This window comes from Serratia sp. 2723 (assembly GCF_050434425.1).
Lineage (GTDB): Bacteria > Pseudomonadota > Gammaproteobacteria > Enterobacterales > Enterobacteriaceae > Chania.
This window is the reverse complement of the sequence record NZ_JBNDIN010000005.1, coordinates 57,672-173,014: the sequence shown is the minus strand read 5'-3', so window position 1 is coordinate 173,014 and position 115,343 is coordinate 57,672. Positions and strand designations below refer to the sequence as shown.

Here is a 115,343-nt window from a genome sequence, read left to right as displayed (position 1 = left end):
TGTTCCCCCCAAACCATATCCATATGGATCTCATCGCTGATCACCTTTACGTCATGGCGTTCGCACAGCTCTGCCATCTGCTCCAGCTCTTGCTGTGTCCACACCTTGCCGGTGGGGTTGTGCGGGCTGCACAACAGCAGGATCTTGGTTTGTGGCCGCGCTAGCAGGGCTTCCAAATGGGCCATATCGCATTGCCAATCGTTATCCACTTTGTGCAGCGGGCAAGGCAACACCTGGCGCTGATTACCCAGGATCACCTTATAGAATGCATCATAGGCTGGCGTATGGGTGACCACATATTCCCCCGGTGCCGACCAGATACGCACCAACTGTGCCACCATGTATATCACCGAAGGGCCATAGACCGCCTTGCTTGTATCGATGGGGGCATTGAAGCGTTGTTGATACCAATGCCGCACCGCACCAAGAAAGTCTTCATGCTGCCAACGGCTGTAGCCCAACACGCCGTGTTGCAGGCGCTGTTGCAGGGCTGCAAGAATGCAGGGGGCGGTGGCGAAATCCATATCGGAGATGGTGAAAGGCAGTAAATCTGCGGTGCCAAACCGATCGGCGATGTAGTCCCACTGGGTGCACCAGGTACCGTGACGATCTACCGGGGTAGAAAAATCAAACATGTGAAACTCCGAACGAGGGCGCAGCAGGCTGCGCCCGGGGGAAGGTTATGCGTTGGTCATCAGTGATTCTAACTCATCTTTCACCGATTGCACCTGCGGGCCGATCACCACCTGCAGGTTGTGATCGTTAAGATGTACCACGCCAATAGCCCGGTTGGCTTTCAGCACCGCATCATCCACCTTGCTCATATCGTTAACCGACATCCGCAGGCGGGTGATGCAGTTATCCAGCGACACGATATTTTCTTTACCGCCTAACGCAGCCAGGATAGCCGGCACGTTATAACCGGATTTACCCACGGCACCGACAGGAGCGCTCTGTGTCGCGGTAGTTTCAGTCTCACGGCCCGGCGTTTTAATGTTCCAGCGCTGAATGGCGAAGCGGAAGATCGCATAGTAGGCAACGAACCAGATGGCGGCCACCAATGGCACCAGATACCACTTGGTGGCGGTGCCGTGCAGGATGCCAAACACCACGAAGTCGATAATATTACCATCGGTGTTGCCGATGGTAACGCCCAGCAAGGCCATCACGGTGAAGCCCAGACCGGTCAGGATTGCGTGGATCAGGTACAGGAACGGAGCTACAAACAGGAACAGGAATTCGATCGGTTCGGTAGTCCCGCCGACCACGCAGGCCACCACGCCGGAAATCAACAGCCCTTTGATCTTGTGACGGTTCTCCGGTTTGGCACAGTGGTACATGGCTAACGCCGCACCCGGCAGGCCGCCGAGGAAGGCAGGCATTTTACCCTGTGACAGGAAGCGGGTAGCGCTTTCGGCAAAGCCGTGGGTAGTTGGGCAAGAGAGCTGTGCCTGGAAGATGGTCAATGCACCGCTGACTTCACGGCCACAAACGTCCAACGTACCGCCCGCTTCGGTAAAGCGGATCAACGCTACCAGAATGTGGTGCAGACCGAACGGCAGCAGCAGACGCTCGCCGGAACCGAAAATCATCGGCCCAAACATGCCTGCGCCGTTAATCATACGACCCAACCCGTTAATACCGGCAGCGAACCAAGGCCAGATCAGCGGGATAATCAGGCCGCACAGGCCCAGTACCACGGTGGTGACGATAGGGACAAAACGAGTACCGCCGAAGAACGCCAGCGCATCCGGCAGACGGATGGTGTTGAAACGCTCGTGCAGCAGATAAACGATGATCCCGACGATCACCGCACCGAGGATACCGGTATCGATAGACTGAATGCCCAGGATGTTCTGGATGTTATTGGCTTTCAGCACCAATGGATCGACGGTAGGCAGCACGCCTGACGTGGTCAGGTAGAAGTTGGTCGCCAGGTTCAGCACGGCAAAGCCGACAAAGCCAGAGAAGGCGGCCACGCCTTTGTTCTCACGTGCCATGCCCAGAGGAATGGCAATGGCGAACATCACCGGCAGGAAGCTGAAGGCAAAGGAGCCGATCTTGCTCATCCAGGTGAACAGCAGTTGGAAAGCCGGATGGCCAATGAAAGGCAGCAGGGTGATCACGTCACGGCTGCTTAGTGAGCTACCGATCCCCAGCATGATGCCGCAGAAGGAAAGCAGTGCGACGGGCAGCATAAATGTTTTGCCCAGGCTTTGGAAAAACTCCCAAAGCGTAATTTTTTGTTTTTTAGACGCTGGCATAACCGACGACTCCTGGCGAAAAAGCATGCAATGTTGTGTATACCCGATTAGGTAAAAATAAGATAAAACGTTTTACCTAGTAAAAATGCGTCCATAATCACAATTATGAACGGTGCTTTGCGGTGACAATACCCATGTGGGTAAATCGTTTTACTGCATTGAGAGATTCGGTATACCATGGGTTGTCAGGGTGAAAGTCGCCCTGGTAGGGCATTGCAGAGGTTATCACCATCAAAAAGATCACTATCACTGACGTCGCGCAGTTGGCAGGCGTATCCGTGACCACCGTTTCCCTGGTGCTGAGCGGTAAAGGGCGTATTTCTCCCACCACCATGACCCGTGTGAATCAGGCGATCGAGCAGCTTGGCTATGTTCGCAACCGTCAGGCCGCTACGCTGCGCGGTGGCGAATCGGGAGTGGTAGGGCTGATCCTGCGTGATATCTGTGAACCGTTTTATGCCGAGATGACCGCCGGTGTGAGTGAAGTACTGGAAGCCAACGGCAAAGTGCTGTTTCTGACCCAAAGTGGGCGCGAAGGCAAAGGGCTGATGCGCTGTTTTGATATGCTGCTGGAGCACGGCGTTGATGGCATGGTGCTCGCGGGTGGGGTACGTACCGCGAAAGGGCTGAAAGAGAAAGCCGAATCTCAGGGGGTGCCGCTGGTGTGTGCCGCGCGCTCCAATGGTCTGGAAGGTGTGGACGTGGTGCGGCCAGATAATATGCAGGCCGCGAAAATGGCCACCGAATTTCTGATCAAACGGGGTCATAGCCAGATCGCCTACCTCGGTGGGCAAAGCGATTCACTCACCCGAGCCGAACGCCTGGGGGGGTTCTGTGCCACCCTGGTGCAATACGGCCTGCCATTCCGCTCCGAGTGGATCGTCGAATGCGATTGTCATCAACGGGCGGCGGCTGAAGCTGCCGAAAATCTGTTGCGTCAGTATCCCAATATCAGTGCGTTGGTGTGCCATAAGGCCTCGGTGGCGTTGGGTGCCTATTTTGGTATCGTGCGCAGTGGCCGTAGTATTGGCTCGGAAGGGATGGACAGTTTTTATGGTCAACAGGTGGCGCTGATCGGTTTTGGCGATGTACCGGAGGCCGAACTGACCGAACCCCCGCTGACCTTTATCTCCAGCTCGGCTCGTGAAGTTGGGCGCAGTGCTGCTCTGCGGCTGTTGCAACGAATTGGCGATGATTCATTGGCACCGCAGAATGTGATCCTGTCCCCAGAGCTGATCAAGCGCGGTTCGGCCTGATCCGCGCTAAATCTCCAATCTTGCCGTTGTTCCAAATAGTATAAATTCTTAGGTGTCTCTAAACAGCCTTGTTCTGATGCCGATTAAATTAAAGCGAAATTTTTGATATAACCGATACGGCATGACATTTAATTTTGGCGCTGCTATGAACAAATATGGGATGTTTGGTTTATGCATGGTGAGCTTTCTTGTCGTTTTTTCGTTCATTCGGTTATCTGAATTTGAACTTGCCGATAATGGACACCAACGAATAATCAGATTTGAGCATCATCAGAGCCTTCTGGAAGGCACATTAATCCTCCCTCCGGGGAAGATATCGCCACCGCTTGTCCTGTTGGTCCATGGCGATGGTGCTCAAGACCGCTGGTCTGCAGGCGGCTATATTCCGCTGGTTAACTTCCTGGTTTCCAGAGGAATAGCGGTATATTCATGGGATAAACCCGGCGTTGGGGCAAGTAGTGGTAACTGGCTGGCACAAAGCATGTCAGATCGTGCAGAGGAAGCGGCATCTGCTCTGAGAAAACTGAAACAGGAACCGGAGCTTAACCATAGTGATATCGGTTTTCTTGGCTTTTCTCAGGCAGGTTGGGTCGTTCCAAACGCCAGCCAACAGGTAAAAACCGACTTTGTTATTCTGGTAGGCGCTGCGATAAATTGGCGAACTCAAGGGATTTATTATATGGGGCAACGTCTGAAATCGGAGGGCCTGTCAGCCGAAAATATCGTGAAAGCGAAACAACGCGAAGCAACCGCTTTTGACTGGCAGTTTACGGAAGAGGCAGCCGCATCTCCCTGTTCGTCAGGTTGTACCCGGCAGGACTTTGAGCGTCGAAACTCACATGCTGATGCAAGGAAAGATATTTCAGCGATGCAAACGCCGGTAATGATCTTGATGGGGGAGGATGATCGGAATGTCGATCCTCACGAAACGATCTCTGTCTGGAGCGAAGATCTACCGGCCAAAACACCTCGCTGCATCAGACTGGTCGCTGATTCTACCCATGGGCTTTTACGAAGCGAATGGTTTGACTACCAGCTATCCTCTCAGTGGCCTTGGTGGAAGCAAGGGGGATTTCTGTTGGCCGGACAACAGGCTTACTCGCCGGGTTCCCTAAGTGCTATTTCTTCCTGGGTACTTAATCAGCAATGTCATAAGTGAACCGCATTCTGATACCACACTGAAAGCAAGAAATGAAAAAATTCTACCCGACTTCCCCAACATCTCAGGTGTTCAATACCCAGCAGTTCAAGCGCGGATCGGCCTGATCTGCTGCTCGCGTTTTTCCCGCATAAAATCGATAAAGGCGCGCAGCTTGAGCGGCATATGGCGGCCTGCAGGAAAATAGATAAAGAACCCCGGCGCGACGTTGCTAAAATCCTGCAGAACCTCTCGCAATTGCCCACTGCGCAACTCTTGGTGTACGGTAGCCCGAAAGCGTTGGGTGAGTCCTAATCCCGCTATCGCTGCGTCTTTAAGCAGCTGGTTTTCATTGAAGATCAGCCGCCCGTTGACCTCCAGTGTCACATGCTCAGTGCCGTTGTTGAAATACCAGGGCTCCAGTTTGCTACTGCCGGGGAAACGGTAGCGCATGCAGTCATGCTGCTGTAACTCCTGTAGCGTTTTGGGTTGACCATGTTGTGCCAGATAGTCCGGAGAAGCCACAATCACATGTTGTTGGCCGTGGTCGATAGGGACGGCCAGCATGTCTTTTTGCAACATCCGCTGCATGCGGATGCCCGCATCAAAATTATCCAGCACCAGATCGGCAAAACGATCGTCGGTAAACAACTCCAACTTAAGCTCAGGATAGCGCGTGTGGAATTCCGGCAGATAGGGCATGACCAGCATTGACGCGGCCAACTGCGGCAAGGTAATACGTAATAAACCGCTTGGCTCACCACGTTGGCTGCTGGCATTTTCTGCCGCGATCTCAATCTGGCCCATCGCTGGGGCGATTTTTTCATAAAATGCCAGACCTTCATCGCTTAGCTTGACTGACCGGCTGGTGCGGTTGAACAGGCGGACTCCCAGATGGGCCTCTAGCGCGCGGATATTTTGTGAAACCGCGGGCGGTGTGACGCCCAGATGATTGGCCGCCTGGGTAAAGCTGCCCAATTTGGCGACGGCGTCGAAAAACGGCAGTAATTGCAGCAGTGAGCTCATCTATCGATAATCCCGACTTAATGATTCATTAAATTTTAGCCTATTTTATTTAATGATGAAAACCGTAGACTGGCCTGATTACCTAAAGAGGATCACTGTTATGGCTCAGGCATTGACACAACGGATAGAGGCAGTCAATCAACAGGCGATCGCCGAAGGGCGGATCGTAGGTAGCGTAGTGCTGGTGGCTCAACAGGGGACGGTGATTTACGCCGGTGCCAGTGGTTATGCCGATCGCGAGCAGCGGCAACCCATGCAACGTAACAGCCAATTCCGTCTGTCTTCGGTCTCTAAACCCCATGTCACGCTGGCAGCGATGCGCATGATAGAGCAGCAATTGCTGAGTCTGGATGATACCGTTAGCCGTTGGCTACCATGGTTTACCCCTGCGTTGCCCGATGGACGGCGGCCAGCGATCGCTATTCGCCATCTGTTAACCCACACCGCCGGGCTTGATTACCGTTTCAAACAGCCAGAGGGGGGGATCTACCAGCGGTTGGGGATCCACGACGGCATGGAAAAGTCCTCGTTAACGCTGGAGCAAAACCTGCGTCGGTTGGCGCAGGCGCCGTTACAGGCAGAGCCTGGGAGCGAATTCAGTTACTCGCTGGCGATCGACGTATTGGGTGCGGTGCTGGAGCAGGTGACGGGTATGCCTTTACCGCAGTTGTTCGAGCGTTGGGTGGGACAACCGCTAGGGCTGGGGAATAGCGGTTTTTATACGTTGAACGCCGATAAGCTGGCTACGGCTTATTATAATGCCGGACCGCAACCGGCAGCGATGTACGACGGTTTTCTGCTGAGGCTTCCTGAGGAGTTTGGTTTTGACGTGGAGTTTGCGCCTTCGCGAGCGCTTGACCGCCACGCTTATCCTTCGGCTGGCGCGGGAATGGTTGGCGACGCCGACGATGTGCTGCGCCTGGTGGAGACGCTGCGTAATGGTAGCGACGGAGTTTTGCAGCCAGAAACCGCCGCATTGATGCGTCAACCCCATGTAGCAGCGCAGGCAGAAATTCAGGGGCCGGGTTGGGGCTTTGGTTTTGGTGGCGCGGTGCTGGTGGATGCCGCATTGGCAGCAACGCCGCAGAATAATGGCACTATGCAGTGGGGCGGCGTGTATGGGCACAGCTGGTTTTACGATCCGGTCGCGCAGTTGAGCGTGGTCGCGTTGACCAACACCGCGATTGAGGGAATGAGTGGCTTATATCCCGTGCAGATACGCGATGCGGTCTATGGCTAGAGCAATAATCGACGAGGTTTAATAAAAGGTGGAGTTTATTGCAGCGGGAAGGTGAACAGGGGCCTGGCATTGCCAAGCCCCTGTAGTATTACTGACCTTGAATCATCGGCTGCTCAGGTGCCGGAGCGGCATCCTGCTGATCGGGTTCAGGCGCACTATCTTCTTCTGGTGCGGAACCACCGCCCAGCATTCCGAACATGCCCACGAACTCCGGCAGCGACATTTTGCTGCCGTTGAGCTCAATCTGGTTATCGGCATACTTGAAGCTGCTGCCAATCACGTTATCTTTCAGCGTGGTGATCTTGAACATCTCGCCCATTGCTGCCAGGTTTTTTACCTGCTGTTCGGACTGCTGCTGCGCTTGTTGTGCACTGGCACCTTGCAACTGTGCCGCCTGAGACATGGTTTCTTGCGCCATGGCGACCGGAATAGTCAACTGGGCGTCGATTTTCTTGACCGAACGGGCAAGCTGCTGATCCGGTGATTCGGCCGCAGCGCCAGCCTGTGCGGGATCCAGCAGATCGAGGTTAAGGGTAAAGGTGCTTTCACCTTTGGCATTTTTCCAGCTCAGCGGTGCAATGCTGATGGTTGGGTTGCCTTTCAGCAACAGCGGCAGGTTCTGCACCAGCATCTCAGCCGTCTGCTGCTGGTAGGCTTCTGGCGACAGCGTTTCGGCCTGTTGCAACAAGGTCATGGCCTGCTGGTTGTAACGATCGGCAAACTCTTTCAGCCCTTTACCATCCAGGTTGTCGATTTTCAGCAGCAGTTTACCCGCGCCAAAATCGGTGCCCTGAATTTTCAATGCTGCCATGGTGTAATCCAACTGGCCTGCGAGGCTGTTGCCTTTCTCGCCGAACTGGCTGGCCAGGTTGAAACCTTCCATCGTCATGGCGTCTTTACCGTCTACAGCCACGGTCAGTTGCTTCATGCCAAGCGCTTGCTCACCCAGGCTTAGACTGTATTGGCCCAGATGCGTGTTGCTTTTGAGCGTCAGCCCTTGCATCGTCATCTGCTCGTTCTGGCCGGACTGATTCGGGCCACCGATCACGAGGCTGTCACTGCTGGCGTCCAGGATAGCGCTTTGCATGTCCTTGCCGATATCCGCGTCGATTTTTGCACCGCTGAATTTCAGTGAGGACTTGTCTTTCTGATATTCCACCGGGATCACATCGATGGACGTAGAGGTATCACCGCTGTATGAAATGCGTGAATCGGCGCTGAACAGCGACTTACCTTTGGTGATATCAAACAGCGTTTTGACTTTCGGGGTGTTTTCCAGCTCGGTATGTACCGAGGCCATGCTTGGGATCAGGTTGAACTTTTTCAACTGGGCCAGCGGGAATGGGCCGTGATCGACGGTTTCAATGAAGGCCACTTCTTCGCCGGACTTCAGCAGGGCATCGTCGGTGGTGATGCTGCCATCGGCACGCAGCACATAGCGGATCTGGCTACTGAACAGCCCACGTTGATAGTTTTCATAGCTCAGTTTGACTCCAGCCTTTGGCAGCATGGTTTTCAGCTGGCTATTGGCGGTGTCAACCATTTCCCCCATCCGTTGCTCGATAAGCTTGCCGGTGTACCAAGAGGCTCCAGTCCATGCTGCGCCGAGCACCACAATGATGCTGACAGCGACTAACGATTTTTTCATTGTTCTGTTCTTCCTTTGTTAAGCCGGTAGAGGGCAGGGCAACCAATTTGGGCCTGCAAAAAACGCCCGCAGGCGTTTTATTGTGTAGGTAAACTAATCATCTTAGCAACTTATTTACCTCTATTTTACCGCCAATTAGGACAACTGATTATAAACGCGGGCAAGACGGCCGCTCCCGGTGACGTTAACCGGGGATTCAAAGGCGGCAATAAAGCAGGAATCACCTGGCTGCAAGATGACCTGTTGGCCCTGTTTCTCCAATCTGGCTTCACCTTCTATACAGAACACGATCGCCGCGCTGTTTTGCGCCAATGGCTGCGGTGTGTCATCGAGATCGTGTAACGAGAAGGCAAAGTCCTCAACGGGGATCGGGAAGAACAGCTCTTTGCCTCGTTGCTCTGGCTGAGTCAGCAGGCCAGACGCCGGTTGAGGGCGGAACTGCAGATTGGCCAGCAACTCAGGGATATCGATGAATTTTGGCGTCAGGCCCGCGCGCAGCACGTTATCCGAGTTTGCCATCACTTCCAGCGCGACGCCGTTCAGATAGGCATGTGGGGTCTCGGCGTACAGGAACATGGCTTCGCCCGGTGCCAGTTTGACCACGTTCAACAGCAGCGGAGAGAACAGGCCGCTGTCGTCGGCATAGAAACGAGCGATAAAGCGGATGGTGTCCCAAGGCTCACCCTGCTGGTTGTTCAAGGCGGCTTTCAGCACGCCAAGCGCCAGCGTTTTTTGCTCACCGCTCATCCCCAGCAGGCTGGCAAACAGGGTCGCCAGGTGGGCGGCATCCGGCTGTTGCAGGAAGGCGGCGATATCGTGATGTGCGCCGGAAAGTGGTTGTAACAGCGCAACGATATCGTCCAGTTCGCGGAAGCCATTCATCGCCAGGAACGGCGTCAGGGCAAACACCAGCTCCGGTTTGTGATTCGGATCCTTATAGTTGCGCTCTGCGGCATCAAACGGAATACCGGCGGCATTTTCTTTGGCAAAGCCTACCTCTGCGGCGGCCTTGCTTGGGTGGACCTGGATAGAAAGCGGTTGGTCGGCACACAGCACTTTAAACAGGAACGGCAGTTCACCAAAGCGTTGTGCCACTTCAGCACCCAGCAGTTTAGGCTGATCGGTATCAATTACTTCACGCAGAGAACGCAGGTTTCCCAGCCGATCGGCTACCTGTGAACTGCTTTTAGGGTGTGCCCCCATCCACAGTTCGGCCATTGGCTTACCTGTCGGGTTTTTAATGCCATACAGCTTGGTTAACGCATCAACGCTGCCCCAAGCGTAGTTTTGGATGGCATTAGTCATTTTTTGCATGATCGTATCCTGCTTTCTCAAAAAAATTGCGCTAAGTAAACAATGCAGCGCAGGCGCATGCAAGCCAAGATGGCTAAAAATGCGCTTTGCTGCGGCGGTTAATGCGAATGGTTATTATCTGTCTATACTAAGGTGGCTCGCCAACGGGTTACGGCCCGTGGGCATTACCCATTACTTTTAGGAATTGTGCTAAGGAGACCGTGATGGCAGGCGTTCGCATCGAAAAAGACTCAATGGGCCCCATCGAAGTACCCGCCGACCAACTATGGGGCGCGCAGACTCAGCGCTCGTTGGAACATTTCCGTATCTCATCAGAAAAAATGCCTCCGGCGCTGATCCATGCGCTGGCGATGACCAAGCGTGCGGCAGCCAGCGTTAATATGGATCTGGGATTACTGCCCGCAGAGCGGGGCAAGGCGATTATCCAGGCTGCCGATGAAGTGCTGGCAGATAAGCACCCCAATGAATTCCCATTGTCGATCTGGCAAACCGGTTCCGGTACCCAGACCAATATGAACATGAACGAAGTGCTGGCTAACCGTGCCAGCGAGTTGTTGGGGGGCGAACGCGGTGAAGCTCGGCGGGTCCACCCCAACGACGACGTCAACAAAAGCCAGAGCTCCAACGACGTTTTTCCTACCGCAATGCATGTAGCAGCGGTGATCGCGGTGCGCGAGCATCTGATCCCTGAGCTGAAGGCGCTGCACCGCACGCTGCATGCCAAGGCGGACGCTTTCCACGATATCGTTAAAATCGGCCGCACCCATCTGCAAGATGCTACGCCGCTGACGCTGGGCCAGGAAATCTCCGGCTGGGCGGCGATGTTGGAATATAACCTCAAGCATATCGAGGCCAGCATACCGCATCTCAGTGAGTTGGCCTTGGGCGGCACGGCTGTGGGGACTGGGCTGAATACTCATCCCGAATACGCGGTGCGGGTGGCGAAGGCTTTGGCAGAGCTGACCGGGCAGCCTTTTGTCACCGCGCCGAACAAGTTCGAAGCCCTGGCAACCTGCGATGCGCTGGTGCATGGCCACGGTGCCTTGAAGGGATTGGCCGCCTCGTTGATGAAGATCGCCAACGATGTGCGCTGGCTGGCCTCTGGCCCACGCTGTGGCATCGGTGAGATCGCGATCCCTGAAAATGAACCGGGCAGCTCAATCATGCCGGGGAAGGTCAACCCAACGCAGTGTGAAGCCATGACCATGCTCTGTGCGCAGGTGATGGGCAACGACGTGGCGGTGAACATTGGCGGTGCGTCCGGTAACTTTGAACTGAACGTATTCCGCCCGATGGTGATCCACAACTATCTGCAATCTATTCGTTTGCTGGCAGACGGCATGAGCGGCTTCAATGAGCACTGCGCGGTGGGGATTGAACCGAACCGCGAACGTATCGGCCAGTTGCTTAACGAATCGCTGATGTTGGTTACCGCCTTGAATACCCATATCGGTTATGACAAGGCGGCGGAAATCGCCAAACAGGCCCATAAGGAAGGATTGACCCTGAAAGCCTCGGCGCTGAAGTTGGGCTATCTGACCGAGCAGCAGTTTGACCAGTGGGTACGACCAGAGGAGATGGTCGGCAGTATGAAGAAATAAGACCAAGAAAACCTCAGGCGTACCAGGCTGCGCCTGAGATCTGTCTGCGCAGTAAGAATTTGCAAGATGCCAATTTTCCATGGCGTCGGTGTATAATCCCTTCTCATGTTTGTAGCGATGTTATTCAACAACGAGTAACCCATGTCCCGCACTCAACGCCTGCTCGATCTGATGCAGATCCTGCGCCGCCATCGTTACCCGGTCGCCGGGCATTCCCTGGCCGCAGAGCTGGGGATCAGTATGCGCACCTTGTACCGCGATATCGCCACCTTGCAGCAGCAGGGGGCCGATATTGTTGGTGAAGTGGGGATCGGTTATGTATTACGGCCGGGATTTATGCTGCCGCCGCTGATGTTCTCGCAAACTGAGATCGAAGCGCTGGTTCTGGGTATGCGCTGGGTGGAGCGCCGGGGTGACAGCCAGCTTGCCGGGGCGGCGACCAATGCGTTGGCAAAAATTGCCGCCGTGTTGCCTGCGGAACTGCGTGAAGAGCTGGATGCCAATACGTTGCTGATCGGCCCGGTGCCTACAGCCTATGTGACGGATGAGACCCTGGTGACGATCCGTGAAGCCATCCGGTTGGAGCGTAAGATCAAGGTGGAGTATCGGGATTATGCCGGTAATGGCAGTGAGCGGATCTTGTGGCCGTTTGCCATGGGCTACTTTGAACAGGTGCAGATCCTGATGGCCTGGTGTGAATTGCGTGGCTCGATACGCCATTTCCGCCTTGACCGTATTGGCCGGTTAACGCCGCTGGAGCTACGTTACCCGCGTGGCCGCCGGGCATTGATGAAGCTGTGGCGGGAAAGTGAGGGCATTGCCCAATGATCCTGCTGCCATAAACTGACAGTAGGGTGGACTAGAGTAACGTTATCAGGAGCCAGCCGGTTCCCATTCAGAGGATAATGTTATGACAGCCCCAAGCATGACCATGATTTATGTCGATTGCCCAGAAACAAGCGCCGAATTTTATCGCCAATTGTTAGGTGCCGACCCCGTCGAATTGTCTCCCACCTTTGCCTTATTTATCTTGAATAACGGTTTCAAACTGGGCATGTGGTCAAAACATACCGTGGAGCCTGCGCCAGCAGCGGCCGGCGGCGGCACAGAAATCTGCTTTATGTTCGAACAACCGCAACAGGTCGATGCGCTCTATCAACAGTGGCGGGATAAAGGATTAACTATTGTGCAATCTCCGGTCGAGCTGGACTTCGGCTACACCTTTGTTGCGGCCGATCTTGATGGCCATCGGCTGCGTGTTTACAAGCTTAACGACGAGTAACTTCTTTCACTGCTCGATTGTCATGTAGGGGCACAGCATGCTGTGCCCGTTCACGTTGCTATTGCCATATCGGCTATGTCCATATGCCGGAACTGGAGTTATATCAAGTTTTCCAGGATGGCATTCTTGAGCGGATCCCTTGCGATCGTTAATTATCCCTCAATATCGGTATACAGATGCAGGCGTTTCACCAGCAGGCGCAGAGGCTTAGCCTCCGGCTTATATTTGTGTTTTACCGCCGTCACATCGTAATTGAGCAGTTCACCGATCTTCGGTACCAGTGCACCCATCTCTGGTTGGCACAGGGCAATCAGCGGCAGCGGGCAGGGGTGTTGCACCTGCTTTTGCTGCGGTTGATACCATACTCGCGCGATTGGCTGCACCTTCACTGGTCGTTTGATTTTTAGCATCGCGTTCTGCGGCAGGCGACTGACATCGTCAATTTCGCGGCTCACCAACTCGGCCCACTGTTCGCGGTTGAAGGGCGGGACGGCGCGCCCGGCTTTCTGGCTTTTCTCCAGCTGTGCCAGGATATCGTCGCGTTTCACCTTCTTGATGATGTGCTTGTTGGCCCAGCCAAAGCGTACCGAGTCCGGGTTGGTGAGCAGGGTAATGGATCGATAGGCGCTGAGGGTGATCAACCCGTGCAGGTGGGTGTGCACAAAGTCAAAACGTTGCTCGGGTGCCAGGCCAGACTCTACGGTAATGATTTGTTCCAGCTCCGCCTTCAGCCGGTTGATCAGGGCGATCTGCTGTTGTAGCGCCAGATAATCGGCTCGCTCGGTCTCAAGGCAAATCACACCGGGCAATCTTACCGCCGCCTTGCTGCTGATATGCTGGCGGTTGTGGTGGATAAACAGCCGTTGGTAGTGTTCCAGGGCAAGATCACGGGCTGCCTGGCCGACATGTTGCTCAACGCTGATCTGTTCGATGGCGGTATGTTCCTTACCTTTCTCTATTTCTGGCAGGCTGAACACCCTTGCTGCCAGCAACCGCAACGGCTGGATTTGCTGGTGGAGTTGCGCCAACGCCTGTTCCAACTCGCTAAAACGCGCATTCATTCTGCCGATCAGGCTGTACTTATCCATCATCACCTCGCATTTTAGTTACAACATACATTGTAGGGCAGAATAACCAGGGTGGCAACTTCAGCCTCCGCGTGGAAGTTGCTTAACAGCGGAAAATCCTGCATACATACGACGGTGAAGGTGAGGAGCACGAAACTAATCCAGCATAAACCGTGCTCCATCGATGCGCCCTGATCAAGGGACTGCTTTACTGTCAAATATGCGCCTCAACACCCAGCCTAGCGTGTTGGAAAAATTAGCCGATGTGGGTAATTGGGTAATTTCGGGGGCGACTGACCAAACGCCATGTTCATCTGTGCCAGCAATGTCATAGCGGAAAAGATAGTCGGGTTCTAATCCCATGCGTAGATCGGTAAGGATCAGACGAAGTTCACCATCGTTTCGTTGCTGCGTGTGGACAGCGAAAAATCCATGTGTGAACCACCGTAGACGTTCCAACTGCGGCTCGGATATCAACTGCTCCAGTTTAGCGTTGTCGCTTGGGTAAAAAGTAAATGGCATTGCCTCCCGATCTGCAACAAGGGACCGGTCACCGATCCAGTAACCTTTGGGTTCTATCACGATCACTCGCCATGCCAGGGTGTTGAACGGCAGGGGGGTTGAAAAACGTGGTGCATTTTGTAAGTTCAGAACCGCCAGGCTTTGCGATGCCTCCCTGTCGATCAGTGCTTTGGCACCGACACTCCATGCCAGGTAAACCGAACTCACCAGCAAGCCCGCTACCAGCCAGTTGCGTGCTGCCCTGTCCCGGCCTGGCCCATTTGTTTGCTGCAAGGATTGGGAGGTTAGCCGCCAGGCAGCAATAACCCCTGCCAGCAAAGGTACGGTATACAACGGATCAATGATGAAGATTGACGCCCACATTACTGGCGGGGTCTCCATGGGCCAGAGCAACTGGGTACCGTAGACGGTAAAAGCGTCCAGCAAAGGATGCGTTATCAAGGCAAGCCAGATCGCCAACAGCCACCGCAACGGGGATCCCTGCACCAGGCTGCTGCGGGATTTGAGCACTAACCATAGCAATAGTCCCAACACCGTTAACATCAGGAGTGAATGCGATGGCCCCCGGTGCCAGGTCACTTCTGTAACAACATCACGGCTGAACAATTTAAACCAAATCACATCCAGATCGGGCAAAGTCCCGAGTATTCCGCCAGCCAGTATCGCCATACGTCGATGGCGTGGAGGGACGACAAGTGCGGCAACAATGCTACCAAGAACAATTTGTGTTAATGAGTCCATGGCAGGCTCCAGCGGTTGGCATTATCGATCTGTTGGGCACTCTGTCGCTTTATCCACCGGTCATGTAACCATTGTTCCGTCTTGCGGCGAGCAAGTAAGGTTGCCCATTGCAGATCTCGCTCGAACAGCATGGGTTTCTCATCACTGCCAACGATGACCCAGAACCAACTTCCATCGGTGAGATTACGTGCCTTGAATTTTACACCGGTGATCTGAACTGTCTCACTACGGCCAGCATGTGTAATACGCACCGGTTCACTGTGGGGAGCGACAGAGGAAACCCTCATGTTGACCAGTAAATCAGGCGCAGCTCTGCGCAGGAATTCTGTTGCAATCTGCTCAGAACGCTCTCGGGATGGTAAAGGCTTTCCTGCCAGCTCTAGCGAGATGTTAGCAAAACCTTTGAGTGCTCCATCGGGTGAGATCACAGTACTAAAGTGTTCCCCCTCCAGGAAGGCATTCCGTCCGTCACGCCTTTCGTAGCGGCTAAGCACTACGGGCTTACCATCCAGAGTAACTGAACGCTGACTGGTGAGATGATGAGTATCAGGGATGCTGGCTGAGTCATGACCCACTGCGCCAGAGGCCGCCTGCAAGGCGAAAGTAGAAAAACTAGCCGTAAGCCCGATACCGATGTGGAGCACCAGGACAAAGCGATAGAGGCTCCACCAGGCAGCGAGGACTGAAGTGAGCGAAGAACGTTTGGTGTTCATGATTTCCTCTGGGATGGGGCAAGTGATGCGCTTTTCATCACGCAGATACTGGCCAGTAAAAGCACCACCGTAAGCCCGATCAGGAGAGGGACGAAACCGGGTGCCAATGACACGATAAGCGGGCCAATACTGGCGCCGATGAACAAGACAAAGCCATTGAGCGCCATGCCAGCTGCGCGGTCAGGCGCGGCCAGATCGCCAAATCGGCTGATCATTGCCGGGACAGCCAGAGCGACACCGGTAACGAAGAGCAGGCTCCCGATGGCAATACCTATTATCGTCTGCGACAAAATCGCCTCCAGAGTGAGGCCGACAGCTGCAACCAGGTAACCTGCACTTGCGACGCTCGGCATCCCGAATCTGTTTGCAAGCGGCCCAACCAGCAAAGCCATGAACATTCCTGGCAATCCAGACAGGCGAAGTGCAATGACCAGATCAGGATCCAGGTTCACCCCTGCCAAATGTGGCCCCAACGATGTATACATCGCGACAAAAGACAGGAGAAGTGTGATGTGCGCGCATGAAAGCAGCACAATGGCAGGCCGCATGGCAATCTTGCCTAATGCGATGAAACGATGGCCCAGGTGGCCATCGACGGCAGTACGGGAGGGTTCCTGGATCAGTAGCGCAATGAATGGGATCACGGCCACCAGGCCACTTCCCGTGGCGACAAATACCCAGATCCACCCCCATTGTAGCGCCACCCAGGCAGCGAACACTTGCCCCAGGATACCCGCTACGAGAAAAGACGTCGACATGGCCCCGATGGCAATTGCCCGATGACGTGGCGATACCGCTTCGGCGAGATAGGCAAGCGCCGCAGGGGCGAAACTGGACGCAGCAAGCCCCTGCAACATCCGTAGTCCCGCCAACCAGGGCAATGAAGGCGCAAAAACGCAGGCGAGTGTGGCAACCGACAGTGCACTCAGCCCAACCAGCATGATTGGCCGACGACCATACTGATCGGATAACGGCCCCCAGAGCAGGAATCCTCCAGCATAGGCCAGGCTGAAACAACTGGCTAGCGCGAACGTGATTGAGCCTGGTGTTGCCGAACTGAAGGATTGACCGACAGGTGTGAGTAGAGGGATAGCCAGATAAAGCTGGGTCAGCACCAACAATGCAACTATGACCAGCAACGTAACCTCACGCCCACTGGCGTAATGAACTCGGTTGTGGTGGGCGTTGTTGCTGGCGGGGTTAGCCGCCAGAACTGTAGTGTGGGTGTGTTCAGCCATAGAATCCTGTTTCCGATACCGGAACGGCTCCTCCAACCATAACGGAGTGTACCTGACGTGCTGTATGCAGTTGCCAGAATTGTTCAGCGATGTCCACCGGTGCGACGGTATCACTTTTGCCAATACCGCCTGGCGTTCCCTCAACGAAACCATTGACGACTACTTCACCGACATGAATGTCTCGTGGTGCGAGGGTATGCGCCAGGATATGGGTGGCTTTACGTTGCGCAGCAACACTGATGGCCAACGCAGCATAATCGACGGCAAACGCATTGATTTGCGGGTGATCCAGTGCCATGACGCCGCTGGTCACCAGTACTGTACCTTTCGATTTGGCAAGGTCATCCAGGCTCTCCTGTACGGCGGCGATATAGCCAGCAACCCGAAGATCGAAACTCTTGCTCAGATCCGTTGGGGAAGTGGATAGCAGGTCGCCTTCGATATCGAGAAAGACGTTCCAGTGCAGGATACCAATGGGCCCCAGTATCTCACGGATATCCTTGACGACATGCCGTATCGCTTTAACGTCGCTCAAATCGGCCGAGAAAGCCTGAACCTTGATACCTTCGGCCGTCAGTTCTGCTACCGCTTTGGCAAGACGTTGACCATTGCGCGCAATCAGGGCGACAGGATGACCAGCCTTGCCAAAACGGTGAGCAACCGCGTGGGAGATCCCCGGGCCGTGTCCACAGATAAGAATGGTGTTTTTCATAGTTGATACTCCAGTTAACAGGTAAAATTACAACTCCAACGTTTCAGTTGGAAATTACTATAGTATGATTACGTAACAACCACAACCGATAGTTAAGAGAGAAAAAAATGGCCTGGGATACAGAAGGGACGAAACGTAAAATTCTGCAAGCAGCGATGGCTGAATTTGCCCAGTTTGGCCCGAATGGCACCACCCATGAACGGATTGCCAGGCTGGCAGGAGTAAACAAAGAACGTGTTTACAATTACTTTGGTGACAAATCGGCGTTATTCGCAGTCGTGTTACGCAATGAGTTGGCCAAAGTGGCGCTAGCTGTGCCTGTACAATCTTTTGCTGTCGAAGACATTGGAGATTACGCGGGGCGGGCTTATGACTATCACCTCGAGAACCCTGAGCTTAGCAGGCTTATGCGCTGGGAAGGTCTAGCTTATGATGCAGAGGTGCCGGACGAGGAACTGCGACGTGAATACTATGGATACAAGGTTCAGGCCGTAGCTGACGGACAGCATCAGGGAGTTGTTACCCAGGCCCTCGACGCGGATCACCTGGCTTTTCTGATATTGGCTCTTGCCGGATGGTGGTCTGCAGTGCCACAGGTCGCGCGTATGTTTACGGGGCCAGACAGCACAGAAGAGCATGCCAGACGGAGAGCTTCTGTCGTAGAGGCAGCCCGACGCCTGGCAACAGCCCCATAAAATGAATGATGGAAAACGCGGCAAATACCAATCAAGCAAAAATTACGACGGTAGTGCTTCCCAGTCATAATAAGTGCAGAAGGGGCACAGCCTGTGTGCCCCTTGGTTGTTTTCCCTGAGCAAGGGATTAAATACGCGCGGCTTCCGGTAATTTCTTCAGATAATGGCCAACCAGCAGGGCCAACAACAGCATCACGCTGATAAAGGCGACTACGCCTCCCCAGCCGAAGTTATGCCAGAACAGGCCGCCCAGTGTACCGGCAACGCTGGAACCTACGTAGTAACAGAACAGATACAGCGAAGAAGCCTGGCCTTTGGCTCGGCGTGCGCGGCGGCCAATCCAACTGCTGGCAACCGAGTGGGCGGCAAAGAAGCCGGCGGTGAACAGCATCATGCCAATAAAGATCACCGCGACAGGGGCCAGGGCGGTGATCAGTATCCCGAGCAGCATAATGATAATGGACGCCAGCAGCACCGGGCCGCGGCCAAATCGGGAGGTCAGGGCACCCGCTTTGGGTGAACTGTAAGAACCGGTGAGATACACCACTGACAACAGACCCACAATGGCCTGGCTAAGATGATAAGGATCGCTCAGCAGGCGGTAGCCGATGTAGTTGAACATCGTCACAAAGCTGCCCATCAGCAGGAAACCTTCGGCAAACAGTAGCGGTAGACCCTTGTCGTGCCAATGCAGCTTAAAGTTAATCAGCAGCGTTCTTGGCCGTAATGAACTGGCGCGAAAGTGTTTGGACGCGGGCAGAATGCGCCAGAACATGCAGGCCGCCGCCAGGGCAAACACCCCAATCACCGCCAGCGAGATCCGCCAGGAGAAGAAATCGGTGAGCACCCCGGTCACCAGGCGCCCGCTCATCCCACCGATCGAGTTACCGCTGATATACAGGCCCATAGAAAAGGCTACGAAGCTCGGGTGGATCTCTTCGCTCAGATAGGTCATACCGACGGCCGCAACCCCGCTCAACGAAAGCCCAATCAGCGCCCGCATCAGCAAGATGCCGTGCCAACTGGTCATGAAGGCACAGATCAGCGTGCAGATTGCCGCCAACAGCAGGGCTACCACCATCACCGACTTGCGGCCAATCGCATCTGACAGCGGACCGGTAAACATCAGGCCTATGGCCAACAATCCAGTGGAGAAGGAGAGAGAAAGACTGCTTTCGGCCGGGGAAATGCCAAAATCTTGCGAAAGCACCGGCAGGATCGGTTGCACACAGTACAGCAACGCAAAGGTAGCCAGCCCGGCAGAGAACAACGCCAAGGTTACGCGCATAAACTGCGGTGTACCGCGTTCGATGTAGGGGAGTTTATTTAGCGTGGTGCGTTTGGTGGTTGGAGCACTGTCAGGGGCTGGCAGCGTTTTTGGCATACTGGCCGCAGAACGCGAAACGGTTGTCACAACTGTTCCTTACCGGGTTCGGGAGATGAAAAACAGGCTTTGAATCACAAAATCATAGGGAGCGGCCAGTTTTTTGTCTAATATATTAATCAACCTAATTAAGATGTTTAAAGTATGAATATCGAGCTCAGACATTTGCGCTATTTTGTCGCCGTCGCCGAAGAGCTGCATTTTGGCCGGGCTGCAGAGCGGTTACGGATTTCCCAGCCGCCCCTTAGCCAACAGATCCAGGCGCTGGAGGAGATGGTGGGGGCGCGTTTGCTGGCGCGCAATAATCGTAATGTCAGCCTGACCCAGGCGGGGGAGATGTTCCTGAAAGAAGCCTATCAGGTGCTTGCCCAGGTCAACCGGGCGGCAGAGAAGGCGGCGCGCCTGGAGCGTGGCGAACTGGGTGAACTGACGATTGGCTTCACCTCTTCGGCTCCGTTTATCAGCGTGGTTTCCCGTAGCTTGCGAGCATTTCGCCAGTTATCTCCAGATGTGCATATCAAAATGCGCGAGGTGAACACCAAGCAACAGCTTGAGCCGCTGCTCAACGGTGACCTGGATCTGGGCGTGATGCGCAATACCCGCTTGCCGGAGGCATTGCAGCATCAGTTGTTATTACGCGAGCCCTTGCTTGCCGTGGTACCGAATGGCCATCCGTTAACCCAAAAGGCAACTGGCACGCTGCGTTTCAGCGATTTGGCTCTGGAACCCTTCGTGTTCTTTTCCCGTGAAGTCGGCACCGCACTGTACGACGAAATTCTGGCTTTGCTGGCCAATGCCGGGATCGCCCCTTACATCACGCAGGAAGTGGGAGAAGCGATGACCATTATCGGTCTGGTCGCGGCCGGGTTGGGGATTTCCATTCTGCCGATGTCCTTTGGCCGGGTGAAGATCGATGGGGTGACCTATCTCCCCTTGGCCGAACCCGAGGCGATGACCGAGGTCTGGTTGGTGCATCATCGCAGCAGGCCGTTAACGGCTGCGGCCAAGGCGTTAATGGCGCTGATGCTCGGGCCAAAAGCTGGGTAAATAAGAGACGTTTTTGGACGGAAATCTCGGTGAATCTGTGCTGTTAATCACATAACGAATCAAATAGTTGACGCTGTATTCCAAAAGCCCCACCATAGCCTCTAATCTTTATTTAGAAGCGCGAAAAATAGCAGGAGCGGGTGTGTGATTGCGGATGGGCAGCCTGGGCATATTGATCAGATCAAGCAAACCAATGCAGGGGCAGTTTACCGGCTGATAGATCGGCTGGGGCCGATTTCGCGCATCGAATTATCCAAGCGGGCACAGCTGGCGCCAGCCAGTATCACCAAGATAGTGCGTGAACTGCTCGAAGCGCATCTGGTTAAAGAAACCGAATATCAGGAAGTTGGTAGCCGTGGCCGCCCGGCCGTTGGCCTGGTGCTGGACACCGAAGCCTGGCATTACCTTTCTGCACGTATCAGCCGTGGCACTATTACCCTGGCGTTGCGCGATCTCAGTAGCAAGCTGGTGATTGAAGAACTGCTGCCGCTAACAGCCGAACATCCTGAGCCATTATTACAACGCATCGTCAGCGAAGTAGACCAGTTTTTTATCCGCCACCAAAGCAAACTGGAACGTTTAACCGCCATCGCCATCACGCTGCCTGGCATGATTGATACCGCTGCAGGTATTGTTCACCGCATGCCGTTTTATGACATCAACGAAATGGCGTTGGGGCCAGCGCTAGAGGCACTGACGGGCCTGCCGGTTTATGTTCAGCATGATATCTGTGCCTGGACAATGGCAGAGGCGCTGTATGGCGCATCCCGTGGCAGCCACAACGTCGTTCAGGTCGTCATCGATCATAACGTCGGCGCAGGGGTGATCACTAACGGACGCGTACTGCATTCGGGCAGCAGCAGCGTGGTGGAGATTGGTCACACACAGGTCGATCCTTACGGAAAACGCTGCTATTGCGGTAACCATGGTTGCCTGGAAACGGTCGCCAGCATTGAAAACATGTTGGAAATTGCCCAGCAACGTCTGGGAGGGTCGATGTCTTCGATGCTGCATGGCGCGCCATTGACCGTGGAGTCCTTATGTGACGCCGCGCTGGCAGGGGATCAATTGGCCAAAGATATTATTCTTGGCGTCGGGCACAGCGTTGGGCGCATCGTGGCGATCATGGTCAACCTGTTCAACCCGGAAAAAATCCTGGTAGGTTCGCCGTTGAACCGTGCCGCAGAAATCCTGCATCCGGCGATTGCTTCGTGCATTCGTCAGCAATCCTTGCCTGCGTACAGCGAGCATGTGCAAGTGGAATCCACCCAATTCTTCAACCAAGGCACCATGCCGGGAGCCGCGCTGGTAAAAGAAGCCATGTATAACGGTTCTTTGCTGGTCAAGTTGCTACAAGGTTGATTTACCCTGTAGTTAGGCGACAAGCTTATTCATACTCAGGAGCTTTGGTAAGTGACTGAGGTGGATAAGTGCAGGTAACAACGCTACAACCTGAAATCCATCGGCTATATTAATTATTCTTATCAGAGTTTCTTATTATTTACCGCCAAAAGATTGAGCTACCTCAAGCCCCTGTTGAGTTGCATCCCCTAGACTTTTGCCGTAGGACGACTCTCGTCGTGATTTACGGCGATTTTTCAGGTTAACGAGGTTCAAGGCAATCTATTCATGTTAAAGCGTTTATTTGTTACAGGCACGGATACCGACGTAGGCAAAACTGTGGTTTCTCGCGGTTTATTGCAGGCTTTCGCCGCGCAAGGTCGCTCAGTAGCGGGTTATAAGCCCGTTGCGACAGGCTGCCAGGAAACCAGCGAAGGCATTCGCAATAGAGACGCTTTAGTTTTACAGGCCTCTTCCTCATTGCCGCTGTCCTATGACGAAATCAATCCGATCACCTGCCTGGATGAGGTGTTTCATGCCCATGCAACCCAGGATATTGATTACGGACTGATGAGCCGTGGTTTGCACCATCTTGCCGCCAAGGCCGATACGGTAGTGGTTGAGGGCAGCGGCGGCTGGCGGGTATTGATGAACGATCTCCGTCCTTATGCCGAGTGGGTGGTGCAGGAACAACTGCCGGTTATCCTGGTGGTTGGGATCAAGCTGGGCTGTGTCAGCCACGCGTTATTGACCGCACAGGCAATTATTAACGATGGCTTACCATTGCTGGGCTGGGTGGCTAATCGTATCAACCCTGGTTTAGCGCACTATGCTGAAACTATCGATGCGATGCAGCAGCGTATTCCGGCTCCGTTGCTGGGGGAGATCCCGTATCTGCCGCGCGCGGAACAACGTGAGCTGGCGCAGTATCTGGATGTTTCGCAGCTGGTTGATCGCTACACATTGTGATAAACCGACAGCGGGCGTAGTCCACGAGCAATCGTGGTGGCGATAACGCAAGCCAACAGAATGCCCGGCAGCAGGGTATATTCTCCGGTCATCTCAAACACCATTAATGCTGCCATAATGGGCGCATGAGTGGTGGCAGCCAGCAATGTCGCCATACCGGTCAACGCCAGTAGGATGGGCACTGCAGTACCCAATTCCGGCCACAGGCCAAACATCTGGCCCACTACCGAGCCCAATGCGGCCCCCACGAATAAGGTTGGCGTGAACACGCCACCAGGTGCACCTGAACCACTACTGGCCAGTAGTGCTAACAGTTTGCAAATCAGGATCGCACCGACCAGCAACATCCCCGGTGGTGCCGAGAGTAAAGATTGCACCACGCTATAGCCATTTCCCCAGACTTCGGGATACAGCAAGGAAAGCAACCCGACGATCAGCCCGCCAAGTGCCAGCTGTAACGGTGGTATGAGGTTGAGCGAGCGAAACGCCCGGCCGCTGGCCGCCATCGCCCACAGAAACAGCGGGCCACAAACTCCCGCCAGTATGCCCACCAAAGCCATTAACAGATATTGCACTGGCCAGGGAGCAGCAAGTGGCTCCACGATATAGAGCGGAGCCTGGCCACCGTTCAGCAGATTGGTCATCAGCAGCGCGCTCACGGCGGCGATCACCACCGGGCCAAGCGAGGCCAGCATCAGGGAGCCAAACAGGATTTCCGCGATAAACAGGCTGCCAGCCAGCGGGGCATGATAGGCGCTGGCCATCCCGGCAGCGGCCGCGCAAGCTACCCACAATTTCCATTCTTTCGCCGGCGTAAAGCGCTGGGCAAACACCGATCCCACCAACGCCCCCAGCAGGATCATCGCCCCCTCGCGCCCAATGGTGCTGCCGCTGGAAACCACCAGCAGTGAGGCCAGGCATTTTATCAGGCTGGCGTTAACGGCCAGCCGCCCGTCACCGGCTTCAATCGCTTCCATATAATCCGTTGGAGCGATGGGTTTTTGATGTTGGTAACGCTGGTAGATCCACAACAAAAAGCCCGCTGCCAATCCACCCAACGCTGGCGTCAACGCTCTCCGCCATCCGGGTAGTGCGGCAGCAGCGGCCACCAAACTGCCTTCATCGTGATCCAGCAACAGCCATTCAAGCCCGAGCATGGCGCGGTGAAATAACCACACTGCCAACGCAGCACAAATGCCGAGTAGGATGGCAATAAACAGATGGCGCAGCAGGGCGCGATAGTGATGCAGAGGGACCAATTGTTTCATGCGTCGGCAGATGGTGAAGAATAAGAGGTTCAGGTGGGCATTGTGCTTGTCTACCCACCTGAAAACCAGAGAATCTTTATCAGAACCCTGGCGTTGTGGTTAAAGTATTAACCGCCCGGAGGCGTGGCAGGCTGATATTTACCGCTCATGCCTTCCAGCAGCGCGACCAGATCCTTGATATCACTGTCTGGCAGGGTAACGCCAACCTGATAGGTCAGCATATCCTTGATCGCCTGATGCAGCGAAGTCACGCTGCCATCGTGGAAGTAAGGGGCGGTTTGGGCGATGTTTCGTAACGTCGGGGTTTTGAAGCGGTGGCGATCGCTATCATTTTTAGTGACGTTGTAACGCCCAAGGTCGGCCTCGGTGGGGTTGCCGCGAGCGGTAAAGTAATCTGCTTTCAGCCCCATCACCTCATAGGATTGGCCGCCAAGGTTGACCCCGGTATGGCAGGTGCCACATTTGTTTTGCTGGAACAGCTGGTAGCCGTGTTTTTGCTGCGCCGTCAGGGCGTCATTATCGCCTTTCAGGTAACGGTCAAATGGGCTGTCTGGGGTGATCAGCGTCTTTTCGAACTCGGCAATGGCGTCGCTAATGTTATCGCCGGTGAGACCGTTAGCATAGACACGCCGAAAATCGGCCTTCAGCACAGCGTCCTGATCCAGTTTGGCGATGATTTCATCCCAGGACTTAGAGGCCATCTCGATCGGATTCATCGGCGGGCCACCGGCCTGGGCCTGTAAATCTGCCGCTCGGCCATCCCAAAACTGCGCCATATTGAAGGCCGCATTAAACACCGTCGGGGCGTTGATTGGCCCGACCTGATCGCCAACCCCCAACGATGAGACGCGGCCATCCACGCCACCTTCGCCCAGCTTATGGCAGTGGGCACAAGAGATGCTGTTATCTTTCGACAGGCGCGGATCGTGGAACAGCCGAAAGCCCAGCGCCACCTTCTGCGGATCGGTAGGTAGCGAGGCTGGTAATGGTTGTAAGGCGGCACCGCGCAGTTCGGCTGGCGTATCCGGCCAGGTGTAGAATTGTTCACGCTGTTGACGGATCCAGCTCAGCAGTTCATTGCGATCGCCATCGCTGACGTTTCCGGCCCAGTGAACCATCTTATACAATGGTGGTGGCATCTCCTGGTTTTGCAGCACGGCTTCCAGCTTGGCCAGATCAACTTCAGGCACCGCAGCATTTTGTTGTAGAGCGGAGCGGGTAGCATCGAGGTTGAAATGCTGAGTTCCACGGAGGATATCCTGCGCCATAATCTGTTTGGCGATCGGCAGCTCGGCATAGAAGGGAAGTTGAGCCGAGCTGGAGTGGCAATAGTCGCAGCCATTGCGGGTTAACAGGGTATCGATTTGATTGCCAGCAATGACGGGGTTACGTTGTTGATCGTAATGGTAGACATAGCCGACGGTTCCTAAATAGCCGACGACGGCGATAACGGCACATCCCAGAAAAATTTTTTTAATCATGTTCTCGCTCCAATGAGTTCACATCCAAATAGCCCTACATATAAAGAGGTAATAAAAATGGGCAAATCAGATTGTCACGGTCAGGGGCGGTTAGCAACTTGATTAAAATCAATCACTATCATTGGTGTGCTATCGTTCGGATAGGTTCTAACGATAAAGCAGGTGTGGCGTGGTTTACAGGCTGTTTCTAAGAAATACCCTATTATTCAATAGGGTGACTATTTATAGGTGACGCTGTCACAATTTTTAATTGGTGCGTTGTTGCGGGCTCCTGATGCGGAACGCTCCCTGACAAACCGCAGAGTATCCCTTGGCTGTTATACTCCGGGGAAAAAGACATAGGGACACATGATAAACTGATGACCACTAACATTTCTTCGATCACTGCTCAGGTAGCCCATCGGCCGTTGATCCTTTTTGCCTGCATGCTGGCGATGTTTATGTCTGCCATCGAAGCGACCATCGTCGCCACCGCGATGCCGACGATTATTAGCGACCTGGGTGGTTTTTCGTTGCTAGGCTGGGTGTTTTCGGTCTATTTGCTGGCTCAGGCCATTACCATCCCGATCTACGGACGGTTGGCGGATTTATATGGCCGGAAACCCATCTTTTTCTTTGGCGCCACGCTGTTCCTGCTGGGATCGATCCTGTGCGGCTTTTCATCCAATATGTATTGGCTGATCGCCTTCCGCCTGCTGCAAGGGCTGGGTGCCGGGGCAATCATGCCGATCGCTACCACCGTGATCGGCGATATTTATAGCGCGACCGAACGGCCAAAAGTGATGGGATATCTCTCCAGCGTCTGGGGCATTTCGGCGATTCTTGGTCCGTTACTGGGTGCGTTTATCGTGCAACACACGTCTTGGGCTCTGGTATTTTGGGTCAACCTGCCCATTGGTCTGCTGGCGATGTATTTCCTGGGGCGCTACCTGCCAGACCTCAAGCAGGGGCGCAAACATGCGTTGGATCTGGCGGGAACGGCTTGGCTGACGATCTTTGTCGCAGCATTACTGCTATCACTCTTGCAGGCGGAAATGCTGGGATGGTGGATCATACCGCTGCTGGCGTTGGCGTTAGTGGCGCTGAACCTGTTAATCCGTCAGGAGCGTCGTACTCCTGAACCATTGTTCCCGCTGCTCCTGTGGCAAAACCGCGTGATTGTGGCCGGTAATATTGGCGGCGTGGTGATCGGTGCTGCCATGATGGGCATCAGTGCCTTCCTGCCAACCTTTATCCAGGGTGTGAAGGGGGGAACTCCGCTGGAAGCAGGTACCACGTTGGCCTTGATGTCGATTGGCTGGCCGCTGGCCAGTATGCTGAGCGGGCGTTTGATGCTGCTGACCTCCTATCGCACCACGGCACTGTTTGGCGCGCTGCTGTTAGCTTCCGGTGGCTTTATCCTGCTGCTGTTACAGCCTTCCGGTGGTTTACTGTGGGGGCGGGTTGCGGCGTTTATCATCGGCGTCGGCATGGGGTTGTGCAATACCACTTTTCTGGTCTCGGTCCAGAATGCGGCACATTACAGTATTCGTGGCATCGCAACCGCCTGCACGGTATTCACCAGGATGGTCGGATCGGCCATCGGTACCGCCATTCTTGGGGCAACGTTGAATATCAACCTGCATCTGCGTCTGCCACAAACGGTTGATCCAGTGCAGCAGTTGATGGAGCCAGAGGTACGCAACACCATGCGGCCAGAGGCGCTGGCGGATCTTACTGGGCATGTCGCAGCCTCAATGCATTGGGTATTCCTGGTCTCGGCGTTGATATCGCTGTTTGCCTTGGGCGCGGCTATGCTGATCCCGGCGCGCCATCGGCCACAGGGTGAGGGTGAAGAGGTTAAGCAGGCGTAACAAAGAAGAGGGGCGCAGTAACGTACTGCGCCCTGGAGTCGGTTACTGCGGGGCTTGGGTATCCTGGCTGGTGCCAGTTTGCGCCGCGTCGCCGCTGTCGTCACCGTTATTCAGGCGGGTATACACAATTTTCTGCGTGTCTTGACCACAATGGCCAACAACCTGTCCACCGGCAAGGTTCGCCTGATCGTTAGGTACGATCTCCAGCTTGAAGCCGGATTCCGGCACGCCGTTATTGACAATCTTCTGGGCAATATCCGCCTTTATGCTCTCACATGAGGCAAAAGCGGCCAGTGGTGCGGTGGCTAACAGCAGTACACCTACTACAAGCGCTTTTTTCATCATTGGATCCTTATTTGAGACGAATGTTCTTGGTCAGGATAGCAGCATCTGGTTGAATTATTTACCCTTGCTGACCATTACCGAGTGACTGGACGGCCAGTGGTGCGATCCAGACACTTACGGGTTGAAGGCTCCCAATAGGCATTAACGTTGTAGCTGTTATCACAACGATCTTCGTCGTCAATAGCACGGTCAACCTTGTCAAACTCTTTCTCGACGCGGTTATTGACCTTGCTGCGCAGCGATTTGGTTTCGTTCCACTGTTCTTTGCTTTGGCGAGCCTGTTCGTTGCTCATGGCTGCGCTGCCGCTGCCGTCAACCGTGACGCAGGTGCTACCCTGGGTGCAAGAGGTTGCGAAGGCAGGGGCCTGCCAGGCACCGGCCAGCAATAACATGGCAGCCGGTAACATCAGGCGCGGAAGGGAAAGTAATTTCATTGTTTCATCCTTATAAGTGAGTGTTGCATCCACCAGCAACACTGGCTGTAGCATGGGGTAAATATATCACTGTGCTGTTATATTGCACCAGCGCATCGCCTTGTTCGTTTAATTTAGTGAGAGAATACCGGTAATGTTAAAAACCACTTTACTGTTTTTTGCCACGGCGCTGGCCGAAATCATTGGCTGTTTCTTGCCGTATCTGTGGCTAAAGAAAAACGCCAGCGCCTGGCTGTTGCTGCCTGCGGCTCTCAGCCTGATGATGTTTGTCTGGTTGTTGACGCTGCATCCGGCAGCCAGCGGACGAGTCTATGCCGCCTATGGTGGCGTCTATGTGGCAACGGCGCTGCTTTGGCTGCGGGTGGTAGATGGAGTGAAGCTGTCGACCATGGATTGGTTGGGGGCCGGGGTGGCACTGCTGGGGATGCTGATTATCGTTTCCGGCTGGCGGACTGCGTGAAGCTGGAATGGCAGGGTTGGTGTCCTGCCATTGAATTGGGCCATTAACTGCGATGAATACTCAGCCCGGCAAAGGACTGGCTAACCGGCATCATTTCCAAGGTATTGATATTGACACGGGCAGGCAGCGTTGCCACCCAGAATACCGCTTCAGCAACATCATCCGGCGTCAGGGCATCTACCCCTTGATAGGTTTTATCTACTTTGCCGTCATCCCCTTTAAAGCGTACGTTGGAGAACTCGGTGCCGCCAACCATGCCTGGCTCAATATCGGTAACGCGAATATGGGTACCATGCAGATCGGCGCGTAAACCCAGGCTGAACTGCTTAACGAAGGCCTTGGTCGCGCCGTAAACGTTACCACCGGCATAAGGCCAGTTGGCGGCGGTGGAGCCGATGTTGATCACATGGCCAACGTTGCGTTCCACCATGGCTGGCAGCAGCGCGCGGGTCATGTTGACCAACCCTTTGGTGTTGGTATCGATCATGGTTTCCCAGTCGTCCGCGTTGGCTTTGTGCGCAGGCTCCAGGCCCAGCGCCAGACCAGCGTTATTCACCAGCACGTCAACGTTGCGCAGCGCTGCGGGTAACTCTTCGATGGCCTGCTGGATCGCCGCCCGGTTGCGGACATCCAAACGTACGATATGCAGTGCCTCGCCGAGTTCTGCCTGCAGCGCCTCCAGACGCTCTACACGACGACCAGTAGCAATCACCTGATGGCCAACACCGACAAATTTGCGGGCAATTGCTTCACCAAAACCGGAGGTAGCGCCCGTGACAAAAATAATCATGCTGCTGTTCCTTAACTGTTTTTAGCCTGCATCCACTCTAACGCGGTTGCGTTGACCCTGCAATTTTAACCGGTGATGGCCGGCACGTGGTAAACCACACAGTCGTATTTGATATTCTCGCGGCGGCCTTGCACGGTGCCACCCAGCGACTCGGCAATACGGCGACTTGGCGTGTTTTGTTCGGCGACGGGGTAGATGAAGTACGGCGGGTGGTAGTGTTCGCTGACCCAGGTAGCCATGGCGTGCACGATTTCGCGCCCATAACCCAAGCCATGCAGACTTTCTTTTACCCAGATGCCCAGCTCGGGTGTCTGGCTGTGCAGATTATGCACGCCGCCCATGCCAACGAATTGCTTGCTATCACGCAGCCGTGCCACAAAGATGACTTCTTCGCCTTCGCGGATCAACGGCAGCCAGCCTTCCCAGACGTTGGCAAACGCCTCGGGAGACTCTTCTGGTTCAAAGGTCATAAAACGCGTTAGCGTAGGGGTGATCGCCTGGTAAACATCGTCGGCGTCTGCTGCGGTAAAGGGGGCAATCAACAACCGGTCGGTGTTCACACGGCACTGAGTAAGGTCACTGTAGATCATTATTATTACCTCGCTTTTCAGGCCTAAAACGGCAAAAATCCGCTCCCGTTAAAACGGGGCGGATCATCGATATTACGTTGATTAGCGGCAGAAGCGACTTATTTTTTCATCGGCGTGGAAACGGGCAAGATCCCGTTGGCGGTTTTCATTGCCGCTTCGGCTTTGAGCGTATTGCCATCCAGCAGCGCCAACAGACCTCCATCCTAATCAGGCAAGGTTTGTGATGACTGAAAAAATAGAAAATCCTGGCCTGTTTTCATTTTGTTTCACTTTTTTTTGTGACGGCGGTTGGACTTAAATATCGCCATGGCCTAGCTTTAAATTTCATGCCTATTTCCAGTTTAATGCCTCTTTACTGAAGTCGCTGAGGTGTGCCATGAAATTACCCGAATCTGATGTAATGCCAGAAGATTTAGATTATTTTGAGTCGAAAGAGAGATTAATAAATCCTTATTTATCCGATGTGTTACCGTTAAAAGTGGTTTATACCCACGATGATATAAAGGACATCGGCCATGTGCACTCATTACCGGGTATGCCACCTTATGTCCGGGGGCCGAATGCCACAATGTACAGTGTCAAGCCCTGGACCATTCGCCAATATGCCGGTTTCTCTACCTGCCAGGAGTCCAACATATTTTATCGCAAGGCGATGGCTGGGGGCGTTCAGGGAATTTCAGTGGCGTTTGATCTCGCCACCCACCGGGGTTATGACTCGGATCATCCGCGTGTCACTGGGGATGTAGGCAAAGCCGGTGTGGCAATCGACTCCGTTGAAGATATGAAAGTATTATTCGACCAGATCCCTCTGGGCAATATGTCCGTGTCGATGACCATGAACGGTGCCGTGCTGCCTGTTTTAGCCGCCTATATTGTGGCGGCAGAAGAACAGGGTGTCACACCGGAACAACTGAAAGGCACCATTCAGAACGATATTTTAAAAGAATTCATGGTGCGAAATACCTATATTTATCCGCCTGTTCCCTCGATGCGTATTGTCTCCGATATTATCGCTTATACATCGAAAACGATGCCGAAGTTTAATTCAATTTCAATTTCCGGCTATCACATGAAAGAGGCGGGTGCCAGTGATGTCCTGGAGCTGGCTCTGACACTGGCCAATGGCAAAGAGTATGTGCAGGCTGCATTGGAGCAGGGGTTGAACGTTGATGATTTTGCTGGCCGCCTGAGCTTTTTCTTCGGCATCGGCATGGACTTTTATCAGGGGATCGCCAAGCTACGCGCTGCTCGTCTGCTTTGGTATCAGACCATGCAGGCTTTTAACCCGCAACGTTCAACCTCACTGATTTTACGTACCCACTGCCAAACGTCGGGTTGGTCGTTAACCGTGCAAGATCCCTACAATAACATGGTGCGTACTACCGTCGAAGCGATGGCCGCGGTGTTCGGGGGAACACAATCATTGCATACCAATGCCTTTGACGAGGCTATCGGTTTGCCAACGGATACCTCAGCTCGCCTGGCGCGCAATATTCAGTTGATCCTTCAGGAAGAAACGGGAATTTGTGCGGTAGTTGATCCCTGGGCCGGCTCATACATGATGGAAAAACTCACCGATGAAATGGCTGCCGGGGCACGGACGCTGCTGGAAGAAATCGCGACGATGGGCGGGATGTTAAAGGCCCTGGAATCAGGCTGGGTCATGCAACAAATCAGCGCTTGCTCAGTGCGGACTCAGGCGAAGATAGATACGGGGGCACAGGTGATCGTCGGGGTGAATAAATACACATTGCCGGGTGAAAGACCGGTCGATTATCGCGAGGTAGATAATAGTGCAGTGCGTAATGCACAAATTATCCGTCTGAAAGCCTTGCGTGAGGCGCGTAATCCCCAAGTGGTGAGCCAGGTTCTGGAGGCTTTGAGGCGTTGCGCCGAGTCCGGCGTGGGAAATCTGCTGGAGCTGAGCGTGCAGGCAATGCGAGCCAGGGCTACGGTCGGTGAGGTTTCTGCGGTATTGGCTGATGTTTGGGGCCGCTACCGTACGAAACCCCAGGTTGTGAAGCGTCTGTACGGCGAATCATTAGCAGATAATCACCAATGGCAGGAGCTACGGCAAAAGCTGGCGATGTTTCTTCACCGGCATGGTAGAAAGCCTAAAATCATGATCGCCAAATTGGGCCAGGACGGACACGACCGTGGCGCTAAAGTGGTGGCAGCAGGCTTTGGCGATCTGGGGTTTGACGTCGACTTGGGCGAATTATTTATGACCCCGGAGGAAGCGGCAGCTCAGGCGCAGAGCTCTGGCTGCCACGCCATTGGCGTATCGTCGTTAGCGGCGGGACATAAAACCCTGGTGCCTGAATTAATTAATCAGCTAAGTAAAAAAAACATGAATAACATCATGGTATTCGTCGGAGGTGTTATTCCCCAGCAGGATCACGATTTTCTTTATCAGTGTGGCGTGGCAGATATATTTGGACCAGGTACACCGCTATTGGTTTCTGCTCGTCGTGTATTTGAGCACATAGAACGTATTGAGCAACAAAGTAATAACTCTGTTTATTCAAAAAACCAATTAAAACAAGCGAATTAATAGAACCTTTGACTCTCTTTTTATAGTGAGCTGATTTTTAATCAGCCCATGAATTTTACTATCCGTAATATAAAGAGGTATCACTATGAACACAACACAGCAAGGTCGTCATTTCCATTATAAAATAGCGGGACTCTCTACGGTCATTGGTGATGTCCTGAGCATAGATGAATGGGCCGAATCGTTTAAAGTCCCCAACCGCAAAAAGCCAGGCAGTTTTCTATCTGGTCGCGATATCCAAAACATCATTGGGCCAGTAGCGTCTAAAAGTTGGGACCCTGATTTTTTTCGGGATTTTAACCGTATTGTCGAGGTCGCTCGTGAAGCCATGGATTCCGCCAACCTGACTGCACAAGACATTGATATTGTGATGGTCGCCACCAGTACGCCGTATGAGGTGCAACTGGATTACGACTCATTTAAATTGTTACGTGCGCTGGAAATTCCTGATCATATTCCCCCGTTACAGCTTGCCGCTGGCTGTGCCGGTATGGCGCGGGCGCTGTCATTGGCAGCGCAGTTGAATGTAAAAAACATTCTGATCGTCGCCTATGAAGTGTCCAGTTTATATATGGTTTCACCGATTTATCGCTACAACACGCATCATCCGTTGAACGGCGCATTGTGGGCATCACCCGCGCTGTTTTCAGATGGTGCAGCTGCGATAGTCCTGCGGCATAGCCCTTCTGCTAACGGTTACAGCCTGTATAGCCGTGATTCCCTGAGCTTCGGGGATGAGGAGGGATTTGACGACCCATTGATCCATTATCCCGGCGGTGGAGCATTGAATCCGCCCGGCCTTGAGCAAAATGAGCAACTCTCCTGCTATGCCATGGCTGGGGATAAAACCAAACTCTATTATTCAAAAGGGATGCAGCTCAATCACCAAGGGCTAGAAGCCCATCGTCAGCACTATTTCCATGAGGTAGAGCGGATTTACACCCATCAAGCCAGCCCGAAAATGGTGGAAGGGTTTATCAAAACGTGCAGCGAACAGACCGGCGTTGAACAGTCCAAGTTCAGTACCAACGTGCGCAAGTATGGCAATCTGGTGATCCCCAGTACGCTTAAGATGATCCACGATGACATCAATGCCAAAAAACTGAAGTCCGGCGATGAGGTGGCTGTCATGGTAGTGGGTGCTGGCCCGGAACGCGGTGCGTTTTTAATTGAATTGGAATAGAAGGCCAAAATGGAAAATACCTTATTGGGACGCTGGATTGATATCGTCAGTTTTTAAAACCGATGACGGATGAAATACGTCTTCCACAGGGGCGATCGGTGTTGCTATCGATGTGAGTGGTCAAGTTTTATAATAAACGCGTAGGTCGATGAGTTGATGAAGACCAACTTGTTGCATTAATTGTATTTTTTACTAAACCATACCGTTTTTCTAATTTATTGCGTTAGTTTGTAACGGTCTTTGATGCCCGTTAACGAATAAAAAACAATCGACCGACCTTGCATTCATGTCATGGCGGTATAAATTAATATAATTACCGTGATCGAAAGGGTAATAGACTCACGAGCTAATCATGCTCGTAACAGCAGTGGCTATAGCAAGACATAATAATAGAGGATAATCACGATGAAACTTCAAGTACTCTCTCTGATGGTTCCTGCTTTGCTGATGGCTGGCACCGCAGGAGCCGCTGAAATCTATAACAAAGACGGTAATAAACTGGATTTGTACGGTTTAGTCGATGGACTTCACTATTTCTCTGATAACAATAGCGTTGATGGCGACCAGTCCTACATACGTATGGGCCTGCGCGGTGAAACGCAGATTAACGACCAGCTCACCGGCTATGGTACGTGGGAATACCAGGTCAACGTTAACACCCCGGAAAGCGAAAACAATGCCTTCACCCGTTATGGCTTCGCAGGGCTGAAAGTCGTTGATTATGGCTCATTCGATTATGGCCGTAATAATGGTGTCCTGTATGACGTTGCGGCTTATACCGACATGCAGCCCGAATTTGACGGTTCCACCTATGGTGCCGACCAGTTTATGTTCCAACGCTCAAACGGTTTGGCAACCTATCGTAACAATGACTTCTTTGGTCTGGTTGATGGCCTGCATTTTTCTCTGCAGTATCAGGGTAAAAACGGCAGCCCGGAAGAGACTAACAATGGCCGCGACGTTTTAGGCCAGAACGGTGATGGTTATGGTATGTCGGTGAACTATGATATGGGGTTCGGTATTAGCGCGGCGGGGGCCTTCTTTAATTCCAAACGTACCAGCGAGCAAAATGGCGGTGGCGCATATAGCGGTATCATGGGGAGGGGGGACAATGCGGAAGGTTATTCAGGCGGCCTGAAATATGACGCCAACAATACCTACCTGGCCGTCATGTTTACCCAGTCCTATAATGCAGCGCGCTTCGGCAGCTCAAACAGCGAAGCTTATGGCTACGCCAATAAGGCGCAAAGCTTTGAGGCCTATGCACACTATCTGTTTGATTTTGGCCTGCGCCCATTTGTGGGTTATAACCAAACCAACGGTAAGAACCTGGGGCAGGCTGCCAACGGTAATACCTACGGTAGTGAAAACCTGGTCAAATTTGTTGACCTGGGAGCGACCTATTACCTCAACAAAAACATGTCCACCTATGTGGATTATAAGATCAACCTGTTGGATGAAAACGACTTCACCAAATCGGCCGGTATTAATACCGACGACGTGGTTGCTGTCGGTCTGGTTTATCAGTTCTGATGACAGAGAAATGAGTCAGCTTACGTTAACGCGGCCTCCTGGCCGCGTTTTTTCTTTGTTCTCCTCCGTATAACCTAACGAACGCAGTATGCAGCGCTCTATAGAACTAGCTTGTTGAGAAATTCCCAGTTATTTTTGCTCAAACGACCATCTGAGCCTAAGCTAGGCTATGTTGCTGAATTTGCAGCTTCTATCCAAGTGGACGCAGCGTCTCTGGATTAAGACATGGAGGAGTTTCAATTTGATGCGTTTATCAACCCTGGTACTGGCGATCGGCGTTGCGTTAAGCACGCCCGCGCTGGCAGAAACCCATACCCAGACTAAGGAGGCGAAAGTGACCGGAGAAGTTAAACAGAATAAGCAGGGAGAAAACCCGTTCTTTGCCGCCAGCCAGTTGCCATTCCAAGCCCCTCGTTTTGATGTCATCAGCGAAAGCGATTATGCCCCGGCCATCGCCGCCGGTATCCAGCAGAAACTGGCAGAAGTCGAGAAGATCGCCAATAACCCGGAGCCACCGTCGTTTGACAATACCTTCGTGGCGCTGGAAAAAAGTGGCGCACTGCTGACGCGCACCATGAACGTATTCGGCGCGATGACCTCCGCCAACACCAGCGACGCGCTGCAAAAGCTGGATGAAGAAACCTCACCCAAGCTGGCGGCGTTAGACGATGCCATTATGCTGAACAGCAAACTGTTTGCGCGCATCAAGGCGATTTACGATCGGCGTGATAGCCTCAAATTGGACGGCGAGTCCCTACGGCTGGTAGAGGTGACCTACAAGAACTATGTGTTGGCCGGGGCCAATCTTTCGGACGCGGATAAAACCCAACTGAAAGCGTTGAACCAGGAAGCGGCGACGCTGAGCACCCAGTTCACCAATAAATTACTGGCCGCCAGCAAAAACGGTGCATTGGCGATCGGTGATAAAACCCTGCTGGCCGGGCTTTCAGAGGGCGAGTTGGCAGCAGCAGCGCAGGCGGCCAGTGAGCGTAAGCTGGATAAGCAATGGCTGCTGGTCCTGCAGAACACCACACAGCAGCCCGATTTGCAAAATCTGCAAGATCGCGATACTCGCCAAAAGCTGTTCGAAGCTTCGATCAATCGTGCAGAAAAAAATGATGCCAACGATACCCGCCAAACCCTGGTACGGTTAGCCAAAGTGCGTGCCGAGCAGGCCAAACTGCTGGGCTTCCCGAACTATGCTGCCTGGAAGTTGCAAAATCAGATGGCGAAAACCCCGGATGCGGCATTGGCGTTTATGCGTAACATCGTACCTGCCGCCACGGCCCGGGCAGAGCGCGAGGCCAAAGACATTCAGGCAGTGATCGATCGGCAAAACGGCGGTTTTAAGCTGGCTGCCTGGGATTGGCAGTTCTATGCCGAGCAGGTACGTAAAGAGAAGTACGATCTGGATGAATCACAGATCAAGCCATACTTTGAGATGAACAACGTGCTGCATAACGGCGTATTCTACGCCGCCAATTTGCTGTACGGCATCAGCTTTAAAGAGCGTAAAGACATCCCGGTTTATCATCCTGACGTGCGGGTCTACGAGGTATTTGATAAAGGCGGCCAGTCTCTGGCGCTGTTCTACACCGATTTCTTTAAGCGTGACAACAAGGGCGGCGGCGCCTGGATGAGCAACTTCGTTGAGCAGTCCAAACTCAACGGCACCAAGCCGGTGATCTACAACGTCTCCAACTTCACCAAACCCGCGGCGGGCCAACCGGCGTTGCTGTCCTATGACGATGTGATCACCATGTTCCACGAGTTTGGCCATGCGCTGCACGGTATGTTTGCCGATCAGCAATACCCGAGCCTGTCCGGAACCAATACCGCCCGCGATTTTGTCGAGTTCCCGTCGCAGTTCAATGAGCACTGGGCCAGCGATCCGCAGGTATTTGCCCACTTTGCCAAGCATTACCAGACGGGTGAAGCGATGCCGCAGGCGTTGGTCGATAAAATCAACAAGGCCGATAAATTCAACAAGGGCTATGCCATGACCGAGCTGTTGGCTGCCGCACTGCTGGATATGCATTGGCACATGTTGGGTGCCGATCAACCGCAGCAGGACGTGGACAAATTCGAAGCCGTATCGCTGCGCCAGGACAAGATCGATCTCAGCTATGTGCCACCACGCTATCGCTCCAGCTATTTCCAACATATCTGGGGTAACGGCTATGCTGCCGGTTATTACGCCTATCTGTGGACGGAGATGTTGGCCGATGACGCCTTCCAGTGGTTCAGCGATAACGGTGGGTTAACGGCAGAGAATGGCCAGCGTTTCCGTGAGCAGGTGTTGTCACAGGGCAACAGCCAGGATCTGGAAAAGCTGTACGTTAAGTGGCGTGGGCAGGAGCCAAGCATTGAACCGATGCTGATCAACCGCGGGCTGAAGGATAAGTAACTACCGTTTAGCGCTGTCCGAGGGCAGGTGACTGCCCTCGTATAAAAACCATCAAATGTTGACGGGTTCCGATTTAAAACGAACAGACTGCTCGTAAAACATTCGCTCCAACACTCTGAAACTACTGAGAAAAAATCAGTGGGGATCCTTCAGTCCTTTTGGAGAGGTTAGGGTGGACACTACTCCAATAATCCACGCTGACGCAGCGTGAATCGGGTCGCTTCGTTCAGATCGTAACTGGCCAGATCTTCCTTCTGCACCCAGGCATATTCTGCAAACTCATCATTAAGCGTGATGGCGCGGTTGGCAGCGTGGCAGTCAAAAATCAGGTAAACCATATAAATTTGCTCTTTGCTGCCGTCTTCATAGGTCTTCACCCGCACATCGTCGCGGAACGTCCAGGGTTGAATGCGGTCCAGCACCAGATCGGCTCCCAGTTCTTCACGCACTTCACGACGTAACGCCTGCTCGATGGTTTCCCCTGGCTCGGTACCGCCGCCGGAAAGCGCCCATTGTCCGGGGAACACCCCTTTATGAGCTGCCATTTTGCACAGCAGATAGGCGTTATCGTTTTCAATTAACGGGCAAACAATAATACGTTGACGCATCGTAACTCCATGTTTCAAGGGCATCAGAATGAGGTAACGAATTATACGCGAAGCAGCGCCGAGCAACGGTAAATAAACAGTACCGCCTAGATAACCAATAGATTTCACATGTGGGAAACGAAACTTTTATCCACCTGACAGAGACAATTCATTCACGAAGGCTCGTGTGATATTTTGTGGCCGCGTGATAGCTCCACCGACAACGATGCTGTGAGCCCCGCAACGCAACGCACCGGCCGCCTGTTCCGGCGTGTTTATTCCCCCTTCAGCCAAAACCGGTAAAGCAACGGCCTGACATAATGTTTTCAGGTGCGCGTAATCATCATCGATGAGATGCCTTCCTTTACTTTCTAGGGTATGGCCATACATTGCGGTAGTGATGCCGTCATAACCCAGTTCCTGTGCCAGAAGAGCTTCCTCAAGGGTAGCTACTGCTGCCAACAGTAATACGTCCGGGTAACAGGTACGGATTTCTTGTAGCATATCTTCCAGGCGCTCTCCGCCGGGCCGTGGCCGAAAACCGGTTTCGATGGAAATCAAGTCCGGTTTGGCCTGCATTAACCCATGAATGTCCGCAATAGTTGGCGTCAGGCACACCGTCGAGTCGCGATAATGGCGATTCAACACCCCCACTACCGGTAAACCAACTTGTGCCTTGATGGCCGCAATATCCTGCGCACTGTTGGCCACTATCCCCCCGGCTCCGCCAATGTAGGCTGCCATTGCCATTTTTGCCATCAGCGAAGCGCCATGGAGAGGTTCATCGGGTAATGCCTGACAGGAGACGATCAGCTTGCCAGTCAATGAATTTAATAGACTCATTGTACCTCCTATTTAGGTGCAACCAATTGGGCTAGTGGGACGGGAATGCGTTTGTCTTCTTTAGTTTGCAGCCAACCGTCTATATCCAGTAGCCACCAGTACTTTATGAGGAGTTCGTAAAAACGCCGCGGGCCATCACCATAAAACTCATGTAATGGTAGCTGCCAGCGAGCACGCTCCAGCACATCGGGAAAATTAAGTCGATAATAATCCTGATGGATACCTTCACATTCACACTGCGATATTTCCCGCGCGCTGCCGATAAATTGCGCACCATCCAGCCCTAACGGCGAAGTTTCTTGCATGTCATAACGAAACAGTGAACCACTAACCTCAGCACGTTGGCGAATATTCTCGGAGTGTCTGGCGGTCCTCATCGAATACCACACCAGCCGCAAGGGCGAGAACAACGGGACATAATTTACGGTAGAAGCCCAGGGAATGTCGTCACCGTGCTGGCTGGCAAGGGTGAAAAAGCGAGCGCTATTGAGCAAATACAGGCTGCGTTGTGTCAGGTCCATGTTAGCTCCTTGGGGTGACAATAAAAGGGGCGTCATTCAGCAAACTCGAATCGAGGATCTCCCACCACAGATCTTGTTCAACCCGGATTTTTTCCCATGCAGGGTCTTGGCAGAGTTTTGCCACGGCTCTGCGATACTGCCCCCAGGCTGCCTCATCGGCGAATGCCACGTAATGCTCCAAACAATGGACATTAGTGCCGATAGTGCGGACATACCAACGGCGTTCTCCTGCCATTGCCAGTGGGCGGTAGAACCATTCGTCACGTTGTTCCACCCAACTCCAAAATGCGGCCATATCCAGATGGGCTTTAGGTGTTGGTTTCAATAAATACATCAGATGCAGCATAAGGTTTTCCTTTAATCAAGCAGTGCCCAGTCGGAGGTCAGATGTGTACCGTGCTGTTGTTGGTAACGCTGATAAAAAAGATGGTTATAGTCTTCACATGCGCTGGTTGATAGGGGGGCAGTATTTTCAAACAGCAATAGTGCTGCCAGTGGCTCTATTTCTGCGCCACGCAGCGTCTTGGCGCTAAGGGCTGAAATGGATAGTCTACATTCGCGGATCCCGTTTTTAGCCGCATAATCCAATGAGTGGTAATAGGTCAGTACGAAATAACGGAAATCGTTATCGTCTATCTGATAATTCGAGCCGTAATAGCGGGCGTGAAGGGTGTCACCGAAACGGTAAAAGATGGTCACCCCCAGTATTTGATTGCCGCGTTTGGCAACAGCAGCAACCGCTGAGCCGATAACGGAGGATTTTTTTTGTCCATCAAATATGCGCTGCATCCAGTCAATACTTTGATGACTACCGTATTTTCTTCGGTTATTGGTAATTAGTTCTGTTGCTGACTCCAGCAGATGATCGTCCAATCGACACCATTCCACCCGGTTACCTAAACGGGAGAATGCGGCCAACTCGGCTTTAGCTCGAACCCGGTGGTGGGAGCAACGTTGTTGTAATTGCGAATCAAGTCCACCGGCGGTTACCGGTATAGTCGCTTCTGCTGAATGCATAAGTACACGGGCATAAGGATAGCAGTGAGCGACTTCAAGAGCTTGGGCCAGTGGCATAAACGGGACAATGGTTGCGCAATATCCCCGACTAACCGCTAACCGAGCCAGCATTTCGGCAATGGCAGTTAATGCCGCTCCGCGCCGCCGCCCTCGTACACAGAGGATTTCATTGTGCGTGGAACGGCGCGCTCCCCCCCACAAGAATGGTTGCTGCCAGGGACCGTCCAAACCGGGAAAATAGTCAGGTAGATAGAACAACCCTGGTTGATCTTCACCCTGCCAAAGCGCGCAGCCGCCCAACAACCCGGCACTGCCGTATAATGTAAAAATATCTCCCTTACCTAGGGCGTAATCTAGAGCTGCTAACCAGTCGTAGCTATTAAAAAAGTCATGGTCAGTGACTAGTGCATCCCACTCATGTCGGTCAATATGTTCAATGTTGTGAAATGAAGGGGCGGGGGCGGGCTGTTGAAAAAGACTCACTATGTTTTTCCTTTAATACATTCAATAATGGCCGCATGTGGGCATTGAACGTAGTGGGAAAGTTCTGCTGGTAGAGTATTGGCTGGTACATTTAGTGGTTGCCATTTGACAGTCTGAAAACCGGCCTGATATAACGTATCTTCCAAAGTCTGACGTGACCAATAGTTGGCCTGAATATTGACATCATAAGGAGGATGACAGAGATGCAACCGAACTTGGCTGCCATCCGCACGAGGCTGTTCTTCAATCAGACGCAGGCCGAAGGGTCGATAATATTCTGGATCTGAATTGAAATCAGGATGAATAGGCAATGTGATCAGTCGCCCTCCTGGTTTTAACACCTTGGCCATTGTTTGGCTCATTGTCAGTAAGTCTTTATGGTGAGTCGCATAGGGCATGACATAAATGGCAAGGACGATATCGAAATGCTCACTGTATTTCCCATCGATTTGTGAAATATACTGAATTCCGAGTTTCTCTTTTTCTTCACGTCGGCGTGCATAATTAAGCATGCCGACGGAAATATCATGGCCGACAATATATGATGCCCCGCATTTATTTAACCAACGTGCAATTACACCTGGCCCACAACCAAAATCCAACACGTTTAGACCAGTGAGATCGCCCATTAGTTTTTCTAGCGTAGGCAGTTCTAATTCCTTACGATAAGGCCAGGAAAGCATCTTTTCATAGAGTCCTGCGTACTCATCGAAGGTGGCGGGGTCAAATTCAGACTGATTTACTTGGCATTCTTCGGCAGATAAACTATTTGAAGATTGTTTTGGAGGCATATGGCTTAACCACCTTTACTAAGAATAAGATTGTCTTCAATTAATAAGGTAGTAGAAGAACCAAACATTTACAAAAAATTAATTAAAATGTAATAAAGTCATTGAATTAATAACCTTTATAGAATTACCCCGGAGTTTTAGGCTATAGGAATCACTTAAAAAATGAACATGACAGGCGTTTTTGCAAAGCCTTGATTAGGAATCTTCTTGGTTGATGGGAGGTGAGAACCGTGATCCTCACCCCACTGGCTTACAGTTTGGCCCGGTACTCGTCTTCCAACCGGCTCATTGAGGCCCAGAACGGGTTTGATGTTCGCTCCAGCAGGCGATCGGCCAGCAGATCCAGATGGGTATGCCAGCCGCTGGCGACGCTGAGCAGGGTATCGCGGTTGGCCAGGCGGCGATGGGTGAGGGTCAACAGCACCTTGCCCTCTTGCTCGGTCAGTTCAATAGTGACTTCAGAAGGGCGGGCTTCCCCAGTTTCTGCCCAGGTAAAGCTCACCAGGCGCGGAGGCAGAATGCAGGTGATATGGCCCACCTGGGTAATTTTACCGGCACAGGATTTGTATTTTGCCGGCGGTTTTTCATCCTCACCGGCCAAATCGGCATTGCAGAACAGTAGCTCGATCTTGGCCCCGACCTGCATGGGCATTTCACCGGCGGCCAGCCAACTGGCACGTTTATCCGATTCGATCAGGTAGGCCCAGACGCGTTTGAGCGGACCGGGCAGCAACCGCTGGATCCGCAGCGTACCGGTTTCAATAATCATACCGTAGTCGTTCATGGGTTCACTCCGTCGGAGGATGCGAGTCGGCCTTCAGCAGCGCTAGTTCTAGCGCGTCCAGCCGCTCATTCCAGAAATGTTCGTAGGTTTGCAGCCACTGTATGGCCTGCACCATTGGCTCGGGAGCGAGCCGGCAGATATGGTTTCTTCCCTGCACGGTGCGTTGTACCAGCCCGGCAAGCTCCAGCGCTTTGATATGCTTGGAAGCTCCGGCAAACGACATCTCGAACGGCGCAGCCAGTTCACCGATGCTGTGTTCGCCTTCGGCCAATGTGCGCAAGATGGCGCGCCTTGTCGGGTCGGCCAGCGCGTGGAAAATGGCGTCCAGCGGTGAGGAAGATAATTTAACCATATGGTTAAATATAGAACCTCAGTGTCAATACTCAACCGGTTCGTTGAATATTTTTTAACCTTATCACATTAACAGTGTGGGTATGGTATTACGCCGGTGGATGATCGAGCATTGTAAGGGCGACTTTCACCGCCTTTTCCAGCCGGGCACGGCTAACGCCATCCCGAGCCTGAACGGATAAGCCATGCAAGAACGCCGCAAAATAATCACCAAGGCTCTCTGCATCGGTGTTGGCGGGCAGTTCACCAGCCTGTATCGCAGCCTGTAATCTGTCGATAATGCCTTGGGTGCGCTGTTTGCGGTGTTCCATCAACCAGCACCTGACGCCCTGATTTTCTTCACTGACGCTGACCGCAGATGAAACCACCATGCATCCTTGGGGACGTTCACCCTGGCTGTAGAGGGCAACAGCGTCGTTTAGCATCTGTTGGATGGCTTCACGCACACTGGCCTTTTCTTCAAAAGCGCGTTCGGCAAAGCCGCCCTCGTGGGTTTCGTAGTGTGTTATCGCTTCACGAAACAGTAACTCTTTCGAACCAAAGGCTTTGTAGATCCGTGCCGAAGCAATGCCCAGCTCGGCCACCAGGTCGGACATCGAGGTGCCTTCAAACCCCTGCTGCCAAAATAGGTCACGAGCCTGCAATAGGGCCTGTTCACGATCAAACTCTCTGGGTCTGCCTGCCATCGTCATCTTCTCCGGTGATTTTGCTGCGGGCTACAGGATCGCTTAAATGGCAGATAACGCCAACGAATTTCAAAATCCTCTTGCCGATGAGTCGATTTAAGCCTATTGTTTGTCAATCGACAAACAATAGGAAAAACGATGAAAACGATGAAAGGCCCCAGCCTGCACCTTGCCCAATTCAGTGATGCAGCTTCTCCGTTCAATAGCCTGCCAGCGATTGCCGCCTGGGCAAAAGAGACCGGCTTTAACGCTTTGCAGATCCCCGCGTGGGATAGCCGTTTGTTTGATGTGAAAACGGCGGCAGAAAGCCAAAACTATTGCGATGACATCACCGGCATGCTGGCGCAGCACGGTCTGGTGATCAGCGAATTGACCACGCATATTTTCGGCCAACTGATGGCGGTGCATCCCGCCTATGATGCACTATGCGATAGCTTTGTGCCGGAGGGGCTGCGTGGCGATCCGCAAGGACGAACGCTTTGGGCCAAGGAAAACCTGCTGTTGGCGGCAAAAGCTTCCGCACGGCTAGGTCTGACCGAAATGGGCACGTTCTCCGGTTCGTTGGCCTGGCCCTACCTGTTTCCATTTCCGCAACGGCCAGCAGGGCTGATTGAAACGGCCTTCGACGAGTTGGCCAAGCGTTGGTTGCCGGTGCTTGACGCCTGTGACGAGCAGGGCATCAATCTGTGTTATGAGATCCACCCCTGCGAAGATTTGCATGATGGCATTACCTTTGAAATGTTCCATCAGCGGGTTGCCGCTCACCCGCGTTGCCAAATGCTGTTCGATCCCAGCCATTTCGTGCTGCAACAGCTCAACTATCTGGAATTTATTGATATCTATAAAGATCACATCCGTATGTTTCACGTTAAGGACGCGGAGTTCAATGCCAGCGGTCGGCAGGGGATTTATGGCGGCTATCAGTCCTGGGCGGATCGTGCAGGGCGCTTCCGTTCATTAGGGGATGGGCAGGTGGACTTTAAAGGCATCTTCTCCAAACTGACACAGTACGATTATGCCGGTTGGGCCACGCTCGAATGGGAATGCTGCCTGAAGCATCCGCAAACCGGGGCCGAAGAAGGGGCCGCGTTTATCCGCAACCATATTATTCCCGTCACGGATAAAGTGTTCGATGACTTTGCCGGGGCACCGGTCAATCAACTGCAAATCAACGCCTTGCTGGGCATTCGCTAACCTCCGGAGCACCTTATGACTATGCTGACTCACGGGCCATTATCCAATGGGCTCGAGGCTGAACACATCTATATTAAAATCAACGGCAACCGTATTCACTGTGCCATCGTCGGCACTGGGCAGCCGGTGCTGCTGATCCCTGGCTGGCCACAAACCTGGTACACCTGGCGTTATGTCATGCAGGCGCTAGCCAATGCGGGCTTGCAGGCTATTGCTGTGGATCCTCCCGGTATCGGGGACTCGGACAAACCCATCGGTGGCTATGACACCGGCAGCGTTGCCGAAAAACTCCATCAGATCATGGCGCAACTGGGGCATCAGCGCTATGCAGTGATCGGCCATGATATTGGCATGTGGCTGGGTTATGCGTTGGCCAGCGATTACCCTCAAGCGGTTAGCAGGCTGGTGCTGACCGAAGCGGTGATCCCCGGCTTGGCAGAGGCACCGCCGATCTTTGTTCCTGCCGAGGACAACATCTTCCTGTGGCATTTTATGTTTAACCAGTTAACCGACCTGCCCGAAGCCCTGACCACCGGCCGAGAGGCCGAGTATCTGGGGTACATTTTCAACCGCTGGTCTTACCGACGCGAGCGAGTCGCCGCAGCAACCTACATCGCGGCTTATTCGGTGCCTGGCAGCCTGCGGGCCGGTTTTGATTATTATCGGGCCATTCCTGAGACCATTCGACAAAATCAGCAGCGGGCTAAAACGCCTCTGGCAATGCCGGTGATGACGATTGGCGCAGAACATGCTACCCGCGATGCGCCATTCCTTACCTTGCAGGGCAAGGCTCGTCAACTCCAGGGGGAAGTGGTATCTGGCTGTGGGCATTTCATTACCGAGGAGTGCCACGAGGAATTTATCGCCCTGATCCTGCCTTTTTTACAGGAGAGTAAAGCCGATGCCGCTGGATAAGCAGATTGCGCTGTTTTTACAGCAGCAGGCCGATGTACCTGCAGCCTCCTCATTGGAGGCGCTGCGTGCGCAGACGATGGTTGAGTTACAGCACTTGCAGGGAGAGCCTCAGCCCGTCCAGAAAACTAGGGAGTTCCACATCCCGGTCAGCGGTGGGCAAACTATTGCCATCCGTGGTTATATTCCCTTGAATGTGTCAGAGGATCTACCACTTCCGGCAATGGTGTTTGCCCATGGTGGCGGTTGGTGCCTGGGTTCGCTAGACGTTTACGATGTGCCTTGCCGCGCGTTGGCCAATGCCACAGGGCGAGTGATCCTGTCTGTCGACTATCGCCTGGCACCGGAATATCCTTTTCCAACCCCACTGCATGACGTTTATCAAGCGCTATGCTGGGCATCGGAACAAGCCGCGCAAATAGGCATTGATCCTCTGCGGATTGCGCTTGGCGGGGATAGTGCGGGGGGGAACCTGGCGGCGGCGGTAGCTCTGATGGCCAGAGACCGGTCAGGGCCAGCCGTAGAACATCAATACCTGCTTTACCCTGCATTGGATAGCGAGATGACGATGCCCAGCTTTGCCGAATATGGTGAAGGTTACTACCTGACGCAGGAGATCATGGGTTGGTGCTGGGCAAACTACCTTGGGCAGGATACCGACTCTCGGGAGCCTTACGCTTCTCCTTGGTATGCGTCAACGCTGGCAGGTTTACCACCAGCGACGATCCTGGTATGCGAATACGATCCGTTGCGGGATGAAGGTGAACGCTATGCGCAGCGATTGCAAGCAGCCGGCGTTAACGTGAATTGCCAGCGTTTGCCTGGGATGGTACACGCTTGCATGCATATGACTGGTTTGACCCCGGCTGCCCAGGTTTTGTTTACCGTGTTGGAAACATGGCCTTAATTTGCTGTCCGCCAGGGAAGGCGGGACAACACGGTGTTAAAATGATAAACCTGATGTTGACGAGTTATTATCAGCCCAGCGAGTTAAATCGCTCTATGCCAACCCGAAAACGTAACAGGAGCAAGGGCAGTGCAAGGTGTGCCAGAACAGTTTCCGTTTGAGAAAGATCGCGCCCAGTTCCGGCATTTGCCGCAGTTACCTGGCGTAGAGCTTTATCAGGCCCATATCGATCGCTATGCGTTTGAGCCACACGCTCATGATGCGTTTGGCATCGGCACGGTGGAAACCGGAGTGGAACGCTTTCGCTACCGTGGGGCACACCATTTAGCCGCTCCGGGTGCGTTGGTGCTGATGAATCCGGACGAGCTACATACTGGTGAAGCGGAAACCGCAGGCGGTTGGAACTATCGGATGATCTATCTGGAGCCTGCGGCGCTGGAGCGGATTTCTGGTGAGAAGGGTTGCTGGTTCAACGACGTGATCCACCATGATGCGGCGGCGGCCAAGCGGCTTTCGCAAACGCTGGCGGCGTTATGGCAAACCCGGGATACGCTGGCGCTCGATAGCTTGCTGCTGTCCGTCGTTGATATTTTCCGTCCCCACGCGCGTATTGCTCAGCTGCAGCAGAATGAAGCCGCTCACCGTATGGCGATAGTGAAGGAGTATCTGCGGGATAACTTCGCTTCACCGATCACGTTGAGCGATCTGGCAGCGTTGGTCTCACTCAGCCCGTATCATTTCCAACGTAAATTCAAAGCGCAATTCCATGTCACCCCACATCAGATGCTGATGGCGATCCGGCTCGAAAAGGCCAAGCAGATGCTCGGGCGGGGAATGCCTGCGGCCCAGGTGGCCGTGGCTGTGGGATTAACCGATCAGGCACATCTCACCAAAGCCCTGGTTAATCGTTACGGTGTCACGCCTGCGCGCTACCAAAAGCAGGTGATGCGTTAAGGGCCCACTTGGAAAACGGAATACCAGCACGCTGCCAACAGTATTTTTTCACTGTGTTCTGCAGCTTATCTCCGGGAGGAGACCATGAAGTTGTCAAAAATATCCGCCATATAATCCACAAAAACGCGTACCTTTGGCGTCATCTGGCGGGTACTGGGCCAGAGCATGTGAAAAGTGGTCGTTACGGGAGCCATAAAGTTGTCCAGCACCGTCTTCAGTTCCCCGGTGGCAAGCTCATCTTTTACCGAATAATCCGGCAAGCAGGCTATACCACGACCCTCTTTTACCATAAACAATAGAACTTCGAGGCTGCTGCAGACAAGTGTCAAGGGAGCGACCTTTCCACTACTTCTTGCCGCTACATGCTGAAACGGCCACTGTGCAACTTTCCCTGAACTGGGGAAGCGATAGTTTACAATAAGTCCTCTAACCACTCGGCAAATACCCGCACTTTGCGGGAGAGATGACGGTGCGGATAAAGCAAAGACAACTTTCGAGATGGGGCGGGATAGTCTGGCATTATTTCTACCAGGAGGCCGCTTTCGAGATAAGGCTGTAAAAAAAGATTCATGCCCTGAAGCATCCCCAACCCGGCAAGCCCCGCGGCTATATAGGTTTCAGAGTTATCCAGAACAAGCTTACCGGGAAGGTTAACTTCTACTGCTCCCGACGGTGTCTCGAACGTCCACGGAATAGTTTGCCTACTGCTGCTGTTAAACCAGTTGACGGCCTGATGTTGCTGCAACTCTTCAAGATTTTTTGGCGTGCCATGTACTGCAAGATAAGCAGGACTGGCGCAAGTCGTCATTTTAATGTTGCCCATAGGTCGTGCGATGTAGTCGCCGTCGTCCAGTTCCCCCATTCGCAATACACAATCCAGACCGTCGCGCAGCATATCCTGACGACGGTCAGAGCTGCTCAGAATGATTTCGATATTCGGGTGCTCACGGTAAAAAACAGGCAGATTGGGCACGACCCGTGAAACTGCAAAAGCGATTGGCATATCCACACGCAGTTGTCCGCGTAAAGCACAGTCGGGGCCAAACGACTCCAGCAACTCATCCGTTTGGGCCAGCAAGGGTTTGCTGCGGCGATAAAACTCCTCCCCATCAGGCGTCAGGTTAATCCGCCGCGTCGTTCGCTGCATTAAACGAATGCCACAGTGTTGCTCAAGCTGCTGCACGGCTTTGGTTACTGCGGGGCGATGGATTTGCAGATTTTCCGCCGCCTGAGTAAAGCTGCCAGATTCGACAATTTGAATAAAAATTTTAATAGATTCAAAAAGATTAATTTGCATAGCGTACTTATTTTTTAGGAGAGGAGGCACGTTGTTAAGCAGTACCTGAATAGCCCTATTGTTACTTATTTAATAATAGTGATGAAGTGTTTTTGCTATTTTTCTAAACAATATCGCGATCTACACTCTTCTCACTCCGTAGCGCCATTTTGAAACCTAGGAACGCTTTAAGGCAGCCTTATCAGGTCGCCAGAACTCATTTATTAAGGATATTCCGCCATGCAAAATAACCGTATTTGTCAGATTCTGGGCATAGAAAAACCTGTTATCCAGGGACCTTTATCCTGGTTAACCGATGCCCGCTTAGTCGCTGCGGTCAGCAACGCCGGGGGCCTTGGTGTCCTGGGGCCAAATGCAGGCTTGACGGCAGAAACCGAAGTTTCCACGCCGGAAGAAACTGCCGAGAAAATGCGAGAAGAAATCCGTAAAACCAAAATGCTTACCGAAAAACCTTTTGGCGTCAATCTGATCCCGACGCCTGAGAACGACGTATGGACTCCACCCATCATGCAGGTGATAAAAGAAGAAGGGGTGAAAGTTGTGGTTTATACAGGCTATGGTGAAGGCGCGGTGATCCCCGCTCTGTTTGACGAACTGAAAAACGCGGGCATCAGCATTATCTACCGCGACATTAATCCAACCCCTGAAAACACCCGTCTCGCCGAAGCTGCAGGGGCAGATATTATTGTCGCCACCGGTTTTGACGAAGGAGGAACCTTGCCAGGTAAGGCTCTGGGAACATTTTCAATTGTACCGCTTATTGCCGATGCCGTACAAAATGTACCCGTGCTGGCCGCAGGGGGGATCACCGATAGTCGTACCGCCAGAGCAGCCCACGCCCTTGGGGCAAGCGGAGTTTTTGCAGGCTCTATTTTTATCAGTACGGAAGAAAGCCGTGTACCACAATCGGTGAAAGACAAAATCATCGATTCAGATGGTCTGGATATGCTGCTTTTCCGTACCATGCCAGATTACTATCGCTCATTGCCCGGCAAGCTGGCACAAAAGCTGGTGCAAATGGATAAGGCAGGAGCCAGTAACGAAGAGCTTGGAAAAACGATGGGTGGATTACGCGGTTTGCGTATAGGCATGCTCGAAGGAAATACGGATGATGGCTATATCTCGCTTGGTACCGGCATCGGTAGTATTCGGGATGTTAAAAGCGTAGCTGAAGTGGTTGATGAGTTAGCAATATGAGCGTTTCCCGCCGTTTACAGCGGGGTTATCTATTTAACTTGGTCAGGGTCGATAATGCTCGGCCCCCTACAGACTGGCCAACGTTGCTATCAATCTAAAAACAGCAACCTGGTACAATATTCTGCCCCTACGTCCCTCTATCCTGACGCCACTTGAGAATTATTGTTGATGATGGAGTCACTATGTTTGTCGGTGTGTTGTTTGCCCTGATTGCCGGGTTGATGTGGGGCCTGATATTTATTGGCCCGGTATTGGTGCCGGACTACCCGGCCGCGTTGCAATCCACCGGGCGCTATCTGGCTTTTGGGCTTGTCGTGCTGCCGCTGGCCTGGCTGGATCGCCGCCGCCTGCGTCAGTTGCTGGCTAAAGATTGGCTAGAGGCGTTAAAGCTGACTGCGATTGGCAATCTGCTGTATTACCTGTGCCTGGCCAGTGCGATCCAACGTACCGGAGCGCCGGTATCGACCATGATTATCGGCACGCTACCGGTGGTGATATCGGTCGCTGCCAATCTGTTTTACGGCCATCACGACGGCTGTCTCTCTTGGCGAAAATTGACTCCGGCCTTGCTGGTGATTGCCCTGGGGCTGGTGCTGGTCAACGTTGCGGAACTGCAGGGCAATAGCGAGCCTATTGATGTCTGGCGCTATACCAGCGGCTTGGGATTGGCACTATTAGCGGTGGTATGTTGGACCTGGTTCCCTCTGCGTAACGCGCGTTGGTTACGCGATAACCCGGATAAACGGCCCACGACCTGGGCCACAGCGCAGGGGATTGTGACCTTACCTTTGGCGTTGGTGGGCTATTTGCTGGTTTGCGGGCAATTGGCGCTGACACAGCCGCAGTTCGCGCTGCCGTTTGGCCCAAGGCCGCAGGTGTTTATCCCGTTGATGATCGCTATTGGCGTCTTGTGTTCCTGGCTAGGTACGTTGTGTTGGAACGAGGCGAGCCAGCGTTTACCGACAGTGCTGCTTGGGCCGCTGATCGTATTCGAGATCCTGGCTGGATTGGCCTATACCTTTATGCTGCGCTATAGCTGGCCACCACTGCTGACGCTATGCGGTATTGCCTGCCTGACGGTTGGGGTGATTTACGCCATGCACATCAAGTTGGAACCGATGGTGGTGGCGTTAGAGGAGACACGTTAAAGCGTATGTTGCATTCGTCAAAGAGGCTACGGGTTTCCCCGTAGCCGTTATCGATTAACGTTTGCTGTGGTGGATAATCTCTTCGGCCACATTGCGCGGAGCCTCTGCGTAGTGGCTGAACTCCATGGTGTAGGTGGCACGGCCTTGCGACATGGAGCGCAGGGTGGTGGAATAACCGAACATCTCCGACAGCGGAACCTTGGCATGGATTTCTTTGCCTCCGCCACCGGGAATATCCTCCATCCCTTGCACCATTCCGCGTCGTGACGACAGATCGCCCATCACGTTACCGGCGTAATCCTCTGGCGTTTCCACCTCTACCGCCATGATCGGCTCGAGGATCACCGGGTTGGCCAGGCGACAGGCTTCTTTGAAACCAAAGATAGCCGCCATACGGAACGCCTGCTCCGAGGAGTCCACGTCGTGGTAGGAACCGAAGGTCAGATGCACTTTGACATCGACCATCTGATAACCCGCCAGCACGCCATTATTCAGTGCTTCCAACACGCCTTTTTTCACCGCAGGAATATATTCACCGGGGATCACGCCGCCTTTGATCTCATCAAAGAACTCAAAACCCTTACCGGGTTCATTGGGTTCCACCGTCAACACCACGTGGCCATATTGACCTTTACCACCGGACTGACGCACAAATTTTCCTTCTACGTCGGTCACTTTCTGGCGGATGGTTTCGCGGTAAGAGACCTGCGGTTTACCGGTGTTGGTTTCAACGCCAAACTCGCGCCGCATCCGGTCGACGATGATCTCCAGGTGCAATTCGCCCATGCCGTAGATAATGGTCTGGCCGGAGTCTTCATCGGTGCGTACGCGCAGCGAAGGATCTTCCGAAGTCAGGCGTTGCAGCGCTATCCCCATTTTTTCCTGGTCAGCCTTGGTTTTTGGCTCGATGGCCTGTGCGATAACCGGCTCCGGGAACACCATGCGTTCCAGCGTGATAATGGCATTGGGATCGCACAACGTATCGCCGGTGGTCACATCCTTCAGGCCCACGCAGGCGGCAATATCTCCGGCGTGCAGCTCATCGACTTCTTTACGATCGTTGGCGTGCATCTGCACGATACGGCCAATGCGCTCTTTTTTGCCTTTTACCGGGTTATAGACGCTATCGCCTTTGGCCACGATGCCGGAATAGACGCGCACGAAGGTCAACTGGCCAACGAACGGATCGGTCATCAGCTTGAATGCCAGCGCCGAGAATTTTTCATTATCATCGGCCTTACGGGTGATAATGTTATCGCGCTCGTCATGGCCTTCCATCGGCGGCACATCCAGCGGAGAGGGCATCAGTTCGATCACTGCGTCCAGCATGCGCTGGATGCCTTTGTTGCGGAATGCCGAACCGCACAGCATTGGCTGGATCTCACCGGCAACGGTGCGGGCTCGCAACCCTTCGACGATCTCCTCATTGGTTAATTCGACCTGGTTGAGGTATTTGTCCATCAGCGCTTCGGAACCTTCCGCCGCAGCTTCAATCATCTTGTCGCGCCACTCTTGGGCCTGCTCGAGCATCTCTGCTGGGATCGCCTCGAAGCGGTAGGTCATACCCTGAGTTGCTTCATCCCAGAAGATGGCCTGCATACGGATCAGGTCCACTACGCCAGCAAAATGGTCTTCTGCACCGATGGGGATCACCACCGGCACCGGATTGGCTTTCAGGCGCTCGATCATCATATTGCGCACGCGGAAAAAGTCCGCACCGGTACGGTCCATTTTGTTGACGAAGGCCAGCCGTGGCACCTTGTACTTGTTAGCCTGACGCCACACGGTTTCAGACTGTGGTTGCACGCCGCCGACCGAGTCATACACCATCACGGCACCGTCCAGCACGCGCATCGAACGTTCCACCTCAATGGTGAAATCGACGTGCCCGGGGGTATCGATGATATTGATCCGATGCTGAGGATAATTATGCTCCATGCCGTTCCAGAAGCAGGTCGTTGCGGCGGAGGTAATGGTGATCCCGCGCTCCTGTTCCTGTGCCATCCAGTCCATGGTAGCGGCACCGTCGTGGACTTCGCCCAGCTTGTGACTGACCCCGGTGTAAAACAGAATCCGCTCGGTTGTCGTGGTTTTGCCGGCATCAATGTGCGCCGAGATGCCGATATTGCGGTAGCGTTCGATGGGGGTAGTGCGTGCCATAATCAACCTTTCTTAGCCTTGTGGCGTACGGCTTTAACAGTTTACGTAAAATGATACCCCTCAATGGGGATCAGCCAGGCCATGACCGACAATGTCTTACGGCCTTAGAGTAATCGTAGTTGATAGTATTAACTTTATTAACCTATGACTGTGATAGGCCGTTTAAAAATTAAACATTATTTGGATGGCGCAGGCTAGTGGATTATCTGTTGAGTTACGACGGGATAAAAGCTGGCGTTGAGCGGAGTTTTGCGGGTAATGATATGTAGGGGCAGGGTTGGGATTTTAACCAGGAATATTCTGCCCCGTCATGCAATGCAGGATCAGGCTGAGTGTCTGGTAGGGATACAGATTTTGCCGTTAATAATGTGGGCATCTCGGCGGATCCACTCATTAACTTTGTAAACACTGATTCTATGCAGTTGTGCGAAGGTCTTAATATCACCCTCATGTTTTCTATATATAAACTCTCTAACACTGGTCAATGTGCAGTTCTCCATGAAATGTAGATCCCTAGGTGAAGGAGTATGTGGATATCTATTATTAGGTTGGTACTGTTATAGGAGAGAGCGTAACATAAAGCGTTAAATACAGGAATAAAACTTTGCTGTCATATGCGATATTTTATTGATCTGTTTCTTTTATTAGATAGTTTTAGGTAATTGATGGGGCTATATTTAGGTCTGAAATTAACATTAATGTGATATTTGATTTAAAATCAATGTGTTGATGTTGACTCCCTTGTGGTGTCACACCGTTTTTTTAGTATGTTTCATACTGATATTGATTAATAATTCACATGGGTTAAACAATGATGAATTATTTCCTTCGGTGTTAGAATGCAATAAATAACGCAAGACAACAAAATCAAGAATAGTTTTAACAGCTAGGTGATGAGTTTATTCTGGGCTGACGGTAATTTACCTAAGTTTATTCCTAGATAAAAGTCGGTAAGGCCAGTGCCAACGGTTTATGCGAGTTTTTCCATCCAGATGTAGTTGATGATCAGGCTCATTGTGATGGGTTAACATTCCATGAGCCTGGAGAAAAGGCTCATGGATGGGCACAACCAGCAGATGGCCGAACTCAATTCGGTTCATACACTAGTCGCGCCCATAGTTGGGTTAAATCAACCCAAGTTTGCCATTGATTTTCGCGATCTCGCGCCGCCATTGCTGTTGCAACTGCGGCTTTTGATGCTTGGGTTTACGGGTTAAATCCTCCTCAAGCTTGCGTTCCAAAGTAACCAGCGTTGCCAGCAGGTGGTCTTCATTGGTCGATATCGCAGGTTCAGCGAGCGACTCGCGATCTGGGGATACCACCAGCTCAGAATGACTGCCACCACTCAGGATGGTGTAGACGGGTAAAAGATCGTGCCATTCGGTCAGTTGGCGATCGTCTATCAGCCAATAGCGATTACAGCTTTGCTCCATCAGCGTTCGGTCGTGGGTGACTAGCAGCACGGCTCCCGCAAATTGTTGCAGCGTTGCGGCCAACTCTTCCTTACCTGGCATATCCAGATGGTTGGTCGGTTCGTCGAGCAGCAACAGTGAGTAGTTGGCCAGGGTAAGCGCAACAAACAGCAACCGCGAACGCTCGCCCCCGCTCAGCGTACACACCTTCTGTTGATGGCGTAGGTAAGGGAAGCCGGCACCGATCAGCGCCATTTTCCGTTGCTCTTCGCTCAGGGGCGCGAAATGGCTCAGGGCATCGCTTAATGAGTCCTCATCGTTGAGCTGTTGCAGGTTCTGATCGTAATAACCAATACGAACGCGAGGGTGAAAAACCGCCCCTTGGCAGCCTGCCTGCTGGTATTGCTGCCAAAGGAAGTGCAGCAATGAGGACTTACCACAGCCGTTACGGCCTACTAACGCAATGCGATCGCCACTTTTTACCTGAAGATGATCCAAGCTAAACAGCACCGGCGCATCAGGAGCGGGGCGAATGACTAATTGCTCCAACGCCAGCAGTCGATCGGCAGGCAGTGCTTCACCGCTGAGCCGGAGCCGCCATTGGTTGCCGGTGCTCAAGGTGGTTTGCTGATCCTTCAATCGAACCACCTGTTTTTCCATCTGCTTGGCTTTCCGCGATAGATCTTCGTTGTCATACACCTGGCCCCAGACGGCCAGGCGTTTGGCACTTTTCTCTACGCGGTCAATTTCCTTTTGTTCAGCCTGATGGCGGTGCTCATCGGCCAAGTCTTGCTCTTGGAGAGCGATACGCGCCTGCGAACAGGGCAAACGGAAATACTGTAGCGTTTTGTCCCGCAGGATCCAGGTACAGTTGGTTACGCTGTCCAGTAACCGGCCATCGTGGGAAACCAGCACGAAGCTACCGTTCCAGCCATTGAGGAATTGCTCCAGCCACAGCAGTGTCGGCAGATCCAGATGGTTGCTGGGCTCATCCAGCAGCAGTAAATCAGGTTGGCGGATCAGCGCTCGGGCTAACAACAGCCGGGTATGCTGGCCACCGCTCAGGGTACCGGTCATCAGATCCCATGCCGTTCGATCGAATCCCAGTTCGGCGAGTAACATTTCACCTTGCCAACGTTCAGGTTGATGTTGCCCATCTGCCAGGCCAGTGAGCACAGCCTCTAACAGGGAGCAGTGATACAAGGCTTCGGGCAGGTGTTGTTCCACCCGAGCCATCAGGCATTGGTGTGCCAGGGTGACGGTACCCGTGCTGGCAGGCAGATCGCCGCTGAGAATTTTAAGCAGGGTGCTTTTACCGCAACCGTTATGGCCGATCAGACCGATGCGGTCGCCCTTTTTCAGGCTAAAGGAAACCTCAGCCAGCAGTGGGCCAAAAGCGGTATCAATACCAACAGATTGTGCAGAAAGTAATGTCGTCATGGTGCTTACTCAAGGTTACAGGCATGCAAATGCCTATCGTCAAAAAATTGCCGACGATAACCCGGTAAGCCGGAGGGAAGAACGTTGATGTGAGTAAACTTCGCTCAAGCTTAGGTTATCGGAGCACGATACCGGTAATGCTTGAGCAGCGACGATCACCAAGGTGAGGTGAGAATTTGAACCATTCACACGACAGCATAGGGGACCTCCTTTTCATAGTTTTTGGTTGATAGGTGAACGGATTATAAAGGGGATTTGCGGTTTCTGCTACTGGTTGGCAATAGAAGGCGTAACAGGAAGATAACCTCCCCGTTACGTTTAAGACGACCGCATGCTGCACGTTCAGAGAATCAATGAGTGGGCTACGTTTTAGGTCAATCACACATCTTCTGCGTAGATTTCTGGGTCCTGAATATGTTCCAGCACATCCCCTGGCTGGCAATCAAGATAGCGGCAGATAGCATCCAGCGTTGCAAAACGGATCCCTTTCACCTTGCCTTGCTTTAACAGCGAGAGGTTTTGTTCGGTGATGCCGGCAGCGGCGGCCAGGTCTTTGGATTTGACTTTGCGTGTGGCTAACAGCACATCTAGCCGGACGATGATCGACATAATGGATTAACCTCACACGAACTGTTGATTTTCACAATGCAACTTGCTGGCCTGTTTCAGAATTTGTGCAATGACGGCAATACAGGCCGCGAGAAATAGGGCAACAATATTGCCCGTATCGATCCCGAGCGTCACCATCCGTTGGCCAACAGGCTCATGCATGGTTATCCAATAGCTGAGAACAGGCCGGCACAATAACTCTAAAATCGTCCAAATGGCGACATATTGGCCCATTTTACCCAAATGGTACGCCGCAATAGCTGAAAAATAGGCACGTTGAGCATAGGTTTGGAACAACTTGCGTAAGTGATACAACCCAAGCGCCAGTGCCAGCAGCGGCACGCTCGATATGATAATGCCACCGGCAATTTGCCACCATGGGAAGCGGTATAAATCAATACCCAGGGTGCTGATTAAATCGTTTGAGATGGAAACATGAAATCCGTAGCCATCGCTGGCGGCGACGCTTGGGAATAACCAATAGGAAGCATTAAACAGCAACGTGGCGAGTAATAAGCATAACGTGATGGTGGCCATACGTTGGCTGAAACGGGTAAGGCGTTCTAATGTCATAAAAACCTCAAGTCGTTGAATGGAAGCCGTAATAACCTTACTCTCGAAATTATCGTAAAACAATAATAAATTATCGAAATGCGATCATTTAATGATTTGATTGTTTATAGATCAATCTGATGATGGTTATTTTTTGAGCAGAAAACGATCATGGAGAGGGCACTCTGGCCGGTTAAACAGGGGCAAGACAGGCGTTAGCTAAAATTTCTACTAACCTTCTAGGATTAATGCGCTTTTCCACCGAATATTTTCCGGCTAACATCAGTTTCTTTTGTCATGGACCAAGGTATGATTTTAGCGGCAGGACATGCCGTGCTTGCCAGTGGAGGGATGGTGCAGTCAGGCCACCCGTCGAAGCAGGAACCCGCCGAGGCGAGTCAGACTCTGGTCTGAACGCTGTAGGGATCTCCGTCCTTCAGGGCGGGGAGGATGTCAATGTTGATCAGGCGCAGCGATATTCATCGTTTCGCCTGTTGCGTTTATCGCCAACCCCATGCTGAGCATTCACCGTATGATCAAGTCATTACCGATTTTCCTGTTCACCTTTTTGTTGTTCAGTTTACCGCTGGCCCCGTTGGCCAATGCGCAGCAGCAGGGGGCCCAGGTTGAACTTAGCCCGCAGGATATAGCGGCTTCACTGAAAAGTTATCAAAAACAGCTGGATACTATTAAACAGCAGGTCTCAAAGGCGAACACCGATGGCCAGTTGAATAAATTATTTGAGGCCACACAGGCGCTGTCTGCTGCGGCGGAAAAGCTGACTACCGATTTGCAACCCGTACAAGAGAAGCTACAGGCACAGCTGGACGTTCTGGGCCCACAGCCGGAAGCGGGAGGAATGGCAGAAAATGCCAGTGTGATACAGCAAAGAAACACCCTTAACAACGCCAAGAAACAGATGGATGATGCCGTAAAGCGCTCGCATACGATCAGGACCGGGGCGCTCGATTTAGGGCAACAGATTAACGACTTGCGGCGGGTGGCCTTCAAATCCCAACTGGCGTTGAATACCGGCAGTATTCTCAGCTCACAATTCTGGTCGCCAGAGGCCGCTCCGCAAGCGGAGGATTTGGCCCGGCTCAGCGTGTTCAACCAACAACTGCAACAGACCTGGGCCGCTGCCTGGCAGGAAGAGTGGCGATATGGCACCTTGGGGTTGCTGCTTCTGGCTATGGCTATCTGCTCCGTGGGTCGTTATTTCGTCGAGCAGCTTCTGGCTTGGTTAAGTATCCGTTATTTGCCGGATGGCCGCTTGCGCCGCAGCTTTATGGCGCTGGCCACCGCATTGATTACCCTGTTTGCCACGGCATTGGCACTGGATCTGGCCGAAACCGCTTTTTCTCGTGCCCAGCCGTTCCCCCCTCAGGTACAGGATTTTGCCGATGGCTTTTTGCAGTTGGGGATGTTCTGCGCGTTGATCGCCGGGCTAGGGCGGGCGTTCCTCTCCCTCAGCCGTCCCTCATGGCGCCTGGCACAGATAGATGACCAACTCGCCACCGGCATGCGCTATTTCTCGCCGCTATTGGCGGGTTTGGCGCTGGCATTCGGCACGGTGGAACTGGTCAATAACGTGATCGGGGCCAGCATAGGCACCACCGTGCAGGGCAATGGATTGGTGGCTGCATTGATGGCGGTGGTACTCTTGGCGGTACCACTGCATGCGCACCGCATCCGTATCCGGATGGGGCAAAACCGGGAGCAACAGGAGAAACGTTCGGCGATCGACGGGTTGGTTCATCTGCTGATTACGCTGTCCGCAGTGGTGATCATGCTCTCGCTGCTGATCGGCTATGTGGCTTTTGCCCGCTTCCTGACCTATCAGTTGATCTGGATAGCGCTGGTGCTGATGGCGTTCTATTTCCTGGTGCTATTTACCACCGACTTCTGCGCGGCCTTCTTTTCTCCACAAACCGCCAGCGGACGGGCATTAAAACGATCTCTTCATGTCAAAGATCGCCATCTGGAACAGTTGAGTATCATCTTCACGGCGATCGGCAAATGCTCGCTGTTGCTGATGATGATTGTTGCCCTGATTAACGGCTCCTTTGGGACCACCACGCCAAACTCCCTGCTGCAAAAGATTATTGCCATCCTGAGCGGCGAAGGTCTGAAGCGACTGAATATCGTTCCAAGCAACCTGCTCAATGCGGTGATTTGCCTGACGATCGGTATCTATGTGCTGCGGGTCACGCAACGTTGGTTAAGCCATGAGCTGCTGCCAAAAACCATCAGCGATATCGGTATCCGCGCCTCGCTGGTTACGTTGTTCAGTAACGTCGGTTATGTGCTGCTGATCCTGATCACGCTGGCGACGTTGGGTATCCAGTGGAACAACCTGGCCTGGATCGTGAGTGCGCTATCGGTAGGTATCGGTTTTGGCCTGCAGGAAATCGTGAAGAACTTTATCTCTGGCCTGATCCTGTTAACCGAGCGCCCGGTTAAAGTCGGGGATATGATCGGTATCGGCGGGGTTGAAGGGGATGTACGGCGAATCAATGTACGCGCCACCGAGATCCAACTGAGCGATCGCTCGACCATGATTGTGCCCAACTCTCAGTTGATTTCGCAGAACGTGCGTAACGCCACCATGGGGAATGCCCAAGGGGTGGTCACCGTCGCGCTGACTTTCCCCACCGATATCGATCCCGAGCAGGTACGCAACGTGTTGCTGAGTGCCTACCATGAACACGAATCCATTCTGGAAACACCTGCCCCATACGTTCGCTTCAGCCAGCTTGGCCCAGACGGAATTATCCTCAGCGTAACCGGCTATGTTGCCAGCCCACGCATGGTCGGCGCCACCAAGAGCGATCTGCTGTTCAATATCCTGAAGCTCCTGCGGGCCCAGAATGTCAACCTTTCCAGCCCGACAGAGGTGGTGTTTATGAAGCAACGGGCAAAAAGTCTGGTTGATGAAGAAGAACATTCATCCTGATGAGTAACTCAATGGCCGATAACATTATCGGCATTTATCAACGGCATGCAGGGGCGTTTGAGCAGAAGCGGTCAACCACTCTGTTTGAGCAACCCTGGTTGGAGCGGTTCCTGAGCCTGTTACCCAACAACGGACGGATCCTGGATAGTTGTGCCCGCACCACCGAAGCGGTGCGGGGGCTATTTCTTAACGATCAAATCCCCACTCAGACCATTTGCTTTTGATTTTCTCCTGCAACGGCAGCGGATAATTGGTGGCAAAGCTCAATACCTGCTCCAACGGCTGATTGACCTGCTGTTGGATCTGCAGGCAACTGTATGCTACCAAGCCGCCGCGCCCGCGCAGTTTGGTGGCCACATCCAGGTAAATCTGTAACCCAGTACCGTCGGAGTCGTACTGCGGATAGTGAAACACGCCCTGTACCGGGTTATTGCGTGTCGCTAATGCCCAGGTCACTTTGTTGCTGTCATCAGGAGGAATATCTTCGCCCACGATAATCAGCTTGGCGGTGGTTTTACCAATATGGTTGGTCCAGAACACTTCGGCAATCTTGTCGATAAAGGCTTTGACCGTCATGCCGGTGATTTTATGCCAGTCGTCACGTACCCGGATCACCAGCCAATGGGAAGAGGCTTCCAATGGGCTGAAACAGTCGATGATCGGCAGACCGGACTTTTCAAAATACACTCTGGCGGTGGCAGATAAACAGAAGCAGCCGAGCATCAACGTAGAGTCTATCGGAACCCCCGGAATGCAGATCGGCAAGATAGCCTCATCACGGAATGTGACACAGGTAATTTTCGCCAGCGGCTTCAGGCTGGACTGGTTGGAAAGGTAGCCTGGGAACTCGCCAAACGGACCTTCGGCCACGGATTTGTCCGCGCTGACATAGCCTTCGATGATGATTTCACATTCGGCAGGCACCAGCACATCGCAGGTTTCCGCTTTCACCATCTCGATGCCGTGGCCAAGGAATGATGAAGCATAGTTGTATTCATCATGCCAGGCTGGCGGAGCCGCTGAAAGCAGCATGGTGACCGCTGGGGGTACCCCAAGAGCGATCACAAACGGGCAGTCTTTCCCCTGGGCCGTCCACATATTGTAGATCATGCCGTTATGCTGGAAAGGCAGCCACAGGCCGACAATATTGTTCTTCGAATAATGCGGTCCATTACCGTGTGGTACGCCGACCGAACTGGTATGAGGAGGCTTTGGCGTTGGGTTATTCTGTGGGCGTGAACCGGCGATCATCGCCCGGCTGAATGACCAATTGGTCCAGGCGTCCTTATCTACCGTGTAGGCGTCTTCCGGCACCGGTTCCCCCGGCGGGGTACGCACCATGATGGCTCCGGCAGTCTGGAAATAACGGCCGCCGTCGCCGTCGTGCAGGATAGGGGCCGGGATTTTGGTCATATCAACCTGATCGCCCACCCATTTGTTTTGCTTGCACGGGGCGGTGGCCGGGTCAACCATCACTGGCGGATGCGGTTCCTGACCGATGGCATCCAGAAAGGCATCCTGGATCTCCAGCAACTGGGCATCGTCCGGCAAACCTAACATCAGCGCCAGACGCTGCCAGCGTTTGCCCGGCACACGGCTGACCGTCGGGCCCATTTCTGCCGCCCGGAAACCGGGTGCGCCCTTCACCTTGCTAAACAGCGGCATCGGGCTTTCCGTTTCGCAGGCGTGGCGCAGAATGGCGCCGATCTCCAGATACCAATCCACCTCGTCGGGGATCGCCACCACTTCCCCCTTGCTGGCCAACAGTTCCAGATAGGCGCGGTAGGATTTGGGGACTTTCTGCACATCAATTTTCAGTTTACGTCGCTTCATTGATTTTGATCCTGATGTGGGCCACTGAGTTCATCGGCCAGGGCGAAAGACTGGGCTACGCCGGTCAGCGTTGGGTTCCACGAGCCAGGGCGGGGGAACAACATGCTACCCAGGCCATAAACGTTCGGGTAACGGTGCATCTGGCCGTTGAGGGCGGTGACCGAGGTGGCCGGGTCGTCGCCCATCCACAGGGTGCCAGCCTCGTGCACCAACCCCTGATTGCGGATATTGTCCGGCGGCGATTTCTCCCAGCTAAAGCTGCCGTCCGGGTTATTGTGCTGGTACTCAAGTGGGGCATCGCCAGCCAGGGCATGCATCACGTCATAGGTGGTTTTATCCATCGCATCCCAGAATTGACGGTCGGTTTCCTTCATCTGGATATACACCTCGGCCTCGCCCAGCGGGTTGGTCGTGACGTAATTCCACGAGTTTGCCGAGCGTTCCCCGAGGAACTCCCCCATGGAGTGCAGCATGATCACCACGTAGTCAGGATCCTGATAGGTGGCAACGGCTTCCGGTGAAGAAGCATCTGGCAGGATGCGGTACAACACGTCGTAGCTTTCCGCCGGTTGCGGGTTATGGACCACGCTGATGTGGGTGTGCATCAGGCGGTTGGTGGTTTTATCGATGCCGGGCAGGTAATAGGCCACGGTTTGCAACTGGTTGGTTAATACCGGCAGGCTGCTGGCGGGGATACGGGCGGCCAGCCAGGAACGGATATGACCGCACAGGTTTTTCCCCACCAGTTTATCGTCAGGGAAAGACTTGGTGAGGATAAAACCGGCTTCCAGGGTATTGCAGGCCAAAATTACTTTGGCGTTACCGACGCGCAGTGAGCCTTCTTTGGTGATGATTTCCGTGACAACGTCACCTTCTGCAATCAGTTGCTCCACTTCGGCATTGACCACCACCTTGAGTGAGGCGTAAGCCTGCACATCATTCACCAGTACCGAAATGGGCGAGAACTTGGCCCAATCCTCTGGTGCCACTCCCTGGCCAGTTGCCATGGCTGAGTCCAATGCGCTCGGGCTTGGCTGCGGCTTGGCTCCGCTGATATTGGCCAATTGCGAGAACAGGCGTTCACCCATAAAGCGATTCAGCGACTGGTTGCGATTGCCGGGGATTTCCAGGGAGTAGCGCCTCCCCATAAATTCGCCGGTGGGATACCACTGATTATCCAGGCGCTCGATCGCCTGCGCTGGCCAGTCCGGCATTTCGCTGCTATCGGGTTGCGGTGTCCAGGCGTTCCAAAACAGCGCGCGACCACCCACATAAGGGATCTGCGGCATAAAGTTAAGGCTGAGTTTCATATCGGCAGAGCCATGGTAGGTCCATGGTCGGATACCTACGCTGGTGTTGAGTTTGATGTAGGCCGGTGGAATGTTCTGAATATGGTCGGGGATCAGATAGTTGCCTTTCTCCAGCACCAGAATTCGGGCCTGTGGATTATGTTGCAGCACCCGGTGGGTAAAACTGGTGCCATAGGCACCGCCACCAATCACGATATAGTCAAAAGACTGCCCCTTGATCTGGGCAAAGCGGGAAAAGTAGATATTGTCGACTTCACTCATAGTTGGCTCCCGGAACGTGACATGCGAAAAAATCATCCCCGCCCCAAACCGGCGGCGGGGCAAACGGCTATGGGTAATAGGCGCGGCTTTGAATGGCCGCCGGGGCTGAGTTGAGGGTTTGCACTGCCACAGGGGCGCAACCGCCGATCAACTGCTCCAGATCTTTACGCATGGGGTGGCTGCTGGTACCCAGTACCAGTTTTACCGCCTCAGCGTGGCCGCCATTAAGGAAATAGGTATCCATCGCCTGCAGGATGTTCCAGCGGCAACCGATCAGTTTGTTATCGTGAACGCCGTATTCGGTAATTGGCGAGATGTTGCCCGGGATCGACTTGATGCCCAAAGTGTTGACGATGCAGGTGAATATCGCGGTGTTGGCATCCTTGGGATCGTCCACACGGAAGCCCCAGGTTTCCACCCACTCGGGTTGATAGACCGCAGAGTTGGTCCGCACCGGATTTTGTGAGGCCAAATTGACCTTGAAAGTGGTCTGGAATTTTGGCTCGCCAAACAGCTGCTCACCGGCGGCGATGGCGATAGGGGCATCGCAAGGCACCCAGACGCGATGGTTACCGTACAGCTTGGTTTGATCGCCGTCTTGAATAAATTCCTGATAGCCAATCGGGGCCAACTGGTCTTTACGGTGTTCAGGATAGGCGACAATGTTGAGTTCCAGCTCCTGGGTGATCGCCGCACCGCTGCTGCCCCATTGTTCCGGTGGGGTATTGAGGCCAGAGGCAAACTGTCCGGCGTACAATTGGAAGTTGAAGCTCACCATCGCCTTATCGCCAAACCGTGCCGGGCTAAGCCCGGTTCCCTGCAAATAAGGTTCCACGCGGCTCAACGGCACCAGATAATACACGCCAACGTTGGTCAGTGAGGCGTAGTAGAACGGCATGGTGAACGGCGACGGGATGCTGGGTAAATCATTTTGCTGATTAGACATGTGCGTGGTTCCTACTGTTGTTGGGATTGAGGTTTGGCCGAGTGTGGGCAAGCCGCCGGTACCGGATAAGGCGCGGCTTTCAGCGCCGAAAGAATGTTCAGTGGGTTGAAGTACTGACGCATCAGGGTGATTTGATGCCGTTCATTAAATTGATAGCGGATCGCCCAGTCGTAACGATAGGGTACGCGGCCGCATTTGGTGGTGCCTTGCTCACCACCGTAGGACATTGCCTGATCGCCGCTGAAGAAGGATTTCTCGACGCCCGCGCTGCCAAAATTCACGGTATCACCGAGCAATTTCCAAAAGCGGCTGAATCCTTCGTGGCCGTAAAATACGCCCAGATAGGGGCATTCGCTGGGGCCGGAGATATCCCAGATCACCTCGTCACTCATGCAGGAGAGTGCCAACTGCAGGTTACCGGTGGAATAGGCTTGCTGCAGTTGATCCAGGGTGGCCTCATTACTGGCACTGGCACTGGCACTGGCACTGGCACTGGCATCCACACTGTCGGTTGCGGCTACAGCAGCGGTGGCCGGAGCAGCCATCAACACCTGTTTACCCAGCGGCTGGCGGTTAGCCACGCTGTACTCAAACGTGGGGGCGCAGTGGAATAATTCCTTGCCGGGGAAAGGGTTGGCGGTGATGGCCCTGAAGTCATCCCGCAACGCGCACATCGCCACCACGGCGGCCATCAACTTGTCTGGGGCACCGGTAAATGCGGCCTGCAGATCGCCGAGCAACTGACAGTAACGCTGGTTAAACCGGATGATGGCGTCACGAACCTCTCCGGGTGGATAATCGCTGACCTTGGCGTTGCTGTCGATCAGCACGCTTTTGCCCCACGGCACCGGGAACGGATCGCCGGTAGGGCCACTGGCCACGGTATCGCCTTTTTGATACAGCCGTTCATTGTAGATCTGGCTGAAACGGAAATAGTGGGCCAACTCATCTTCATCCACGACCCAGATATCGTTCTCTGTGCCTTCACCCTGATCGGTAATCAGTTTCATGGCGGCTATCGCGGACTTCAGATCGCTCACTTTCAGTACGTTGCCCCCACCGCCATAGTAGAAAACATCCGGTGGGATCTGGCGCAGTGGATCGCCGCAGAAAATCGCCCGTTCTCCATGGGTTTCCACCGCTGCCCGGAGCCGCGATTCAACGTAAAGATAAAACTCACCGATGGTCATATCGCTGGGGACTTCATTGGCGATGGCGCGCGGGCGGACATCTTTCGGATGCTCGATCACCATGCCCTGGAAGATGCCGTTTTTGGAGAAACCGTACAGATTCACTTCAATATCATCAATATCGTAAGGCAGACGTGCGGGATAACTGGGCAGGAAGTCGGGCGAATCGACCGCTGGCGTACCGCCGATGGCGTTGAGCAGGTTGGCCGTCAGGGTGAAGTGCAGCATCTCTTCAACCACCACCGAACGCAGGGTTTCGATGATGCGCCAGTCCACGTCGTCATCCAGGGTATAGAGCATCGTCAGATACGGGGGAATGGTGGCATGTTCCAGCTGCATGGCGTTCTGCAGCAGATCGCGCAGTTCGGTCAGATCCTGCGCCAGACTTTTTTCGTCGGCAAACTGCACATAGCCGAGTTGGGCAAACGAGGTTTCAGCAAGCTGGAAGGTCTTGGCTTTTGCGGTCATGTTCATATCAATGTTTCCGTCCTAGTATGTGGTCGGCTGTGGCGAAGGTCAGGGCCGTCATGGTGAGCGTGGGATTTGAGGTGCCCAGCGTTGGCATGCTGCCGCAGCCTATAACGTAAAGGTTGGGGTGATCCCAGCTTTGCTGGTGCCGGTTGACGACCGAGTTATCTGGCCGCGTTCCCATCCGGTGGGTGCCTGCCACATGGCCAACGCCCGCCCAGATGTAACCGTTACCTTGCCAGGTGAAATAACCGGGGTTGTCCGACTGATAGTGGGTGAAGTCCTGGATACCCAGTTGGCTGAACAGACTGCTGGCAACTTCGCGGCCAAACGCCATGCCGCCCTGGCTATAGTCGTCCACGTTGTAGTGGATTACAGGCCGGTAATTGCCGAGCGGATCGCGCCAGCGATCGTCGATGGTGACGCGATTGGCGGCATCCGGCAGTTGTTCGGTCATCATGTCCAGGCGGATTTGCCGGGGCATTACCTGCCCAAGCCGCTGGCGTAACGCTTTGCCATACAGTCGCTCGTCATCCACCATATCCAGCGTGGTGTCCACCGGTTCGTTACGTGGCCAACTCCAGCCCCAGTTACCGATCTCCAGCACAAATGCGGCGCGTTCGCGGCGGAATTCGCCCCCCCGGTAGTTCACTAACGTTGACGTCAAACCCGGCCCACGAAATGCCCCTATCGCTTCCGGCGCTAAGCCCCAAGACAAGATGGCAGGGTGATCCATCAGATTGCGCCCCAGCTCGCCGCTGGACTGGCAGGCTTGTGATGCCTGTAATAACACGGCATTTTCGATGGCATTGGCGGCCAGAATAAACAGTTCGCAGTGTAAGGTGATCGGCTCAAAGTCATGGCTTCTGTCGTTCTTCCACACCTTGCAGTCCAACGCGCTGATTTTCCCCGTCTCTGGCGAGATATGCAGACGAGAGGCAACCGCCTGGATCAGCAAATCGGCATCGGTTTCCACCAGGGTTTTTAACGCGTTGTAACGAGCCTGGATCGGGCAGATAGGAATGCAGCTGGAGTTGCCCATACAACGGCGACCCACGGCCGGATTACCCACCGCACCACGCGGGGTATAACCTGCATTGGGCACACTGTTTCTGCCTTGCGGGATAGAGCGGATCTGGGCTTTGTCTGCCGTACCGGGCAATTCGGCCTGCGCCAATCCGGCGATCATCCAGCGATCCAGATAGCTTTGCGGGATTTTTTGCATCGGGTACTGATAGCCCGGCGCAAAATGAATGCCGTGGTATTGCTGATCCTGCACGTCGGCGGAAACCCCAATCTCCAGTTCAGCGCGTTGATAATACGGCAATAACTCTTCATAGCTCAGCGGCCAGTCCACGCCACGGCCAAACAGCGTGGCCATGGCAAAATCCTCAGGCAGCATCCGTGGGCAACTGCCGAACCAGTGCAGTGAAGTGCCACCCAGCCGGCGGGTATAGTTACTTTCAAAGGGATAGGGGCCCATCTGCACGAAATACCCTTTGTGCGAAGGTTTACCGGGCGTGATGGGTTCAACGTCAGTCACTTCCGGCTGTGGGGCGTTGGGCGAGTTGGGATAGGGCGCGTTAGGTGTTTTTGCCACCGCCTGCATAAAGGTTTGCACATGATCCAGGTGCTGGCCAAAGCTGTCGTTGCCCGTCCCGGCTTCGACGATCAGCACCCGGCGGCCAGCGCGGGTCAGTTGCTTGGCCATGATACAACCGGCAAACCCTGAACCTACGATCACCGCATCATAGGGGTGGGAGGTGGCTTGCTGCCAGTCAATCTGCCGCATGATGCCCCCCGTTCAGATCCTGCAGGATGTTGTGCGCAGCCCAACAGGTGAGCGCCGACATGGTTAACGTTGGGTTTGAGGTACCCATGTTGATCATGTTGCCACAGCCTACCAGATAGAGGTTGGGGTGCTCCCAGGTGCGCTGGTCCTTATTCACCACAGAGCTTTCTGGTGAACTGCCCATGCAGTGGGTTCCGGCAAAATGCCCGGCACCGTTAAAGGTGAGGGTTCTGCCGTCTGGGCAGACGAAGGCTCCGGCATCATCTTTTGAGTAGGACGAGTAGTTCTTGATATCGGCCTGGTCGAAGATTTTCATCGACATATCGTAAGCGCTGGCGAAACCGGCTCGGGTATAGGGCGATAAATCGTAGTGAATAACCGGGCGGTAGTTACCCATTATGTCCAGATAATTTGGATCGATGGTGACGCAGTTATCGTACTCCGGTAGCTGTTCCACCAGGATGCCGAAGCGGAATTGACGTGAAACCTGGTCTTTTAGCCTTTCACGTAACTCTTTACCGTGCAGTTGCTCCTTATCTACCAGGGTGATCACATCCTTCGACGGTGCCTGAGCTGGCCACAGCCAACCGTCGTTGCCCATTTCAAACCGATACGGTGCATGGTGTTTGCGGAAGCTGCCACCGCGCAGATCCTCGATGCCGGAGGTTGCCAATGGGCCACGTAGCGGCCACAGCGGCGTTTTGTTGGTAAGCCCCCATGTCAGCAGTTCCGGGTGATCCATCAGATGGCGGCCAACCAGATCGTTACCTTTACAGGCACCGGAGGCCAGTAATAGCACCGCGTTGGCGACAGCGTGGGCAGCGAGTACATAGCGTTTGCCCTTCACCGTATGCAGGCTGTAGGAGTCATCGCCAGGATATCGATAGTGTTTGAACTGAACGCTATTGATCGCCTTACTGTGCGGGTCGATATCCAATTGGAACGCCACGCTCTGCACCACGATATCGAGCTTTTCGTGGTTGGCGGTGTTCAGCGTTTTCAGGGCGTTATATTTGGCCTGAATAGGGCAGATAGGCACGCAACTGGAGTTGCCCATGCAGCGGTGGCCCACTTTGTCGTTGCCTACGGCACCTTTTGGGGTATAGCCCCGGCCCTGATCGTACGCACTATTGGGAACGCTATTGCGTGAGGCAGGCGTTCCGCGCACTTTCAGGGTGTAAGACTTGCCGTCATCTTTCACCTGCATGCCATCGATATGGTTGGCCAGTTGTTTGTCACTCCAACTCATGGGCAGGCCGTGCATTGGGTAGACATAACCAGGAGGGAAGGTGACACCAAGATAGGACTGTTCTTCCACATTGGCAGAGACCCCGAGCTCCAGCTCAGCCTTGCGATACCACGGCTCCAACTCCTGGTAATCGATAGGCCAATCAATACCCACGCCATACAGCGACTTCAGGCGAAAATCCTCTGGTAGCATGCGCAGCGAGGTACCGAGCCAGTGCAGAGTCGTTCCCCCCAGATAGCGGGTGTAGGTTGAACTGAATGGCAACGGCCCTCGCTGGACAAAGTAACCTTGGTCGTTCGGTGTTTTGGTGACCTGGGTTTCCAGCGGTTCGCGGGCATTTGGATTATCAGGGTAGGGAGCATTGGGGATCTTGATAGTGGCGGTATAAAAGGTGTTGAGGTAGTCCAGATAGCCTTGATAATCCGTCCCCACGCCGGTACCAGCTTCGACGATCAGACAGCGTTTACCCGCCTGCGTCAGGGTTTTGGCAACGATGGCACCGGAGATCCCACCGCCCACGATCACCACGTCGTACTCGTTCTTTTCTGCTTGTTCAGGGCTGATGATATTCATAATTTCACCACCGTGGAGGAGGTTACCGGTGGTTCAGACCAGGCACCAAAACCTTGTTGTTTGGCACCCTGCGGATGTGCATGGATCGCATCCCACACCAAGCCCTGTTGATAGCTGTTAGCGCTGGGGATCTGGGTCTCATTCGGGTTGTCTGGCGAATACCACTGGCCCAGGTACCACAATTTGATAATGCTGCTCACCAGCGTAGATAATTTTTCTGAACCCAACAGCTGGGTTTCTACAAAGGACGAGTGCTGTGCAGCATCTGCCGGGAGTTCGCCGTAGGTCGCCAACAGTGTGGCAAAACGTTCTGCCGCGTGGGTTTGTACCCAGTCATAATAAAAGGCGGCCTGGCCAGTCCCGAGTAACTCAAAACGGTCAAAACCGGTTAATAAACGGGATAGATCGATAAATTGCTGTAGTGCTGCATCGGATGCAAGTTTTTCATCGCTCATAGGGTGCTGCCTGTATAGGTTTTTATTATGGCGGCAATTGTTATTGCCACCGGGAATAATCAATAAAACAGGTTGTATAAGTTGCTTTATTTATTGCTATGGATTAATAGGGGCGTATTAATCCCTGAGCCTCCAGTAATGTGGATGTTCATGATTTTTTGTTTTTTAGGTGCACCAAAAAGCACGCTATTGTAAAAACAACAACGGTGATTTAACTCATGTTAACCTTTTGTATTGGAACGAATAGTGTGTGCCGCACGCAAGCGAGACCACCGGTGGTGGCGAACAGTCGCGTGAGGTTCACAATGTTTACTTCCCGGGCTAATTATATTGGCGGTGAACATTGCCATGCTAAATAAAATGAAATACACAGAGCGTGCCAGCATTGCGCAGGCGCGTGGTATCTCATTAAAATAAATGCTCGCTCAGAATATTACGGTAAAGTACGTGGTTAAGTTTTTTATTTCACTTAATCCACCACATTCTGCAGAGTGTAATAAATATGGTATGTGAGACCATATTCCGCAAGCTTAAGCATTAATAAAGTATTTAATGATATATAATTCACCTGATAGCGAGATGTTTTGCTGTTATAGGATTCATCCTGGCATAAAATGCTAATTATTAACATTTGACTCCTATGGATAGAAAGATAATTCTTCACGTGCTTACTATAACACCGCGATCTAAAGAGGTTGTGCAGCGAAGGTGACCACGACATCGCCTTGCTTGGCAGCGGCCGCTATTCGATAATGAAAAATCCGGACTGGTGTTGATAGGGTACGGCATCGCAGGGACGCAATGCCACTTATGCGTCATCACAGGCATACATTTTGGTGAAATCTGCATGGGTTGTGTAGCCATATCATTTCAGATTTCGCGTAGCGCGATCAAAAACAGTAGGGGGTTTTGACCTGTTGATGAGGTAAACATGGTTCGACCGAACGGATCATTGAGTCTCAATACTGCCAAGCCAGCCTGTTTTATTGACCACTTTAGTCCAATGGAGTGACCCCGATTCTATAGCAAGTCCCTGTCCTCACTGAGAGGGCCTTTTCAAAGACCTCAGGACTGACGCCACCGACCTTTACTGTTCCGTTATCCCCCCCCACATTACGCCACTTTGAACTACACTTTGAGCATTGGGCGTGGTTGAGAACCGCCGACCCAAAGTAGGTCGTCAGGCAAGCGTTTCCTGTGGCCATGTCACGCCCATGGGGCATGATGTATATGGCCATCCAGTGAAAAATGGTGGTGGGGTTCATGTCAGAATGCCACAGAATTTTTACGATCGGTTAATCGCACAGCTAAGTTAACTAATTTTCAACATCATATAACTCGTAAGGAACATGGCATGCTAAATAATTTTTTAGTAGAAAAGAAACTTATTACAACTGCTGCACCTGGAGTCAATTTTGATGGGAAATGGAGAAATGAATTGAATTCAGAAATGGAGCTAAAAATTAATGCCAATGGAGCTGTTTCTGGGAAATACAAAACTGGCGTAGGAGCACCAGGTAAAACCGAAGAATTTGAGTTAACTGGTTTTACTAGTGGTGATCTTCTGTCATTTACCGTTAATTTTGGTAATTACGGCTCACTTACAAGTTGGGCCGGACAACTCACGACAGAAGGTGGTGTTGAGGTAATTAAGACCATGTGGCTTCTTGCCCGTAACATCAAAGACGCCGACGAACCCGAAAGTATTTGGGGAGCCATTCTCACTGGATATGACAACTTCAAGCGTTAGTTTAAGATGGAATGCAAATGCTGGGCCCGCAATCAATCAGCATTCTTCACCTTTACGGTGGCTTACTGGATTGAAATGGGCTTGTTTCAGGATAGCTAAAAAGACCCGGACTCATCCTCCGGGTTTTCATATCTGGTTATTCCCAAATTACGACCCTGAGCTTTTCTGTGGCAAAGTTTGCTGTAGTTGTCGCGTACCAACGTCATCGGTGAGGTTCTTTGTCTGACATGCTCACCAACATGCGTTGAGTCCCTTGGGATTGCGTTCAGTTTAGCTTATCCTAAGGTGTCCCAGGTCCTGCAAAGCTGGTTTTTGCTTTTGACAACCTTAGAAGCGATTAAACATTAACGGCATAACCATGACCATAAAACCTCAGATTTCACGTACCGCCATCATGGTGCGCATAATGTATATTATGTTAAATTGAATGTAGCGTGAACTCCCAGACATCAGACTAGAACTGGTACTTCCCCCCTCTAGTGAATACAATATCGTGAGACAACGTCTACCACCAAAGCATTAGCCATGCTTTGGTGGGAAAACGGATTAATGCTACTTTTAATGACTAATCGGATAAAAGGACATACATATTGATGGAAACTTCAACACACAAACTTTCTGACGGCATCGTCCTGACGCTTCGCTCTTCCGCTGACGGTACAAAAAAGCCGGTGATCATTTTGTGCCATGGTTTTTGTGGTATCAGAGAAATTCTGCTCCCTGATTTTGCTGAAGCATTTACCCGTGCCGGGTTTTCCACCATCACGTTTGACTATCGGGGTTTCGGGGACAGTGACGGCGAACGCGGACGTCTGGTTCCTGCTATGCAGATTGACGATATTATTTCTGTCGTTAACTGGGCGAGAGAACAGCCTACCCTTGATGCGCAGCGTATTGGCCTATGGGGAACATCATTTGGGGGATGTCACGTATTTGGTGCGGCGGTCAGAGATCCGGGAATAAAATGTATTGTCAGCCAACTGGCATTTGCAGACGGTGAAGAAATCGTCACCGGGAAAATGAATGATGCAGAGAAAGAGGCTTTTCTTTTAACCCTGGACAAGATGGCTGAAAAGCAGAAGAACACCGGTAAAGAAATGTTCGTCGGTGTCAACCGGGTACTGAGTGATGCAGAATCAAAATCATTTTTTGAAGAAAACAGAACACAGTATCCAAAGATGGACATCAAAATCCCGTTTCTTACAGTGAGGGAAACCCTTCTGTACAAACCTGCATTGAATGCCTCACAGGTGACGAGCCCCACCCTGGTCGTTATTGCTGGTCAGGATACGGTCAATCCACCAGAACAGGGACGGGCGTTATTTGACGCTGTAGGTGCCAAAGAAAAAAGGCTATATGAGGAAAGTAGTGCCCGCCATTACGACATTTATACAGGAGAGCACTTCAAGCAGGTTATCGGCATTCAGACTGAATGGTTTAAAACGTACCTGTAATTTTATAGATGACCACTGACGACGGGTTCAACAGAACCCATCGTTATGATAAACGTCAAATCCACTGGGCCTTGGCATCGTTGCGCATTGCCGGTTGTTGGAGTCCCAGTGATTGGATCACTGGCAAAAGCTGTGCAAGATCGTTCAAAACGCCCTCCTCTTTGATCGTACCAGGTGAAATCTGAGAGCTAATGCCTGTCCCAATTTACCCAACAGAATTCGCCAGCGGAAGGTATACGGTACTCACCAACAAGTTGTCAGCTCTTCGACTATCACGATAGGCTTTCATCAAGGTGGCCACATAGGCGCCGGTCATCTGCCCTTTCCTGCTGCTCACCACGCCGTTTGCATACGCATAATCCCCCCATCCAACATAGTCAGAACCTGTGATGCCACCATTGCGGATCACGCTACACCTTGATGAGCATTACCAGCTCAATGGGGTCTTATTAATTTTTTGTCACGACATTCAGATATATCGTCGAAAATATTGCGCCATGAAGTTAATGATGGTCAAAAATTTTATTTATTCACCAAGGCCCATAGCACTTGAATTTTAGCTAATCGAAATAAGGTTCAAAGTGAAATTTTCATTACTGTTTGAGATATATACTAGACAATGCAATGAAATAACTTAAATATACTTAGCAGGGTAATAATAATTAGGATTGCTCCCAAAACAACTACCCGTTAGACTATTTAAACTCGTGGGGCATTACTATTATCAATATGTCTGTGGATGACCCGCTTTAATAATATCAATCGAGCGATCAGGTTTACGGTTGGTTTGATGTAAACGCTGTTGATTTGCTGGTAAAAATGACAACGACCTGAATTTGCAATGCAAATTTCGTGCGGTAGCTATGTCTAAAGAAATGAGAATATTCAATGAACAGAGTCATCTTGGCACATACACCGCTAGCCGGTGATACACTGATGTTTAAGTCATTGGTTGGGAATGAAAAAATATCCGAACCCTATTCGTTTGAAGTTGAATTGCTCAGCACCGTTAACAGTATTAATCTTAGAGAATTATTGGGAAAGTCCTTAACCATAGAACTGCGCTCATCCCCTCTCCCGTCCCGATATTTAAATGGTTATATAACTCGGATGACGCTCGTCGGCAGAGAGCCGAATGGTGAACGCCATTACATTTACCGCGCGACTATCCAACCCGGTCTATGGTATCTGACACAAAACAGGGATTTCCGTATTTGGCAGGAAAAGACCGTCCCTGAGATTATTTCCAGTATCCTTTCAGGCTACCAAATCCAACTGGAGAATAAACTGACCTGGGACTACCGCCAATGGGGCTTTTGTGTCCAGTATCAGGAAAGTGATTTCAACTTCATTAGCAGGCTGATGGAGCATGAAGGGATCTATTACTATTTCCGCCACGAGATGGGTAATCATACTCTAGTACTGGCAGATGCCCCACAAGCTCATGACAAAATTACAGGCTACGAATTTATTCCCTACTTGCTGACAGAGAGAGGGAAAAACAACAATGTCAGTGGTATTCAAAGCTGGAGCGTTTCCGATTCCATCACACCAAGCCTTTACAGTCTGGATGACTACGATTTCCGTAAACCCCGCGCGCGTTTGCTGGAAAGCCGCCAGAACCCTACCTCCTTTGCCGGTGACAAAGCAGAAGTGTTCGACTGGCCAGGGCATTTTACCGATCACGATCATGGGCAATTCTACGTACGTGTTCGCCAACAGGAATTTGAAGCCCAGCACGAAAAAATGACCGGTAATGGTTCGACTCTCGGTATTGCCCCTGGTCACACCTTTACCCTAGCCAATGCCCCACGTGCGGAGGACCAGCGTGAATACCTGGCTGTTGAAGCCCACTACTTCCTGACAGAAAGTAGCTATGCCAGTGGCTCCCAGGAAAGCGGTGAGCACCGTACCGAATTCACCGTCGTGCCTAGTAGCGTAAACTGGCGCCCTTCCCGCACGACGCCCTGGCCAAAAACGCATGGCCCACAAACCGCAGAGGTTGTTGGACCTGAAGGCCAGCCTATCTGGACGGATAAATATGGCCGGGTAAAAGTAAAATTCCGCTGGGATCGACATGGTAAAGGTGACGATAGCGGTTCCTGCTGGGTACGTGTTTCCAGTTCCTGGGCCGGATGGAAATACGGTGGCGTACAGATCCCCCGGGTAGGTGAAGAAGTAGTGGTGGATTTTATCAACGGCGATCCTGACCGCCCATTGATCACTGGCCGCGTCTACAACGAAGACAGCATGCCGCCTTGGGATCTCCCCAACGATGCCAGCAAAATGGGCTTTATGTCGCGTAGCACCAGCGGCAGCTCAGACAATGCCAGCTATCTGTTCTTTGAAGATGCCCCAGGCCGTGAGTCCTTTGATATGCACGCCGAAGACAAGATGAATATCTCTGTTGAGGGCGATCAGAATATTGCTATTGACGGTAATCGAACCACTTTTATCGGTGGCCAGCAGTTAGATACCGTGATGGGCGATGCGGAGTTTCAGTATAAATCGCAACGCGATGTCACCGTTGAAGGGCTTGAAAAAAACACCTTTAATGATAAGCAGCTGGTTGATATCGCCAGCGGTCGTGAGCTTACTATCAGAAGTGGCGGGGACATTGTTAATATTACCGATGATATTAAAAGAACCTTTAACGGTAATATTACAGAGATCACCAACGGAAACGTTGAGCAGACAATAACCGGAGATGTTACCCAAACAACCACTGGCGAAATAACACAAAAAACAACTGGAGATATCACCAAAACCGTAATTGGAGATATCGATAAAACAATCACTGGTAAAATAACTGAAAAAACCACTGGTGATATAAAAAAGAAAATTACAGGAGATGTAAAAAATAAAATCACAGGTAATGTCGCAGTTGATATTAGCGGTGACTACACGCAGACAGTAAATGGTAATATAGAAATAACATCCCCTACAAACATAACAATAAAAAGTGCCACTAAGGTTATAATTGACTCCCCAGAATTTGAACATAAAGATAAAAAAAAGACTAGCTTTGTAGAAGATGTATTAGAATTTGCTTCAAAGTATATCTCTGCTAATGATTTTAGTGCATCGTTTAAAGGAGTAAGCTACTCCCATAATTTTACGTCCATCAGTCATAACCATATGACATTTGGTCAAACAATAGTCAACGCTCAAAGAGCTGAAGCCGTTCGTATAGATAATGGAAGTTTCCGGTTGGCTATTCAAGCCTTAGTTTCTTTTTTATAGTATAGGAGACTTGGATAATGGATGACCTTACAATTTTTAATTTAATCTCAACACTTGTAATTATTTTAATTGGCTCTTACTTTACTAAGAAGGTTATAAAGAATTCAAAATTACATGAGGAGTGGCTAGCAGTTAATGGCATTAAGGCAACAGCTACGATTCTATCCATGCGGCAGAGTGGGATGTTTATAAACTATAATCCCGTATTGGATTTAAAACTCAGAATAACAAAGCAAGATGATGAGTGTAGTTATATAGTCGAGGCTTATAAAGAAACAGCGCTGCTGATTGCTTTAGACAGTTATAAGGTGGGGGCAACATATAAAATTAGAATTGGTAAAAATGAAAATGATATACAGTTTGAAAGAGATGATAGCGGAAGGCCGATCTCAATCGGAGCAAAATAACATTAGGTTGACCAATAACAAAAGCTAACGCCTTAAACTCATGCAGGACGCAAGAAAATGAAAGTCATTAAACCACTACGGCTCAGTGTGCTTCACCGACCCTATCGCTGGCAGGAAAATAACTATCTTGGAGTCTCCGTACTGGCATTGGCCGATATGGGGAGTGCTCCGCGTCTGCGCCCTGAGCCAGAGCTGTGGCAACTTGCCGAGAGTGAGCTGAAAACCAGCGGCGGTGTTATCGATCTTGCCATTCCCAAAACCTGTGCCGAATTCCTTGCCACCGGCTACGCCTACACCCACCACCAAGAAGAAAAAACTGCCTGTGCGGTGAGGATTGAGGTGGAACAGCGTGAAAAGACTCTGGTTGCCTTTGGTGAGCGCCATTGGGTTAACAACACCCCCTCTTCACCACTCCCTTTTCAGCAAATGCGTCTGGACTGGAGCCGGGCATTTGGTGGATCGGAACACCCCGATAATCCGCATGGGATCGGCGCAAGTCCAGAGACATTTGAAAATACCAAAGTTCATCGCCTGCCCAATATCGAATCCTTGCACGACCGGCTTACGTCTCCGCGCCAAAAACCAGCCCCCGCGAGCTTGGGGGCACTGGATCTGATGTGGCCAAGCCGCTTTTCACGCATCGGTAAAAAGTATGACGCCCACTGGTTACAACATGAGTTTCCCGGCTTCGCCCGTGATATTGACTGGCGCCTGTTTAATGCCGCGCCACAGGATCAGTGGTGGGAACATCTTGACGCACTTCCCCCCGAAGCGCCGTGGCGCATCTGGAATATGCACCCGGAAAAACCCTTGCAAGAAGGCCGCCTCCCCCCTTGGCGCGCTCGTTGTTTTATCAACCGGCAGCGGAGTGATGACGAGGTGTTTGAAGAAATTGCCCTGCGCGCCACCACGGTATGGTTTTTCCCGCATCTGGAACAAATGCTGCTGATCTGGCACGGCAGCGCCCGTATTAACGAAGATGATGCCGCCGACGTATTACAACTGATGCCCGCAATGGAGCGTAATGGGTCACCGCGCTCAGTCAGTCACTACCGTAAAGTGCTGCTCCAACGCATGGACAATGAGAAAGGCGGGCTGTTTACATTTCGTGAAAAGGATCTGCTGCCGGAAAACGCCATTGGCCCCTGGCTGGATACCGAGCTACCGGTGAGTGAAAGCCCAATGCGCAGCAATATGCAAAACCGAGAGCAGCGTCTGCGTGAGGAGCATCGGGAACACTTGGCACAACAGGGGCAGGATATCAACGCTGTCATCCCAGCCTTTGAACCCGTCACCATGCCTGCATTGGAAGACTTGGCTGAGTTCGTCGAAAAAATGGAGCAACAAGCCGAAAAACAACTAACGGAGGCTAAAGCCAAAGTCCGTGAGCATGGGGTCGATCCTGATAAACCCGCAGACTTGACCAATACGACCAATACGCCCAAAGGATCGGAAAGCATGCACCGCATGCTGGATCTGATCCACCGTAATAAACACGGTATGTCAGATAAAAAACTGGCGCAAACCGAACACTCGCTGCATCAAATGTACCTAATGTCAGTACAGGCGCAAAGTCCAGCACCCAAACTGAAAGGCGATATTGCTCAAATTATCCGTAACCGGGCTCAAGTAACGATGAGCCGTGGGGGCGATTTCAGTGGGCTGGACTTCACTGGTGCTGACCTCTCAGGTATGGATCTGCGCGGTGCCAATTTCTCCAAAGCGCTGTTGGAAAGTGCCGATCTCAGCCACTGCCAGTTGGATGGTGCCAATTTCAGTAACGCCATGCTGGCGCGAGCCGATATCACCCAGGCTTCTTTGCGTGATGTGATCCTGGATAATGCTTGCCTGTCACTGGCGCAATGCCGTAATAGTGATTTCACCGGTGCCAGTCTAAAGAGTTTACAGCTACAAGAAACGCTGCTGGAAAACTGCATCTTTGATAACGCCAAGTTGGAAGAGTTACTGCTGTATCAGGCCTATCTCTCCCGCTGCCGTTTCCATCATGCCCGGCTCGAAAACACGTTTTTCCTGGAGTTGGCCACGCCAGCCATGGACTTCTCGCATGCCCAGATGATCAAAGTCGCATTTATCAAATGCACCTTGGAACAGGCCGTCTTTGATCATGCCGTGCTGGAAAGTTGTTCTTGGGTTGACAGCCAGGCAGAAGACATCCGTTTCCAAGGCGCTAGCTTGGTTACTTGCGCTTTTGCAGCACAGACCGTACTCACCGGCGCGGATTTCCGTGATGCTACGCTAACCCAATGTAACCTGCGTTTAATGCCTTTGAGCGGGGCCTCTTTCCATAGCGCAAAACTGGATAACAGCGACCTGAGCGAGGCCAACTGCCAACGTGCCGATATGCGCAAAGTAAACGCCATCGGCAGCCTGTTTATACGCACCGACCTGCGTGGAGCCAGATTGAGTGACGGCAACCTGATGGGGGCGCTGATGCAGAAATGTAACTTTAGCGGTGCTGATTTACGTGGGGCCAACCTGTTTCGAACCGATATGTCGCAATCCACCGTAGATGCCACCACCAAGCTTGATGGTGCCTACACCCAGCGAACCAAAACGCTGCCAAAACGTGACAAGGAGCTGATATGAAGACGCTGACACCCGCAGAATTTCAGAAAAAAATAAAGCAGGGTGAACCGCTGCAGAATGTCTCTCTTGCGGGTCAATCGCTGGCGGGGTTGGATCTCTCCGGGGGGATTATCAGCGAGGCTGATTTCAGTGGTGCAGATTTCAGCGGTGCCAATCTGCAGGAAACCGCATTCAATGAATGCCAACTGACCGCCGCAAGCTTAGTGCATGCCACGTTAAAACAGACGATTTTTAATCAGTGCGAGATGGCCAATAGCCAATTTAATCACACCACCGTCACCGAATGCATTTTTAACCAGTGCCTGCTGGATAACGCCAACTTCAGCCACAGCCAGCATGATAAAACACAGTTTATGCAGGGGTCATTACAGGCTGCTAACTTCAGCCATGCCCATTTGGATCGCGTAACTTTCTACCAGTCGTCACTGGCAATGGCACAGATGGATAATATCAACAGTCTACTGACGACCTTCTTCCGGCTCGACCTGCGCGAAACCGATTTTGCTGCCGGCCAGTTCGATCGGGCCATATTTTTCGAATGCGATCAGCGTGGCAAGGACTATCAGCATCAGTATTTTCAGGGCTGTCAGTTCACGGACAACCAACTGGATGAAGCGAATTTCTCCCATTGTCAGCTTATCCAGTGCAATTTCAAAGGCGCTTCACTGCAACGTGCGCGGCTGCAGGGGGTCAATGCCAGCCAGGCCCTGTTTATCAGTGCCGATCTGACAGATGCTCTCTGCCAACACAGCCAGTTCGACCAGGCTATTTTTGTCTCGGCCTGTCTGGATCGTGCTGATTTCTCTCATTGCAGACTCTTTCAAACGGTATTTCAACAGGTTCGCGCAGCGGACAGCTCATTTAATAGTAGCGATCTGACGTACGCCGACTTTTCTTACGCTGACATCAGGGCTGCCGATCTCCGCCAGGCGCATTTTATGCGTACCCGTTTTCATCGTGCTCATCAGATTGGCGCTCACTTTTCCGATCGTCACGGAATTCTGGAGAACGATCCTGAATTGCTGGCAGCAGAAACCTGGAGCGCGCAACGCCAGAGCCGAATTTAATAAGGAAGACCATGACCAGAGTAATAACCCCCTACACACTCCCTACAGCCCCGCCTCAGCAAGCCGCCGGGCAAGTCGTTAATCTGCTCAATGACGGCACGATGATGGTTGAGAGCGAAGGTCGCGGCTGGCACTGCCGGCGGGCCGCCAGTTGCCTGATGACCCCGGAATTCGGCGATCGCGTACTGATCGCCAGCGTTGACGGGCAGTTCTGGCTACTGGCCGTTCTGGAACGGGCAGAAAGCCAGCATCCGGTCGTGCTCAGCGTCGAGGGCGATTTACAGATTGCCCCACAAGGCAATCTCAGCCTGGCCAGTGAGGCGCTGAACATCACGGCAAAAACCAGTGATTGCCATATTGACGCCATGAGCTACAGCGGTGAGTCCATCACTGCCTGGGTTAGCCTGTCGCGTATCGTGGGCAAACAGTGTGAGTCCGTTTGGCAGGTTGTCACCCAAATCAGCCAACGACTGCTGCGCAAAACCACGCAAATGGAACAGGTACGTGCCGGTCAGTTGGATATGCAGGCTGAGGACTATCTGCGTATGCATGCTCAGCAAACACTGATCACCTCGGATGCCATAACCAAGATCAATTCAGCACAGATCCATATGGAGTAATACGATGTTTGCCAACAGCCAATCAGCGGGTACCGATGTGGCGGCTCCCGATACCTGCATGACGCCGACTCCAACCCCAACCCCAATCCCTTATCCAAACGTGGCCGCAGGGCCAACGGCAATTCCCGTAGCTTACAACATTTTAGCTATGGGGGCGCCTGTCCATAACATGGCCACGATTACTCCCTTTACCAACGGTGATAACGCCGGCATAGCTACAGGCGTGGCCTCGGGTACGGTAATGGGGCCATCACGCCATGTTACTGCAGCGTTTACCGTATTGTTTAAAGGCACACCGGCAACACGTCTGACCAGCGTTAGCCTACAGAATTCAACCAACATGGTCGGTATGCGCACCGTCCCCAGCCAGACGAAACTCTCGCTGCTTGCAGCCTAACGAGTACCCCCTTTCAACCTGAAATATTACCTGGAGGCAATTTTGAAAATACGGCTTTCGCTGTTACTGCTTTCCACCCTACTGCTCTCTGCCTGTGTTCCTCGTTCAAACCTTGCGATCACCGATGACACCTTGGTCAGCCACAAGGTGAATGGGGAAACACTAATCCATCGCGCCATTATTTCCCCACCAGAACAGTTTGAGCCCATCAATGCGCAATACCGCAGTCTATACAGCGCCAGCATCATGAGCCAACCCAGCTACAACGGTAAGGTCCTCAGTCAGTTGGAGAATGCCACGCCCTTCATTGCCTTGGGCAAAGTTGAAAACAACTGGTTGGCCATTGCCCTGGTTAAGGGAGGAGAACTTGTTGGTTATATCCAGAGCAATGCCGGAGTTGCCGAAAGTGGATACCGGGCGGCGGTGCTTAAAGATCGTCCTCGTGCCCGCCGAACCAAAGCCACAAAGCGCGCTGGAAACTGTGTTGCCATAGGTGATAACAGCCAAGCCTGCAAAGACACCAAGTCAGATACTTGGATCCTTGAATAACCTGTGATGACGAGAAATACCATGATCAAATTACAACACGTCCAACGTTGTTGGCATTTGCTGCTGTGGATTTTTACCGCATTCATGCTCAATGGTTGTATGTCCTCGGCGAAAAACGTGCCATCACGCTATAGCCTGGTCTTTGATGCCGATCCGCAGATAAACAGCGTTGCCGGGCAATCCCCAGCGCCCATCAAAGTCCGCGTGTTGTTATTACGTTCTGATGCCGAGTTTATGGAAACCGATTTTTTCACCCTGCAAGGGGACGCAAAAAGCGTACTCGGCAACAGCCTGCTCGATAGCGATCAATTCTTCCTGATCCCTGGGCAAAAAGGCAAAACCCTGGCTGGAACAAGTACGCTGGATGTCCGCTATATCGGCATTATTGCCGAATATCGGGAGCTAGACGGTAAAACATGGCGTATCTCGTTACCACTGCCTGAACCCATCGAAACCAATTTCTACAAAATATGGCAATTATCCCCTGACGAGCTGACCGCACACATCATGGCAGGTGTCAGTGGCCTACAAACTGTTGATGGCCAGAAGCGGTGATCTGTTTTGCTGCAACACAATGACAATTGACAATTAAGGACGATGATGACAAGCGCTTACAAGATGGTCTGGGTAGAAGGAATGTTTTTGCGTCCGCATCATTTCCAGCAAACCGAAAGATATCTCGAAAACTACGTAAAACTCTGGGGGCAGGCATACTGTGGTTATTTCTGGGGATTTTTAACCCTGGAACTGGATCAAACGTTGTTACGCCAAGGCAAGGTCGCACTCAACGCAGCCAGTGGCATCATGCCTGATGGGACGCCATTTGCATTCTCGGAGGGGCAACAAATCCTGCCTGCATTGGATATCGCCGAGAACCAAATTGGTGAGCGGGTTGTGCTGGCATTACCCACCTACCGTGCTGGCCGCGAAGATGTCATTTTTCAGGAAGATCCGCAGTCGCTGGCTCGTTATCTGGCTTATGAGACCGACGTCAATGATTTGAATACCCTTGCTGTCGGTAGCGCCACCGTGCAGTTTGGTCGGTTGCGGTTACGCCTGATGCGGGAAAGTGAGTTAAGCCCGGAATGGACGGCGCTGACGGTTTGTCTGGTACAAGAACGGCACAGTGATAATAGCTTACGTCTTGATACTGCACTCATTCCACCGATACTGAATTGCCATGGTAATCAGGTAATGAACACCTTTATCAATGACCTGCAAGGTCTGCTGACCCAACGCTGCCAGCAGATGAGCCAACGTCTGTTGCAATCAGGGCGGGGAGGAAGCTCAGAGACCGTCGATTTCATGTTGTTGCAGCTGATTAACCGCTATCTGGGGCAAGTTAGCCACAGCAAAACACTTGCCCACCAGCATCCGGAACGGTTGTTTGCCGAGTGGTTACAGTTTGCCACTGAACTTAGCAGCTTTTCTTCAGCGCGTACCCCACCAACAAATCTACCAGTGTATGACCACGACAATCTGGCGCTCAGCTTCAACCCGTTGATGCTGATGTTACGCCAGGGGCTTTCACTCGTACTAGAGGACAACGCCATTCAGCTTCCGCTGACAAAACGTTCACATGGGTTAAACGTGGCAACGATCCAGGACACCAAGATGCTGCACGATTTTGGTTTTGTACTGGCTGTACGGGCTAACGTAACGATGGATGAGCTGCTAAGCCATTTCCCGGCCCAAATGAAAATCGCCTCGGTAACAAGTATTGCCGAACTGGTTAAGTTCCATTTGCACGGCATTGGCTTACACAGCATGCCAGCCGCTCCACGTCAGATCCCCTATCACGCGGGGTACACCTATTTCGAGCTAGAGAAAAGTGGCGAACGGTGGGAGGAAATGAAGCAATCCAGTGCCTTCGCTCTTCATCTTGCCGGCGAATTCCCAGGGCTGGATATGGAGTTCTGGGCCATTCGCAACCATACAGACCGGTAATTTATGACTCATACTACTCAATCGGATAACCCGCTGCTTATCGCCGCTAATCCTCTGCTAAATGCTATTGTGCAGATACGTCAATTGGCAACTCATGCAGACCCAGCGCAGTTACGCCAACAGTTGATTGATGAAATACGCCGTTTCGAGGTCTGTGCACAAAGAGAAAGTCTGACGTATGAAACCATCATCGGTGCACGCTATTGCCTGTGTACAGCGCTGGATGAAGCGGCAGCATTAACCCCCTGGGGCAGCAATAGCGTGTGGTCCGGTAGTGGTCTACTGGTGACGTTTCATAATGAAACCTGGGGCGGAGAAAAATTTTTCCAGTTATTGGCCAAGCTTTCGCAAAATCCAACTGAATATATTCAGCTCTTGGAGCTAATCAATTACTGCTTGCTTCTGGGTTTTGAAGGCCGTTATCGGGTCAGCGAAAATGGCCGTTCTCAGTTGGAAACCGTCAAGCAGCGGCTATTGCAGCTGATACGTTCAGTGCGTGGCGGTTATACCGCAGCACTCTCGCAAAACGCAATGGATCTCCCCGTATTGCAAAAACAGTGGCGTCCTCTGGTGCCACTCTGGGCCTGCGCAGCGATGACAGGGTTTGTTGCTTCACTGCTTTTTATTGTTCTCAACTGGCGCCTTGATGATGCAACCTCGCCTGTGTTGGCCTCCATTTATCAGGCCCATCTGCCGCAATTTACCATCAGCAATCCGGCCCCAATCTCTCCTCCCATGCTGGATCTGAAAGGCTTTCTGCGCCAGGAGATTGCCGAAGGTTTAGTTAGCGTCCGTGATGAAGCGCAGCAAAGCGTGGTGATCCTCAAAGGCGATGGGTTGTTTGATTCTGCGGCAACCAGCGTGCGCCCGGTATATATCCCGATCATTGATCGGATTGCTCGCGCAATGAATGGGGTCAGCGGCACAATTCTGGTGACGGGATACAGTGACAATGTTCCGATCCGCAGTGCCCGTTTCGCCTCCAACTGGGCGCTGTCGCTGGCGCGTGCGGAGTCCGTCACGCTACAGCTACAAAAACATCTGGATGATCCTCAACGGATCAAAACGGAAGGCCGTGGTGAAAGTAATCCGATCGCGGCAAATGACAGCAAAGAGAATCGGGCATTAAATCGCCGGGTCGAAATCACCCTGTTGGTTGCACCAGGAAACACGCAGGCAGAACTCAACCGATTGCAGCAAGGAAGCGGACAGTAATGCTCAGTATGTTATTTTCCATTATAACCAGCCGCCTGTTATGGGGCGCAGTTGGTATCACCGCATTAGCGTTTGTTATCTGGGTGATTGGTCCACTGGTCGCTATCGGCGACTACCGCCCCTTGGAGCCGGAACTGAATCGCCAGATGGCTATTGGCATTCTGTATCTGTTGTGGATCCTATACCGCATTATTCCTCGTATTTACAGTATCTGGTTCAACAGCAGATTGCTGAGCAACCTGCGGGCAGCCAATGAAGTACCCAAAGGGGAAGCGAATCCCTTGCCTCTGCAAGACCCCCAGTTATCACAACGGTTTGATGAGGCGATACAGCTGTTAAAAAAAGCACGCTTCAAACCCGGTCAGAATGACAAACACCCGTGGCTGAACCGCTTTAATCAGCAGTACCTCTATCAATTACCGTGGTATGTCATGATTGGTGCTCCCGGCGCAGGGAAAACCACCGCACTGATCAACTCAGGGCTACACTTCCCGCTGGCGGATAGCTTTGGAAAATCCGCCCTGCGCGGTGTGGGTGGTACGCGCAACTGCGACTGGTGGTTTACCAATGAAGCAATCCTGCTGGATACCGCAGGACGTTACACCACGCAGGAAAGCCAACGTACAGAAGATGCCGGGGAGTGGAAAAATTTTGTTGAGCTGTTAAAAAAATACCGGGCACGCCAGCCTATCAATGGGGTGATGATCACCATCAGCGTGGCGGATTTGCTGACTGAAAGTAGTGAATCACTTGCCATTCAGGCTGGCGCATTGCGCAAAAGGTTGATCGAACTGCATCAGCAATTAGGCATTAGCTTTCCTGTGTATGTGATGGTCACCAAAACCGACTTGCTCAATGGATTCATGGCCTATTTCAACAAGTTCGATAAAACACAGCGCGAGCAAATCTGGGGATTTACCTTCCCTTATGAACAGGCTTGTCAGGCAGACTTTGACCTCCATCAGGCTTTCGAATCACAATATACCCTGCTGCTGCAACGGTTGGAGGCAGCCCTGCCGGAGACGCTGTTACTTGAACACGATATCAGGCAACGCGCCGAGTGCTACCTGTTCCCACAGGAGTTTGCCGCTTTACGTCCGTTACTGAGCCAATATCTGGATATCGTCTTTACCCGTTCCAATTTTGAAACCTACTTCACACCACGCGGTATCTATTTCACCAGCGGAACGCAGGAAGGGTTGCCTTTTGACCGTGTAATGGGCGAGTTGAATCGCTATTTAAAACTGACCCCGACTCAACCCGCAAACGAAGGAAGTCGTAGCTGGAACAACATCGGTCATGAAACGCCGTTACCCGCGGTCAAAGGCCAGAGTTTTTTCCTGAAAGGCATGCTGGAAACGGTGGTCTTCCAGGAAGCTGGCCTGGCAGGTAGCAACCGTTGGTGGGAATACCGCAACCGGGCCCTGCACTGGGTTGGCTATATTTCACTGGCCGTCACTCTGGTCATACTGGGAGCCAGCTGGTTCACCAGCCAGGGTAATAACCAAGAGTACCTGACTGAAGTAACGGCCAAAGTGCCGCAGTTGGAGCGTCAGGGGCAGGAGCTGACCCAGTTGGCATCTGGGGACATGCTGGCCCTGATCCCGTTCCTGAATACTGTGCTTAACTTGCCAGAGAGCAGACATTTTTCATTACAAAATCCGCCCTTTTCGTATCGTATGGGATTATATCGGGGCAATCAGGTCAGCAATGCCAGCCATGCGTTATATCAAAAGGCACTAAAAGAACTATTGCTGCCACAGGTAGCCCAGCAGATCACCCACACGTTACGCCATGATAATCACAGTGATGCAGATTTCAGTTACGAAGCGTTAAAGGCTTATCAAATGTTCTATCTGCCAAAATACTATGACGGAGAATTTTTGCGTGCCTGGGTCATGCTCAACCTGCATCGCAACCTGCGCCAAGGTATCACACTCCAACAGTTACAACAGTTGGAGTGGCATTTAGCCCAACTACTTGATGGTCAAATTCAGTCATCGCCTTATGCCAAAGATGAAACTCTGGTGGCGCAGGCTCAATCCGCACTTGGGCGTTCATCCCTCCCCCAACGGGTATATAGTCGCCTGAAACGTTTTCTGCTGAAACGAACCGACATCAAGCCGGTCAGCCTGGTAGATTTGGCTGGGCCACAAGCCGAGCTGGCTTTCTCACGCCAAAGTGGCAAACCGGTGGCCGAGGGCATACCTGGGTTTTTCACGCCGCAGGGCTATTGGAAAATGTTCGATAACAATATCAGCCAGGTAACGGAAACATTACGCCGGGAAGATGGCTGGGTGCTGAATATCCAAACGGCATCAGAACAAAAACACACCGATCTTGCCAAGACGGTACGTCAGCTTTATATGCAGGACTTTATCACCGTCTGGGATGAACTGCTGGCGGATATCCAACTGGCGAATATTAGTGATTTAAGCCAGCGCATCAACAGCGCTCGTTTGCTTTCTGGCAATCCCTCTCCCATGCGCAATCTGCTGGTTAACATAAGAAAATACGTCACCCTGCGTGATGAAAACAGTGATGCCGATCCGCGCTCATTGCTGGGGAAAGCCGGAGACAAGCTAAATCAGGGGGCCAGCCACACGCTGGAAACACTCTTTACCACCCGGCCAATCAATACTGATGGGGATGTGTCCGCTCAGCCGGAGCAGGTTGTCATGGCGCACTTTGCCCCATTGCTGGAGTTGGCACAACATCAGGGAGAAGATCGCAAAGCAATCCCATTTGATGCCATCCTCAAGCAGGTTGATAATTTGTACAGTTACCTGACTGCCGTTCAGGGCGCAGCCAACAGCGGTATGGCCGTTCCACCCAGTGATATCATTCCACGTTTACAGGCTGAATCCGGGCGTTTGCCCACACCGTTCAAACACATGTTGCTGTCATTGGCTATTGGGGCCAGCAGCGATACCCAGCGCAAAGAGATGGAGAATGTCAAAAAACGCATCAACGTAGAGGTTGGCAGCTTCTGCCGTCAGGCCATTGCGGGCCGTTACCCGCTTGACTCCCATTCACTGCAGGATATAACACCAGACGATCTGGCTCGGATGTTTGCACCTAATACTGGCCTGATGGACACTTTTTTTCGTGACAATCTACAGGGCAAAGTCGATACCACTCGCCCTACCTGGCGGTTTACGCCAGGTGTCGATGGCAAAACCTTGCCGGGAGGAAAAGGCATTCTGCCCTCATTCCAACAGGCCCAACGCATTCGAGACGCCTTCTTTGCCAACGGCACGGCAGTACCGTCTTACCGGGTGACAGTACGCCCGGTACATATGGATAACGATATCCTGAACCTGACGCTGGATATTGATGGCCAGTTGTTCAAGTACAGCCACGGACCGCAGGTCCCTTTGGTGGTGAGTTGGCCGGGTATCCGCAATACCAATCAGGTACATTTGCAACTGTCATTAGCTAATGGGACGACTGCCAGCATGGTTACCAGTGGGCCGTGGGCGCTAAACCGTATGGTAGATCGGGCAACGTCATCTGCCGACAGCAGGAGTCTTAGCCGACAGGCTACGTTTAATCTGGATGGACACAGCGTGACGTTGGAATTTACCCCCAACAGCATTCGCAACCCTTTCCGGCTACCCGCGTTTTCCTGCCCGTAGGCCATAAGGAGATGACGATGGATCGCAAACTAAAACTCACGACGTCCATTGGCTGGTATGGAAAAATTCCTGCTGAGGGCGATTTTCTTCGGCGCCGTTTACCCAATGAAGTCATTAATCACTGGGCCCATTGGTTTCATGGCGGCTTACTGAATCTGCAACAGGAACTACCCGAAAACCGCCAACATCCGTTCGGGCTTGCCCCCGTCTGGAACTTTGTCATACCCGCCCCTTTGGGCAACCAGTATGTACAAATGGGGTGTTTGCTACCCGCCCACGATCGCGTTGGCCGTTATTATCCCGTTTGTGCAATGCGTCTTTGGCATCTGAATGACTGGCACAAACAGCAATTGAATATCGCCGCTCATTGGTATCACCAGCTCGGCGATACCTTACTGCGTGGTGTGCGTAACGGTTTTTCCGCCGAGCAGATCGACCATGCGCTACTCGCTCTTCCAGCACTGCCCATTCCCGTAGCCGTGGCAGAGTCAGATATTTTATCGATTATCGGTTTGCCACATCAGCCAGCATCAGAAAATGGGCTGGCGTGGCAGCAGGTTGCCGATTGCTTTGAGCCTATGCAATACAGCAGTTTTTGGTGGACCAATCAAGCCGATGGTCACCCACTCTATACCCATGTACACAGTGGCAATCTTACCGTGCAGCTGTTCTCGTTACTGTTTAACCCTCATGGTTGGTCAAGACCTGGTCGCGGTGGGCAGTATCCCCAGTTGTTTGATTAAATGTATTTTCTTTAAAGGTAAACGGTATGGATATCGATACCCTTTTGTCTCCCATCAGTAGTGATGCTCCCTGTGGCGATAATCTGGAGTATGACGCCGATTTTCTGGCAATGGATAAAGCCTCAATAGGCAAAGCCGAGCAACAGTTCGGCAGCACCATTATTCCCGCCGAAGCACCTGACTGGACGCAAGTAGAACGTTTGGCGACTACCTTGCTGACGCGAACCAAAGATCTGCGGGTGATGTTCAAACTCACTCATGCCTGGACACAAATCCGTGGTCTGGCTGGCTATGCCGATGGCTTGATGTTGATCCATCAGGCGCTGGTACGTTATTGGGATACGCTACTGCCACCACTGGATTTCGATGGCGAAATCGACCCCCTGTTTCGTATCAATGTGCTGGCCGGATTAGGTGACACCACCCAATTAACGTCCTGCATTCGCACCACCACTTTGCTGAAAAGCGCTTCCGGTGAAATTTCACTACGTGACGCCGGTGCCTTGCTGGATGGCAGTAAACAGGATTGTCCTGGCTTCCCTGGTGGACGTAGCCGTTTGCAGGCTGAGCTGGCACAAGGATCACAGCCGGTATCCGAGGTGATCATCGCACTGTATCAAACCTTGAATGATCTCCGTGCAGAAGTCTCCCGCCACCTGGGAGAAAGTGCTCTGCCAGAAATGGAGGGTCTGTTGCACCTCTTCCGCACTCTCACTCAAGCCTGTCAGCCCGTTGCTGGCACTCCACCCACAGCGGAAGAGCCGGTGGACGTGTCGGTAACGGCGATAACACCTGCGCCTGCCAACGCTCCAGCTTTCAGTTGGCATCATGCCCAGATCCAGTCTCGCGATGATGCCAAGCTAATGCTGGATAAGGTAAAGCACTACTTTAGCCAGCATGAACCCAGCCATCCAGCTCCCTTGATGATTGAACGGGTACAACGACTGATCACGCTGGACTTCATGCAAATCGTTCGCGATCTGGCTCCCGATGGTGTTAGTCAGGTGGAGACCATTTTGGGGATGCCAGAAATTGAGGAGAACGGTTAACAGTCCAAAAGCACTTCCCCCCTGTCACAGCCCGTCCCCACCGTACGGGGCAGAATTTGAACCTTTCCATCCCAGCGGATGGGAAAGGTTGTTGATCATCATTAGACGGAGTCATCCATGTCAAACTCGAAATCCAATAGTGGACAGAAATTTATTGGCCGTAACCGAGCACCGCGTGTACAGATTGTATACGAAGTCGAAATGTACGGTGCCGAACAAAAAATCCAGTTACCTTTTGTCATGGGCGTAATGGCCGATCTGGTAGGTAAGCCGCTAGAGCCTCTACCCAGTGTCAATGAGCGTAAGTTCGCGGAGATTGATATTGATAACTTTGATGAACGCCTGAAGTCATTGAAGCCACGCCTTGCCTATCAAGTGGAAAACACGTTGACGGGTGATGGCCAGATGAATGTCGAACTCACGTTTGAAAGCATGGATGATTTCTCACCCGCCGCCATTGCCCGCAAAGTTGATTCTTTGGGTAACCTTCTGGAAGCACGCACTCAGCTTTCTAACCTACTTTCCTATATGGATGGCAAGAACGGTGCAGAGGAACTGATCTCCCAAATTCTGCAAAATCCCAACCTGCTGAAATCCCTGAGCGACGCACCAAAGCCTGCCGCACAAGACGATAACAATGAATATAAGGATTAATCGATGAGTCACTCGCCTCAGCAGCAACAAGCGTTGCAGACAACCGAAACCTTCTCCAGTGATGAATTCAGTGAGCTGCTGAATAAAGAGTTTCGGCCCAAAACCGATCAGGCCAAGGAAGCGGTAGAAATCGCGGTCAAAACCTTGGCTCATCAGGCATTGGAAAATACGGTCACGGTTTCTGCCGACGCCTACCGCACTATTCAAGCCTTGATCGCTGAGATTGATGAGCAGCTCTCACAGCAGATCAACAAAATTATTCACCATGAGGATTTCCAAGCCTTGGAAGGTGCCTGGCGTGGCCTGCACTATTTGGTCAACAACACCGAAACGGATGAAATGCTGAAAATCCGCTTTATGAGCATTTCCAAGAAAGAACTGGGGCGTACCCTGAAACGCCATAAAGGCGTGGGCTGGGACCAAAGCCCGTTATTCAAGAAAATCTACGAAGAAGAATATGGCCAGTTTGGCGGGGAACCCTTTGGCTGCCTGGTCGGGGACTACTTTTTTGACCATAGCCCACAGGATGTCGAAATGCTGGGTGAAATGGCCAAGATTGGTGCTGCGGCTCACTGCCCGTTCATTACCGGCACCGCCCCCAGCGTCATGCAGATGGAGTCATGGCAAGAACTCTCCAATCCGCGTGACCTGACTAAAATTTTCCAGAATACCGAATATGCCGCCTGGCGTAGCCTGCGAGAGTCCGAGGATGCGCGTTATCTTGGCCTGGCGATGCCGCGTTTCTTGGCCCGGTTGCCTTATGGTATCCGCACCAATCCGATTGATGAGTTCGATTTTGAGGAGGAGACCAACGGTACCACTCACGATCATTACACCTGGACCAACGCGGCCTATGCCATGGCGGCTAATATCAATCGTTCATTTAAAGAGTACGGTTGGTGTACCTCAATCCGTGGTGTAGAGTCCGGCGGAGCCGTAGAAAATCTGCCATGTCATACGTTCCCAAGCGACGATGGCGGTGTCGATATGAAGTGCCCGACGGAGATTGCCATTAGCGATCGTCGTGAGGCCGAACTGGCGAAAAATGGTTTTATTCCACTGATACACCGCAAAAACTCCGATCTTGCCGCCTTTATCGGTGCTCAATCACTGCAAAAACCGCAAGAGTATTATGACGCGGATGCTTCAGCCAACGCGCACCTTTCAGCACGCCTGCCGTACCTGTTTGCCTGCTGCCGCTTTGCGCATTATCTCAAGTGCATTGTCCGGGACAAAATCGGTTCTTTCCGTGAACGTGACGATATGGAACGCTGGTTGAATGACTGGATCATGAACTACGTTGATGGTGACCCGGCCAACTCCTCACAAGAAACCAAATCACGTAAACCTTTGGCCGCAGCCGAAGTTTTGGTAGAAGAAATAGAAGAGAACCCTGGCTACTACAGTGCCAAGTTCTTCCTGCGTCCACATTATCAGTTGGAAGGCTTAACGGTTTCACTGCGTTTGGTATCGAAGTTACCTTCGCTGAAACAAAATGAAGCGTAAGGAAAGCGTTCACATCTCTATTATCCCCGTTGCGGTTCAACTCTGGTTTACTGCTATGGCTAGAGTTTTAAGAGTTAAGATAATTGCCGGCTCGATGCATGATAGAGTCATAAATATTTTTATTAAATTAAAATCTGCTGAATAAAGAGAAATTAACTTATGAAAGGACATGCCAATAAAATACTACTGCCTCTTATCTTCGGTACCATGTTGAGCGCCTGCCAGCTAGAAGAAAAAGAAGCGAAAGTAACCAGTGTTTATACGCCACTTTCTGGTGCTACCTGCCAACAACGCACTTTGGAGGCTGAAACAGGTAGCACTGCCGAACTCTGTCCAGGAGTCGCTAAATATCAGTTGGATAGTCTTTATGATGATAATCGTATGTCGCTTACCGTCATTACGCCTGATCAAAAAAACCATCCATTGAACCTCTGGGATTTGTTGCCCTCGGGTTCCTCTTCCTTGGTAGGCAGTGCTGAATGGCGTATGAAAAAAGAGATGCCTATTGCCTTTATTGTTCGTTTTAACACATCAGATCAAAGCGATCTTGATAACCCAGTGACATTGCCTCATTTACTGGTCAGCAAAATTACCTCTAGCCAAATTTGTGTAATTGAAATCATTGATGCCTCACAAAAAGAAGCAGAAAAAATAGCGGCTAATATGGCAGATAATGCCGTGAATAAACCCTGCTTACCAGTAAGACAACAGTAGTCACCATAAAATATAAGATGGCTTTAAAAAAAAGGAGTTTTTATGGCTTCTCCCGCTCCAGCATGTAGAAAAGCATTAACAGACGCAACGCAAAAGTGGCCTAATCGCAACAAGGCTAGTGATGGTATTATGGGTGATAAGGCTCACCAAGCAACAAAAAGCGATCATAATAGTGGCAATGCCTTTGATCTGACTCATGATCCAAAAAATGGTGTTGATTGCACTGTTTTATCCGAACAGGTCTTGAGTGATGCCAGAGTTAGTTACGTTATCTTCAATCGCAAGATTAACAGTCTAGATGGCAGAGGTTGGCGTGTTTATAGTGGCAAAAATCCCCATAACGTGCACATGCATGTCTCCATTAAAAAGGAAAAACGAGATGATGTCTCTGCGTGGCCATGGTCAACCGGTGCAGGGGCATCCAGTACGAACAATGTGAAGGCCGGAAGCGCAGCACCTGCAGCAAAGGGTACAAAATATCCCGGGTCTGCCATAAAAAAAGGGCAAGTCGGCGAATCCGTCGGTTTAGTACAAAAGCAACTCAATGTTCATGGAGCCAAATTGCAGGTAGATAATCATTTTGGTGACAAAACCTATCAAGCAATGAAGTTATTCCAAAGTCGTAACCGATTAACTCCTGATTGCATCGTAGGCCCAAAAACTTGGGCTGCCTTATTTTCTGCCAGCGGAGCGCCAAGCTTTATTTCCAGGATGAATCATGGCAGTCGTGGGACAAATGTTGTACAGCTTCAACAGCGCTTGAACGCTTTGGGTGCTAGCCCCTCTTTGTTGACTGATGGAACCTTCGGAACTAAAACCCGTACAGCTGTCTTCGCTTTCCAACGCAAAGCAAATATTACGCCAGATGGTATTGTTGGTCCGCAGACATGGGCTCGCCTGTGGCGTTAAAGTCCCCCTAATCGCTTTAGAATTAAATAAAACCTGATTTTATATTTCTCTTATCAGCCGAAACTTCGCTAATAAAGAGATGACTGAAGCATCCGCTTCATATGAGCCTTAAGGCTAATACCTATGGTTAACAAATGTTAACCTTTTTCCATTGCAAAAAAGGACGAGTAATAATGGCAATTGATATGTTTTTAAAGATTGAAGGTGCAAGCGGTGAATGTAAAGACGCTAACCACAGTGGATGGATTAATATTGAGTCATTCAACTGGGGCGCATCTCAGCCTGGCAATATGAGTTCTGGCGGTGGTGGTGGTGCCGGTAAAGTTTGCTTCAACGATTTACATGTTCAAACGAGTATTGATAAAGCCACGCCAGCCATATTAAAGCACTGCGCCAGTGGTAAACATTTATCTAAAGTAGAGCTTTCTGTTTGTAAAGCCGGTGGTTCACAAATTGAGTACGCTAAAATCACCTTAGAGGATGTACTGGTCACTAATGTACAGTTTAATGGGGCAGAAGATAGCGAAGTATTAAAAGTAGACTATGCTTTCCAATCAGCCAAAGTTAAACAGCAATATTGGGAACAAAGTGACAAAGGCGGTAAAGGCGCAGAAAGCAGCGCCGGATGGAGCATCAAAGAAAACAAAGAGGCTTAATATCACCGATAACCTCCCCTTATGGGGAGGTTATTTATCTAAATCCCTGCCCTCACAATCAGCAAACTATATGTGGAAATTTCATAACGTTAGATTTTAATGTACTCAACCTCATCCATTTCAAACCAGTAAAACACGGCTTTGCATGACACCTTAATCAGCAGGAATACCTTATGCGATTTTCCATTGTAAAAAACAAGAATGGTCAGGTCCCACCACAGAATAGCTGTGATTTCCTGCCGCCTGGCGGAACAATAGGCCGTAGTGTGGATAATAATCTGGTGCTACCGGACGAAGAAAGGGCAATATCTCGCTTACAGGCAATCGTACATATTTCCGCTGAGGGTGAATGCCGTATCACTAATCGTGGCACTGTGACAAATATACAGCTTAATCATATTCCGCTGGAATGTGGTCGGCAGGTTGAGTTGCAGAATGGTGACATCTTGGGTATTGACGATTATCAAATTCAGGTCAACAGCTTACCGCAATCCGCGGCTCCTGTTCCCATCCCTGCCCCGGCACCTTCCGTTACCTGTGCCATAGATATCGAACCCACCGTTCCCCCTCCTGCCAAGCAACAAAACACAGAGACTGTCCCCAATGAAATCTGGGATAGCCTGATACAGGAATTCGCTCCGCAAGAGCCTCAAGAGGCTGGATTAACGCAGACAACTTATAACGATAATCATCATCCATTACTGGAAGAACCAAGCGTTGAGCTGAACCCCGCCAACCCACTGGAGCAACTGACCAACAGTATTGACCTGCATCATTTACAACCCAGGCAGACCGACCCGGCCACGTTATTCAATTCCGATACCACCTTAAACCGCGATCATATTTTGGCCGATACGACACCCAGCGCACTGCTGGCAGAGAACAAGCTAGCAACACCTGTCGCCTCAATAGAAAACCGCGTTGACGAGCCAGAGTTGGATCCACTGGCTCTGTTTGGCACAGCAACAGCACCAATCGCGGCAAATTGCCAAAACAACGATGATCCGCTGGGCCTGATGGCGAGCGGTGCCGAACCCTTGATGGCTGTTCCGCTCTCTGCAACACCAGAACGGCCTATCTCGACACCAGAGCCTGTATTAACCACAGCCCCGACGGCTATAACGCCAGTACAAGAGGCGATAATATCGAATCAGGTACCGGAAGCACGACCGTTGTGCCAGGAAATGCAAACACCAGATCCTGTCGCCGAGCCTGAACCACCAAAGGTTCAAGCACCGGTTGCACCCGCACAATCCCTGACTCGCTCAGGGAATCGTTTAGGGATCGATCCGGTTGCCTACTCTGTAGAGCAACCACAAAGCGCTCCCACCACTAACGGTGAAATGCTGCAAGGATCATTACTGAAAGCCCTGCTGCAAGGGCTCGGTCTGGATGACTTACAAACACAGCCACAGTTTGACGAACAACAACTACACCAGGCGGGTCGGCTGTTGAGTCTGTTTTCACAGGGCACGGTTGCCCTGCTGTCTTCCCGCTCCATCATCAAACGTAATTTGCATACACAAGACACGACCATGATCCTGGATGACGCCAATAACCCCTTCAAACTGTTACCGTCAGGCAAAACGGTTCTGATGCAGATGTTTGGCAGCAAAATGCCAGGTTTTATGCCACCGGAACAATCGGTACGTGATGCGCTAATTGACCTACAGGCCCACCAGCTAGGGATGATCGCCGGTATCCAGGCGCTTATCTCAGCCATGTTGGGATCCTTTAGTCCAGAGAGCCTGGAAAAGAAAGCACGCCATGAAGGTGTCATCCCCAGGCTGACATTACCCACCCGCCGTAAGGCCGCGCTGTGGGATTACTTCATTAAAAACCACCAGAAAACCGCCGCTGAGCTCGAAGATGATTTCCATACTATGTTTGGTGAAGCCTTCCTTCGCGCCTATGGTCTGGAAATAAACCAATACAAAGATTCACAGACTAAACCGGGTGACCAATGAATATCACTATAGCCTCGACCTCCAATCAAGGGGAACGCGCGACCAATCAAGACCGGATCGGTGAAGTTGTCGGTAATCGCTCCGCTTGCTTTGTTGTCTGTGATGGTATCGCCGGTCTACCCGGTGGAGATATTGCTGCCAAATTAGCTCGAGACACCATCTTGCAAACTTTTGATGGTGAAAAACACTTGGATGCTCAAAGCATCCGCCAGCATATTTCGCAGGCTAACGGCGCCATCCGTCAACAACAGCAGCAGTGCGAACAATACAGCAAGATGGGCACCACACTGGTGAGCCTGTTTATCGATCGTGATTATCAACTCGCTTACTGGGCGCACGCGGGCGATAGCCGCCTGTATCTGTTTCGCCGCGGCTATTTGTATGCCACCACGCGTGACCATAGTCTGGTTCAACAAATGGCGGACGCAGGCTATCAAACCAGTGGGATCAACAACAATCTGCTGTACTTTGCGTTAGGGGTAAGGGAGGAGCGCGACGCCACCTATGGCGATGTGCTGCAGTTGGAGGACGGCGACGTTTTCTTACTGTGTACCGATGGTTTCTGGCACAACTTTACCCAAGACGAGCTGGAGCAGTCATTACACATGGTCAACTCCCCCGGCGAATGGCTCTCTCTACTGCAACAAGCCTGGGATAAAAACGATAACGGCACCCGCGCTGATAATTACAGTGCAATTGCCGTCTGGATTGGCTCTCCGCAAGAAACCACCTTGCTGCACTCCCTACCCGATGCCGAGCGTTTTCTCTCTCAAAATTAATGCGAATTATAGCCAAGGCCGACTATGAAATATTGGATCTCCGGGATCATTGTCCTGATGGTGATACCTGCCGTACACGCTGAAAATTACCGATTGGTACATTCTCCTACCCTAAAGCTTGAAGTCTTTATTGACGATGTCACTAGCAGCAAACCCGAAAGCTGGTGTGCAAACAGTATCCCCTTACGCATCACCTCGGCGCAGAGTAAAGACGCTGACATTCTGCACGATTTTCTACCGCGCGTGGGTAAGCTGTTAGCAAAACAGTGCCCTAAGGTGGCACAACTCCCCTGGATATTGACTGACAAACAGGGAACCAAGATCGCATCAGGCAACGCGACAAAAAATCAACACTGGGAGCCGGTAGCCCAACCGCGTCAGGCAACAAACTCATTTGCCACTACCCTACCACCCGCGGTTGCCGTGACTTCGCCTTTGGCCGCCAAAGAGACGGCCACGTCTTTTGCGCTACCGCAGGGCTGCCGATTTCGCACTTATTGGAACAACAACGTCAGCGACAGCACCCTATTCGTCCCCAGCACGGATGCACTGAGCTGTGATAACAACGGCTTTTTGCATGGTCATGGGCCGATTATCATCCAGAATGGAGGCGTCAACCAGACGCACGATGTGGTCTTCTATCAGGGATATCCCCTGCTCAATATCGATACCGGCAACCACCCGCTGACGTTGGTCAGTGCCAATGCCCAAAGGCTGATTTTGGGGGCCTCGGACAGTTTCCTGGTGTTGCCTTATAACCCGCAGTTACACGCTTGGATATTTCAGGGAGAAGTGCTGATTGAAATGGCACGCAATCAGGCAACGACTCAAGCTGCAATCAGCCAGAGAGTGACCCGTGTTCACAATACCTGGCGGCCATTGTTCACCAAGCAAGCAATGCCGCTCACCTTCCGCCTGGTAGAAACGCTGGCTGTTGAGCGCGTTGATCCTGCTAGCGGCAGCTACCTGTCCGTTAATGGCATTACCTATTGATTTAGAAGGAACAGAGTGTGAAATCATTGGCAAGTCTATTACAGGGAAATACCATCAGCGATACGATCACCCAGATGGAAGCCACGATCAAAGCCCATCCAACCGATGCCGATCTGCGTGCTGCCCTGGTGCAACTATTGTGTCTGATGGGTAACTGGCAACGTGCCAAGATACGGTTAACAGCCTGGCAAACCCTGAAACCTATCGCTCAACCCACAACACTTTTGTTAATGCAGTCCGTTGAGGCAGAGTTACAACGCCAGGCGGTCTTCGCTGGTCATGCTACCCCTATGTGGCTTAATAGCGAAGAAAGCTGGATGACGCAGATGCTTCAGGCATTACAGCATGATTTACGGGGCGAAACCGGCAAGGCTGAAACCGTCCGTGATCGGGCACTGGAAACGGCCACAGCCAGCAGCGGACAAATCACCGTTGCCGCAGGTGAGGAGCAGAAAACCGAGACATTTTCCTGGTTGATGGACGGGGACGGGCGTCTGGGGCCTATCTGTGAGTTAGCCTTGAATGGTGGTTATTACTGGCTTCCTTTCACCGCTATTGCCGACATTCAGTTTCAACCGCCGCAAAGTGTATGCGATCTGGTCTGGAGCCACGCTCTGGTCCGTTTGGCCGATGGCCGTGAACAAGTTTGCCAGTTGCCTGTTCGTTACCCGTTACTTGCTGATTCTGATGATGCCTTGCTGCTCGGAAGACGCACCGAATGGCATCCTCTGGGGGACAGCCCACACTATGCAGGTTCCGGTTTAAAAACCTGGCTGGGCGATGATGCCGAATTCCCGCTACTCAACCTGCGCCAGCTGAGTTTTGATCGGGGCAGCCGATAATGAACAGTAAGACGCTCTCCAATAACGGTCATCCGCACCTGCAGGGGTATCACTTCCGGCAGGACAGTGAACGGCTGACTTCACGCGATAAAATGCAGCCCGTATTGCTCGATTTACTGACCGACGATGAACCACAGAAAAAACAGGAAGCCGCCGCTTGTCATCTACTGTCACCCGGTGAATTGCGTCATCGAATATTGCGCGACCTGCAATGGCTGTTCAACTGCGCCAATAGCGAGTCAAGCATCGATCTGGCGCATTATCCTCAGGTACGGCGTTCAACGATTAACTATGGCATTGCTCCAATGGCAGGCAAGCGGATGTCTGAGATCGAATGGCCCGACATCCAACGGGCGCTGACCGAGTCCATCCTGACCTTTGAACCCCGTATCCTGCCGGAGGGACTAGAGGTGCGCTGTATTTCAGATACCCACTCACTGGAACTGCATAACGTTTTGTCGATAGAAATCAAAGGTCGCCTGTGGTGTGTCCCTTATCCCCTTGAGTTTCTGTTTCGCACCGATGTCGATCTTGAAAACGGCCACTTTGATTTAAAAGATGTAGGGTAAGTGATGAACCGTAAACTTTTAGAGTATTACAACCGTGAACTCACCTACCTGCGTGAAATTGGCGTGGAGTTTGCGGAAAGTTATCCAAAAGTCGCGGGACGCTTGGGAATGCAGGGTATCGATATTGCCGATCCCTATATCGAGCGCCTGATAGAAGCGGTTGCTTTCCTGACCGCACGCATACAATTGAAGATGGATGCCGAGTTTCCCCGTTTCTCGCAACGATTGCTGGAGATTATCTACCCCAATTATCTGGCACCTACGCCGTCAATGGCGATTGCCGAGATCCAGCCAGACAGTAATAAAGGTGATATCAGCGCAGGATTCCTGGTCCCCAGGGGAACCCTAATGGATAGCCAGATACTGAAGAAAAATGGCGCCACCTGTAGCTATACCACCGCGCACGATGTGACATTACAGCCGGTACGGCTCAAAAGTGTCGAACTGGGCGGGATCCCGGCCGATCTCCCGTTGGCCAGCCTGAAATTGCAGCATAACGGCGCTGTCGGCACATTACGCATCAAGCTGGAATGCTTTGATACTGTCGCCTTAAATAACCTCAGGCTCGATCAACTGATGTTCTATCTGTCAGGCAGTGATATTCATGCCCAGCAACTACAGGAATTGATCATGCAACATACTGTCGGCCTGATCTGCCAGACAGTAGAGCCGCAGCCAAAGCGCAGCGTATTGCCGCTACAGAGGTTACAGCAAGAGGGGTTCGAGCCAGAACAGGCACTGTTGCCCAACGATCTGCGCAACTTTGATGGCTACCGTTTGCTACAGGAGTATTTTGCCTTCCCCGCACGCTTCCAGTTCTTTAGCGTCGGTGGCTTGCAGCCGTTGTTACTGAGCGTACCTGAGGGCAAAAAAGCGCCCCGCCAGTTTGAAATTATCCTATTACTGGATAAGCAGGATGCTGCACTGGAGCAGGTGGTAGACATCAATCATCTGGCGTTGCATTGCACACCGGTTATCAATCTGTTCCCCAAAATCGCCGAGCGCATCTCGGTCAACGAAAAGGATCACGAATACCATTTGGTCGTGGATAACATTCGCCCACTCGACTATGAAATCTTCTCAGTACAACGTTTGATTGGCAGCTCACGCGAAAAACAGCATGAACAGGAGTTTCGCCATTTCTATGCGACACAGAACAGCGATGATAATAACCATGGTGCCTACTTTTCGCTGCGCCGTGAACAGCGCCCCCTCTCTGAACGTGCGCGCCGCTATGGAACACGTACCGGCTATATTGGTTCAGAAGTGTTTATTTCGCTGGTGGATGAGCGCCAATCGCCTTGGCATAGCGATCTGAAATACCTGACCGCAGATGTGTTATGCACCAGCCGCGATCTGCCATTGGCACTCTTGCAGCAGGATCAGGGGCATTTCGTGATGCCGGACTCACTCCCGGTCAAGCAGGTATCACTGAAGAAAGGCCCGACCCCACCAAGGGCTGCGCTGAGCGAAGGTATCATCACCTGGCAATTAATCAGTCAGTTACAACTGAATTACTTAAGCCTGATGGATACCGATCCCGAGCAAGGAGCAGCCAGCCTACGCCAACTACTCAGCCTGTATGGCAACTTGAGCGAACCGGCTATCGCCAAACAGATCACCGGGATACGTCATTGTCATTTGCGGCCAATATACCGCCGAGCGCCAGAGCCTGGGCCAATCGTCCTGGCCAGAGGCATCGCCATCGATCTCACCGTTGATGAACAGGCATTTTCCGGTGGCAGCGCTTATCTGCTTGGCTGTGTATTGGAGCGTCTGTTTTCACGTATGGTTTCCATCAACTCGTTCACGGAAATGACGTTGAACAGCCAGCAGCGGGGAGAGATTGCCTGGTGGCAGGCTCGTATTGGCAAAAGGGCTCTGATATGAATGAAGACATTGCCGGTGCAGTACCACTATCAACACCAACGCCTGTCGATTCCCTCAACCGCTTGCCGGATGATTTCTGGCAAAAACTGACGGCAACGCCCCATCAATACGATTTATTCCAGTTACTACGGCGTATTGATGCGCAAGGAGGAAGGCCCTATCTGCTTGGCCGTGCCCCCCAACCCAGCCATGACCTGTTGCGCCTTGGCCAGGAACCCTCACTATCCTTTGCGCCCTCCACGCTCGCACAGGTTAACCAACGTGAGGGAAGCTCCCTGTATGAGGTATCTATCTTCAGTTTTGGCCTGTTTGGTCCTAACGGCCCATTACCGTTGCACCTGACGGAGTATGTACGCGAGCGCCTGCATCACCATCAGGATCGAACCCTATTGGCATTTAGCAACCTGTTTCATCATCGGTTGATCAGCTTATTCTACCGCGCCTGGGCGGATGCACAGCCAACGGTCTCTCTGGATCGTGCTGATAACCGGCGATTTGATGACTACTTGTCCTGCCTGACGGGGATTGGCCTGCCAGCGCAACGGCAATGCGATAGCCTCAATGATCACGCCAAACACTTTATGGCAGGTCATTTGGTTCGCCAAGGTCGCGATCCTGAAGGACTCAGCAAGATCCTGCAAAATTACTTCAGCGTGCCGGTACGCATCGTGGAAAACATCCCGCACTGGTTACGCATAGAAAAACGTGAGCAGGCTCGTTTACAGGCCGGACGAGGGGGCCCCCGTTTAGGCGAGTCCGCATTTTTAGGGATCGCCATGCGTGATATTCAGTACAAATTCCGCATCGAGCTTGGTCCTCTGTCGCAACAGGATTACGACCGTTTTATACCTGGTGCAGAGTACTGCACGCAGTTACGTGATTGGGTGCGCCAATACCTGGGCATTGAGTTTGTCTGGGAGGTTCGGTTGATTTTGGCGCATGATCAGTTGAGCGGTACTCAACTTGGCGGCAGACACCGCCTGGGGCTCAGTAGTTGGATGGACAATCCCCAACGCCAGCATGATGCCAATGATCTGACGTTCAGCCCAGAACCGCAGGAAACCCCCTACTAATTATTTTTGGAACCGTGCAGCGTTCCGCCATTCTTGGATTCGAGGAAAACCATGTCTGAAATCAGTCGTTCGGTACTATTTGGCAAAATGGACAGCCTGTTATTTACTTCACTGGAAAGTGCAACGGCTTTTTGCAAACTGCGGGGTAATCCCTATGTTGAATTGGTGCACTGGTTGCATCAGTTGATGCAATCCCAAAATGGCGATTTGCAGCAGATCATCCGCTATTTCTCCCTTAATGAAACGCAACTCAGCCAAAACATCATTGAGGCACTTGATCGACTGCCTCGTGGTGCAAGTTCAGTCTCAGACATGTCGGAACATATTGACAGTGCCGTTGAACGCGCCTGGGTTTATGGTTCACTGAAATTTGGTGCCAACCAGATCCGCACCGGGCATCTGATTATTGGTATGTTGAAAACCTACAATTTACGCCAATTACTAAAAAGTATCTCTGCACAATTCAATGCCATCAATGCCGAGCTGCTGACCGACCAATTTATGACGATTGTCGCCAATTCCAGCGAGAATACGCTGGCGCAAGACGAGTCAGAAAGCTCGGTATCACCCGTTCCCTCTGCCAGCGGCAGCGTGCTGGCGCAGTATGCACAAAATATGACGGAACGAGCGCGCAAGGGTGAAATTGATCCCGTCAGTGGGCGTGACGAAGAGATCCGTCAGCTTATCGATATTTTGATGCGCCGTCAGCAGAATAACCCCCTGCTAACCGGCGAGGCTGGCGTGGGTAAAACGGCGGTTGTCGAGGGATTGGCTCTACGTATTGCCACCGGTGACGTTCCCCCACAGCTGCGCGAAGTCCAGCTGTGCCTGCTGGATCTTGGCATACTGCAAGCCGGAGCCGGGGTAAAAGGCGAGTTTGAAAAACGCTTGCAAGCCTTGATCACTGAAGTGCAATCCAGCCCAACGCCCATCGTTTTATTCATTGATGAAATCCATACCCTGATCGGTGCGGGCGGTACGGAAGGAACCGGTGACGCCGCCAACCTGTTAAAGCCCGCGCTGGCACGTGGCCAACTGCGTACCATCGGTGCAACAACCTGGTCAGAATATAAAAAATACATCGAAAAAGATCCGGCGCTGACCCGGCGATTCCAGCTAGTACAGATACATGAACCCAGCGAAGAAAAAGCCCTGCTAATGTTACGCAGTACCGTCAGTCCGCTGGAACAGCACCACCATGTTCTGTTGCTGGATGAAGCTGTCGATGCTGCGGTGCGCCTTTCTCACCGTTACATTCCGGCACGCCAGTTACCGGATAAGGCGGTGGCATTACTCGATACTGCCTGCGCACGGGTGGCCGTCAGCCAACACGCCGAACCGGCTCAGGTAGAGGATTGTCGCCACCGGATTGAGGCATTACACATTGAGCTGGGTATTGCTTCACGTGAAGCCCAAATAGGCATTGGCAATCTACAGCGCCCGGCAGAGATTGAAGCACAGCTTGCAGAACTGGCCGAACAGTTGGCACAGTTGATCGAACGCTGGCAGCAAGAGTTGGGGCTGATCCAACAGATTATCGATCTGCGGGCTCAATTACATCGGCAACAAAATCAACTGACAGAGAGCGCATTTGCAGAGAGCTATCCTGAGGACGTGGCTGTCTGCGAAGAGGAATTGCGCGGTAAACTGGCAGAAACACAAAAGCAGCTGGATGAATTACAGGGAGAGTCGCCACTTATTTTCGCTGCGGTTGATGCCAACATTGTTGCCGCAGTCATCTCTGACTGGACCGGTATTCCACTGGGGCGCATGGTAAAAAATGAGATTGAAGCCGTGTTGCAGCTCTCCGATACCCTAAATCAACGCATCATTGGTCAAAGCCATGCGCTGGAGCTGATTTCCCAACGGGTGCGTACCTCACGTGCCCGTCTGGACGATCCCAACAAACCCGTTGGTGTGTTTCTACTGGCAGGCCCTTCGGGGGTCGGTAAAACAGAAACCGCACTGGCATTGGCTGAGACCCTCTACGGTGGTGAGCAGAATGTGATCACCATCAATATGAGCGAATTTCAGGAGGCGCATACCGTATCGACCTTAAAAGGCGCACCACCGGGCTATGTTGGCTTTGGTGAGGGGGGGCGCCTGACCGAGGCGGTACGCCGGCGTCCTTACAGCGTGGTGCTGCTGGACGAGATCGAGAAGGCGCATCCTGATGTGCATGAGATTTTCTTTCAGGTATTTGATAAAGGCTGGATGGAGGACGGCGAAGGACGGCGTATCGATTTCCGCAATACCATTATCATTCTTACCTCTAATATTGGCAGTGAACTGATAGCCAGCCTGTGTGCCGATCCCGATGTGTTACCGGAACCCGAAGCGCTTGGCACAGCATTGCGGCCACCGCTGTTGTCGGTCTTCCCCGCCGCCTTGCTTGGGCGTTTGCTGGTGGTGCCTTATTACCCACTGACTGATGCCACACTAAGCAATATCGTGCACTTACAACTGGGCCGCATTCAGCACCGTCTGACAGTAAACCACGGCATTACCTGCACGTTTGACGATAGCGTGGTTAAGCAGATCGTCAGCCGCTGTACCGAAGTCGAGTCCGGGGGACGTATGATTGATGCGATCCTCACCAACACCTTATTACCACAAATAAGCTCGACCCTGCTGGTCGCCAATGCCAATGCCCAGAGCTATCGGCAGTTGCATATATCACTACAGAGCAACGAGTTTAACTGCCAATTTCAAGCATGACATCGGCTATTCACATCGATTTGATTACAGAGAACTATCATGTCAGGAAGCGGAAAAATAAAACCGGATTCAAATAGCCTGCCCATTGGTTATCGTTTCAATGAGTTTGAAATAAAAGAGGTCATTGGTGAGGGGGGTTTTGGCATTGTGTATCGTGCCTATGATCATCAGTTAGAGCGTGTTATCGCCATCAAAGAATACATCCCCTCCTCGTTGGTCATGCGTAATGAAGATTTTACGCTCAGCCTGCGTGGTGAGCGCTTTAACCGAACCTTTCAAGCCGGGCTGAACAGTTTTATTCAAGAAGCACGCCTGCTCGCCCGTTTTTCTCATCCGGCACTGCTCCATGTGCTACGTTTTTGGCGAGAAAATGGCACCGCCTATATGGGAACCCAGTTTTATAGTGGTACTACATTGAAAAAATTCCGGGCTCAGCACCCGGAGAAAATCAACGAAAACTGGATCCGCAATTTGTTGCCCACCTTGCTCAGCGCGATTGATACCATCCATCAGGAAGGTTATCTGCATCGGGATATCTCATTGGATAATATCCAGATCCAGGAAAACCAGTTACCGGTCTTGCTGGATTTCGGCTCCGCTCGCAAAGAGATCGGCAACCTGTCTGATGAAATGGAGATCATGCTCAAACCCGGTTTTGCCCCTATCGAACAATACACTGACAATAGCGATAGCGAACAAGGACCGTGGACCGATATCTATGCACTCGGTGCCGTGCTGCATACTTTGATCGTGGGTAACCCCCCTCCTGTCAGTGTGGTGCGCAGCATCGAAGATGGTTATCAACCACTGACCGAACGCCGTCCAAAGGGGTACTCACTAGACCTGCTGGATGCGATCGATCGCGCATTAGCATTAAAGCCCGAAGATCGGCCACAAACCATCTCTGAAATGGCAAAATTCTTGCACCTGTCCATTGCCAGTGAGAATGACATTATCAGCCCCCGGCCTACCGCAACAAACCTTACATCTGCGGTTATACCGCCGGAAGTCACGGCTCATGCGCCACGCTATGCCCCACGCTTGCGCTCATTGATGATTGGTGCAGGTGTTATGGTTGTATTCGTCGCCGGGCTCATAACCTGGCTGTTCGGTGGTAGTTCGTCTTCCGTTTCCACGCCAGTGGTCAACAATTCGATAACCACTCCGGTCACTGAACCACAATCCGCCACCGCTTCAACACCGGTAGCTGTGGTGTATTTTAAGCTGCAAACGGGTGAAGAACTTTACATTAATGGTAACAAGCAGGATGTTCTGCCAAACAACAACGGCTTCATATATTTGAATTTGAGTCCGGGTCAATATCAGGCAGAAATTCGCACTGATAAATACCAGCATCAGAAAAAGTTCACTATTGAAAATGCAGGGACATGGTTAATGAATATCTAATAACCAAACTGAAAGTTCGGTGGTTCACTGACACTGCGTGATGACGATAGTCAGGTTGCGGAGGCTATGGCCATGGTGCGTGCGCTGAACAAAATGACGAAGGCTGGTGTGCCTGAAAGTGTGCGTATCGCCTGACTGGCACCAACCTGCTACGGGGAGGCTTATTCCAAATAGGATTTATTCAACAAAGCCGCTTATGTGTGGAAAATGACGCAAACCGGTCAACTGACTCATCAGAATATTTTAGTTAGCGCAGGTAATGACAACCAAGAACGGGCAGCGTTGATTGTCAGATGCTTATGAGTCTCCCCCCTGTCTACTCCACTCAATGTTCTACCAGATAAATCCAGTATGCTGACGGGATTACACTTATGCCAGCTCGTATTTTTTTATCTTCCGGTATAGCGTCGCAATGCCGATCCCCAACTCATCTGCCGCCTGTTTTTTATTGCTGTAGCGCGAAAGCGCGTCGCGGATCATCTGCCGCTCCATCTCATCCAGCGCAGTGAAGTTCTCTTCCTGAGATGCCGCTGTGGCAATCGTCCGCGACGGGGCAAGCCCGATCACTTCATTGCTGCTGACCAGATTGGGCGGCAACAGCGACATATCGATGATTTCTCCCGACGGCACCACGTTGACCAGGTACTCCATTAGGTTGCTTAACTCACGAATGTTGCCCGGCCAGCGGTAGCGCCTCAGAAAATCAATCACCTCTATGGCAACTCCGGGATAGACCAGATCGAGCCGACGGGTATGCAGATGCAGGAAGTAGTGGATCAGCAGCTCGATATCCTCTTGTCGTTCGCGCAGCGGCGGCAGGCGCAGCGGGATGACGTTGAGGCGATAGAAGAGATCTTCGCGGAATTTACCCTCGGCAATGCACTGCTCTAGGTTCTGATTGGTGGCAGAAATAATGCGAATATTCACCGGCACCGGATGGCTGGCACCTACCGGCTGGATTTCACGCGACTCAATGGCCCGCAACAACTTGGCCTGCAAAGTGAGCGGCATATCACCAATTTCGTCAAGAAATAGCGTTCCGTTATTGGCCGCCTGAATCAGCCCCGTTTTTCCGTTAGCCGATGCGCCAGTAAATGCGCCTTTCACGTAACCGAACAGTTCGCTCTCCAGCAGTTGATCCGGAATGGCGGCGCAGTTGATGGCGATAAAGGGCTTTGCCTGGCGGTCACTGAGCTTGTGGATCGCTCGGGCAACCACTTCTTTCCCGGTTCCGCTCTCACCGATAAGCATTATGCTGGAAGGGCTAGACGCAACGCGGCTAATCAGCTTTTTCAGCTGACGCATTGGACGGCACTCCCCGATCATGGCCTCGATCTGAGGCCCCTCCTGCACGCTGCTGAAATCCGCTGAAGAGTGGGACTGGTGGAAGGCCATCAGGAACAGCCACTGATCCTGCACCGCGTGCAGCTGGCCAATAATTAACTCCTTACGATCGTTAAAGGAGATAATGTGCTGCATGTGGCCCTGCTTGAAATTATTCTTAAAGGTCAGGGGCTGAAAATAGAGCATTTTACCAATCACGCTTTCTGGATTGGTGTTCATTATTTTCAGCGCCGCCCGGTTCGCGAATTTTACGTTCTGATCGTTGCCTACCACGAGAACGCCCTGATCCATATTTTCAATCATGGTTAAAAAAATCTTCTGGATATTGTCACCGCCGGCTGGGTCCTGCAAAAAACGAGAAACAAATATGGTTGAGACATGGCGAACATAATCAGAAAACTCCTGAATATTCGCATTAATGCGCTCCTGCTGCTCGCGGGTCAGCGCTACCAGGCTAATAACGCCGACACACTGGTCATGATACATTACCGGAGTACCCAGGAAGGCTTTCTCCTCGCATTTCGCTTTATTGCTACAATCTTTACATAGGGGATCAAAGCGGGAGTGGGTGACGACCTTCTCGGCCTTTGTCTCAATAATGTGGCGAAGAAGTCGCGAATTCTCGATCAATTTATGACCAATGTTTTTACCGAACACCCCAGTTCCGGCAACCCGATATAATGCGTTATCGACTATCTCAACTTCCAATTGCAGCACGCTGGAAAGCATCCTGGCAAACTTTTGAATCGTTGGCTGGATCTGCATCAAAACGGAGGGTGTTGGCGGTATCATATATCTATCGGCCTTTTAATATTGAACACCTGAAACACAACCGTGCGAGGTGATTTTATTTTATGTTCATAGAATGATGCTACTCCCTTCCCCTACTCGCGTTTATATAGATAGTGCTACCCTTCCCTCCCTTATCTGAAATATGTAATGTCTATCACAGTTTTATATCATTATGATAAATTTAATGCGCCATTTATCATATTGGCGAGAAATCATCACGACAGTACGACTATTTCCTGTAGTAAAAGTTAACATCTCGCCCAAGTTTACCCATTGACAAAATCTTCTATTTATGGCCTCCAGAAAAACCTGATTAACTTCGTGACAGACCTCGCATAATTGCCCTCATTCAATCACCTCCGCGGGTTCTGCTGGGGGGTTGGCACGCTTATTGTTAGTGATAATACAGCGCTGGCAGTCGCTAATTCGGCAACTCTGCATATCCGACCGCACAGCAATCATTAAGCCGTCATTCACAACCAGGATTGAAACATGAAAACTGTTAACGAACTGATTAAGGATATCAACAAACTCAACTCTCACCTCAGCGAGAAAGACTTTCTGCTGACCTGGGAACAGTCGCCGGATGAACTGAAGCAGGTGCTGGATGTCGCCGCCGCGTTGAAGACGCTGCGTTCAGAAAATATTGCCACCAAAGTGTTTAACAGCGGGCTGGGGATCTCCGTGTTCCGCGACAACTCCACCCGCACCCGCTTCTCTTATGCCTCCGCGCTGAATCTGTTGGGCTTGGCGCAGCAGGATCTGGATGAGGGTAAATCGCAGATTGCTCACGGCGAGACAGTGCGTGAAACCGCCAATATGATCTCCTTCTGCGCCGACGCTATCGGCATTCGCGATGACATGTTCCTGGGGGCTGGCAACGCCTACATGCGCGAAGTGGGCGAGGCACTGGACGACGGCCACAGGCAGGGCGTGCTACCGCAGCGTCCGGCGCTGATCAACCTGCAGTGCGATATCGACCACCCTACCCAGTCAATGGCTGACCTGTCCTGGCTGCGCGAGCACTTCGGTTCGCTGGAAAACCTGAAGGGCAAGAAGATCGCCATGACCTGGGCCTACTCCCCAAGCTACGGCAAACCGCTTTCCGTACCGCAGGGCATTATCGGTCTGATGACCCGCTTCGGTATGGACGTCACCCTGGCCCATCCGGAAGGCTACGACCTGATCCCGGACGTTATAAAAGTGGCAAAAAACAATGCCAAGGCCTCCGGCGGCAGCTTCCGTCAGGTGACAGATATGAAAGAGGCGTTCGAAGACGCCGATATCGTCTATCCCAAGTCCTGGGCCCCGTACAAAGTGATGGAAAAACGCACCGAACTGTTGCGCGCGAACGATCACGACGGTCTGAAAACGCTGGAGAAAGCCTGTCTGGAACAGAACGCCAAACATAAAGACTGGCACTGCACCGAAGAGATGATGAAGCATACACGCAACGGCGAAGCGTTGTACATGCACTGCCTGCCTGCGGACATCACCGGCGTTTCCTGTAAAGAGGGTGAAGTCACCGAAGGCGTTTTCGAGAAATACCGTATCCCAACCTACAAAGAGGCGAGCTGGAAGCCGTATATCATCGCCGCGATGATCATGTGCCGCAAATACGCCAATCCGGGTCAGGTGCTGGAGCAACTGCTCAAGGAAGCGCAGAAACGTATTAAATAACCGTCTCCGGCTGGCCTGCGGACCAAGCCCCACTATTTTGCCATTGAAGGATAAGGAGCGAGTATGTCTGCTTTCTCACTGAAAATGGATATTGCCGAAAACCGTTTTTTTAACGGGGAGACTTCACCGCTGTTTTCCCGCCAGCAGGCGCAGCAGGCGCGCCGCTTTCATCAAAAAATTACCGGCTACAAGCCCACGCCGCTGATGCCCCTGAACGAACTCGCCGCCCTGTTTGGCGTGAAAAAAATTCTGGTTAAAGACGAATCCCAACGCTTTGGCCTTAACGCCTTCAAGATGCTGGGCGGTTCCTATGCCATCGCCCGGCTGCTTTGTGAAAAATACCATTTGGATATCAACGAACTCTCCTTTGAAAAGTTGAAATCAAGCATCAAGGAGAAGATGACCTTCGCCACCACCACCGATGGCAACCACGGTCGCGGCGTGGCCTGGGCGGCGCAGCAACTGGGACAGAATGCCGTTATCTATATGCCGAAAGGGTCGGCCAAGGAGCGCGTTGACGCCATTCTTCGCCTTGGGGCCGAGTGCATCGTCACCGACATGAACTACGACGATACCGTGCGTTTCACCATGCAGACCGCGCAGAAAAACGGCTGGGAAGTTGTTCAGGACACTGCCTGGGAAGGCTACACCAAAATCCCGACCTGGATTATGCAGGGCTACGCTACGCTCGCCGATGAAGCCGTGGAACAGATCTCCTCCATGGGCATCTCACGGCCGACGCACGTGCTGCTGCAGGGCGGCGTGGGGGCGATGGCGGGCGGCGTGCTGGGCTACCTGACCGATGTTTATGGCGCGAAAAACCTGCACTCCATTATCGTCGAACCGGCACTGGCGGACTGCCTCTATCGTTCGGGCGTAAAAGGACAAATTGTTAACGTCGGTGGCGACATGGCCACCATTATGGCGGGTCTCGCCTGCGGCGAGCCGAATCCGCTGGGCTGGGAAGTACTGCGCAACTGCGCCACCCAGTTTGTTTCCTGCCAGGACGCCGTCGCCGCCCTGGGAATGCGAGTGCTGGGTAATCCGTTCGGTTGTGACTCACGCATTATTTCCGGCGAGTCGGGTGCCGTCGGCATTGGGCTGCTCGCCGCCGTCCACTTTAATCCGCAGCGCGAGGTGCTGATGCACCAGCTGAAACTGGACAGTAACTCCGTGGTGCTGGTGATTAGCACCGAAGGCGACACCGACGTTAAGCACTATCGCGAAGTGGTCTGGGAAGGCAAACATCCGGCAGTGCAATAACAGGTTTACTCAATTCCTCCCGTCAGGCGGGCATGTTAAGAACTGGAGAACACATTCATGGCTAAGCAAATTCCGTTCAAAGAGATTGTTAAAAAAGCAAACCAGTATGAAAAAGAGATGACCCATTTCCTGCGCGATATGATCGCCATTCCTAGCGAAAGCTGCGATGAGAAGCGCGTGGTGCACCGTATCAAGGAAGAGATGGAAAAAGTCGGCTTCGATAAAGTCGAAATCGACCCGATGGGTAACGTGCTGGGCTATATCGGCCACGGCCCGCGTTTGATAGCAATGGATGCGCATATCGACACCGTCGGCGTGGGCAACATGAAAAACTGGAGTTTCGACCCGTATAAAGGTATGGAGACCGACGAACTGATCGGCGGACGCGGCGCGTCCGATCAGGAAGGCGGTATGGCATCCATGGTATATGCAGGCAAAATCATTAAGGACCTGGGTCTGGAAGATGAATACACCTTGCTGGTCACCGGTACCGTTCAGGAAGAGGATTGCGACGGGCTGTGCTGGCAATACATCATCGAACAGTCCGGCATCCGTCCAGAGTTTGTAGTCAGTACCGAACCGACCGACTGCCAGATCTATCGTGGTCATCGTGGCCGCATGGAGATCCGCGTTGAGGTTCAGGGCGTAAGCTGCCACGGCTCCGCACCGGAGCGTGGCGATAACGCCATCTTCAAAATGGCACCGGTGTTGACCGAGCTGGAACAACTGTCCCATACGCTGGGCAACGACGAGTTCCTCGGCAAAGGTACGCTCACCGTATCCGAAATCTTCTTCACTTCCCCAAGCCGCTGCGCGGTCGCGGACAGCTGCGCCGTCTCTATTGACCGTCGTCTGACCTGGGGCGAAACCTGGGAGGGCGCGCTGGAAGAGATTCGCGATCTGCCTGCGGTGAAGAAAGCCAAAGCCGTGGTCTCCATGTACAACTACGAGCGTCCGTCCTGGACCGGCCTGGTCTATCCAACAGAGTGCTTCTTCCCGACCTGGAAAGTGGAAGAGAATCACTTTACCGTTCGCGCTTTGAGCAATGCCTATGAGGGCCTGTTCGGTAAAGCACCGGTAGTAGACAAATGGACCTTCTCCACCAACGGCGTTTCCATTATGGGCCGTCACGGTATTCCGGTTATCGGCTTTGGCCCAGGTAAAGAACCTGAAGCCCACGCGCCTAACGAGAAAACCTGGAAATCACATCTGGTGACCTGTGCCGCAATGTATGCCGCCATCCCGCTTAGCTGGCTGGCAACGGAGTAACTGTTTGTCCTGTTCCCCGCCGCCCCTGCGGCGGGTTTTTGAGGTTTCTATGCGCGTACTGATTAAAAATGGCCTCGTCGTCAACGCCGACGGACAGGTAAAGCAGGACCTGTTGATCGAAGATGGTCTCGTCAAGCGCCTTGCCGACTCTATTGAGGCACAACAACCCTGCGAATTCATTGACGCTGAAGGCTGCTACGTAATGCCTGGCGGTGTCGACGTTCACACCCACTTCAACATTGATGTGGGTCTCGCCCGCAGCTGCGATGACTTCTTTACCGGCACCCGGGCGGCCGCCTGCGGTGGCACCACCACCATCGTCGATCATATGGGCTTCGGGCCAGCGGGCTGTCATCTGTGCCATCAGTTTGACGTTTATCGTGGCTACGCGGCCTACAAAGCGGTGATCGACTACAGCTTTCACGGCGTCATCCAGCACGTAACCCCCGGCATTCTGGATGAAATCCCAATGATGGTGGAAGCCGGCATCAGCAGCTTCAAGCTCTATCTGACCTACCAGTACAGGCTTAACGATGATGAAGTGTTGCAGGCAATGAGCCACCTGCATCGTGCCGGGGCTCTGACTACCGTCCATCCGGAAAACGATGCCGCTATCGCTCTGCGCCGGACAGCGTTTATCAACGCCGGCAAGACTGCG

General features: G+C 52.3%; 97 protein-coding genes and 2 pseudogenes (2 of these 99 cut by a window edge). 59 read left to right on the top strand and 40 right to left on the bottom strand.

Annotation, left to right across the window (positions count from 1 at the left end; translation table 11 throughout):
• Both ABIE29_RS09655 and malX read right to left on the bottom strand, forming a co-directional pair.
• A protein-coding gene (locus ABIE29_RS09655; protein ID WP_429618301.1) for a MalY/PatB family protein crosses the window boundary here: on the bottom strand, nucleotides 1-635 show its 5' portion. The gene continues 547 nt to the left of window position 1, outside the view; 635 of the gene's 1,182 nt are visible here — the first part of the coding sequence; it begins with the start codon at nucleotides 633-635; its stop codon lies beyond the left edge, outside the window.
• Nucleotides 636-680: 45 nt separating this feature from the next.
• The gene (gene malX, locus ABIE29_RS09650; protein ID WP_429618299.1) at nucleotides 681-2,264 is read right to left on the bottom strand and encodes a maltose/glucose-specific PTS transporter subunit IIBC; all 1,584 of its coding nucleotides are present in this window, start codon (nucleotides 2,262-2,264) and stop codon (nucleotides 681-683) included.
• Nucleotides 2,265-2,488: 224 nt separating this feature from the next.
• Here malX and ABIE29_RS09645 point away from each other — a divergent pair, with 224 nt between their 5' ends.
• Both ABIE29_RS09645 and ABIE29_RS09640 read left to right on the top strand, forming a co-directional pair.
• Nucleotides 2,489-3,520, top strand: coding sequence for a Mal regulon transcriptional regulator MalI (locus tag ABIE29_RS09645; protein WP_429618603.1), 1,032 nt, complete (start codon nucleotides 2,489-2,491; stop codon nucleotides 3,518-3,520).
• Nucleotides 3,521-3,641: 121 nt separating this feature from the next.
• Nucleotides 3,642-4,679 (top strand): alpha/beta hydrolase family protein, encoded by a 1,038-nt coding sequence (locus ABIE29_RS09640; RefSeq protein WP_429618297.1) that lies wholly within the window; start codon nucleotides 3,642-3,644, stop codon nucleotides 4,677-4,679.
• 87 nt (nucleotides 4,680-4,766) lie between these two features.
• On the opposite strand, the gene ABIE29_RS09635 is transcribed toward ABIE29_RS09640, so the two are convergent.
• Nucleotides 4,767-5,684 (bottom strand): LysR substrate-binding domain-containing protein, encoded by a 918-nt coding sequence (locus ABIE29_RS09635; RefSeq protein WP_429618295.1) that lies wholly within the window; start codon nucleotides 5,682-5,684, stop codon nucleotides 4,767-4,769.
• Between the two features lie 100 nt (nucleotides 5,685-5,784).
• On the opposite strand from ABIE29_RS09635, the gene ABIE29_RS09630 reads away from it, so the two are divergent.
• Entirely contained in the window at nucleotides 5,785-6,924 is a 1,140-nt protein-coding gene (locus tag ABIE29_RS09630) for a serine hydrolase domain-containing protein (RefSeq protein WP_429618293.1), read from the top strand.
• Between the two features lie 88 nt (nucleotides 6,925-7,012).
• Here the strand turns inward: ABIE29_RS09630 and ABIE29_RS09625 are convergent, their stop codons facing one another.
• Together ABIE29_RS09625 and manA are read right to left on the bottom strand one after the other, a co-directional pair.
• Entirely contained in the window at nucleotides 7,013-8,572 is a 1,560-nt protein-coding gene (locus tag ABIE29_RS09625; RefSeq protein WP_429618292.1) for a YdgA family protein, read from the bottom strand.
• Between the two features lie 135 nt (nucleotides 8,573-8,707).
• The gene (gene manA / locus ABIE29_RS09620; RefSeq protein WP_429618291.1) at nucleotides 8,708-9,886 is read right to left on the bottom strand and encodes a mannose-6-phosphate isomerase; all 1,179 of its coding nucleotides are present in this window, start codon (nucleotides 9,884-9,886) and stop codon (nucleotides 8,708-8,710) included.
• Nucleotides 9,887-10,089: 203 nt separating this feature from the next.
• On the opposite strand from manA, the gene fumC reads away from it, so the two are divergent.
• From fumC to ABIE29_RS09605, 3 genes are all read left to right on the top strand, one after another.
• The gene (fumC, locus tag ABIE29_RS09615) at nucleotides 10,090-11,487 is read left to right on the top strand and encodes a class II fumarate hydratase (RefSeq protein ID WP_429618290.1); all 1,398 of its coding nucleotides are present in this window, start codon (nucleotides 10,090-10,092) and stop codon (nucleotides 11,485-11,487) included.
• Between the two features lie 141 nt (nucleotides 11,488-11,628).
• A complete protein-coding gene (locus ABIE29_RS09610; RefSeq protein WP_429618289.1) occupies nucleotides 11,629-12,315 on the top strand; it encodes a helix-turn-helix transcriptional regulator in 687 nt (228 codons plus the stop codon).
• Nucleotides 12,316-12,397: 82 nt separating this feature from the next.
• Nucleotides 12,398-12,769, top strand: coding sequence for a VOC family protein (locus ABIE29_RS09605; RefSeq protein ID WP_429618287.1), 372 nt, complete (start codon nucleotides 12,398-12,400; stop codon nucleotides 12,767-12,769).
• Nucleotides 12,770-12,921: 152 nt separating this feature from the next.
• Here ABIE29_RS09605 and tus read toward each other — a convergent pair whose 3' ends face one another.
• From tus to ABIE29_RS09580, 5 genes are all read right to left on the bottom strand, one after another.
• Complete coding sequence (gene tus / locus ABIE29_RS09600; RefSeq protein WP_429618600.1) at nucleotides 12,922-13,857, bottom strand: DNA replication terminus site-binding protein; 936 nt, start codon at nucleotides 13,855-13,857, stop codon at nucleotides 12,922-12,924.
• 174 nt (nucleotides 13,858-14,031) lie between these two features.
• Nucleotides 14,032-15,099 carry a metal-dependent hydrolase gene (locus tag ABIE29_RS09595; RefSeq protein ID WP_429618286.1) on the bottom strand — a complete coding sequence of 356 codons (1,068 nt, stop codon included), beginning with the start codon at nucleotides 15,097-15,099 and terminating at the stop codon, nucleotides 14,032-14,034.
• Nucleotides 15,087-15,812, bottom strand: a complete 726-nt coding sequence (locus ABIE29_RS09590; RefSeq protein WP_429618284.1) for a hypothetical protein — start codon at nucleotides 15,810-15,812, stop codon at nucleotides 15,087-15,089. Before ABIE29_RS09590 ends, ABIE29_RS09595 begins: the two co-directional genes overlap by 13 nt.
• Entirely contained in the window at nucleotides 15,809-17,050 is a 1,242-nt protein-coding gene (locus ABIE29_RS09585; protein WP_429618283.1) for an MFS transporter, read from the bottom strand. The genes ABIE29_RS09590 and ABIE29_RS09585 overlap by 4 nt, the downstream gene beginning before the upstream one ends.
• Nucleotides 17,043-17,762, bottom strand: a complete 720-nt coding sequence (locus ABIE29_RS09580; protein WP_429618282.1) for an SDR family NAD(P)-dependent oxidoreductase — start codon at nucleotides 17,760-17,762, stop codon at nucleotides 17,043-17,045. The genes ABIE29_RS09585 and ABIE29_RS09580 overlap by 8 nt, the downstream gene beginning before the upstream one ends.
• A 107-nt stretch (nucleotides 17,763-17,869) precedes the next feature.
• On the opposite strand from ABIE29_RS09580, the gene ABIE29_RS09575 reads away from it, so the two are divergent.
• A complete protein-coding gene (locus ABIE29_RS09575; RefSeq protein WP_429618280.1) occupies nucleotides 17,870-18,457 on the top strand; it encodes a TetR family transcriptional regulator in 588 nt (195 codons plus the stop codon).
• 127 nt (nucleotides 18,458-18,584) lie between these two features.
• Here ABIE29_RS09575 and ABIE29_RS09570 read toward each other — a convergent pair whose 3' ends face one another.
• Complete coding sequence (locus tag ABIE29_RS09570) at nucleotides 18,585-19,841, bottom strand: MFS transporter (RefSeq protein WP_429618597.1); 1,257 nt, start codon at nucleotides 19,839-19,841, stop codon at nucleotides 18,585-18,587.
• A 144-nt stretch (nucleotides 19,842-19,985) separates the two neighbouring features.
• Between ABIE29_RS09570 and ABIE29_RS09565 the strand changes: the two genes are divergently transcribed.
• The 3 genes from ABIE29_RS09565 (at nucleotide 19,986) to bioD (ending at nucleotide 23,198) form a co-directional block, all read left to right on the top strand.
• Nucleotides 19,986-20,888, top strand: a complete 903-nt coding sequence (locus ABIE29_RS09565) for a LysR substrate-binding domain-containing protein (protein ID WP_429618279.1) — start codon at nucleotides 19,986-19,988, stop codon at nucleotides 20,886-20,888.
• A 144-nt stretch (nucleotides 20,889-21,032) separates the two neighbouring features.
• On the top strand, nucleotides 21,033-22,250 hold the full coding sequence (gene mlc, locus ABIE29_RS09560) for a sugar metabolism global transcriptional regulator Mlc (protein ID WP_429618277.1): 1,218 nt from the start codon (nucleotides 21,033-21,035) through the stop codon (nucleotides 22,248-22,250).
• Between the two features lie 267 nt (nucleotides 22,251-22,517).
• Complete coding sequence (gene bioD, locus ABIE29_RS09555) at nucleotides 22,518-23,198, top strand: dethiobiotin synthase (protein ID WP_429618275.1); 681 nt, start codon at nucleotides 22,518-22,520, stop codon at nucleotides 23,196-23,198.
• Here bioD and clcB read toward each other — a convergent pair.
• Nucleotides 23,186-24,466, bottom strand: coding sequence for a voltage-gated ClC-type chloride channel ClcB (gene clcB / locus ABIE29_RS09550; protein WP_429618273.1), 1,281 nt, complete (start codon nucleotides 24,464-24,466; stop codon nucleotides 23,186-23,188). The genes bioD and clcB overlap by 13 nt on opposite strands.
• Before the next feature lie 107 nt (nucleotides 24,467-24,573).
• Nucleotides 24,574-25,944, bottom strand: a complete 1,371-nt coding sequence (locus ABIE29_RS09545) for a cytochrome c peroxidase (RefSeq protein ID WP_429618595.1) — start codon at nucleotides 25,942-25,944, stop codon at nucleotides 24,574-24,576.
• Nucleotides 25,945-26,306: 362 nt separating this feature from the next.
• Between ABIE29_RS09545 and ABIE29_RS09540 the strand changes: the two genes are divergently transcribed.
• Nucleotides 26,307-27,800 carry an MDR family MFS transporter gene (locus ABIE29_RS09540; RefSeq protein ID WP_429618272.1) on the top strand — a complete coding sequence of 498 codons (1,494 nt, stop codon included), beginning with the start codon at nucleotides 26,307-26,309 and terminating at the stop codon, nucleotides 27,798-27,800.
• Between the two features lie 42 nt (nucleotides 27,801-27,842).
• Here ABIE29_RS09540 and ABIE29_RS09535 read toward each other — a convergent pair whose 3' ends face one another.
• Nucleotides 27,843-28,142 (bottom strand): DUF1161 domain-containing protein, encoded by a 300-nt coding sequence (locus ABIE29_RS09535; RefSeq protein ID WP_248945352.1) that lies wholly within the window; start codon nucleotides 28,140-28,142, stop codon nucleotides 27,843-27,845.
• 77 nt (nucleotides 28,143-28,219) lie between these two features.
• Complete coding sequence (locus ABIE29_RS09530; protein ID WP_429618270.1) at nucleotides 28,220-28,579, bottom strand: DUF1283 family protein; 360 nt, start codon at nucleotides 28,577-28,579, stop codon at nucleotides 28,220-28,222.
• Between the two features lie 133 nt (nucleotides 28,580-28,712).
• Here ABIE29_RS09530 and ABIE29_RS09525 point away from each other — a divergent pair, with 133 nt between their 5' ends.
• On the top strand, nucleotides 28,713-29,039 hold the full coding sequence (locus ABIE29_RS09525) for a YnfA family protein (protein ID WP_248945353.1): 327 nt from the start codon (nucleotides 28,713-28,715) through the stop codon (nucleotides 29,037-29,039).
• A gap of 43 nt (nucleotides 29,040-29,082) precedes the next feature.
• Here ABIE29_RS09525 and ydfG read toward each other — a convergent pair whose 3' ends face one another.
• A complete protein-coding gene (ydfG, locus tag ABIE29_RS09520; protein WP_429618268.1) occupies nucleotides 29,083-29,829 on the bottom strand; it encodes a bifunctional NADP-dependent 3-hydroxy acid dehydrogenase/3-hydroxypropionate dehydrogenase YdfG in 747 nt (248 codons plus the stop codon).
• Between the two features lie 65 nt (nucleotides 29,830-29,894).
• Nucleotides 29,895-30,419, bottom strand: a complete 525-nt coding sequence (locus tag ABIE29_RS09515) for a GNAT family N-acetyltransferase (protein WP_429618267.1) — start codon at nucleotides 30,417-30,419, stop codon at nucleotides 29,895-29,897.
• Between the two features lie 376 nt (nucleotides 30,420-30,795).
• Here ABIE29_RS09515 and scpA point away from each other — a divergent pair, with 376 nt between their 5' ends.
• The 4 genes from scpA (at nucleotide 30,796) to dcp (ending at nucleotide 38,096) form a co-directional block, all read left to right on the top strand.
• A complete protein-coding gene (gene scpA, locus ABIE29_RS09510) occupies nucleotides 30,796-32,973 on the top strand; it encodes a methylmalonyl-CoA mutase (RefSeq protein WP_429618265.1) in 2,178 nt (725 codons plus the stop codon).
• An 85-nt stretch (nucleotides 32,974-33,058) separates the two neighbouring features.
• Nucleotides 33,059-34,156, top strand: coding sequence for a 3-oxoacyl-[acyl-carrier-protein] synthase III C-terminal domain-containing protein (locus ABIE29_RS09505; protein WP_429618264.1), 1,098 nt, complete (start codon nucleotides 33,059-33,061; stop codon nucleotides 34,154-34,156).
• A gap of 405 nt (nucleotides 34,157-34,561) precedes the next feature.
• Nucleotides 34,562-35,689 carry a porin OmpC gene (gene ompC / locus ABIE29_RS09500; protein WP_429618262.1) on the top strand — a complete coding sequence of 376 codons (1,128 nt, stop codon included), beginning with the start codon at nucleotides 34,562-34,564 and terminating at the stop codon, nucleotides 35,687-35,689.
• A gap of 244 nt (nucleotides 35,690-35,933) precedes the next feature.
• Entirely contained in the window at nucleotides 35,934-38,096 is a 2,163-nt protein-coding gene (dcp, locus tag ABIE29_RS09495) for a peptidyl-dipeptidase Dcp (protein WP_429618260.1), read from the top strand.
• Nucleotides 38,097-38,275: 179 nt separating this feature from the next.
• Here the strand turns inward: dcp and nudI are convergent, their stop codons facing one another.
• From nudI to ABIE29_RS09450, 9 genes are all read right to left on the bottom strand, one after another.
• Entirely contained in the window at nucleotides 38,276-38,704 is a 429-nt protein-coding gene (gene nudI / locus ABIE29_RS09490; RefSeq protein WP_429618258.1) for a nucleoside triphosphatase NudI, read from the bottom strand.
• Between the two features lie 126 nt (nucleotides 38,705-38,830).
• Complete coding sequence (locus tag ABIE29_RS09485; RefSeq protein ID WP_429618256.1) at nucleotides 38,831-39,526, bottom strand: N-acetylmannosamine-6-phosphate 2-epimerase; 696 nt, start codon at nucleotides 39,524-39,526, stop codon at nucleotides 38,831-38,833.
• 8 nt (nucleotides 39,527-39,534) lie between these two features.
• Nucleotides 39,535-40,047, bottom strand: a complete 513-nt coding sequence (locus tag ABIE29_RS09480) for a pyridoxamine 5'-phosphate oxidase family protein (protein WP_429618255.1) — start codon at nucleotides 40,045-40,047, stop codon at nucleotides 39,535-39,537.
• Nucleotide 40,048: 1 nt separating this feature from the next.
• The gene (locus tag ABIE29_RS09475; RefSeq protein WP_429618254.1) at nucleotides 40,049-40,393 is read right to left on the bottom strand and encodes a hypothetical protein; all 345 of its coding nucleotides are present in this window, start codon (nucleotides 40,391-40,393) and stop codon (nucleotides 40,049-40,051) included.
• An 11-nt stretch (nucleotides 40,394-40,404) separates the two neighbouring features.
• Entirely contained in the window at nucleotides 40,405-41,547 is a 1,143-nt protein-coding gene (locus ABIE29_RS09470) for a peptidogalycan biosysnthesis protein (protein ID WP_429618253.1), read from the bottom strand.
• Complete coding sequence (locus tag ABIE29_RS09465) at nucleotides 41,547-42,338, bottom strand: class I SAM-dependent methyltransferase (RefSeq protein ID WP_429618252.1); 792 nt, start codon at nucleotides 42,336-42,338, stop codon at nucleotides 41,547-41,549. Before ABIE29_RS09465 ends, ABIE29_RS09470 begins: the two co-directional genes overlap by 1 nt.
• Nucleotides 42,339-42,588: 250 nt before the next feature.
• Complete coding sequence (locus ABIE29_RS09460) at nucleotides 42,589-43,122, bottom strand: SRPBCC family protein (protein ID WP_429618250.1); 534 nt, start codon at nucleotides 43,120-43,122, stop codon at nucleotides 42,589-42,591.
• A gap of 4 nt (nucleotides 43,123-43,126) precedes the next feature.
• The gene (locus tag ABIE29_RS09455) at nucleotides 43,127-43,474 is read right to left on the bottom strand and encodes an ArsR/SmtB family transcription factor (RefSeq protein WP_429618249.1); all 348 of its coding nucleotides are present in this window, start codon (nucleotides 43,472-43,474) and stop codon (nucleotides 43,127-43,129) included.
• Nucleotides 43,475-43,562: 88 nt separating this feature from the next.
• Nucleotides 43,563-44,159, bottom strand: coding sequence for a TetR/AcrR family transcriptional regulator (locus ABIE29_RS09450; protein WP_429618247.1), 597 nt, complete (start codon nucleotides 44,157-44,159; stop codon nucleotides 43,563-43,565).
• Nucleotides 44,160-44,297: 138 nt separating this feature from the next.
• Between ABIE29_RS09450 and ABIE29_RS09445 the strand changes: the two genes are divergently transcribed.
• The 4 genes from ABIE29_RS09445 to ABIE29_RS09430 all read left to right on the top strand — a co-directional run bounded on the left by ABIE29_RS09445 (nucleotide 44,298) and on the right by ABIE29_RS09430 (nucleotide 48,126).
• The gene (locus tag ABIE29_RS09445) at nucleotides 44,298-45,353 is read left to right on the top strand and encodes a sugar phosphate isomerase/epimerase family protein (protein WP_429618245.1); all 1,056 of its coding nucleotides are present in this window, start codon (nucleotides 44,298-44,300) and stop codon (nucleotides 45,351-45,353) included.
• Nucleotides 45,354-45,368: 15 nt separating this feature from the next.
• Nucleotides 45,369-46,268, top strand: a complete 900-nt coding sequence (locus ABIE29_RS09440; protein ID WP_429618243.1) for an alpha/beta fold hydrolase — start codon at nucleotides 45,369-45,371, stop codon at nucleotides 46,266-46,268.
• The gene (locus tag ABIE29_RS09435; RefSeq protein WP_429618241.1) at nucleotides 46,255-47,172 is read left to right on the top strand and encodes an alpha/beta hydrolase; all 918 of its coding nucleotides are present in this window, start codon (nucleotides 46,255-46,257) and stop codon (nucleotides 47,170-47,172) included. The genes ABIE29_RS09440 and ABIE29_RS09435 overlap by 14 nt, the downstream gene beginning before the upstream one ends.
• Nucleotides 47,173-47,301: 129 nt before the next feature.
• Nucleotides 47,302-48,126 (top strand): AraC family ligand binding domain-containing protein, encoded by an 825-nt coding sequence (locus ABIE29_RS09430; RefSeq protein ID WP_429618239.1) that lies wholly within the window; start codon nucleotides 47,302-47,304, stop codon nucleotides 48,124-48,126.
• Nucleotides 48,127-48,191: 65 nt separating this feature from the next.
• Here ABIE29_RS09430 and ABIE29_RS09425 read toward each other — a convergent pair whose 3' ends face one another.
• Together ABIE29_RS09425 and ABIE29_RS09420 are read right to left on the bottom strand one after the other, a co-directional pair.
• Complete coding sequence (locus ABIE29_RS09425) at nucleotides 48,192-48,560, bottom strand: LysR substrate-binding domain-containing protein (RefSeq protein WP_429618237.1); 369 nt, start codon at nucleotides 48,558-48,560, stop codon at nucleotides 48,192-48,194.
• Complete coding sequence (locus ABIE29_RS09420; RefSeq protein ID WP_429618236.1) at nucleotides 48,539-49,423, bottom strand: LysR family transcriptional regulator; 885 nt, start codon at nucleotides 49,421-49,423, stop codon at nucleotides 48,539-48,541. The genes ABIE29_RS09425 and ABIE29_RS09420 overlap by 22 nt, the downstream gene beginning before the upstream one ends.
• Nucleotides 49,424-49,642: 219 nt before the next feature.
• Here ABIE29_RS09420 and ABIE29_RS09415 point away from each other — a divergent pair, with 219 nt between their 5' ends.
• Together ABIE29_RS09415 and ABIE29_RS09410 are read left to right on the top strand one after the other, a co-directional pair.
• Complete coding sequence (locus ABIE29_RS09415; RefSeq protein ID WP_429618234.1) at nucleotides 49,643-50,620, top strand: NAD(P)H-dependent flavin oxidoreductase; 978 nt, start codon at nucleotides 49,643-49,645, stop codon at nucleotides 50,618-50,620.
• 182 nt (nucleotides 50,621-50,802) lie between these two features.
• Complete coding sequence (locus ABIE29_RS09410) at nucleotides 50,803-51,768, top strand: DMT family transporter (RefSeq protein WP_429618232.1); 966 nt, start codon at nucleotides 50,803-50,805, stop codon at nucleotides 51,766-51,768.
• A gap of 54 nt (nucleotides 51,769-51,822) precedes the next feature.
• On the opposite strand, the gene fusA is transcribed toward ABIE29_RS09410, so the two are convergent.
• The 4 genes from fusA to ABIE29_RS09390 form a co-directional block, all read right to left on the bottom strand.
• Nucleotides 51,823-53,928, bottom strand: coding sequence for an elongation factor G (gene fusA / locus ABIE29_RS09405; protein ID WP_429618230.1), 2,106 nt, complete (start codon nucleotides 53,926-53,928; stop codon nucleotides 51,823-51,825).
• Between the two features lie 1,124 nt (nucleotides 53,929-55,052).
• Entirely contained in the window at nucleotides 55,053-56,780 is a 1,728-nt protein-coding gene (locus ABIE29_RS09400) for an ABC-F family ATP-binding cassette domain-containing protein (RefSeq protein WP_429618228.1), read from the bottom strand.
• A gap of 378 nt (nucleotides 56,781-57,158) precedes the next feature.
• Nucleotides 57,159-57,389, bottom strand: coding sequence for a helix-turn-helix domain-containing protein (locus ABIE29_RS09395; RefSeq protein WP_429618226.1), 231 nt, complete (start codon nucleotides 57,387-57,389; stop codon nucleotides 57,159-57,161).
• Between the two features lie 12 nt (nucleotides 57,390-57,401).
• The gene (locus tag ABIE29_RS09390) at nucleotides 57,402-57,962 is read right to left on the bottom strand and encodes a DUF2975 domain-containing protein (RefSeq protein WP_429618225.1); all 561 of its coding nucleotides are present in this window, start codon (nucleotides 57,960-57,962) and stop codon (nucleotides 57,402-57,404) included.
• A 291-nt stretch (nucleotides 57,963-58,253) separates the two neighbouring features.
• On the opposite strand from ABIE29_RS09390, the pseudogene ABIE29_RS09385 reads away from it, so the two are divergent.
• From ABIE29_RS09385 to ABIE29_RS09375, 3 genes and pseudogenes are all read left to right on the top strand, one after another.
• Nucleotides 58,254-58,355: pseudogene (locus ABIE29_RS09385) on the top strand (hypothetical protein); the annotation flags it as partial.
• A gap of 118 nt (nucleotides 58,356-58,473) precedes the next feature.
• Complete coding sequence (locus ABIE29_RS09380) at nucleotides 58,474-60,897, top strand: DUF3772 domain-containing protein (protein ID WP_429618223.1); 2,424 nt, start codon at nucleotides 58,474-58,476, stop codon at nucleotides 60,895-60,897.
• A gap of 11 nt (nucleotides 60,898-60,908) precedes the next feature.
• Nucleotides 60,909-61,121, top strand: a complete 213-nt coding sequence (locus ABIE29_RS09375; RefSeq protein ID WP_429618221.1) for a hypothetical protein — start codon at nucleotides 60,909-60,911, stop codon at nucleotides 61,119-61,121.
• Here the strand turns inward: ABIE29_RS09375 and ABIE29_RS09370 are convergent.
• The 7 genes from ABIE29_RS09370 to ABIE29_RS09340 all read right to left on the bottom strand — a co-directional run bounded on the left by ABIE29_RS09370 (nucleotide 61,084) and on the right by ABIE29_RS09340 (nucleotide 70,974).
• The gene (locus ABIE29_RS09370) at nucleotides 61,084-62,730 is read right to left on the bottom strand and encodes a UbiD family decarboxylase domain-containing protein (RefSeq protein ID WP_429618219.1); all 1,647 of its coding nucleotides are present in this window, start codon (nucleotides 62,728-62,730) and stop codon (nucleotides 61,084-61,086) included. The two genes, ABIE29_RS09375 and ABIE29_RS09370, sit on opposite strands and share 38 nt — an antisense overlap.
• Entirely contained in the window at nucleotides 62,727-64,301 is a 1,575-nt protein-coding gene (locus tag ABIE29_RS09365; protein ID WP_429618218.1) for a GMC oxidoreductase, read from the bottom strand. Before ABIE29_RS09365 ends, ABIE29_RS09370 begins: the two co-directional genes overlap by 4 nt.
• 67 nt (nucleotides 64,302-64,368) lie before the next feature.
• Entirely contained in the window at nucleotides 64,369-65,247 is an 879-nt protein-coding gene (locus ABIE29_RS09360) for a hypothetical protein (RefSeq protein ID WP_202671705.1), read from the bottom strand.
• Nucleotides 65,248-65,258: 11 nt separating this feature from the next.
• Nucleotides 65,259-66,911: a ferritin-like domain-containing protein gene (locus tag ABIE29_RS09355; protein ID WP_429618216.1), complete on the bottom strand. Its 1,653-nt coding sequence runs from the start codon at nucleotides 66,909-66,911 to the stop codon at nucleotides 65,259-65,261.
• A gap of 1 nt (nucleotide 66,912) precedes the next feature.
• The gene (locus tag ABIE29_RS09350; RefSeq protein WP_429618215.1) at nucleotides 66,913-68,697 is read right to left on the bottom strand and encodes a GMC family oxidoreductase; all 1,785 of its coding nucleotides are present in this window, start codon (nucleotides 68,695-68,697) and stop codon (nucleotides 66,913-66,915) included.
• Nucleotides 68,684-70,519 (bottom strand): GMC family oxidoreductase, encoded by a 1,836-nt coding sequence (locus tag ABIE29_RS09345; RefSeq protein WP_429618213.1) that lies wholly within the window; start codon nucleotides 70,517-70,519, stop codon nucleotides 68,684-68,686. The genes ABIE29_RS09350 and ABIE29_RS09345 overlap by 14 nt, the downstream gene beginning before the upstream one ends.
• Nucleotides 70,516-70,974, bottom strand: a complete 459-nt coding sequence (locus ABIE29_RS09340; protein ID WP_429618211.1) for a sugar dehydrogenase complex small subunit — start codon at nucleotides 70,972-70,974, stop codon at nucleotides 70,516-70,518. Before ABIE29_RS09340 ends, ABIE29_RS09345 begins: the two co-directional genes overlap by 4 nt.
• Before the next feature lie 1,354 nt (nucleotides 70,975-72,328).
• On the opposite strand from ABIE29_RS09340, the gene ABIE29_RS09335 reads away from it, so the two are divergent.
• The 30 genes and pseudogenes from ABIE29_RS09335 to ABIE29_RS09190 form a co-directional block, all read left to right on the top strand.
• Nucleotides 72,329-72,724 (top strand): avidin/streptavidin family protein, encoded by a 396-nt coding sequence (locus tag ABIE29_RS09335; RefSeq protein ID WP_429618209.1) that lies wholly within the window; start codon nucleotides 72,329-72,331, stop codon nucleotides 72,722-72,724.
• 593 nt (nucleotides 72,725-73,317) lie between these two features.
• Nucleotides 73,318-74,178 (top strand): UilS family quorum-quenching N-acyl-homoserine lactonase, encoded by an 861-nt coding sequence (uilS, locus tag ABIE29_RS09330; protein WP_429618208.1) that lies wholly within the window; start codon nucleotides 73,318-73,320, stop codon nucleotides 74,176-74,178.
• Between the two features lie 888 nt (nucleotides 74,179-75,066).
• A complete protein-coding gene (locus tag ABIE29_RS09325) occupies nucleotides 75,067-77,421 on the top strand; it encodes a type VI secretion system Vgr family protein (RefSeq protein ID WP_429618206.1) in 2,355 nt (784 codons plus the stop codon).
• 17 nt (nucleotides 77,422-77,438) lie between these two features.
• On the top strand, nucleotides 77,439-77,828 hold the full coding sequence (locus ABIE29_RS09320; RefSeq protein WP_429618204.1) for a hypothetical protein: 390 nt from the start codon (nucleotides 77,439-77,441) through the stop codon (nucleotides 77,826-77,828).
• A gap of 57 nt (nucleotides 77,829-77,885) precedes the next feature.
• A complete protein-coding gene (locus ABIE29_RS09315; RefSeq protein WP_429618203.1) occupies nucleotides 77,886-80,435 on the top strand; it encodes a DUF2169 family type VI secretion system accessory protein in 2,550 nt (849 codons plus the stop codon).
• Nucleotides 80,432-81,502: a pentapeptide repeat-containing protein gene (locus ABIE29_RS09310; protein ID WP_429618201.1), complete on the top strand. Its 1,071-nt coding sequence runs from the start codon at nucleotides 80,432-80,434 to the stop codon at nucleotides 81,500-81,502. Before ABIE29_RS09315 ends, ABIE29_RS09310 begins: the two co-directional genes overlap by 4 nt.
• Nucleotides 81,503-81,513: 11 nt before the next feature.
• Nucleotides 81,514-82,122 (top strand): DUF3540 domain-containing protein, encoded by a 609-nt coding sequence (locus ABIE29_RS09305; RefSeq protein ID WP_429618200.1) that lies wholly within the window; start codon nucleotides 81,514-81,516, stop codon nucleotides 82,120-82,122.
• 4 nt (nucleotides 82,123-82,126) lie between these two features.
• Nucleotides 82,127-82,519: a DUF4150 domain-containing protein gene (locus ABIE29_RS09300; protein WP_429618198.1), complete on the top strand. Its 393-nt coding sequence runs from the start codon at nucleotides 82,127-82,129 to the stop codon at nucleotides 82,517-82,519.
• 42 nt (nucleotides 82,520-82,561) lie between these two features.
• On the top strand, nucleotides 82,562-83,068 hold the full coding sequence (locus ABIE29_RS09295) for an SH3 domain-containing protein (RefSeq protein WP_429618196.1): 507 nt from the start codon (nucleotides 82,562-82,564) through the stop codon (nucleotides 83,066-83,068).
• A 21-nt stretch (nucleotides 83,069-83,089) separates the two neighbouring features.
• On the top strand, nucleotides 83,090-83,623 hold the full coding sequence (gene tssJ / locus ABIE29_RS09290) for a type VI secretion system lipoprotein TssJ (RefSeq protein ID WP_429618194.1): 534 nt from the start codon (nucleotides 83,090-83,092) through the stop codon (nucleotides 83,621-83,623).
• 45 nt (nucleotides 83,624-83,668) lie between these two features.
• Nucleotides 83,669-85,015, top strand: a complete 1,347-nt coding sequence (gene tssK / locus ABIE29_RS09285) for a type VI secretion system baseplate subunit TssK (protein ID WP_429618593.1) — start codon at nucleotides 83,669-83,671, stop codon at nucleotides 85,013-85,015.
• A gap of 3 nt (nucleotides 85,016-85,018) precedes the next feature.
• Nucleotides 85,019-86,230, top strand: a complete 1,212-nt coding sequence (locus ABIE29_RS09280) for a DotU family type VI secretion system protein (RefSeq protein ID WP_429618192.1) — start codon at nucleotides 85,019-85,021, stop codon at nucleotides 86,228-86,230.
• Nucleotides 86,230-89,868 carry a type VI secretion system membrane subunit TssM gene (tssM, locus tag ABIE29_RS09275; protein WP_429618190.1) on the top strand — a complete coding sequence of 1,213 codons (3,639 nt, stop codon included), beginning with the start codon at nucleotides 86,230-86,232 and terminating at the stop codon, nucleotides 89,866-89,868. Before ABIE29_RS09280 ends, tssM begins: the two co-directional genes overlap by 1 nt.
• 11 nt (nucleotides 89,869-89,879) lie before the next feature.
• Nucleotides 89,880-90,611, top strand: a complete 732-nt coding sequence (tagF, locus tag ABIE29_RS09270) for a type VI secretion system-associated protein TagF (protein WP_429618188.1) — start codon at nucleotides 89,880-89,882, stop codon at nucleotides 90,609-90,611.
• Between the two features lie 26 nt (nucleotides 90,612-90,637).
• Nucleotides 90,638-91,660 (top strand): type VI secretion system protein TssA, encoded by a 1,023-nt coding sequence (tssA, locus tag ABIE29_RS09265; protein WP_429618186.1) that lies wholly within the window; start codon nucleotides 90,638-90,640, stop codon nucleotides 91,658-91,660.
• Nucleotides 91,661-91,777: 117 nt separating this feature from the next.
• Nucleotides 91,778-92,314, top strand: coding sequence for a type VI secretion system contractile sheath small subunit (gene tssB / locus ABIE29_RS09260; RefSeq protein WP_429618184.1), 537 nt, complete (start codon nucleotides 91,778-91,780; stop codon nucleotides 92,312-92,314).
• Nucleotides 92,315-92,317: 3 nt separating this feature from the next.
• Nucleotides 92,318-93,820 carry a type VI secretion system contractile sheath large subunit gene (tssC, locus tag ABIE29_RS09255; protein ID WP_429618182.1) on the top strand — a complete coding sequence of 501 codons (1,503 nt, stop codon included), beginning with the start codon at nucleotides 92,318-92,320 and terminating at the stop codon, nucleotides 93,818-93,820.
• Between the two features lie 159 nt (nucleotides 93,821-93,979).
• A complete protein-coding gene (locus tag ABIE29_RS09250; RefSeq protein ID WP_429618180.1) occupies nucleotides 93,980-94,534 on the top strand; it encodes a hypothetical protein in 555 nt (184 codons plus the stop codon).
• Nucleotides 94,535-94,576: 42 nt separating this feature from the next.
• Nucleotides 94,577-95,443 carry a peptidoglycan-binding domain-containing protein gene (locus ABIE29_RS09245; RefSeq protein ID WP_429618178.1) on the top strand — a complete coding sequence of 289 codons (867 nt, stop codon included), beginning with the start codon at nucleotides 94,577-94,579 and terminating at the stop codon, nucleotides 95,441-95,443.
• 173 nt (nucleotides 95,444-95,616) lie between these two features.
• Nucleotides 95,617-96,099 carry an Hcp family type VI secretion system effector gene (locus ABIE29_RS09240; RefSeq protein WP_429618176.1) on the top strand — a complete coding sequence of 161 codons (483 nt, stop codon included), beginning with the start codon at nucleotides 95,617-95,619 and terminating at the stop codon, nucleotides 96,097-96,099.
• Nucleotides 96,100-96,272: 173 nt separating this feature from the next.
• A complete protein-coding gene (gene tagH, locus ABIE29_RS09235; protein ID WP_429618174.1) occupies nucleotides 96,273-98,066 on the top strand; it encodes a type VI secretion system-associated FHA domain protein TagH in 1,794 nt (597 codons plus the stop codon).
• Nucleotides 98,063-98,845, top strand: coding sequence for a PP2C family protein-serine/threonine phosphatase (locus ABIE29_RS09230; RefSeq protein ID WP_429618173.1), 783 nt, complete (start codon nucleotides 98,063-98,065; stop codon nucleotides 98,843-98,845). Before tagH ends, ABIE29_RS09230 begins: the two co-directional genes overlap by 4 nt.
• 24 nt (nucleotides 98,846-98,869) lie before the next feature.
• On the top strand, nucleotides 98,870-99,838 hold the full coding sequence (locus tag ABIE29_RS09225; RefSeq protein WP_429618171.1) for a type VI secretion system-associated protein: 969 nt from the start codon (nucleotides 98,870-98,872) through the stop codon (nucleotides 99,836-99,838).
• 17 nt (nucleotides 99,839-99,855) lie between these two features.
• On the top strand, nucleotides 99,856-100,680 hold the full coding sequence (locus tag ABIE29_RS09220; RefSeq protein ID WP_429618170.1) for a type VI secretion system accessory protein TagJ: 825 nt from the start codon (nucleotides 99,856-99,858) through the stop codon (nucleotides 100,678-100,680).
• Entirely contained in the window at nucleotides 100,680-101,249 is a 570-nt protein-coding gene (locus ABIE29_RS09215; RefSeq protein WP_429618168.1) for a type VI secretion system baseplate subunit TssE, read from the top strand. The genes ABIE29_RS09220 and ABIE29_RS09215 overlap by 1 nt, the downstream gene beginning before the upstream one ends.
• Before the next feature lie 3 nt (nucleotides 101,250-101,252).
• Nucleotides 101,253-103,139 carry a type VI secretion system baseplate subunit TssF gene (gene tssF, locus ABIE29_RS09210; RefSeq protein ID WP_429618167.1) on the top strand — a complete coding sequence of 629 codons (1,887 nt, stop codon included), beginning with the start codon at nucleotides 101,253-101,255 and terminating at the stop codon, nucleotides 103,137-103,139.
• Nucleotides 103,136-104,212 carry a type VI secretion system baseplate subunit TssG gene (gene tssG / locus ABIE29_RS09205; protein ID WP_429618165.1) on the top strand — a complete coding sequence of 359 codons (1,077 nt, stop codon included), beginning with the start codon at nucleotides 103,136-103,138 and terminating at the stop codon, nucleotides 104,210-104,212. Before tssF ends, tssG begins: the two co-directional genes overlap by 4 nt.
• 51 nt (nucleotides 104,213-104,263) lie before the next feature.
• On the top strand, nucleotides 104,264-106,930 hold the full coding sequence (tssH, locus tag ABIE29_RS09200) for a type VI secretion system ATPase TssH (protein WP_429618163.1): 2,667 nt from the start codon (nucleotides 104,264-104,266) through the stop codon (nucleotides 106,928-106,930).
• Nucleotides 106,931-106,969: 39 nt separating this feature from the next.
• On the top strand, nucleotides 106,970-108,337 hold the full coding sequence (locus ABIE29_RS09195; RefSeq protein ID WP_429618161.1) for a serine/threonine protein kinase: 1,368 nt from the start codon (nucleotides 106,970-106,972) through the stop codon (nucleotides 108,335-108,337).
• A gap of 15 nt (nucleotides 108,338-108,352) precedes the next feature.
• Nucleotides 108,353-108,472, top strand: a pseudogene (locus tag ABIE29_RS09190) (IS5/IS1182 family transposase); the annotation flags it as partial.
• 234 nt (nucleotides 108,473-108,706) lie between these two features.
• Here the strand turns inward: ABIE29_RS09190 and ABIE29_RS09185 are convergent.
• Nucleotides 108,707-110,473, bottom strand: a complete 1,767-nt coding sequence (locus ABIE29_RS09185; RefSeq protein WP_429618159.1) for a sigma 54-interacting transcriptional regulator — start codon at nucleotides 110,471-110,473, stop codon at nucleotides 108,707-108,709.
• A 492-nt stretch (nucleotides 110,474-110,965) separates the two neighbouring features.
• Here ABIE29_RS09185 and ygeW point away from each other — a divergent pair, with 492 nt between their 5' ends.
• The 4 genes from ygeW to hydA form a co-directional block, all read left to right on the top strand.
• Nucleotides 110,966-112,153, top strand: coding sequence for a knotted carbamoyltransferase YgeW (ygeW, locus tag ABIE29_RS09180; RefSeq protein ID WP_429618157.1), 1,188 nt, complete (start codon nucleotides 110,966-110,968; stop codon nucleotides 112,151-112,153).
• Nucleotides 112,154-112,216: 63 nt separating this feature from the next.
• Complete coding sequence (gene dpaL / locus ABIE29_RS09175) at nucleotides 112,217-113,416, top strand: diaminopropionate ammonia-lyase (protein WP_429618155.1); 1,200 nt, start codon at nucleotides 112,217-112,219, stop codon at nucleotides 113,414-113,416.
• Nucleotides 113,417-113,473: 57 nt separating this feature from the next.
• Nucleotides 113,474-114,685 carry a YgeY family selenium metabolism-linked hydrolase gene (locus ABIE29_RS09170; RefSeq protein ID WP_429618153.1) on the top strand — a complete coding sequence of 404 codons (1,212 nt, stop codon included), beginning with the start codon at nucleotides 113,474-113,476 and terminating at the stop codon, nucleotides 114,683-114,685.
• 49 nt (nucleotides 114,686-114,734) lie between these two features.
• Nucleotides 114,735-115,343, top strand: partial view of a dihydropyrimidinase gene (gene hydA / locus ABIE29_RS09165; RefSeq protein ID WP_429618151.1) — the start only. The gene runs 798 nt beyond the window's last position; only the first 609 of its 1,407 coding nucleotides appear in the window; the start codon lies at nucleotides 114,735-114,737; its stop codon lies off the right edge, out of view.

What these genes read in the sequence shown, in the direction of transcription:
- malX (WP_429618299.1), bottom strand. Translation starts at nt 2,264, where the DNA reads ATGCCAGCGTCTAAAAAACAAAAAATTACGCTTTGGGAGTTTTTCCAA.
- ABIE29_RS09640 (WP_429618297.1), top strand. Translation starts at nt 3,642, where the DNA reads ATGACATTTAATTTTGGCGCTGCTATGAACAAATATGGGATGTTTGGT.
- ABIE29_RS09635 (WP_429618295.1), bottom strand. Translation starts at nt 5,684, where the DNA reads ATGAGCTCACTGCTGCAATTACTGCCGTTTTTCGACGCCGTCGCCAAA.
- ABIE29_RS09630 (WP_429618293.1), top strand. Translation starts at nt 5,785, where the DNA reads ATGGCTCAGGCATTGACACAACGGATAGAGGCAGTCAATCAACAGGCG.
- ABIE29_RS09625 (WP_429618292.1), bottom strand. Translation starts at nt 8,572, where the DNA reads ATGAAAAAATCGTTAGTCGCTGTCAGCATCATTGTGGTGCTCGGCGCA.
- manA (WP_429618291.1), bottom strand. Translation starts at nt 9,886, where the DNA reads ATGCAAAAAATGACTAATGCCATCCAAAACTACGCTTGGGGCAGCGTT.
- fumC (WP_429618290.1), top strand. Translation starts at nt 10,090, where the DNA reads ATGGCAGGCGTTCGCATCGAAAAAGACTCAATGGGCCCCATCGAAGTA.
- ABIE29_RS09610 (WP_429618289.1), top strand. Translation starts at nt 11,629, where the DNA reads ATGTCCCGCACTCAACGCCTGCTCGATCTGATGCAGATCCTGCGCCGC.
- ABIE29_RS09605 (WP_429618287.1), top strand. Translation starts at nt 12,398, where the DNA reads ATGACAGCCCCAAGCATGACCATGATTTATGTCGATTGCCCAGAAACA.
- tus (WP_429618600.1), bottom strand. Translation starts at nt 13,857, where the DNA reads ATGGATAAGTACAGCCTGATCGGCAGAATGAATGCGCGTTTTAGCGAG.
- ABIE29_RS09595 (WP_429618286.1), bottom strand. Translation starts at nt 15,099, where the DNA reads ATGGACTCATTAACACAAATTGTTCTTGGTAGCATTGTTGCCGCACTT.
- ABIE29_RS09590 (WP_429618284.1), bottom strand. Translation starts at nt 15,812, where the DNA reads ATGAACACCAAACGTTCTTCGCTCACTTCAGTCCTCGCTGCCTGGTGG.
- ABIE29_RS09585 (WP_429618283.1), bottom strand. Translation starts at nt 17,050, where the DNA reads ATGGCTGAACACACCCACACTACAGTTCTGGCGGCTAACCCCGCCAGC.
- ABIE29_RS09580 (WP_429618282.1), bottom strand. Translation starts at nt 17,762, where the DNA reads ATGAAAAACACCATTCTTATCTGTGGACACGGCCCGGGGATCTCCCAC.
- ABIE29_RS09575 (WP_429618280.1), top strand. Translation starts at nt 17,870, where the DNA reads ATGGCCTGGGATACAGAAGGGACGAAACGTAAAATTCTGCAAGCAGCG.
- ABIE29_RS09570 (WP_429618597.1), bottom strand. Translation starts at nt 19,841, where the DNA reads ATGCCAAAAACGCTGCCAGCCCCTGACAGTGCTCCAACCACCAAACGC.
- ABIE29_RS09565 (WP_429618279.1), top strand. Translation starts at nt 19,986, where the DNA reads ATGAATATCGAGCTCAGACATTTGCGCTATTTTGTCGCCGTCGCCGAA.
- bioD (WP_429618275.1), top strand. Translation starts at nt 22,518, where the DNA reads ATGTTAAAGCGTTTATTTGTTACAGGCACGGATACCGACGTAGGCAAA.
- clcB (WP_429618273.1), bottom strand. Translation starts at nt 24,466, where the DNA reads ATGAAACAATTGGTCCCTCTGCATCACTATCGCGCCCTGCTGCGCCAT.
- ABIE29_RS09540 (WP_429618272.1), top strand. Translation starts at nt 26,307, where the DNA reads ATGACCACTAACATTTCTTCGATCACTGCTCAGGTAGCCCATCGGCCG.
- ABIE29_RS09535 (WP_248945352.1), bottom strand. Translation starts at nt 28,142, where the DNA reads ATGAAAAAAGCGCTTGTAGTAGGTGTACTGCTGTTAGCCACCGCACCA.
- ABIE29_RS09530 (WP_429618270.1), bottom strand. Translation starts at nt 28,579, where the DNA reads ATGAAATTACTTTCCCTTCCGCGCCTGATGTTACCGGCTGCCATGTTA.
- ABIE29_RS09525 (WP_248945353.1), top strand. Translation starts at nt 28,713, where the DNA reads ATGTTAAAAACCACTTTACTGTTTTTTGCCACGGCGCTGGCCGAAATC.
- ydfG (WP_429618268.1), bottom strand. Translation starts at nt 29,829, where the DNA reads ATGATTATTTTTGTCACGGGCGCTACCTCCGGTTTTGGTGAAGCAATT.
- ABIE29_RS09515 (WP_429618267.1), bottom strand. Translation starts at nt 30,419, where the DNA reads ATGATCTACAGTGACCTTACTCAGTGCCGTGTGAACACCGACCGGTTG.
- scpA (WP_429618265.1), top strand. Translation starts at nt 30,796, where the DNA reads ATGAAATTACCCGAATCTGATGTAATGCCAGAAGATTTAGATTATTTT.
- ABIE29_RS09505 (WP_429618264.1), top strand. Translation starts at nt 33,059, where the DNA reads ATGAACACAACACAGCAAGGTCGTCATTTCCATTATAAAATAGCGGGA.
- ompC (WP_429618262.1), top strand. Translation starts at nt 34,562, where the DNA reads ATGAAACTTCAAGTACTCTCTCTGATGGTTCCTGCTTTGCTGATGGCT.
- dcp (WP_429618260.1), top strand. Translation starts at nt 35,934, where the DNA reads ATGCGTTTATCAACCCTGGTACTGGCGATCGGCGTTGCGTTAAGCACG.
- nudI (WP_429618258.1), bottom strand. Translation starts at nt 38,704, where the DNA reads ATGCGTCAACGTATTATTGTTTGCCCGTTAATTGAAAACGATAACGCC.
- ABIE29_RS09485 (WP_429618256.1), bottom strand. Translation starts at nt 39,526, where the DNA reads ATGAGTCTATTAAATTCATTGACTGGCAAGCTGATCGTCTCCTGTCAG.
- ABIE29_RS09480 (WP_429618255.1), bottom strand. Translation starts at nt 40,047, where the DNA reads ATGGACCTGACACAACGCAGCCTGTATTTGCTCAATAGCGCTCGCTTT.
- ABIE29_RS09475 (WP_429618254.1), bottom strand. Translation starts at nt 40,393, where the DNA reads ATGCTGCATCTGATGTATTTATTGAAACCAACACCTAAAGCCCATCTG.
- ABIE29_RS09465 (WP_429618252.1), bottom strand. Translation starts at nt 42,338, where the DNA reads ATGCCTCCAAAACAATCTTCAAATAGTTTATCTGCCGAAGAATGCCAA.
- ABIE29_RS09460 (WP_429618250.1), bottom strand. Translation starts at nt 43,122, where the DNA reads ATGAACGACTACGGTATGATTATTGAAACCGGTACGCTGCGGATCCAG.
- ABIE29_RS09455 (WP_429618249.1), bottom strand. Translation starts at nt 43,474, where the DNA reads ATGGTTAAATTATCTTCCTCACCGCTGGACGCCATTTTCCACGCGCTG.
- ABIE29_RS09450 (WP_429618247.1), bottom strand. Translation starts at nt 44,159, where the DNA reads ATGGCAGGCAGACCCAGAGAGTTTGATCGTGAACAGGCCCTATTGCAG.
- ABIE29_RS09445 (WP_429618245.1), top strand. Translation starts at nt 44,298, where the DNA reads ATGAAAACGATGAAAGGCCCCAGCCTGCACCTTGCCCAATTCAGTGAT.
- ABIE29_RS09440 (WP_429618243.1), top strand. Translation starts at nt 45,369, where the DNA reads ATGACTATGCTGACTCACGGGCCATTATCCAATGGGCTCGAGGCTGAA.
- ABIE29_RS09435 (WP_429618241.1), top strand. Translation starts at nt 46,255, where the DNA reads ATGCCGCTGGATAAGCAGATTGCGCTGTTTTTACAGCAGCAGGCCGAT.
- ABIE29_RS09420 (WP_429618236.1), bottom strand. Translation starts at nt 49,423, where the DNA reads ATGCAAATTAATCTTTTTGAATCTATTAAAATTTTTATTCAAATTGTC.
- ABIE29_RS09415 (WP_429618234.1), top strand. Translation starts at nt 49,643, where the DNA reads ATGCAAAATAACCGTATTTGTCAGATTCTGGGCATAGAAAAACCTGTT.
- ABIE29_RS09410 (WP_429618232.1), top strand. Translation starts at nt 50,803, where the DNA reads ATGTTTGTCGGTGTGTTGTTTGCCCTGATTGCCGGGTTGATGTGGGGC.
- fusA (WP_429618230.1), bottom strand. Translation starts at nt 53,928, where the DNA reads ATGGCACGCACTACCCCCATCGAACGCTACCGCAATATCGGCATCTCG.
- ABIE29_RS09400 (WP_429618228.1), bottom strand. Translation starts at nt 56,780, where the DNA reads ATGACGACATTACTTTCTGCACAATCTGTTGGTATTGATACCGCTTTT.
- ABIE29_RS09395 (WP_429618226.1), bottom strand. Translation starts at nt 57,389, where the DNA reads ATGTCGATCATCGTCCGGCTAGATGTGCTGTTAGCCACACGCAAAGTC.
- ABIE29_RS09390 (WP_429618225.1), bottom strand. Translation starts at nt 57,962, where the DNA reads ATGACATTAGAACGCCTTACCCGTTTCAGCCAACGTATGGCCACCATC.
- ABIE29_RS09380 (WP_429618223.1), top strand. Translation starts at nt 58,474, where the DNA reads ATGATCAAGTCATTACCGATTTTCCTGTTCACCTTTTTGTTGTTCAGT.
- ABIE29_RS09375 (WP_429618221.1), top strand. Translation starts at nt 60,909, where the DNA reads ATGGCCGATAACATTATCGGCATTTATCAACGGCATGCAGGGGCGTTT.
- ABIE29_RS09370 (WP_429618219.1), bottom strand. Translation starts at nt 62,730, where the DNA reads ATGAAGCGACGTAAACTGAAAATTGATGTGCAGAAAGTCCCCAAATCC.
- ABIE29_RS09365 (WP_429618218.1), bottom strand. Translation starts at nt 64,301, where the DNA reads ATGAGTGAAGTCGACAATATCTACTTTTCCCGCTTTGCCCAGATCAAG.
- ABIE29_RS09360 (WP_202671705.1), bottom strand. Translation starts at nt 65,247, where the DNA reads ATGTCTAATCAGCAAAATGATTTACCCAGCATCCCGTCGCCGTTCACC.
- ABIE29_RS09355 (WP_429618216.1), bottom strand. Translation starts at nt 66,911, where the DNA reads ATGAACATGACCGCAAAAGCCAAGACCTTCCAGCTTGCTGAAACCTCG.
- ABIE29_RS09350 (WP_429618215.1), bottom strand. Translation starts at nt 68,697, where the DNA reads ATGCGGCAGATTGACTGGCAGCAAGCCACCTCCCACCCCTATGATGCG.
- ABIE29_RS09345 (WP_429618213.1), bottom strand. Translation starts at nt 70,519, where the DNA reads ATGAATATCATCAGCCCTGAACAAGCAGAAAAGAACGAGTACGACGTG.
- ABIE29_RS09340 (WP_429618211.1), bottom strand. Translation starts at nt 70,974, where the DNA reads ATGAGCGATGAAAAACTTGCATCCGATGCAGCACTACAGCAATTTATC.
- ABIE29_RS09335 (WP_429618209.1), top strand. Translation starts at nt 72,329, where the DNA reads ATGCTAAATAATTTTTTAGTAGAAAAGAAACTTATTACAACTGCTGCA.
- uilS (WP_429618208.1), top strand. Translation starts at nt 73,318, where the DNA reads ATGGAAACTTCAACACACAAACTTTCTGACGGCATCGTCCTGACGCTT.
- ABIE29_RS09325 (WP_429618206.1), top strand. Translation starts at nt 75,067, where the DNA reads ATGAACAGAGTCATCTTGGCACATACACCGCTAGCCGGTGATACACTG.
- ABIE29_RS09320 (WP_429618204.1), top strand. Translation starts at nt 77,439, where the DNA reads ATGGATGACCTTACAATTTTTAATTTAATCTCAACACTTGTAATTATT.
- ABIE29_RS09315 (WP_429618203.1), top strand. Translation starts at nt 77,886, where the DNA reads ATGAAAGTCATTAAACCACTACGGCTCAGTGTGCTTCACCGACCCTAT.
- ABIE29_RS09310 (WP_429618201.1), top strand. Translation starts at nt 80,432, where the DNA reads ATGAAGACGCTGACACCCGCAGAATTTCAGAAAAAAATAAAGCAGGGT.
- ABIE29_RS09305 (WP_429618200.1), top strand. Translation starts at nt 81,514, where the DNA reads ATGACCAGAGTAATAACCCCCTACACACTCCCTACAGCCCCGCCTCAG.
- ABIE29_RS09300 (WP_429618198.1), top strand. Translation starts at nt 82,127, where the DNA reads ATGTTTGCCAACAGCCAATCAGCGGGTACCGATGTGGCGGCTCCCGAT.
- tssJ (WP_429618194.1), top strand. Translation starts at nt 83,090, where the DNA reads ATGATCAAATTACAACACGTCCAACGTTGTTGGCATTTGCTGCTGTGG.
- tssK (WP_429618593.1), top strand. Translation starts at nt 83,669, where the DNA reads ATGACAAGCGCTTACAAGATGGTCTGGGTAGAAGGAATGTTTTTGCGT.
- ABIE29_RS09280 (WP_429618192.1), top strand. Translation starts at nt 85,019, where the DNA reads ATGACTCATACTACTCAATCGGATAACCCGCTGCTTATCGCCGCTAAT.
- tssM (WP_429618190.1), top strand. Translation starts at nt 86,230, where the DNA reads ATGCTCAGTATGTTATTTTCCATTATAACCAGCCGCCTGTTATGGGGC.
- tagF (WP_429618188.1), top strand. Translation starts at nt 89,880, where the DNA reads ATGACGATGGATCGCAAACTAAAACTCACGACGTCCATTGGCTGGTAT.
- tssA (WP_429618186.1), top strand. Translation starts at nt 90,638, where the DNA reads ATGGATATCGATACCCTTTTGTCTCCCATCAGTAGTGATGCTCCCTGT.
- tssB (WP_429618184.1), top strand. Translation starts at nt 91,778, where the DNA reads ATGTCAAACTCGAAATCCAATAGTGGACAGAAATTTATTGGCCGTAAC.
- tssC (WP_429618182.1), top strand. Translation starts at nt 92,318, where the DNA reads ATGAGTCACTCGCCTCAGCAGCAACAAGCGTTGCAGACAACCGAAACC.
- ABIE29_RS09250 (WP_429618180.1), top strand. Translation starts at nt 93,980, where the DNA reads ATGAAAGGACATGCCAATAAAATACTACTGCCTCTTATCTTCGGTACC.
- ABIE29_RS09245 (WP_429618178.1), top strand. Translation starts at nt 94,577, where the DNA reads ATGGCTTCTCCCGCTCCAGCATGTAGAAAAGCATTAACAGACGCAACG.
- ABIE29_RS09240 (WP_429618176.1), top strand. Translation starts at nt 95,617, where the DNA reads ATGGCAATTGATATGTTTTTAAAGATTGAAGGTGCAAGCGGTGAATGT.
- tagH (WP_429618174.1), top strand. Translation starts at nt 96,273, where the DNA reads ATGCGATTTTCCATTGTAAAAAACAAGAATGGTCAGGTCCCACCACAG.
- ABIE29_RS09230 (WP_429618173.1), top strand. Translation starts at nt 98,063, where the DNA reads ATGAATATCACTATAGCCTCGACCTCCAATCAAGGGGAACGCGCGACC.
- ABIE29_RS09225 (WP_429618171.1), top strand. Translation starts at nt 98,870, where the DNA reads ATGAAATATTGGATCTCCGGGATCATTGTCCTGATGGTGATACCTGCC.
- ABIE29_RS09215 (WP_429618168.1), top strand. Translation starts at nt 100,680, where the DNA reads ATGAACAGTAAGACGCTCTCCAATAACGGTCATCCGCACCTGCAGGGG.
- tssF (WP_429618167.1), top strand. Translation starts at nt 101,253, where the DNA reads ATGAACCGTAAACTTTTAGAGTATTACAACCGTGAACTCACCTACCTG.
- tssG (WP_429618165.1), top strand. Translation starts at nt 103,136, where the DNA reads ATGAATGAAGACATTGCCGGTGCAGTACCACTATCAACACCAACGCCT.
- tssH (WP_429618163.1), top strand. Translation starts at nt 104,264, where the DNA reads ATGTCTGAAATCAGTCGTTCGGTACTATTTGGCAAAATGGACAGCCTG.
- ABIE29_RS09195 (WP_429618161.1), top strand. Translation starts at nt 106,970, where the DNA reads ATGTCAGGAAGCGGAAAAATAAAACCGGATTCAAATAGCCTGCCCATT.
- ABIE29_RS09185 (WP_429618159.1), bottom strand. Translation starts at nt 110,473, where the DNA reads ATGATACCGCCAACACCCTCCGTTTTGATGCAGATCCAGCCAACGATT.
- ygeW (WP_429618157.1), top strand. Translation starts at nt 110,966, where the DNA reads ATGAAAACTGTTAACGAACTGATTAAGGATATCAACAAACTCAACTCT.
- dpaL (WP_429618155.1), top strand. Translation starts at nt 112,217, where the DNA reads ATGTCTGCTTTCTCACTGAAAATGGATATTGCCGAAAACCGTTTTTTT.
- ABIE29_RS09170 (WP_429618153.1), top strand. Translation starts at nt 113,474, where the DNA reads ATGGCTAAGCAAATTCCGTTCAAAGAGATTGTTAAAAAAGCAAACCAG.